Source organism: Staphylococcus pragensis (assembly GCF_004785665.1).
Classification (GTDB): Bacteria; Bacillota; Bacilli; order Staphylococcales; family Staphylococcaceae; genus Staphylococcus; species Staphylococcus pragensis.
The window spans coordinates 461,372-576,714 of the sequence record NZ_SRPJ01000001.1 but is presented as its reverse complement, the minus strand read 5'-3'; the positions used below and the strand labels follow the sequence as shown (position 1 = coordinate 576,714).

111 protein-coding genes, 1 tRNA gene and 1 pseudogene (2 of these 113 running past the window's edge) are annotated in these 115,343 nt (G+C 33.5%); 14 read left to right on the top strand and 99 right to left on the bottom strand.

The window, feature by feature from the left end; all coding sequences use genetic code 11:
• The 11 genes from smc to E2558_RS02870 all read right to left on the bottom strand — a co-directional run.
• On the bottom strand, nucleotides 1-2,898 hold the 5' portion of the coding sequence (smc, locus tag E2558_RS02920) for a chromosome segregation protein SMC (protein WP_126566585.1). 672 nt of this gene lie to the left of the window's left edge; the window shows 2,898 of its 3,570 coding nt (coding positions 1-2,898); the start codon lies at nucleotides 2,896-2,898; its stop codon lies beyond the left edge, outside the window.
• Between the two features lie 66 nt (nucleotides 2,899-2,964).
• Nucleotides 2,965-3,675 carry a ribonuclease III gene (rnc, locus tag E2558_RS02915; RefSeq protein ID WP_371869271.1) on the bottom strand — a complete coding sequence of 237 codons (711 nt, stop codon included), beginning with the start codon at nucleotides 3,673-3,675 and terminating at the stop codon, nucleotides 2,965-2,967.
• A gap of 110 nt (nucleotides 3,676-3,785) precedes the next feature.
• Nucleotides 3,786-4,019 (bottom strand): acyl carrier protein, encoded by a 234-nt coding sequence (locus tag E2558_RS02910; RefSeq protein ID WP_001830184.1) that lies wholly within the window; start codon nucleotides 4,017-4,019, stop codon nucleotides 3,786-3,788.
• Nucleotides 4,020-4,170: 151 nt separating this feature from the next.
• Entirely contained in the window at nucleotides 4,171-4,908 is a 738-nt protein-coding gene (fabG, locus tag E2558_RS02905; protein WP_103297870.1) for a 3-oxoacyl-[acyl-carrier-protein] reductase, read from the bottom strand.
• A complete protein-coding gene (fabD, locus tag E2558_RS02900) occupies nucleotides 4,901-5,827 on the bottom strand; it encodes an ACP S-malonyltransferase (protein WP_126566580.1) in 927 nt (308 codons plus the stop codon). The genes fabG and fabD overlap by 8 nt, the downstream gene beginning before the upstream one ends.
• Entirely contained in the window at nucleotides 5,820-6,806 is a 987-nt protein-coding gene (gene plsX / locus E2558_RS02895; protein ID WP_126566577.1) for a phosphate acyltransferase PlsX, read from the bottom strand. The genes fabD and plsX overlap by 8 nt, the downstream gene beginning before the upstream one ends.
• Nucleotides 6,799-7,368 carry a transcription factor FapR gene (gene fapR, locus E2558_RS02890; protein WP_126566575.1) on the bottom strand — a complete coding sequence of 190 codons (570 nt, stop codon included), beginning with the start codon at nucleotides 7,366-7,368 and terminating at the stop codon, nucleotides 6,799-6,801. The genes plsX and fapR overlap by 8 nt, the downstream gene beginning before the upstream one ends.
• A gap of 316 nt (nucleotides 7,369-7,684) precedes the next feature.
• Nucleotides 7,685-9,736: an ATP-dependent DNA helicase RecG gene (recG, locus tag E2558_RS02885; protein ID WP_126566573.1), complete on the bottom strand. Its 2,052-nt coding sequence runs from the start codon at nucleotides 9,734-9,736 to the stop codon at nucleotides 7,685-7,687.
• Nucleotides 9,737-9,936: 200 nt separating this feature from the next.
• A complete protein-coding gene (locus E2558_RS02880) occupies nucleotides 9,937-10,713 on the bottom strand; it encodes a thermonuclease family protein (protein WP_229716361.1) in 777 nt (258 codons plus the stop codon).
• A 338-nt stretch (nucleotides 10,714-11,051) separates the two neighbouring features.
• Nucleotides 11,052-12,710: a fatty acid kinase catalytic subunit FakA gene (gene fakA, locus E2558_RS02875; protein WP_126566568.1), complete on the bottom strand. Its 1,659-nt coding sequence runs from the start codon at nucleotides 12,708-12,710 to the stop codon at nucleotides 11,052-11,054.
• Between the two features lie 14 nt (nucleotides 12,711-12,724).
• Nucleotides 12,725-13,099, bottom strand: a complete 375-nt coding sequence (locus tag E2558_RS02870; protein WP_103297876.1) for an Asp23/Gls24 family envelope stress response protein — start codon at nucleotides 13,097-13,099, stop codon at nucleotides 12,725-12,727.
• Between the two features lie 342 nt (nucleotides 13,100-13,441).
• Between E2558_RS02870 and rpmB the strand changes: the two genes are divergently transcribed.
• Nucleotides 13,442-13,630 carry a 50S ribosomal protein L28 gene (gene rpmB, locus E2558_RS02865; protein ID WP_103297877.1) on the top strand — a complete coding sequence of 63 codons (189 nt, stop codon included), beginning with the start codon at nucleotides 13,442-13,444 and terminating at the stop codon, nucleotides 13,628-13,630.
• Nucleotides 13,631-13,712: 82 nt separating this feature from the next.
• Here rpmB and E2558_RS02860 read toward each other — a convergent pair whose 3' ends face one another.
• From E2558_RS02860 to E2558_RS02820, 9 genes are all read right to left on the bottom strand, one after another.
• Nucleotides 13,713-14,351, bottom strand: a complete 639-nt coding sequence (locus tag E2558_RS02860) for a thiamine diphosphokinase (protein ID WP_126566566.1) — start codon at nucleotides 14,349-14,351, stop codon at nucleotides 13,713-13,715.
• A 5-nt stretch (nucleotides 14,352-14,356) separates the two neighbouring features.
• Nucleotides 14,357-15,001: a ribulose-phosphate 3-epimerase gene (rpe, locus tag E2558_RS02855; RefSeq protein WP_126566564.1), complete on the bottom strand. Its 645-nt coding sequence runs from the start codon at nucleotides 14,999-15,001 to the stop codon at nucleotides 14,357-14,359.
• Nucleotides 15,001-15,876, bottom strand: coding sequence for a ribosome small subunit-dependent GTPase A (rsgA, locus tag E2558_RS02850; RefSeq protein WP_126566561.1), 876 nt, complete (start codon nucleotides 15,874-15,876; stop codon nucleotides 15,001-15,003). The genes rpe and rsgA overlap by 1 nt, the downstream gene beginning before the upstream one ends.
• Nucleotides 15,877-16,086: 210 nt before the next feature.
• On the bottom strand, nucleotides 16,087-18,162 hold the full coding sequence (pknB, locus tag E2558_RS02845; RefSeq protein ID WP_126566558.1) for a Stk1 family PASTA domain-containing Ser/Thr kinase: 2,076 nt from the start codon (nucleotides 18,160-18,162) through the stop codon (nucleotides 16,087-16,089).
• Complete coding sequence (locus tag E2558_RS02840) at nucleotides 18,159-18,902, bottom strand: Stp1/IreP family PP2C-type Ser/Thr phosphatase (protein WP_126566556.1); 744 nt, start codon at nucleotides 18,900-18,902, stop codon at nucleotides 18,159-18,161. Before E2558_RS02840 ends, pknB begins: the two co-directional genes overlap by 4 nt.
• 5 nt (nucleotides 18,903-18,907) lie before the next feature.
• Nucleotides 18,908-20,002 carry a dual-specificity RNA methyltransferase RlmN gene (gene rlmN, locus E2558_RS02835; protein WP_126566554.1) on the bottom strand — a complete coding sequence of 365 codons (1,095 nt, stop codon included), beginning with the start codon at nucleotides 20,000-20,002 and terminating at the stop codon, nucleotides 18,908-18,910.
• A 1-nt stretch (nucleotide 20,003) separates the two neighbouring features.
• Nucleotides 20,004-21,311, bottom strand: coding sequence for a 16S rRNA (cytosine(967)-C(5))-methyltransferase RsmB (gene rsmB / locus E2558_RS02830; RefSeq protein ID WP_126566551.1), 1,308 nt, complete (start codon nucleotides 21,309-21,311; stop codon nucleotides 20,004-20,006).
• A complete protein-coding gene (gene fmt, locus E2558_RS02825) occupies nucleotides 21,308-22,240 on the bottom strand; it encodes a methionyl-tRNA formyltransferase (RefSeq protein WP_126566548.1) in 933 nt (310 codons plus the stop codon). The genes rsmB and fmt overlap by 4 nt, the downstream gene beginning before the upstream one ends.
• On the bottom strand, nucleotides 22,233-22,721 hold the full coding sequence (locus E2558_RS02820; protein WP_126566546.1) for a peptide deformylase: 489 nt from the start codon (nucleotides 22,719-22,721) through the stop codon (nucleotides 22,233-22,235). Before E2558_RS02820 ends, fmt begins: the two co-directional genes overlap by 8 nt.
• Before the next feature lie 178 nt (nucleotides 22,722-22,899).
• Between E2558_RS02820 and E2558_RS02815 the strand changes: the two genes are divergently transcribed.
• Nucleotides 22,900-23,103, top strand: coding sequence for a TM2 domain-containing protein (locus E2558_RS02815; protein ID WP_126566543.1), 204 nt, complete (start codon nucleotides 22,900-22,902; stop codon nucleotides 23,101-23,103).
• A gap of 57 nt (nucleotides 23,104-23,160) precedes the next feature.
• Here E2558_RS02815 and E2558_RS02810 read toward each other — a convergent pair whose 3' ends face one another.
• The 5 genes and pseudogenes from E2558_RS02810 to gmk form a co-directional block, all read right to left on the bottom strand.
• Entirely contained in the window at nucleotides 23,161-23,577 is a 417-nt protein-coding gene (locus E2558_RS02810) for a hypothetical protein (RefSeq protein WP_126566541.1), read from the bottom strand.
• A gap of 189 nt (nucleotides 23,578-23,766) precedes the next feature.
• Nucleotides 23,767-26,174, bottom strand: a pseudogene (gene priA / locus E2558_RS02805) (primosomal protein N').
• On the bottom strand, nucleotides 26,174-27,373 hold the full coding sequence (gene coaBC, locus E2558_RS02800) for a bifunctional phosphopantothenoylcysteine decarboxylase/phosphopantothenate--cysteine ligase CoaBC (protein ID WP_126566536.1): 1,200 nt from the start codon (nucleotides 27,371-27,373) through the stop codon (nucleotides 26,174-26,176). Before coaBC ends, priA begins: the two are co-directional and overlap by 1 nt.
• A gap of 264 nt (nucleotides 27,374-27,637) precedes the next feature.
• Nucleotides 27,638-27,850 carry a DNA-directed RNA polymerase subunit omega gene (gene rpoZ, locus E2558_RS02795; protein ID WP_103297890.1) on the bottom strand — a complete coding sequence of 71 codons (213 nt, stop codon included), beginning with the start codon at nucleotides 27,848-27,850 and terminating at the stop codon, nucleotides 27,638-27,640.
• Nucleotides 27,850-28,473 carry a guanylate kinase gene (gmk, locus tag E2558_RS02790; RefSeq protein ID WP_126566534.1) on the bottom strand — a complete coding sequence of 208 codons (624 nt, stop codon included), beginning with the start codon at nucleotides 28,471-28,473 and terminating at the stop codon, nucleotides 27,850-27,852. Before gmk ends, rpoZ begins: the two co-directional genes overlap by 1 nt.
• Nucleotides 28,474-28,631: 158 nt before the next feature.
• On the opposite strand from gmk, the gene E2558_RS02785 reads away from it, so the two are divergent.
• Nucleotides 28,632-30,329, top strand: coding sequence for an Rqc2 family fibronectin-binding protein (locus E2558_RS02785; RefSeq protein ID WP_126566531.1), 1,698 nt, complete (start codon nucleotides 28,632-28,634; stop codon nucleotides 30,327-30,329).
• 233 nt (nucleotides 30,330-30,562) lie between these two features.
• Here the strand turns inward: E2558_RS02785 and E2558_RS02780 are convergent, their stop codons facing one another.
• The 31 genes from E2558_RS02780 to bshC all read right to left on the bottom strand — a co-directional run bounded on the left by E2558_RS02780 (nucleotide 30,563) and on the right by bshC (nucleotide 66,428).
• Nucleotides 30,563-30,967: a VOC family protein gene (locus tag E2558_RS02780; RefSeq protein WP_126566528.1), complete on the bottom strand. Its 405-nt coding sequence runs from the start codon at nucleotides 30,965-30,967 to the stop codon at nucleotides 30,563-30,565.
• Nucleotides 30,968-31,349: 382 nt separating this feature from the next.
• On the bottom strand, nucleotides 31,350-31,577 hold the full coding sequence (locus E2558_RS02775) for a hypothetical protein (protein ID WP_126566526.1): 228 nt from the start codon (nucleotides 31,575-31,577) through the stop codon (nucleotides 31,350-31,352).
• Nucleotides 31,578-31,606: 29 nt separating this feature from the next.
• On the bottom strand, nucleotides 31,607-32,215 hold the full coding sequence (pyrE, locus tag E2558_RS02770) for an orotate phosphoribosyltransferase (RefSeq protein WP_126566523.1): 609 nt from the start codon (nucleotides 32,213-32,215) through the stop codon (nucleotides 31,607-31,609).
• Between the two features lies 1 nt (nucleotide 32,216).
• On the bottom strand, nucleotides 32,217-32,909 hold the full coding sequence (pyrF, locus tag E2558_RS02765; protein WP_126566520.1) for an orotidine-5'-phosphate decarboxylase: 693 nt from the start codon (nucleotides 32,907-32,909) through the stop codon (nucleotides 32,217-32,219).
• 91 nt (nucleotides 32,910-33,000) lie between these two features.
• A complete protein-coding gene (gene carB, locus E2558_RS02760) occupies nucleotides 33,001-36,174 on the bottom strand; it encodes a carbamoyl-phosphate synthase large subunit (RefSeq protein WP_126566517.1) in 3,174 nt (1,057 codons plus the stop codon).
• Nucleotides 36,167-37,267, bottom strand: a complete 1,101-nt coding sequence (locus E2558_RS02755; RefSeq protein WP_126566514.1) for a carbamoyl phosphate synthase small subunit — start codon at nucleotides 37,265-37,267, stop codon at nucleotides 36,167-36,169. The genes carB and E2558_RS02755 overlap by 8 nt, the downstream gene beginning before the upstream one ends.
• A gap of 1 nt (nucleotide 37,268) precedes the next feature.
• Nucleotides 37,269-38,543, bottom strand: coding sequence for a dihydroorotase (locus E2558_RS02750; RefSeq protein WP_126566513.1), 1,275 nt, complete (start codon nucleotides 38,541-38,543; stop codon nucleotides 37,269-37,271).
• A 3-nt stretch (nucleotides 38,544-38,546) separates the two neighbouring features.
• On the bottom strand, nucleotides 38,547-39,440 hold the full coding sequence (locus E2558_RS02745) for an aspartate carbamoyltransferase catalytic subunit (protein ID WP_126566512.1): 894 nt from the start codon (nucleotides 39,438-39,440) through the stop codon (nucleotides 38,547-38,549).
• 31 nt (nucleotides 39,441-39,471) lie between these two features.
• Nucleotides 39,472-40,782, bottom strand: a complete 1,311-nt coding sequence (locus E2558_RS02740) for a uracil-xanthine permease family protein (protein WP_126566511.1) — start codon at nucleotides 40,780-40,782, stop codon at nucleotides 39,472-39,474.
• Between the two features lie 245 nt (nucleotides 40,783-41,027).
• Nucleotides 41,028-41,555: a bifunctional pyr operon transcriptional regulator/uracil phosphoribosyltransferase PyrR gene (gene pyrR, locus E2558_RS02735; RefSeq protein WP_126566510.1), complete on the bottom strand. Its 528-nt coding sequence runs from the start codon at nucleotides 41,553-41,555 to the stop codon at nucleotides 41,028-41,030.
• Nucleotides 41,556-42,392: 837 nt separating this feature from the next.
• The gene (locus E2558_RS02730) at nucleotides 42,393-43,310 is read right to left on the bottom strand and encodes an RluA family pseudouridine synthase (RefSeq protein WP_126566508.1); all 918 of its coding nucleotides are present in this window, start codon (nucleotides 43,308-43,310) and stop codon (nucleotides 42,393-42,395) included.
• An 11-nt stretch (nucleotides 43,311-43,321) separates the two neighbouring features.
• On the bottom strand, nucleotides 43,322-43,798 hold the full coding sequence (gene lspA / locus E2558_RS02725; protein ID WP_126566505.1) for a signal peptidase II: 477 nt from the start codon (nucleotides 43,796-43,798) through the stop codon (nucleotides 43,322-43,324).
• A gap of 115 nt (nucleotides 43,799-43,913) precedes the next feature.
• Nucleotides 43,914-44,387 (bottom strand): CHAP domain-containing protein, encoded by a 474-nt coding sequence (locus tag E2558_RS02720; RefSeq protein WP_126566503.1) that lies wholly within the window; start codon nucleotides 44,385-44,387, stop codon nucleotides 43,914-43,916.
• Nucleotides 44,388-44,825: 438 nt separating this feature from the next.
• Nucleotides 44,826-46,349 carry an NAD(P)H-binding protein gene (locus E2558_RS02715; RefSeq protein ID WP_126566500.1) on the bottom strand — a complete coding sequence of 508 codons (1,524 nt, stop codon included), beginning with the start codon at nucleotides 46,347-46,349 and terminating at the stop codon, nucleotides 44,826-44,828.
• Nucleotides 46,350-46,600: 251 nt separating this feature from the next.
• Complete coding sequence (gene ileS, locus E2558_RS02710; protein ID WP_126566498.1) at nucleotides 46,601-49,351, bottom strand: isoleucine--tRNA ligase; 2,751 nt, start codon at nucleotides 49,349-49,351, stop codon at nucleotides 46,601-46,603.
• A gap of 227 nt (nucleotides 49,352-49,578) precedes the next feature.
• Nucleotides 49,579-50,241 carry a DivIVA domain-containing protein gene (locus E2558_RS02705; protein WP_126566495.1) on the bottom strand — a complete coding sequence of 221 codons (663 nt, stop codon included), beginning with the start codon at nucleotides 50,239-50,241 and terminating at the stop codon, nucleotides 49,579-49,581.
• Nucleotides 50,242-50,297: 56 nt separating this feature from the next.
• A complete protein-coding gene (locus E2558_RS02700; protein ID WP_420853066.1) occupies nucleotides 50,298-51,071 on the bottom strand; it encodes a YlmH family RNA-binding protein in 774 nt (257 codons plus the stop codon).
• A gap of 117 nt (nucleotides 51,072-51,188) precedes the next feature.
• Nucleotides 51,189-51,485: a YggT family protein gene (locus E2558_RS02695; protein WP_126566491.1), complete on the bottom strand. Its 297-nt coding sequence runs from the start codon at nucleotides 51,483-51,485 to the stop codon at nucleotides 51,189-51,191.
• Between the two features lie 12 nt (nucleotides 51,486-51,497).
• The gene (locus E2558_RS02690; protein WP_126566488.1) at nucleotides 51,498-52,082 is read right to left on the bottom strand and encodes a cell division protein SepF; all 585 of its coding nucleotides are present in this window, start codon (nucleotides 52,080-52,082) and stop codon (nucleotides 51,498-51,500) included.
• Between the two features lie 11 nt (nucleotides 52,083-52,093).
• Nucleotides 52,094-52,762 carry a YggS family pyridoxal phosphate-dependent enzyme gene (locus tag E2558_RS02685; protein ID WP_126566486.1) on the bottom strand — a complete coding sequence of 223 codons (669 nt, stop codon included), beginning with the start codon at nucleotides 52,760-52,762 and terminating at the stop codon, nucleotides 52,094-52,096.
• A 179-nt stretch (nucleotides 52,763-52,941) separates the two neighbouring features.
• On the bottom strand, nucleotides 52,942-53,736 hold the full coding sequence (gene pgeF, locus E2558_RS02680; protein ID WP_126566483.1) for a peptidoglycan editing factor PgeF: 795 nt from the start codon (nucleotides 53,734-53,736) through the stop codon (nucleotides 52,942-52,944).
• A 256-nt stretch (nucleotides 53,737-53,992) separates the two neighbouring features.
• Nucleotides 53,993-55,174: a cell division protein FtsZ gene (gene ftsZ / locus E2558_RS02675; RefSeq protein ID WP_126566481.1), complete on the bottom strand. Its 1,182-nt coding sequence runs from the start codon at nucleotides 55,172-55,174 to the stop codon at nucleotides 53,993-53,995.
• A 29-nt stretch (nucleotides 55,175-55,203) separates the two neighbouring features.
• On the bottom strand, nucleotides 55,204-56,637 hold the full coding sequence (ftsA, locus tag E2558_RS02670) for a cell division protein FtsA (RefSeq protein WP_126566478.1): 1,434 nt from the start codon (nucleotides 56,635-56,637) through the stop codon (nucleotides 55,204-55,206).
• Between the two features lie 103 nt (nucleotides 56,638-56,740).
• On the bottom strand, nucleotides 56,741-57,997 hold the full coding sequence (locus E2558_RS02665) for a cell division protein FtsQ/DivIB (protein ID WP_126566477.1): 1,257 nt from the start codon (nucleotides 57,995-57,997) through the stop codon (nucleotides 56,741-56,743).
• A 15-nt stretch (nucleotides 57,998-58,012) separates the two neighbouring features.
• Nucleotides 58,013-59,362 carry a UDP-N-acetylmuramoyl-L-alanine--D-glutamate ligase gene (murD, locus tag E2558_RS02660; RefSeq protein ID WP_126566474.1) on the bottom strand — a complete coding sequence of 450 codons (1,350 nt, stop codon included), beginning with the start codon at nucleotides 59,360-59,362 and terminating at the stop codon, nucleotides 58,013-58,015.
• 1 nt (nucleotide 59,363) lies between these two features.
• Nucleotides 59,364-60,329 carry a phospho-N-acetylmuramoyl-pentapeptide-transferase gene (gene mraY, locus E2558_RS02655; RefSeq protein ID WP_126566471.1) on the bottom strand — a complete coding sequence of 322 codons (966 nt, stop codon included), beginning with the start codon at nucleotides 60,327-60,329 and terminating at the stop codon, nucleotides 59,364-59,366.
• Between the two features lie 274 nt (nucleotides 60,330-60,603).
• Complete coding sequence (locus E2558_RS02650; protein ID WP_126566469.1) at nucleotides 60,604-62,895, bottom strand: penicillin-binding protein; 2,292 nt, start codon at nucleotides 62,893-62,895, stop codon at nucleotides 60,604-60,606.
• Nucleotides 62,876-63,277, bottom strand: coding sequence for a cell division protein FtsL (gene ftsL, locus E2558_RS02645; RefSeq protein WP_126566466.1), 402 nt, complete (start codon nucleotides 63,275-63,277; stop codon nucleotides 62,876-62,878). Before ftsL ends, E2558_RS02650 begins: the two co-directional genes overlap by 20 nt.
• A gap of 13 nt (nucleotides 63,278-63,290) precedes the next feature.
• Entirely contained in the window at nucleotides 63,291-64,226 is a 936-nt protein-coding gene (rsmH, locus tag E2558_RS02640) for a 16S rRNA (cytosine(1402)-N(4))-methyltransferase RsmH (protein WP_126566463.1), read from the bottom strand.
• Between the two features lie 14 nt (nucleotides 64,227-64,240).
• Nucleotides 64,241-64,672, bottom strand: coding sequence for a division/cell wall cluster transcriptional repressor MraZ (gene mraZ, locus E2558_RS02635; protein WP_126566461.1), 432 nt, complete (start codon nucleotides 64,670-64,672; stop codon nucleotides 64,241-64,243).
• Between the two features lie 142 nt (nucleotides 64,673-64,814).
• Nucleotides 64,815-66,428, bottom strand: a complete 1,614-nt coding sequence (bshC, locus tag E2558_RS02630; protein WP_126566458.1) for a bacillithiol biosynthesis cysteine-adding enzyme BshC — start codon at nucleotides 66,426-66,428, stop codon at nucleotides 64,815-64,817.
• 193 nt (nucleotides 66,429-66,621) lie between these two features.
• Between bshC and E2558_RS02625 the strand changes: the two genes are divergently transcribed.
• Nucleotides 66,622-67,071 (top strand): N-acetyltransferase, encoded by a 450-nt coding sequence (locus tag E2558_RS02625; protein ID WP_126566455.1) that lies wholly within the window; start codon nucleotides 66,622-66,624, stop codon nucleotides 67,069-67,071.
• A gap of 106 nt (nucleotides 67,072-67,177) precedes the next feature.
• Here the strand turns inward: E2558_RS02625 and E2558_RS02620 are convergent, their stop codons facing one another.
• The 21 genes from E2558_RS02620 to zapA form a co-directional block, all read right to left on the bottom strand.
• The gene (locus E2558_RS02620) at nucleotides 67,178-67,873 is read right to left on the bottom strand and encodes a YjjG family noncanonical pyrimidine nucleotidase (protein WP_126566453.1); all 696 of its coding nucleotides are present in this window, start codon (nucleotides 67,871-67,873) and stop codon (nucleotides 67,178-67,180) included.
• Between the two features lie 138 nt (nucleotides 67,874-68,011).
• A complete protein-coding gene (locus E2558_RS02615; protein ID WP_103330025.1) occupies nucleotides 68,012-68,146 on the bottom strand; it encodes a beta-class phenol-soluble modulin in 135 nt (44 codons plus the stop codon).
• Nucleotides 68,147-68,211: 65 nt separating this feature from the next.
• The gene (locus tag E2558_RS02610; RefSeq protein ID WP_135789019.1) at nucleotides 68,212-68,346 is read right to left on the bottom strand and encodes a beta-class phenol-soluble modulin; all 135 of its coding nucleotides are present in this window, start codon (nucleotides 68,344-68,346) and stop codon (nucleotides 68,212-68,214) included.
• A gap of 67 nt (nucleotides 68,347-68,413) precedes the next feature.
• Nucleotides 68,414-68,548, bottom strand: coding sequence for a beta-class phenol-soluble modulin (locus E2558_RS02605; RefSeq protein WP_135789018.1), 135 nt, complete (start codon nucleotides 68,546-68,548; stop codon nucleotides 68,414-68,416).
• 63 nt (nucleotides 68,549-68,611) lie between these two features.
• Nucleotides 68,612-68,746, bottom strand: a complete 135-nt coding sequence (locus E2558_RS02600; protein WP_126565415.1) for a beta-class phenol-soluble modulin — start codon at nucleotides 68,744-68,746, stop codon at nucleotides 68,612-68,614.
• Between the two features lie 63 nt (nucleotides 68,747-68,809).
• A complete protein-coding gene (locus E2558_RS02595) occupies nucleotides 68,810-68,944 on the bottom strand; it encodes a beta-class phenol-soluble modulin (RefSeq protein WP_126565414.1) in 135 nt (44 codons plus the stop codon).
• A 70-nt stretch (nucleotides 68,945-69,014) separates the two neighbouring features.
• Nucleotides 69,015-69,149, bottom strand: a complete 135-nt coding sequence (locus E2558_RS02590; RefSeq protein WP_126565413.1) for a beta-class phenol-soluble modulin — start codon at nucleotides 69,147-69,149, stop codon at nucleotides 69,015-69,017.
• A gap of 40 nt (nucleotides 69,150-69,189) precedes the next feature.
• The gene (locus E2558_RS02585) at nucleotides 69,190-69,324 is read right to left on the bottom strand and encodes a beta-class phenol-soluble modulin (protein WP_103297428.1); all 135 of its coding nucleotides are present in this window, start codon (nucleotides 69,322-69,324) and stop codon (nucleotides 69,190-69,192) included.
• A 412-nt stretch (nucleotides 69,325-69,736) separates the two neighbouring features.
• A tRNA-Arg gene (locus E2558_RS02580) sits at nucleotides 69,737-69,810 on the bottom strand.
• Between the two features lie 224 nt (nucleotides 69,811-70,034).
• A complete protein-coding gene (locus E2558_RS02575) occupies nucleotides 70,035-70,544 on the bottom strand; it encodes a YfcE family phosphodiesterase (protein WP_126565412.1) in 510 nt (169 codons plus the stop codon).
• A gap of 2 nt (nucleotides 70,545-70,546) precedes the next feature.
• Nucleotides 70,547-71,125 carry an XTP/dITP diphosphatase gene (locus E2558_RS02570; RefSeq protein WP_126565411.1) on the bottom strand — a complete coding sequence of 193 codons (579 nt, stop codon included), beginning with the start codon at nucleotides 71,123-71,125 and terminating at the stop codon, nucleotides 70,547-70,549.
• 20 nt (nucleotides 71,126-71,145) lie between these two features.
• Entirely contained in the window at nucleotides 71,146-71,943 is a 798-nt protein-coding gene (gene racE / locus E2558_RS02565; protein WP_126565410.1) for a glutamate racemase, read from the bottom strand.
• A 238-nt stretch (nucleotides 71,944-72,181) separates the two neighbouring features.
• On the bottom strand, nucleotides 72,182-73,033 hold the full coding sequence (sdhB, locus tag E2558_RS02560; protein WP_126565409.1) for a succinate dehydrogenase iron-sulfur subunit: 852 nt from the start codon (nucleotides 73,031-73,033) through the stop codon (nucleotides 72,182-72,184).
• A complete protein-coding gene (gene sdhA, locus E2558_RS02555; protein WP_126565408.1) occupies nucleotides 73,033-74,799 on the bottom strand; it encodes a succinate dehydrogenase flavoprotein subunit in 1,767 nt (588 codons plus the stop codon). Before sdhA ends, sdhB begins: the two co-directional genes overlap by 1 nt.
• A gap of 118 nt (nucleotides 74,800-74,917) precedes the next feature.
• A complete protein-coding gene (locus E2558_RS02550) occupies nucleotides 74,918-75,532 on the bottom strand; it encodes a succinate dehydrogenase cytochrome b558 subunit (RefSeq protein WP_126565407.1) in 615 nt (204 codons plus the stop codon).
• Between the two features lie 420 nt (nucleotides 75,533-75,952).
• Nucleotides 75,953-77,737 carry an excinuclease ABC subunit UvrC gene (uvrC, locus tag E2558_RS02545; RefSeq protein WP_126565406.1) on the bottom strand — a complete coding sequence of 595 codons (1,785 nt, stop codon included), beginning with the start codon at nucleotides 77,735-77,737 and terminating at the stop codon, nucleotides 75,953-75,955.
• A gap of 97 nt (nucleotides 77,738-77,834) precedes the next feature.
• Nucleotides 77,835-78,149 carry a thioredoxin gene (gene trxA, locus E2558_RS02540; protein WP_011276093.1) on the bottom strand — a complete coding sequence of 105 codons (315 nt, stop codon included), beginning with the start codon at nucleotides 78,147-78,149 and terminating at the stop codon, nucleotides 77,835-77,837.
• Nucleotides 78,150-78,346: 197 nt separating this feature from the next.
• Nucleotides 78,347-80,698, bottom strand: a complete 2,352-nt coding sequence (locus E2558_RS02535; protein WP_126565405.1) for an endonuclease MutS2 — start codon at nucleotides 80,696-80,698, stop codon at nucleotides 78,347-78,349.
• Nucleotides 80,699-80,707: 9 nt separating this feature from the next.
• Entirely contained in the window at nucleotides 80,708-82,420 is a 1,713-nt protein-coding gene (gene polX / locus E2558_RS02530) for a DNA polymerase/3'-5' exonuclease PolX (protein ID WP_126565404.1), read from the bottom strand.
• A 77-nt stretch (nucleotides 82,421-82,497) separates the two neighbouring features.
• Entirely contained in the window at nucleotides 82,498-83,019 is a 522-nt protein-coding gene (locus tag E2558_RS02525) for a CvpA family protein (RefSeq protein WP_126565403.1), read from the bottom strand.
• Nucleotides 83,020-83,286 (bottom strand): cell division protein ZapA, encoded by a 267-nt coding sequence (gene zapA, locus E2558_RS02520; RefSeq protein ID WP_126565402.1) that lies wholly within the window; start codon nucleotides 83,284-83,286, stop codon nucleotides 83,020-83,022.
• Between the two features lie 235 nt (nucleotides 83,287-83,521).
• On the opposite strand from zapA, the gene rnhC reads away from it, so the two are divergent.
• Complete coding sequence (gene rnhC, locus E2558_RS02515; protein ID WP_126565401.1) at nucleotides 83,522-84,457, top strand: ribonuclease HIII; 936 nt, start codon at nucleotides 83,522-83,524, stop codon at nucleotides 84,455-84,457.
• Nucleotides 84,458-84,914: 457 nt separating this feature from the next.
• On the opposite strand, the gene pheT is transcribed toward rnhC, so the two are convergent.
• The 5 genes from pheT to E2558_RS02485 all read right to left on the bottom strand — a co-directional run bounded on the left by pheT (nucleotide 84,915) and on the right by E2558_RS02485 (nucleotide 90,446).
• Nucleotides 84,915-87,317, bottom strand: coding sequence for a phenylalanine--tRNA ligase subunit beta (pheT, locus tag E2558_RS02510; protein WP_126565400.1), 2,403 nt, complete (start codon nucleotides 87,315-87,317; stop codon nucleotides 84,915-84,917).
• Complete coding sequence (pheS, locus tag E2558_RS02505) at nucleotides 87,317-88,375, bottom strand: phenylalanine--tRNA ligase subunit alpha (protein ID WP_126565399.1); 1,059 nt, start codon at nucleotides 88,373-88,375, stop codon at nucleotides 87,317-87,319. The genes pheT and pheS overlap by 1 nt, the downstream gene beginning before the upstream one ends.
• Nucleotides 88,376-88,756: 381 nt before the next feature.
• The gene (locus E2558_RS02500; protein ID WP_126565398.1) at nucleotides 88,757-89,497 is read right to left on the bottom strand and encodes a TrmH family RNA methyltransferase; all 741 of its coding nucleotides are present in this window, start codon (nucleotides 89,495-89,497) and stop codon (nucleotides 88,757-88,759) included.
• Nucleotides 89,498-89,632: 135 nt separating this feature from the next.
• On the bottom strand, nucleotides 89,633-89,806 hold the full coding sequence (gene rpmF / locus E2558_RS02495; RefSeq protein ID WP_002435373.1) for a 50S ribosomal protein L32: 174 nt from the start codon (nucleotides 89,804-89,806) through the stop codon (nucleotides 89,633-89,635).
• A gap of 85 nt (nucleotides 89,807-89,891) precedes the next feature.
• Entirely contained in the window at nucleotides 89,892-90,446 is a 555-nt protein-coding gene (locus E2558_RS02485; protein ID WP_126565397.1) for a YceD family protein, read from the bottom strand.
• A 126-nt stretch (nucleotides 90,447-90,572) separates the two neighbouring features.
• Between E2558_RS02485 and E2558_RS02480 the strand changes: the two genes are divergently transcribed.
• On the top strand, nucleotides 90,573-91,709 hold the full coding sequence (locus E2558_RS02480; protein WP_126565396.1) for a nucleotidyltransferase: 1,137 nt from the start codon (nucleotides 90,573-90,575) through the stop codon (nucleotides 91,707-91,709).
• Nucleotides 91,710-91,783: 74 nt separating this feature from the next.
• Here E2558_RS02480 and coaD read toward each other — a convergent pair whose 3' ends face one another.
• Together coaD and rsmD are read right to left on the bottom strand one after the other, a co-directional pair.
• Nucleotides 91,784-92,269, bottom strand: coding sequence for a pantetheine-phosphate adenylyltransferase (coaD, locus tag E2558_RS02475; protein ID WP_103329203.1), 486 nt, complete (start codon nucleotides 92,267-92,269; stop codon nucleotides 91,784-91,786).
• Nucleotides 92,262-92,813 carry a 16S rRNA (guanine(966)-N(2))-methyltransferase RsmD gene (rsmD, locus tag E2558_RS02470; RefSeq protein WP_126565395.1) on the bottom strand — a complete coding sequence of 184 codons (552 nt, stop codon included), beginning with the start codon at nucleotides 92,811-92,813 and terminating at the stop codon, nucleotides 92,262-92,264. Before rsmD ends, coaD begins: the two co-directional genes overlap by 8 nt.
• Before the next feature lie 70 nt (nucleotides 92,814-92,883).
• Here rsmD and E2558_RS02465 point away from each other — a divergent pair, with 70 nt between their 5' ends.
• Nucleotides 92,884-93,273 (top strand): DUF7147 family protein, encoded by a 390-nt coding sequence (locus tag E2558_RS02465; RefSeq protein WP_126565394.1) that lies wholly within the window; start codon nucleotides 92,884-92,886, stop codon nucleotides 93,271-93,273.
• Between the two features lie 74 nt (nucleotides 93,274-93,347).
• Here the strand turns inward: E2558_RS02465 and E2558_RS02460 are convergent, their stop codons facing one another.
• Complete coding sequence (locus E2558_RS02460; protein WP_126565393.1) at nucleotides 93,348-93,599, bottom strand: DUF2129 domain-containing protein; 252 nt, start codon at nucleotides 93,597-93,599, stop codon at nucleotides 93,348-93,350.
• Between the two features lie 178 nt (nucleotides 93,600-93,777).
• Here E2558_RS02460 and E2558_RS02455 point away from each other — a divergent pair, with 178 nt between their 5' ends.
• Nucleotides 93,778-94,710, top strand: a complete 933-nt coding sequence (locus E2558_RS02455; RefSeq protein WP_126565392.1) for a glycerophosphodiester phosphodiesterase family protein — start codon at nucleotides 93,778-93,780, stop codon at nucleotides 94,708-94,710.
• A 67-nt stretch (nucleotides 94,711-94,777) separates the two neighbouring features.
• Here E2558_RS02455 and E2558_RS02450 read toward each other — a convergent pair whose 3' ends face one another.
• From E2558_RS02450 to cyoE, 4 genes are all read right to left on the bottom strand, one after another.
• Nucleotides 94,778-95,212: a YlbF/YmcA family competence regulator gene (locus E2558_RS02450; RefSeq protein ID WP_126565391.1), complete on the bottom strand. Its 435-nt coding sequence runs from the start codon at nucleotides 95,210-95,212 to the stop codon at nucleotides 94,778-94,780.
• A 46-nt stretch (nucleotides 95,213-95,258) separates the two neighbouring features.
• Entirely contained in the window at nucleotides 95,259-96,326 is a 1,068-nt protein-coding gene (locus E2558_RS02445) for a CAP-associated domain-containing protein (RefSeq protein WP_126565390.1), read from the bottom strand.
• 290 nt (nucleotides 96,327-96,616) lie between these two features.
• Nucleotides 96,617-97,078 (bottom strand): DUF420 domain-containing protein, encoded by a 462-nt coding sequence (locus E2558_RS02440; RefSeq protein WP_126565389.1) that lies wholly within the window; start codon nucleotides 97,076-97,078, stop codon nucleotides 96,617-96,619.
• A 29-nt stretch (nucleotides 97,079-97,107) separates the two neighbouring features.
• Nucleotides 97,108-98,019: a heme o synthase gene (gene cyoE, locus E2558_RS02435; RefSeq protein ID WP_126565388.1), complete on the bottom strand. Its 912-nt coding sequence runs from the start codon at nucleotides 98,017-98,019 to the stop codon at nucleotides 97,108-97,110.
• Nucleotides 98,020-98,262: 243 nt separating this feature from the next.
• Between cyoE and E2558_RS02430 the strand changes: the two genes are divergently transcribed.
• Complete coding sequence (locus E2558_RS02430; RefSeq protein ID WP_126565387.1) at nucleotides 98,263-99,180, top strand: COX15/CtaA family protein; 918 nt, start codon at nucleotides 98,263-98,265, stop codon at nucleotides 99,178-99,180.
• A 313-nt stretch (nucleotides 99,181-99,493) separates the two neighbouring features.
• On the opposite strand, the gene E2558_RS02425 is transcribed toward E2558_RS02430, so the two are convergent.
• The 3 genes from E2558_RS02425 to E2558_RS02415 form a co-directional block, all read right to left on the bottom strand.
• Complete coding sequence (locus E2558_RS02425) at nucleotides 99,494-102,946, bottom strand: pyruvate carboxylase (protein WP_126565386.1); 3,453 nt, start codon at nucleotides 102,944-102,946, stop codon at nucleotides 99,494-99,496.
• 303 nt (nucleotides 102,947-103,249) lie between these two features.
• The gene (ftsW, locus tag E2558_RS02420) at nucleotides 103,250-104,482 is read right to left on the bottom strand and encodes a cell division peptidoglycan polymerase FtsW (RefSeq protein ID WP_126565385.1); all 1,233 of its coding nucleotides are present in this window, start codon (nucleotides 104,480-104,482) and stop codon (nucleotides 103,250-103,252) included.
• Between the two features lie 284 nt (nucleotides 104,483-104,766).
• Nucleotides 104,767-105,042, bottom strand: a complete 276-nt coding sequence (locus tag E2558_RS02415) for an Fpa/YlaN family protein (RefSeq protein WP_126565384.1) — start codon at nucleotides 105,040-105,042, stop codon at nucleotides 104,767-104,769.
• Nucleotides 105,043-105,184: 142 nt separating this feature from the next.
• Here E2558_RS02415 and E2558_RS02410 point away from each other — a divergent pair, with 142 nt between their 5' ends.
• On the top strand, nucleotides 105,185-105,670 hold the full coding sequence (locus tag E2558_RS02410) for a hypothetical protein (RefSeq protein ID WP_126565383.1): 486 nt from the start codon (nucleotides 105,185-105,187) through the stop codon (nucleotides 105,668-105,670).
• A 1-nt stretch (nucleotide 105,671) separates the two neighbouring features.
• A complete protein-coding gene (locus E2558_RS02405) occupies nucleotides 105,672-105,863 on the top strand; it encodes a DUF2197 domain-containing protein (protein ID WP_126565382.1) in 192 nt (63 codons plus the stop codon).
• A gap of 83 nt (nucleotides 105,864-105,946) precedes the next feature.
• On the opposite strand, the gene typA is transcribed toward E2558_RS02405, so the two are convergent.
• Nucleotides 105,947-107,791, bottom strand: coding sequence for a translational GTPase TypA (gene typA / locus E2558_RS02400; RefSeq protein ID WP_103365541.1), 1,845 nt, complete (start codon nucleotides 107,789-107,791; stop codon nucleotides 105,947-105,949).
• Nucleotides 107,792-107,889: 98 nt separating this feature from the next.
• Between typA and E2558_RS02395 the strand changes: the two genes are divergently transcribed.
• Nucleotides 107,890-108,081: a DUF5325 family protein gene (locus E2558_RS02395; RefSeq protein ID WP_126565381.1), complete on the top strand. Its 192-nt coding sequence runs from the start codon at nucleotides 107,890-107,892 to the stop codon at nucleotides 108,079-108,081.
• Nucleotides 108,082-108,144: 63 nt separating this feature from the next.
• On the opposite strand, the gene E2558_RS02390 is transcribed toward E2558_RS02395, so the two are convergent.
• Nucleotides 108,145-108,960, bottom strand: coding sequence for an inositol monophosphatase family protein (locus tag E2558_RS02390; RefSeq protein WP_126565380.1), 816 nt, complete (start codon nucleotides 108,958-108,960; stop codon nucleotides 108,145-108,147).
• Between the two features lie 230 nt (nucleotides 108,961-109,190).
• Here E2558_RS02390 and E2558_RS02385 point away from each other — a divergent pair, with 230 nt between their 5' ends.
• A complete protein-coding gene (locus E2558_RS02385; RefSeq protein WP_126565379.1) occupies nucleotides 109,191-109,799 on the top strand; it encodes a YktB family protein in 609 nt (202 codons plus the stop codon).
• A 138-nt stretch (nucleotides 109,800-109,937) separates the two neighbouring features.
• Nucleotides 109,938-111,284 (top strand): Nramp family divalent metal transporter, encoded by a 1,347-nt coding sequence (locus tag E2558_RS02380; RefSeq protein ID WP_126565378.1) that lies wholly within the window; start codon nucleotides 109,938-109,940, stop codon nucleotides 111,282-111,284.
• An 83-nt stretch (nucleotides 111,285-111,367) separates the two neighbouring features.
• Here the strand turns inward: E2558_RS02380 and E2558_RS02375 are convergent, their stop codons facing one another.
• From E2558_RS02375 to E2558_RS02355, 5 genes are all read right to left on the bottom strand, one after another.
• Complete coding sequence (locus E2558_RS02375; RefSeq protein ID WP_126565377.1) at nucleotides 111,368-111,853, bottom strand: DUF4064 domain-containing protein; 486 nt, start codon at nucleotides 111,851-111,853, stop codon at nucleotides 111,368-111,370.
• 124 nt (nucleotides 111,854-111,977) lie between these two features.
• Nucleotides 111,978-113,159 carry a lipoteichoic acid stability factor AuxB gene (gene auxB, locus E2558_RS02370; RefSeq protein ID WP_126565376.1) on the bottom strand — a complete coding sequence of 394 codons (1,182 nt, stop codon included), beginning with the start codon at nucleotides 113,157-113,159 and terminating at the stop codon, nucleotides 111,978-111,980.
• A gap of 72 nt (nucleotides 113,160-113,231) precedes the next feature.
• Nucleotides 113,232-114,305: an ABC transporter substrate-binding protein gene (locus E2558_RS02365; protein ID WP_126565375.1), complete on the bottom strand. Its 1,074-nt coding sequence runs from the start codon at nucleotides 114,303-114,305 to the stop codon at nucleotides 113,232-113,234.
• Entirely contained in the window at nucleotides 114,302-115,114 is an 813-nt protein-coding gene (locus tag E2558_RS02360; RefSeq protein WP_126565374.1) for an ABC transporter permease, read from the bottom strand. The genes E2558_RS02365 and E2558_RS02360 overlap by 4 nt, the downstream gene beginning before the upstream one ends.
• A 5-nt stretch (nucleotides 115,115-115,119) precedes the next feature.
• Nucleotides 115,120-115,343 carry the 3' end of an ABC transporter permease gene (locus tag E2558_RS02355; RefSeq protein ID WP_126565373.1) on the bottom strand. It continues 580 nt past the right edge of the window, so 224 of the gene's 804 nt are visible here — the last part of the coding sequence; the start codon falls outside the window, past its right edge — the gene reads right to left on this strand; it ends in the stop codon at nucleotides 115,120-115,122.

Below are 115,343 nucleotides of genomic sequence, written 5' to 3'. Positions count from 1 at the left end.
AATAGGCGTCTCATCTTGATATTCTTCTCTGGCACGTTCAACTGTTAATTGATATGTCTCATTCAAATGATTGATGGCGTGATTGATTAAGACATCTAATTTAGATTGCTGTGCTTTAATATCTTGGTAAAAACTTTCAATGGATAACAAGTCTTGATGGCATTCTTGTAATTGATAATCATGAATCTCTATATCTTCATCAACTGACACTCGTTGTTGTTTCAATTCTTCTAATTGTTGCGTCACTGATTCACGCAATGCTTGTTTTTCTTGAATATTGTTCTGTAATTTATCGAAGGCTTGTTGTCCCATCATTTCATCTGAATTAAATAATTCAATCTTTTCATTAACGTTTGTTATTTGTTGTTGAATGTTGTTAATTTGTTTTTCTGCACGATCTAATGAGGACTTTTGAGCATTAATGCGTTCTTTAATAACGGCTAAGTCAGAACGTTTTTGATTTAAATGCTGTTGCATTTTTGAAGTTGATGCTTTGTCTTCTTTAGATAGCTGTGTATAACGCTCAATATCTTTTTCAAGTTGAGCAAGATGCGTTTGAATTTCAACTAATCGATTTTGTTTTTCTGTTAGTGTTGTACGACTTGTCTCACTTTGATAGCCATCATTCTTTTCGAATTCAAATTCTTCATGCTCATTTTTAATATGTGCTTCTTGTGTTTTTAAACGATCTAAAGCTAACGCTTCATTATGTGACTGTTCTTTTAAGTGATTATATTGTTGATTTAACTCAATATACGCGTCACTTAAACTTTCAACTTTTTGTTTATGTGTTTGTAATTGATGTTCAAAGTCTTGTGTTTGTTGTTCATAGCTTTTTAACTGAGCACGCATAGTAGTAAGTTCATCTTTTTGAGATAAAATACTTTTCGTTTTACGAGCGCCACCACCTGTCATTGAACCACCAGGGTTAACAATGTCGCCCTCTAATGTAACAATACGTGTTTTATATTGTATGGCTTTTGCAAGTTCATTAGCATTTTTCAAATTATCGACAACAATTGTAGTACCTAAAAGATTATCAACGATAGCTTGATATTGTTTACTCGCTGACACCGCTTCTGAAGCTACATTAATAAAGCCATTGGAGCTTTGCGCTGTTCTTTTTATATCTGCTGAAAGCATGCGAGGTTTAATTACATTTAATGGTAAGAATGTTGCTCTTCCTAAGCCTTTTTGTTTTAAGAATTGAATGGCTTGGCGACCTTCTTTTTCTGTTTCAACAATGACATGTTGTAAAGAAGCACCTAACGCTGTTTCAATCGCTTGTGTTAGTTCTGAAGGTACTTGAACGACTTCTGCTACTGCACCGTGAATACCTTGTAGTGTATTACCTTTTGCTTTTAACACATGTTTAACGCCATTAAAGAAATAAGAATATTCTTCCTCTTGTGTTTCTAAACTTTCGATTCGAGCTCTCATTTTATCGGTATAACGATATGCTTGATACAGTTTATCTTCATACTCAGTCTGTAATTGTTTTGCTTCTGAAAGTGCTTTTTCTTGTTGCTCAATCTGTCTTTCCACAGCTTTAAATTCATTCGAGATAGTTTGATGACGTTTTTCAGTATTCGAAATTTCTTTTTGTATTTCCTTCAACTGATTAAAAGCTTCAACTAATCGTGTATCTAAACGTGATTTTTTAGCTTCATTTTCTTTAAGCGTATGTTCTAAAAAGCGAATATCATTGTTAACATCTGATTGCTTCGACATTAATTCATAATAATCATTTTTTATAGCTTCAAGTTTTTCTTCATGCTGTTCATCAGAAACATAAAGCTGAGATTCTATGTCATGAATTTCTGCATTTAACCCTTTTTGTTTGTCTTTTAGAGAGACAAGCTGTTGTGTTAGTTCTTCTTTTTCTTTTTCAGCATTACTTAAATCTTCATTAAGATTTTCAATTTCTTCTTCGAAACGTGCATTTGTTTCAGATTGATTGCGTTTTCTTTCTTCTAACACATTAAGTTGACCAGTGAACTTTTCATACTCTTCTGTTGCTTTGATTAAATCATAGTTAAGTCGTTCTACATCCGTATCAATTTGTTGGCGCTTCGCCTTTTGCTTTTGTAAATATTGTGTAATTTGAGCTTGTTTCGCTTCTTTGTCAGCTTGTTGGCTTTTCAAGTCATTCAATCTATGATCTAATTGTCGATTATCCTCTGAATAGTGATCGATATCATGCACAGTAACAATAACATCGCTCTGTTTCATTTCTTTTGATAATTGTAAGTATTCTTTAGCTATCGATGCCTCAGCTTTAAGTGGCTCTACACGACCTTCTAAATCATATAATATATCTTCCACTCGAGTTAAATTATCTTCTGTTTGACCAAGTTTCTGCAATGACTCCGCTTTACGCTTCTTATATTTGAGTACGCCCGCAGATTCTTCTAATATTTGGCGTCTATCGATAGGTTTTGCATTCAAAATCTCATCTACTCGGCCTTGAGATATAATACTAAATGCTTCTTTTCCTAAGCCAGAATCTAAAAATAGTTCCGTAATATCTCGTAAGCGTGCACGATCATTATTTAAATAGTATTCACTTTCACCACTACGGTATAATCGGCGCGTCACTACGATATTATCGGCATCAAATTGTAATTGTCGGGTAGAGTTATCTAAATTAAGTTGTACTTCTGCATAATTTTGAGCATTTCGATGTTCTGCTCCTGAAAAAATAATATCTTCCATTTTAGAACCACGAAGGGATTTAGCTGATTGCTCACCTAGTACCCATTTAATGGCATCTGTGATATTACTTTTCCCGCTACCATTTGGACCTACAATTGCCGTAACACCTTTATCGAATTGCACATTTGTGTGATCGGCAAATGACTTGAAACCAATGGCATCAATTGATTTTAAATAAACCATTTTATTCTCCTTAATACATTCATACTCATTCTTGTTGATAAGGGGTAATTATTAATATCATTCTAATTAGGCGTCTAATTGTTTTAATTTAGTATAGGCACGTTCAGCAGCTTTTTGTTCGGATTCTTTTTTCGTTTTTCCTTGTCCCGTGGCAACTGCCTCATTTTCTAATATAACTTCAGAGGTGAATAGGCGATGATGTGCGGGCCCTTCTTCTTTGATAAGGCGATACGTCACATCTCCTCTATTTTGACTATGCACAAATTCTTGGAATTGTGTCTTAAAATCTACTACACCTATGAGTTCATTATCTTCAACGTGTGGGAATATCACTTTTTCAGCAAATTGCCAAACGACCTCTAAGCCTTGGTCAAGATATAAGGCACCTATAAATGCTTCAAATGCATCTGAAACGAGTGATGGACGTGTTCTTCCGCCCGTTTTTTCTTCACCTTTACCTAATAAAATTAATTGGTTTAAACCGATTTTGTTTGCAAATATTACAAGTGAGGGCTCACATACGATTGTTGCACGCATTTTAGTTAAATTCCCTTCTGGTAAGTCAGGGTGTTTATCAAAAAGATAACGTGAAACCGTCAATTCTAATACCGCATCTCCTAAAAATTCTAAACGTTCATTGTGTTCTAAACGATCCATATTAAAATCATTTATAAAACTCGAGTGTGAAAATGCTTGTTGATATAATTCGATATTTGAATATTCAAATCCAAGCGATTTCATTTTCTTTGAAAATTGTTGTTGAAACTCATTTACCATTGCTATTTTCTTTGGATTTGTCACGCTAGAACCTCCATTATATCTTTTCTATGTTTGATTCTTATGAAAAAAATCTGAGCCATCCTGTAGACGACTCAGATGTAAGTTTTTTATTTTTCAAGACTATTGATATACTTAACAGCATCACCAACAGTGTTGATTTTTTCAGCTTCTTCATCAGGAATTTCAGTACCAAATTCATCTTCTAATTCCATTACTAATTCAGCGATATCAAGTGAGTCAGCGCCTAAATCATCTTTGAATGATGCATCTTCAGTTACTTTGTCAGCATCAACACCTAAACGGTCAACGATGATGTCTTTTACTTTATCGAAGTTTTCCACGTCGATTCACCTCCTTTAAAAGTGTCTATCCATAGACTATTTTATTTTCCCATTTTAATGGTTAAAATACAAGCATTTATTAGCATTGTAAAGATACTATTTACACCATGTAAAGTACATTTTTTTATACTAAAAATGCTTATTTTTAATTTTACATGTACATGCCACCATTAACGTGGATTGTTTGGCCTGTGATGTATTTAGCTCTTTCAGACGCTAAAAATGCTACCGTATAAGCGATGTCTTTATCTTCACCAAAACGTGATAACGGAATTTGTTCTAACATTTGTGATTTTAAGTCATCATTTAAAGCATTTGTCATATCTGAAACAATGAAACCAGGTGCAACAGCATTCACTGTAATACCGCGTGATGCAAGTTCACGTGCACTTGATTTAGTTAAGCCTTCAATACCCGCTTTAGTTGCTACATAGTTTGCTTGGCCAGGGTTACCCATAGCACCTACAATACTTGATAAGTTAATGATTGCCCCACCACGTTGACGTAACATTTGTGGTGTAGCCTTTTGAATACAATTGAATGTACCTTTTAAGTTTGTATTAATGACGTCATCCCATTCTTGCTCTTTCATACGCATTAATAAGTTATCGCGTGTTATACCAGCGTTATTTACAAGCACATCTAGTGAACCAAATTGACTCACAACTTCTTTAATCATTGCTTTAACTTCATCGCCTTCAGCAACGTTTGCTTGAATCGCAAAGCTTTCTACACCTTTTTCTTTAATTTCAGCTACTACTGCTTCTGCTTTTTCTTTATTGCCTGCATAGTTTACAGCTACGTTAAAGCCATCTTCAGCTAATTGTAACGCAATACTACGTCCTATACCTCTTGAAGCACCAGTTACTAATGCATTCTTGTTAGTCATGTTGATTCCATCCTTTCACATCTTCTAGAGTTTGAATAGATGTTAATTTAACATCACGATTGATTTTTTTAATTAAACCAGATAATACTTTGCCAGGTCCAATTTCAATAAAGTGATCAACACCTTGGTCGATTAACCATTCAGTTGATTTAATAAATTGCACTGGTGAATATAGTTGTTTAACCATATTTTGTTTGATTGTTTCAGCATCTGTTTCGCCTTTCGCATTCACATTTTGTACAATAGGGAATTTAGCATCATGCCAATCAAATTGATTAATATAAGCTTCGAAGTCTTTTTCAATGACTTGCATCATTGAAGAATGGAAAGGGCCAGACACAGCTAAAGGTAATACACGTTTAGCACCAAGTGACTTACCTTCTTCCGCTAATTTATCAATTAACGTTTTATGACCAGACACAACAATTTGTCCAGGACAGTTAATATTAGCTGGCTCAATTAATTCATCTTCCGTAGATAAGTCTTTACAGATTTTATCTACTTCTTCATAACTTAAACCTAGCACGGCTGCCATACTGCCCACACCATTTGGAAAAGCTTGCGCCATTAATTGACCACGTTTACGTACAATCTTAACGGCATCTTCAAAATTTAATACACCAGCAGCTACTAAGCTTGAATATTCACCTAAACTGTGTCCCATTGTATAGTCTGCATTAATATCTTTAAGTGCGTTTAATAATGCAGCACTATGCGTTAACAATGCAGGTTGCGTATTCTCAGTTTCACCTAATTTCCCTTCACTATCAGTAAACATTGTTTCTAGTAAGTCAAAATCTACTGCTTCCTGTGCTGAATTTAATATCTCTGTTGCCTTAGCATCTTCATTGTATAAATCATTTGCCATTCCGACTTTTTGAGCACCTTGGCCAGGAAAAACAATTGCAATTTTACTCATCTTGATTACCTACCGTTTCTCTCATAATTTCAACAATTTTTTCATCTCCAGCAATTTTAGCTTGGCGAATTGCTGAGTAAAATGCACGCGCATTTGAACCACCGTGAGCTTTAACTACAGTACCGTCTAAACCTAGTAATACTGATCCACCATACTCTGCATAGTCCATTTTCTTAGCAAACGTATCTAAATCTTTTTTCAATACGGCTGCAGCTAATTTATTTTTTAAGCTACCTAATAATGTTTCTTTCAACATTTTACCGATAGATTTCGCAGTACCTTCAATATTTTTTAATACCATGTTACCAGTGTATCCATCCGTTACTACAACGTCTGTGTTACCTTCCATTAATGTTTTCGCTTCAATATTACCAGCGAAGTTGAAACTACCATCTTCACTTAATAATTGATACGCTTTTTTCGTTAGTGAGTTACCTTTAGCTGGCTCAGTACCAATATTTAATAATGATACTTTTGGATTATTGAGGCCACGAACTTTTTTAGCATAGATATTGCCAAGTTGTGCATATTGTAATAAATGTTCTGGTTTCGCGTCCGCATTTGCACCCACATCTAAGAAAGTAAAGCCTTTACCATCAATCGTTGGTAATGTAACTACTAGAGCTGGACGTGCTACACCTTTAATGCGACCTACGATGAATAATCCAGCAGACATTAATGCACCAGTGTTCCCTGCTGAAACACAACCGTCTGCTTCGCCATTTTTAACCGCTTCAGCCATACGCACCATTGAACTATCTTTCTTACGTTTAATTGCTCTAACCGGTTCGTCTTCCATTTCAATCTTCTCAGAACAATGTCTGAATTCAATACGTTCATGATTGAGCGTATATTGTTTTTCATCACCAAAAAGAATAATTTCCAAATCTTTAAAATCATTAACCGCTTTTTCAACAGCTTCTAACACGATACCAGGGGCATCATCGCCACCCATCATATCTATAGCAATTTTAACCATTTGCTTCATCCTCGCTTATATAAAACATTTTAAACGTGCCTTGAAACACTAAAGTATCTTTGACATAAGAGTTAACTTTTATAAAATAATGATGCGTTGTTTTATCAGTTACATGTGCTTCTGCTCTTACAGTATCATGTAACTTCACTTTTTCAATAAATTTAATCGAGCTTTCTTGTGTTAACACTGTCGATTTATGTATCAATGCTACGCATAACGAATTCGCTTGCGCAAATAAGATATGACCACGAGCAATTTGAGTCTTCGCAAATACCGATTCTTCTGTTACTTCAATAATCGATTGTGCTGATTGATTAGGCGCAACTTGAATCAAGTCACCTATCACTTCATTAGCCTCTAAAGCTTGAATCTGCTCATAATTTTGCTCAGCTACTAACTTAATACGTTTGCGTAACTCAGGAATATTAAGATACGTGCGATCTAACCGTATTGTTTGAATACTCACACCAAACATCTCACACAGCGCACTATCCGTTATAAAGGGGTTCAAATCAATCGCCTTTTGAATGGCTTGGCGACGTTCGTCTTTCTTCATTTTCAAATAAAGTTCCCCCTTTACACGCGAATTTAGTACCAAGTCTTAAACATTCCTCACATATCATAACACTTTCTATTTAAGAAGCTCAACAAATATCATCATACCTTGCTCCCTTTTTCGGAAAAGAGAAAGATAGATTACTCATCAGCATTTCCAAAGGTATTATGACTGGAAGAAAGCTCCCATCAATAGAGGGAATGTCATACGTATCGGTGGACGCTTTTAGGAAAAAGAAACACTTTTTATATATAAGTGGCATTAACTTCTATATAAGAAGTGTTACTTTAGATGAAGCGTAAGAGTATTTACCTACAGTCATTTAATCAAAGCTCATGTGTAGCAAATTCTCATCAATAAATGTACGTAAATGTTCATAAGCATCAGTAAAAAAGACACCAGATTGGATTAACTCAGCAGCCTCATCACGTGCTACTTCAAGCATACGATAATCTTCAACTATGTTAGCCACCATAAAGTCTGGCAACCCACTTTGTTTCACGCCAAAGAAATCACCAGGACCGCGCATTTCTAAATCGCGTTCACTCAACTCAAACCCATCTGTTGTTTGCGTCATAATCGTCATACGCTCAATTCCAGTTTCTGTTTTAGGTGAGGCGATTAATACACAGTAACTTTGATGTTCACTTCGACCTACACGTCCTCTTAATTGGTGTAACGTTGACAAGCCGAAACGATCCGCATCATAAATCATCATAAATGTGGCATTAGGCACGTTAACCCCAACTTCTACAACCGTTGTAGAAACAAGAATGTCTAGTTCATGTTCACTAAATCGTGTCATAACCTCATCTTTTTCATCTACCGGCATTTTACCGTGAAGTAGTCCTACACGACCATTGCCATAATGCGCTTGTAGTGACTCATACAGTGCTACAACGTTTTGCACATCTTCAAGGTGCTCAGAGCTTTCAATTAAAGGACAGATAACATACGCTTGTCTTCCTTTTTGCAATTCAGAAGTCATTTGCGCTAGTACCTGTTCATATTGTTCATGCTTCGCCCAATTAGTAATAATCGGTTTGCGCCCCTTAGGTAATTGCTTAATTGAAGAAACGTCCATTTCACCGAATACTGAAATTGCTAAAGTTCTTGGAATTGGCGTTGCTGTCATGAATAAGACGTTAGTCATCGCCCCTTTTTCTCTTAACATTTGACGTTGGTTCACACCGAAACGATGTTGTTCATCTGTGATCACTAATCCTACATTATCGAAGATAACGTCATCTTGAATCAGTGCATGTGTTCCAATTAAACAATCTATAGTACCATTTTCTAGTTGTTCTAATAAGGCACGACGTTTTTTTCCTTTGACAGAACCCGTTAATAAAGCAACATTCATATAATCTCCAAATAATTCCGTTAAACTATTGGCATGTTGTTCCGCTAAAATTTCTGTAGGTACCATAAGTGCAGATTGGTAACCAGCTGTTTTTAGGGCATACATACAAATTGCTGCGACGACGGTTTTACCTGAACCTACATCCCCTTGTAATAGACGATGCATACGTATCGGTGCTTTTAAATCTCTAAAGATTTCATTAACACTCGTTTTCTGAGCATCAGTCAATTCAAATGGTAAGGTGTCAATAAATGCTTTCACTTTTTTGATATCGTAATTAACTTCAATCGCTTCATCAGACGTTTTCTCTATTCGATTAAGCCATTGCATTCTTAGCTCAAACATAAATAATTCTGTAAACGCATATGTTCTACGTGCTCGTAATAACTCAGTTCTATCTTTCGGTTGATGCATCGTTTTAATCGTATAGTCTAACGTTTCTAATTTATATTTATTTCGCAATTCATCCGTTAACCATTCATGAATAGTGACATCATTTAATGTTTGGTGAATGATATCGCGCATTTGTTTTTGCTTGATACCTTCTTTAATGCGATACACTGGCTCTAGCTTCACTTCTTCAGTGTCTTGCGCTTGTGCATCAAAGAACATACGATTACCATTTATCTCTTGCTTTGCTCGATTCCATTTCCCTTTAACTGTCACTGTGCCATGTAATTCAATTTTCTTTTTTAAGTATGGTTGATTAAAGAAGACACATTTCACTGCAATATTATCTACCATGAGATGGACCGTTAACTTAGATTTATTTCTCCCGAAAAAGGCTACGGTTGGTACTGAGTAAACTTGACCTACTACCGTTACAGTAGATTGATCTTCTGCCATATTTAAATCAACTATCGTATTATCATCGTATCTTGTCGGTAAATATAATACTAAATCTTCAACAGTGTGAATATTTAATTCATGTAATAACGCCATTCTTTTAGGTCCAAGTCCTTTAATATTTTGAAGCGGATATGGACTCTCTATTAAATTGACTTTAGACATCGTTTTCTCACCTAATATTTATAATCTCGTTATTATTTTAACATGGTTTAACTATATTAATGATAGTTAACGCTTTTTTGAAAATGAGATATAAAAAGGGAAAATGAATATTCACGATTTTTGTTTACATAATAAAATTATAGTAATAAAAATTAAACCTATCTTTTGAAGACAGGTTTTACCGCTTATTATTTAATTATCTACTTTACTTCACATGCCCATCCATCTTTATCTCTATCTAATGCTGAACGATAAGCTGGATGATTTTTACTTACACCATTGGGATATGTTTGTCTCATTGCTGTACAATTTTTAAAATATTGTGGTGCTGTAGTTTTTGTAGTTTTGTTTGTTTTGTTTGTTTTGTTTGTTTTGTTTGTCGTGTTTACTGTTGCAATAGGTTTTGTAGCTTTAGGGACTGTACTAGTCTCAGTTGTCGATTTAGTTGTTTGTGTGCTCCAAATGTTCAATTTTTCAGCTTGAGCTCTAGATTGACTCGCATACAATGTTTGAACATAAGTATTGTTCGGCGGGTAAACATAAGCAACTCTAGCTAAACCTTGTCTTACAATAGCATTATTTACCATTTGACCATCTGCGTATACATAAGCTAAATATCGACCATATTTATCTGTACGTTGCCCTTTATCAAACTGAACTTGGATATTTCGCGCATTCGCCATCATGCTAGTAGTAAATCTGCTTGCTTCTGGACCATACTTCTGAACTGGCTTGCGTGGATCTTTAGTTTCAGGTGAATCAATAAGTAATAATCTGAATGTTGCTTGTTTACCTTTATATAGTAATTGTACAGTATCGCCATCTACACCTCGAACAAACTTAGCCGGCTCTTTTTTTAATGATGTTTGCGCATTAGCAATATGAGAATGATATGTATAACTAGTACCTAATGAAAGTGCTATGACGCTAATTAAAGTGATAATAAATGTTTTAATAACCAAACTTGAATTTTTCATTTCTATCCTCCTAAGTTTCATTAAATATATTTTATACTAATTTTGGAAATTAGAAATATAATTTTTTGTAAATTTTTCTAATATTAAAATTTTACATATTATTGAAACTTAAAAAGCGTAGGTCTGCTTAATTTAAAAAAACATAAGAAAGAAGGAAAGAGAAATCTGAATTTTAATAAAAAGATTTCATTATTCTCAACTTCCTTTATTTATGGAAAAAGATTTTACTAAAATTGGAATAATCTATATTATCGTATTTTCAATCCAGTTATTTACAGCTTAAATATAAAATGAGCCTGTCACATTTTACAATGTACAGGCTCTTATAACTTTAATTTCTATTCAACTGAGAATAAATATTGATAAATAGGTTGACCGCCATTATGTTCTTCAACTTCAACATCTGGATATTCAGCTTCTACCCATTCAACTAATTGGCTTGTCATGTCATCACTAGCTTCTTCACCAGCGATAACAGTTAAAATTTCGCTATCTTCATTTAATAATTCAGATAGTAGGCCTTTAATAGTTGCAAATTCATCTGCATTACTAGTAACAATTTTACTTTCTGCTAATCCCATGAATTCATCTTTTTTAATCTCTACACCATCAATTTTAGTATCCCTTACTGCAAATGTGATTGAACCAGATTTCACTGTTTCAAGAGCAGTAGTCATGTGAGATTGATTCTCTTCCAATGTAGATGATGGATCGTATTGGAAAAGTGCAGCAATACCTTGAGGGATAGATGTTGTTGGAATGACAACAGTATCTGCCTTAACTAATTCGGCTGCTTGATCACTCGACATTCTAATATTCTTATTGTTAGGAAGAATAATTGCACGTTGACATTGAGATTGTTCGATGACTTTTACAATATCTTCAGTAGACGGATTCATTGTTTGTCCACCACTAATAATATGTGTTGCACCCATAGAAGTAAATAATTCTGAAATACCTTCACCCATAGAAATTGCAATAATAGCTGTTTCTACTGTTTTTGGTGCTTCATCCTTACTTGTGTGTTGATTTTGTTGTTCTTTGCGGATAACTTCACGATGTTGTTCACGCATATTTTCAACTTTTAACTTTATTAATTCACCATATTGTTGACCGTAGTTAAACACTTCACCTGGTGTTTCAGTATGAACGTGTACTTTGACAATTTCCTCATCATTGATAACGAGTAAAGAATCTCCGAAATGGCTCATGTCATTTCTAAATTCTTGTTCATCAAATTCTTTTTTATCTTTTCCAAAGCGAACCATCATTTCAGTACAATAGCCGTATTTAATATCTTCAGTGTTGATAACACCATGGAAATCGTGTTCTTCATGAACTAAATCATCAGTGTCTAATTTAGGTTTCTTAGCTTCAACTGTTTCACCTTTAAGACCTTTTAAGAAACCTTCATAAACGCATAATAAGCCTTTACCACCACTATCAACGACACCTACTTCTTTTAATACAGCTAATAAATTTGGTGTATTGTTTAGTGATTTTTCAGCTTCTGCAATGGTATATTCCATTACTTCAACACAATCGTCTGTTTCTTCAGCTTTGTTCATAGCCGCATTAGCAGCGTCTTTAGCTACTGTAAGAATCGTTCCTTCAACAGGCTTCATTACCGCTTTATAAGCAGTATCTACACCAGCTTGGAAGCTACTCGCTAATTGTTGTGCATTGATTTGTTGCTCTTGTTCAATATTTTTACAAAAGCCTCTAAATAATTGAGATAAAATAACGCCTGAGTTACCGCGAGCGCCCATCAATAATCCTTTAGAAAATGTTTTACCTAGTTCACCAATACTATTTGATAAATTATTCTCTACTTCTTCACGTCCTGAAGTGATTGTTAAGTTCATATTTGTCCCTGTATCACCATCTGGAACAGGATATACATTCAGGGAATCCACTAAATCTGCATTATTAGATAAATTTTGTGCCCCTTGTATAATCATATCGGCAAATAATTTACCGTTAATTGTGCTAATCATCGTGCTTTGTCCTCCTATACCTTCTTGCCCTTGTGATTAAGTCGTACGCCTTGTACAAAAATATTAATTGAATTTACTTTAACATTTAACGAATGCTCTAGTGTGTATTTTACAGATGATTGAACGTTATTAGCTACTTCAGAAATTTTTACACCATAGCTTACGATAATATACATATCGATATCAATCACGCCATTATTCTCTTTAACAATAATACCTTTAGCATAATTTTCATGACCTAAGATTTCAGCAATACCATCTCTTACTTGTTGTCTAGATGCCATACCTACTATTCCATAACTTTCAACTGCTTTACTACCTACCACTGATGCGATTACTTCATTTGAAATATCTATTTTGCCATAGTCATTTGAGATTTCAATAGTCATCTTCTTATTCCTCCTGAATTGTGGTTAAAATGACGTTAACTTTAAAGAAACTACACAAAGATTATAGAAGACTTCATGGGTCATTGATAATATGTATACCCTATCTATAATCAATATTTTATTAAAATAGTGATAAACACTATTGCTTCATACTCAAATATATTTGTTATTCAAGATATGTTACATAACTCCTCAGCTAACAATTATACCATAATTTGAAGATTTCAAAACATTTTAAGTTAAATTACATCTTATTTTATTGCTTTCAAATTTCATATGTGGTATCTTATTAAAGTATATAAGTAGTCAAGTGTATTTATATTTATTAAAGGAGGTACTTTGATGGGTAAACAATGTTTCGTAACAGGTCGTAAAGCATCGACTGGTAACAATCGTTCACACGCTTTAAATGCGAATAAACGTAGATTTAATGCTAACCTTCAAAAAGTTAGAATTTTAGTTGATGGAAAACCTAAAAAAGTTTGGGTTTCTGCGCGTGCTTTAAAATCTGGTAAAGTTACTAGAGTTTAATAAATATAATGCACAAAAAATGCCTTCATATGTGGTGAAGGCATTTTTTTATGTCTAAATTTTATTGTGATGAACGTTCGTGCTATAAATCTTTACTTCTCATTTGTAGTACTTGGCCATTTTCAACGTTAATATGCGCAATTGACTCCTCTACTTCATTAGAAATAGTTAATGTAGATCCAATTTCTAAATGCTGCTGTTGAAGGTTATATTTAAATCCTTTTAGTGTTAAAGTCACTTCTCCATTTACAGGAATAAAGGATACATATTTGTAATTTGCAGACTTTTCTATTGTATGTATACCACTATTTAATAGTTGAATTTCATTTTGCTGATCAACTACGATTAATTTAATTTGTTTTTCAGAATAAAAAGGTTTCAGCAAAATTTGAAGCATCCCCATAAAGTGATCTAAACGTCCGCCAGTGGCGCCATAAATATAAATTTCATTATAGCCTCGTTGAACTGCTTCTTCGACACCCAGTGCTAAATCAGTGTCGTCCTTTTCAGCCTTAACTGGATGAATATCAAGCGCTTCTTTCAAATGATTTCTTTCCTCTTCTGTTACCGAATCGAAATCACCCACTGTAAATTTAGGAATAATTTCATGATTAGTAAGTATTAAAGTCCCTCTATCTATACCGCCCCAATGCATGTCTTGCGCGTTATTAAATATATCTTGAGGTAAATATCTGTCTCCACACATTAAATTGATTCTCATATCAATCAACCTTTCAAGCGTTGTGTAACCTTTTTATAATCATCTTGTTTAAAGAAATAAGATCCAGTTACAAACATAGTGGCACCATTGTCTGCACATAATTGAATCGTTTCATCATTAATTCCACCATCAACTTCAATATCAAAATGCAATTCTGACGCTTCTCTTATATCACGTAATAGTCTTACTTTAGTTGCACAAGCTTCTATAAATGATTGTCCACCGAATCCTGGGTTTACTGTCATAATTAATACGTAATCCACCATTTCTAGAATAGGCATTAATGCTTCTACTGGTGTGCCAGGATTAATCACCACGCCAGCTTTTTTACCAGCATTTTTAATCATTTGTAATGCACGATGAATATGAGGAGTTGCTTCTACATGAATTGAAATCATATCTGCGCCATGTTCAGCAAACGTTTCAATATATTGTTCAGGATTCTCAATCATCAGATGAACGTCAATTGGAAGCTGAGTAGCACTACGTACAGCGTCTAAAATAGGCAACCCAATAGAAATATTAGGCACAAATTGTCCATCCATGACATCAAAGTGCAAACCGTCTACTTGAGCTTCTTCTAATAAAGTAATTTCATTTTTTAAATTTAAAAAGTCTGCTGATAATAGCGAAGGATATATTCTTCTCATTAATATCTTACCTTTCTATTAGAAATTTCATTAAATAATTGAAGATAATGGTCATAGCGAAATTGCGGTAAATGACCTTCATCTAATTGTTGTTTTACATGACATTGAGGTTCTTTAATATGGTTACAATTTCTAAATTTACATTGCTCTCCATAGTGATCAATGTCAATAAAATAATGTTTTAAATCATCTTTTTCAATATGATCAAAATCTAAAGCACTAAACCCGGGAGTATCAGCTATAAAGCCATTCTCTCTTTCAAACAATTCTACGTGTCGCGTTGTATGTTTACCACGATTCAACGATTTCGATATGTCATTCGTTTCAAGATTTAGTTCTGGATTAAATGTATTGATAAATGTTGATTTACCTACACCAGATTGACCACTTAAAACGACTAATCCATTAGGCCATGAAGCAACGACATGACTTTTATCAGAGTCTTTACCAACAAATTGAGTATTATATCCGATAGATTGATAGTTTGTTAATAATGATTCAATATGTTCAATTTGTTCTTCTGATGCTAAATCTTTCTTAGTAACTAATATACTCGGTGCTAAGTCATAAGAATGCGCAATCACTAAAAATCGATCTAATAATTGTGTTGAAAACTCAGGTTCAAACGCACTCATTACGATAATTAAACCATCAATATTACTTACTGGTGGACGTTTTAAAGCGTTACGTCGATCATGTACATGATGAATATACCCTTCATCTATGTTTTGAATATCAAAATCTACAATATCACCCACTATAGGAGAAAACTTTTTCTTTCTAAATAACCCACGTGGTTTAGTATTATATAATTTCCCTTCTACATCTACTTGATAAACGCCACTTACTAATTTAATGATACGTCCAGTCTCCAAAATGACACCTCTTGTCTTATATTTATAATTACATATTATAGCAAAATGTGAATGAATATTCTAAGTTAGCATTAAAAAAGGTTGTTATTATAGATGTTTACATAATTTTTTTATAGTAAATTTTAATTTTTAAAAAAGTCTCAAAAATGATTTTGACATATTTTCAAAATCACTTTGAGACTTTTGCTATTATTTCTCAATAAAGTGGTGTTAGTAATAAACATCTTTATCTGCCACAACTTTACCGTCTACTCTAATGGTATAGCCAGCTGATGTACCTTTTTCAATAGCTAATGGAATTGTTATGGTCTTGTCATCAGTAATTGTGTAAGTTTGAATAGCACTTGTACCACTATTATTTTTATCTCTTACATATACTTGAACTTTTTGACTAGTATCGTCTTCCCCAGTGTACGGTATCGTGTACGTTTCATTATAATTTTTTATATTCGCTGTGTTTTTCGAATCATCACTTTTTTCTTGTGAATCATTCTTTTTATTATCCTCTGTATCCTTACTATCACCTTTATCTTTACTATCTTTATTGCCTTTGTTATCTTTCTTATCTTCTTTACCTTTAGAAACAGTGAAATGGATAATACTACCCTCGTCTACTTGTGTACTCTTAGGTGTCTGAGAAATGATTTTATCTTTTTTAATATCATCACTAAATTCTTCAGATATTTCTACTTTTAATTTATCTTTTTCTAATTCTTTTTTGGCAGTTTGATAATTTTCGTTTTCATAATTTTTAACATAGACTTTTTTCACGCCTAAAGACTCAGTTAATATAATACGATGATCATTTACTTTTACTTCGCTATCTGGAGTAATATTTTGTCGAAGAATACTACCTTTCGGCATTTGGTTACTATATTCCTGCTCAATAGAAATATTATTTAGTTTTAATTCTTTTAGTTTATTGACTGCTTCATCTTTTTTCATACCGATGACATTCGGCATTTTTGCACGCTCAGGACCTTTTGAAAGAATGATATCTACCTTATCATGTTGATTAATTCTTTCCCCAGCTTTGGGTGTAGATTTCACGATTTTATTTTCAGGATAAGTATCGCTATATTCGCGTGAAATTTTACCAATTTCTAAATGTGACTTACGAAGTAATTTTTCCGCTTCCTTTTCGGTTTTACCTGTTAAATCTGGCATTTCAGAATATTTATCTCCAAACATACCAATAGCTATAAAACCGAATAAGCTTACTAAAAGAAAAAGTAAAATTAAAGCAATAGCAAATTTCTTCTTTTTAGAACGTCTCTTACGAGGAGGTTCATATATATGATTCTCACTCGTTTGAAATTGATGCTCATTTACGATTGGAATTTGCATGGTTTGTGCAATATTTTTCTTAGCATCTTCTTCTTTTAATTTATCTTTAATTTCATTTTTATTAATAGGGACTGTTTTTTTCTCATCATTTTCAAGCATATGTCTTTTTTCATTAATACGGCTCGAGACTAATACACTACTTAAATCTTCTCGCATTTCTTTAATACTATGATAACGATGCTCAGGATTTTTAGCAGTAGCCTTTAATACCACATTGCTTAATGATTGAGGCACATCTTCCCTTTGGTCAGTCACATTGGGAACAGATTCTTGTATATGCTTTATAGCAATACTTACAGCAGTTTCTCCACTAAATGGTGGGTGGCCAATCAACATTTCATAAAGTACTATACCAATTGAATAAATATCTGTAGTTTCATTAGTCGTTTCACCTTTAGCTTGCTCAGGTGACAAATATTGTACTGTACCTAGTACGTGATTAGTTTGTGTCATAGAAGTTTCACTAAGTGCTTTCGCAATACCGAAATCAAATATTTTTAATGTTTTATTTTTATCAATTAAAATATTTTGAGGTTTAATATCCCTATGTACAATGCGCTTTTCATGTGCTTGTTGAACACCTTTTAAAATTTGTTCAACAAAATTGATTGCCGTATCAATACTTAGTGGTCCATGACTATGTATATATTCTGAAAGCGTAGGGCCATCAATATATTCCATAATGAGATAAAAACATTCCTCTTCTTCATCTACATCATAGACTTCAACGATATTATTATGACTAAGTTGAGTGGCATTATTTACTTCTCTTTCAAAACGATGCATCGTTTCATCTTTTTCATTCTGTGGAATAGAAATTGCTTTAATAGCTACTTTTCGATTCAAAATCGTATCTTCGGCTAGGTAAACAATACTCATTCCACCGCCACCGAGTTTATCTAAAACTTTATAGCGATCACTAATTAACTTTCCTATCATACACTATCACCTTCAATAGAAGCTAATAGTACACTGATATTATCTTTAGAACGATGATATAACGCTAATTGAATTAACTGATTACCATGTTCTTCAAGTGATAATGGTTCACTTAAGGCTTCTAAAATACGCGCATCTCTTACGTAATCTGTAAGTCCATCTGATGCTAGTAAAAGGTAATCATAGTAACTATAACGTTTAGTAAATATATCAGGATTTACACGTTTATCTGTACCCATCACCTTTGTAATAATATTACGTTGAGGATGAGACCATGCTTCTTCTTCAGTAATTTGTCCTGTCATTACTAAATGATTAACAAATGAATGATCGTGTGTAATTTGTTCAATCTCTCTTGTGCTTACTACATACGCTCTAGAATCTCCAATATTAGCAATTACTAATTGTTTATCAAAGACAAGTGCACAGACGCAAGTTGTGCCCATGCCTTTATAGTCTTCATGACTTTGAGCATACTCAAATAGATCACGATTTATATCTTTTAAAGTCAAACGCAACCAATCTTCTGCTTGTTCGAACTCAATAAAGTTTTCATTTTCAAAGCGTTTTTGAAGTTCATAAACAACAAATTGGCTTGCAATTTCTCCTGCTTTATGACCACCCATTCCATCGCATAATACTAATAATTGTTGGTGGGTTTGGTTATAAAAAATACCTCCTGCATCTTCATTCTTATCTCTATGTTGTCCAGTATCTGTGAAAAATTGTGCGTTTAGCATTTTGATTACCTCGTTTCTACTTGTCGTTCCTTAGCTCTTAATTGTCCACATGCTGCATCAATATCGGCACCTTGTTCACGTCTAATCGTAGCATTAATGCCGAGTCTTTTTAATTCTTTTTCAAATTTAAAAATGTCATCTTTCGGTGTCTTAACATAATTACGTTCTGGAACATGGTTAACAGGTATTAAATTAACATGGCAATTTAAATCTTTGATTAGATGCGCTAAATCACGTGCATGTTCTAATTGATCATTAACGCCTCCAAATAAACCATATTCAAATGTAACACGACGATTTGTTTTTTCTTGATAATATTTAATCGCCTCCATTAACTTATCTACATGATAAGCACGGTTAATAGGCATTAATCTTGAACGTATCTCATCTTTCGCAGCATGTAAACTTACTGCAAAGTTAATTTGAATATCTTCTTCCGCAAAATCATAAATACGTGGAATAATACCTGATGTTGAAACCGTGATATGACGAGCCCCGATATTTAAACTATTATCATCATTAACAATACGTAAAAAGTCCATCATTTCATCATAGTTTTCAAATGGTTCACCAATTCCCATGATTACAATTTGAGACACACGTTCATTTGTAGCATCTAATGCTTTTTGTACAGTTAATACCTGAGAAACGATTTCTCCCGCTTCTAAATTACGTTTTAATCCTCCTAATGTAGAGGCACAGAAAGTACAACCAATACGACAACCTACTTGTGTCGTTACACATACTGAATTACCGTAATCATGACGCATTAATACCGTTTCAATCGTATAACCATCTTGTAATTCAAATAAAAATTTAATCGTACCATCTTTACTTTCTTGTTTTACTACGGTAGTTAACGTTGTCATAGCAAAATTATCTTTTAATACTTGACGTAACTCTTTAGATAAGTTCGTCATTTCATCAATGCTATTTACACGTTTTTGATATAACCATTCAAAAATTTGTTTCGCTCTAAATTTTTGTTGTCCGTGTTCTACTAACCACTCTTGCATTTCATCAAATCTCAAAGAATAAATCGATTGTTTATCGAAATCAGGCAAGAATTTATTTTTCTTCTTTTTTTCAGCAGTTATCATCTTAACTTTCCTTTCTTTTTATTTTAGTTATGAAAAATCCATCTGAATCGAAGTCTTGGGGTAAAATTTGTAACGTTTTAACTTGTTCTCCAGTGATTGGATGTGTGATTGGCTCAAATTCAAAATCTTTATTGCGTTTTAAGAACGTGTAAATCACGTTCTCGTTTTCAAGTTGTTCTATTGTACACGTCGAGTAAATAAGTGTACCTCCAGGCTTTAAGTTACCTTTTACATTGTCTAATATCTCAAGTTGCAATTCAACTAGGTCATTAATACTTTGTTGAGATTGTACATATTTAATTTCAGGCTTATGTCTTAATACACCTAATCCACTACAAGGCGCGTCCACTAAAATTTTGTCATACATGCCTTTATAAGGTGTTGTAGCATCATGATCAAATGTTGTTATATTCTTAAGTTGCAATTTTCTAATATTTTCTTTAATTAAGCCAATTTTATGCTTATGCACATCTGTCGCATCAACATGGCCATGTGGCGATAATAATTCTGCCATATGACATGCTTTACCACCTGGTGCACTACATGTGTCTAAGATTTCATCATTAGGTTTCACGTCCATGAAGTAACCCACAAACATTGAACTTTTATCTTGAATTGAAATAAGTCCTTCTTTAAATGCTAAAGAATCTACTACAGGTTTGCCTTTCAAATGTAAACAATATGGTATGATATTATCTATTTCAACTTGATAACCTTCATCTTGTAAACGCGTTGCCATCTCTTCAGGATTAATTCGGCTTGTATTAACTCTTACAGTATTCGCTGTTTGTTGCAGAAAAGCATTGGCGATTTTATGGGTTTGTTCAATACCATGATGCGTTATCCAATGCTCAATAATCCATTTTGGCACACTATACTGAATAGACATACGTTGTTTTTCATTTTTTATAGTATCAATGCTAGTTAAATCACTTCTGAAAATGGTTCTTAAAATACCATTTACTATATTGCCACTGTGCGGTCCACCACGGCGCTTTGCGATATCTACAGCTTCATTGATAATAGCATGATTAGGCACTTTATCTAGATAAATATATTGATACAGACTCATCCAAAGTAATTGTCTAACCCAGCCTTTTACTTTTGTTTTAATAAACGGTTTTAAATAAAAATCTAACGTTAATTTACGTTTTATCGTACCATAGACTAATTCTGTGAAAAGTGGTTTATCAATAGAAGATATCTCCTCATTTGAAAGTACTTCATTAATCTTTAAATTACTATAAGCATTATCATTTAAAATATCTTGGATAGCTTGAAACGCTAATTCTCTCACTGTTTGTGTCATACTAATGTCTTCCCAACTAGTGATTCTTGCACGCCACTTAAGTAATTACTTACTAACATACGTTTTTTCCCTGCTAATTGTATATCTGTTAATGCTATAGCATCATCTGAACCTGTACCAACTATAATTGCTTTTTTAGTTGTTTCAATAATTTGACCTGGTTCGCCTTTTTTACCTTCAATAATATGAGCAGCAAATAGTTTTAAATTTGTATCATCCATCTTAGTATAAGCTACTGGCCATGGCGATAATCCTCTAATATGGTTATGAATATCTTGCGCTGACTTTGTCCAATCGATTCGTTCATCTTCTCTGCTAATATTTGAAGCAAAGCTAGCCTTTGCGTCATCTTGAGGGATGCTGTCATTCGTTCCTTCAATAATTGAAGGTAATGTTTCTTTTAATAAATCGGCGCCCAAGAAACTTAGTTTATCATGCATTGTTCCTACATTATCATCTTCCTCAATATCAATGGCTTTTTGAGAAATAATATTACCAGCATCTAACTTCTTCACCATATACATAATAGTAATACCAGTTTGTTTCTCTCCATCAATAATCGCTTGATGAATTGGTGCACCACCGCGATATTTAGGTAATAGAGAAGCGTGAACGTTGATAGCGCCTTTTTTAGGGGCGTTTAATAAGCTTTCAGGTAATAACTGACCAAATGCAGCAGTTACAATTAAATCTGGCTCAAGGTTTAATAATGTAGTTAATTCTTCTGAATCTTTAAGTTTTTCAGGTTGATAAACAGGTATATCATGCGCTTGAGCTACTTTTTTAACTGGGGGTGGTGTTAATACGCGTTTACGTCCAACCGGTCTATCTGGTTGAGTAACGACTGCAATCACCTCATGCTCTACTATTAACATTTCTAATACTTTTGTTGAAAAATCAGGTGTTCCCATAAAAATTATTTTACTCATTTTCAAAATACGCCTCCACTTCTTCTTCAGTTAATACTTTTTTAGCACGATCGGTAAATAATATGCCATTTAATTGATCAACGATGTGTAAAATCATGCGCGCCACATCATCATAAGCAGTTAATTCTATTTTATTTCCCTCTAAATCATTACTTTCTACTGTAATCATTTTACTACGTTCTACTTCCGCATATACGCCAGGTAAATTCACAGATCCTTCTAAGTCGGTTATTTTCTCAGCTGATTCAGATTTAATGACAGGATTTACTAGCTGTAATAAACCTTCTAATTCCATATCAATCATCGCCACTTGTTTGCTAATCCCTATTTGAGGCGCACTCAATGCAGATGCTTCTTCAGCATATAGTGTATCTTCAATATCTAATAATAAATCTTTTAATACATCATCAAATTGTGTTACAGGTTGTGCTTTTTTAGTTAATACAGGATGCGTAGATTGGACTAATTTTTGTATCGCCATAATGTATGCTCCTCCTGAAAAAAATTCATCATATAATTATAACTTAATTCAAATTGAATTGCGACCTTAGACTGAAATTAATACTGAATAGCTTGTTATCAATTGCATTTAAATTTGATACGATTAAAATAGAAAGTAAGAAGAAATTAATTATAAAAAGATTGGAGGTGTCATTAAAATGGAAGTAAACAAAATTATATATATCGTTTTAGCAGTATTTTTAGGTAGTTTTGGTGTGCACAAGTTTTATGCAGGTAAAACGATATCAGGCATTTTACATTTAGCTTTCTTCTGGACAGGCATTCCACATATCATCGCTATTATTAGTGCAATCTTAACATTATTCAGACCTGCCGATGAAAATGGTAACGTAGTAATGTAGCATATTTATTAAAAAAGTTACGCCACAGAATTTAAATTCTGTGGCGTAACTTTTATTTTATCTTAAAATAAATAAAATAATTGGTAATACAAGCGCTATGATACTTATTATCGTTGGAATAATAAAGCGTATCTCATCTATATATTTTTTATGGGTTTCTTCTTTAATTTGAAACATCATATTTTGAATGGTCAAAGTTAAAGCTTTATGATTACTATCTATCTTGTGACTTAATTTTTCTTCTACGTTATTTATACGTTGGGTTAGCTTTTGTTCCACGTCGTCAATACGTAAGTTCAACTTTTGTTCTACATTATCGATTTTTTGATCAAGTCTTAGCTCAACATTATCTATTTTCTCACTAAGTGTTGCTTCTGTTCTGTTGATTTTATCTCCAAGATGATTAAATCTTGAATCAACGTGTTCTTTAAATTCCTCAAATTCTTTGGTACCGACATATTTTTCTTCAATCATAGCGGTCATCCTCCATTATTAAAATGCCATGTGCTTACAGTGATGTGTATGTTCTAGATGCTTGAATGACATAGAATAATTAATGGGTAAATTAAACATTGCGTTTTAGCGACAATATTACGCTCTAATTAAGTTTACATTTTACACCTTGACATCATTTTTATTACTCATAAAAACTCGATAATTTCATCACATCATTATTTGAGGATTAATATCAATTTTCAAGGATAGCTTATCTTTCATATACGCTTCATGATAATAATCATCTAAATATTGTAACGCTTTAAGCAATTCTGGCTCACGCTTATATTTAACAAGGATTTGAAAACGATGTTCGTTATTAATTCGCGCAATAGCTGCAGGAGAGGGCCCTAGCACTAGTGCTTTATCGGTTAAATGTTGTAACAATACTTGATGAACATGTTTTGAAGCTTCCATCACTTTTTTCATATTTTTGTGTGCAATAGTAAAATTGATTAAAAAGTAATATGGAGGATATTTTCCAATTTTTCGAAACTCCATTTCTTTTTGGTAAAACGTTAAATAATCATTTTGTTTTACATCTTCAATAGCGTAATGGGTTGGATTATATGTTTGTATAATTACTTTCCCGGGCTTTTCATGACGTCCAGCTCGACCTGACACTTGGGTTAATAATTGATACGTTCGTTCACTTGCTCTAAAGTCGGGTAAGTTTAACATTGTATCGGCATTGAGTACGCCTACCAATGTAATGTTAGGAAAGTCTAAGCCTTTCGCAATCATTTGTGTACCTAGTAAGATATCACCTTTGCCCTTTTCAAAATCAGTAAGTAATTTCTCATGTGCACCTTTACGCGATGTCGTATCTACATCCATACGAATGATACGCGCTTCTTCAAATTCTTGTTGCAATATTTCTTCTACGCGTTGTGTCCCTGTACCTACTTGGCGAATATGGGGACTCTCACAGTTAGGACAAATATTAGGCGGTATTTCTTGGTAACCACAATAATGGCATTTTAACTGATCCGTTGTTTTGTGGTAAGTAAGCGAAATATCGCAATGAGGGCATTGAGGAACATAACCACAATCACGACATAACATGAATGATGCATATCCACGGCGATTTAAAAATAATACAATTTGTTCATTTTTATTTAAACGATCTTGAATTGCTTCACGCAATTCATTTGAGAACATGGAACGGTTGCCTGAACTTAATTCTTCACGCATATCAATAATATCAATCGAAGGTAGTGCTTGTTGATTCACCCTAGTAGGCAATGTTAGAAGTTGATATACTCCCTTTTCAGCTCGAGCATAAGATTCAAGACTTGGTGTTGCACTTCCTAGCACTAATGGACAATGATGATAACGACTGCGCCATTCAGCAATGTCACGCGCATGATATCGTGGATAATCTTCTTGTTTATAAGTTGATTCATGCTCTTCATCAATAATGATAATACCTAAGTTCTTAAAAGGCGCAAAAATACTTGAACGCGCTCCAACACTCACTTGCGCTCTACCGTCTCTAATTTTTTGCCACTCATCATAACGTTCCCCATTTGATAAACCTGAATGAAGCACGGCCACGTCATCACCAAAACGACGTTTGAAACGTAAAACCATTTGTGGCGTTAAGGCAATTTCAGGAACTAACATCATAGCTTGTTGCCCTTTATTAAGTACCTCTTCAATAGTTTGTAAGTAGACTTCTGTCTTCCCTGAACCAGTAACCCCATGTAGTAAAAAGGTACGCTGTTGTTCTTCATCAATCGTTGTTTTGATTTGTTGAAAAGCCTCTTCTTGTTCTTGGGTTAATGTACGTTTGTCTTCTCTTTCAAAAATACGATCTGCAAATGGATCACGTTCTACTTCAGCATCATATTTTTCGATAAATCCTTTTTTTACAAGACTATCAATACTAGATTTTGAAAATCCCATTTCTTCTAAATCTTTAAGAAAAACCGTCTTATGTTGTTCATCTAATAAGAAGGCATACACATCATATTGCTTCATGGATTTTTCAAGCAATGCCAATATTTCATCAGGATGATAGTCATCAAGAATGCGAACCGCTCTTTGCATTTTTTTTTTAGTATTTTGAGATAACAATGTTACTTCTTGAACGCTACCTGCTTTGAGTAAATCATTTAATACCGGTAAATGATTATTTTTTGCGCCTCTTTATATTTATAATGACCTTTTGAATCAAAATACTTTAAAAGTTCTTCCTCTATGTCATTATGTTTTACGACTTCAAATACTTTTGTATATTTTGCCTTAATGGCACTAGGTAACATCGCTTCAAGGACTGAAATACTCTTAGATACATGAGAATAACTTAACCATTCACTTAATTGAATTAATTCAGGCGTTAATTCAGGGCGTATATCTTGCACTTCTTTAATTTCTTTTAACTTTTGAATATCAATATCATCACTTGGTTGTGACTGAATATCCATAACATAGCCTTGAATTGTACGAGGCCCAAATGGAACGATTACTCTGACGCCTACTTGTATAAATTCTTCTAACTTATCAGGTACGAGATAGTCAAACTTAAAATCTACACTCTTGGAAGGTACATCTACAATGACCTTTGCAATCATTATTGCCACCTAGTTTCTAATTCATCTAAAATTTGTTGAGCGAGTTGCACTTTTTTTCCTTTCTTTATATTGTGTGCCTCACCATTTTTAAAATGCATTGTTAATTCATTATCATCAGATTTAAAACCAATTGATTGATCACCTACATTATTTGAAATAATGACATCTGCATTTTTACGTTTTAATTTATCTTGTGCATATTGTTCAATATTTTGTGTTTCCGCAGCAAAACCTACTAAATATTGATGGGTTTTATGTTCACCTAAATATTTTAATATATCTTTAGTACGCTTAAATGTGACTGATAAATCCCCTTCTTGTTTCTTCATTTTATGGTCTAGCACTTGAGTAGGGGTGTAATCTGACACTGCAGCTGCTTTCACTACAATATCTTGTTCATCATAGCGTTGTGTCACCGCTTGGAACATTTCTTCTGCGCTCTCAATATGAATCACTTCTACCCCAGCTGGATCCTCTAATTGAGTAGGACCAGTGACTAATGTCACATGTGCACCACGATCTCTTAATGCTTGGGCGATTGCAAATCCCATCTTTCCAGATGAACGATTTGAAACAAAACGAACGGGGTCAATCACTTCTACTGTAGGTCCTGCTGTAACTAAGGCATGCTTGCCAGTGAAGCTACTATGTTGAATTTGTTGCTGTTGTTTAAAATAGTCGTTAAGGACACTTACAATTTGTAGTGGTTCTTCCATTCTTCCTTTTGCCACATAACCGCACGCTAAGAAACCATCACCAGGTTCAATGAAGTGATAACCGTCTGATTTAAGTACATCAATATTGCGCTGTGTACGAGGATTCTCATACATATGCACATTCATCGCTGGCGCTATAAATTTAGGTGTTTCAGTAGCTAACAACGTAGAAGTCACCATATCATCAGCAATGCCTACACTCAATTTAGCAATCATATTGGCAGTAGCTGGTGCTACTATAATCGCGTCAGCCCAATCTCCTAGTGCCACATGCTGAATTTCTTGAGGATTCTCTTCTTTAAAAGTACTCGTGTATACTGGATTTCTACCAATAGCTTGAAATGCTAAAGGTGTTACGAATTCTTGAGCATGATCTGTAAGCATAACTCTTACATCGTAACCTGCTTGCGTTAACTTACTCGTTAAATCAATTGCTTTATAAGCTGCAATACCACCTGTTACGGCGAGTAGAATGTGTTTCATAATCGGCTTTCTCCCTTACTTTTTTCGATTATTTAATAGATTTTTACATTAAGCCTGTAGGCAAACCATTTCGGTTTTTATACGTTGTTTTACTTTCTGACAAGCTCATTTTAAATCAATTATACACAAATCAATCGTATAATTAAAAACACACACCTTAATAAAATGAGTAGCTCATTTAATGTAAGGTGTGTGAATCTTATCTATGGTAGTCACATAAATTAATACAATCTTGTGAATTTAAAAATGCTTTAAACGTTAAACTTAAGCGTAAAAATCATCTGGATATTCAGGTTCAATTTTACCGTTAGCGATTTCTTCTAATGCTTGACCAACTGGTTTAGCTGAATGATAACCATTTAATAAAGCAGTTTCAGGTTTCTCATCTAATTCACGTGCACGCTTAGCTGCAGTCGTAGCAATTAAGTATTTTGAATTAATTTTTGATTGTAATTGATTTAAAGGTGGGTTTAACATTATTTTTTGGCCTCCAATAACATTTTTCTATATATAGCTTCTACGCGTTCTCTTTTTAAATGCTCCGCTTCAACGATTGATTGAATACGTTGTTTGGCTAAATCTACTTCATCATTAACAACAACATAATCGTAAAGATTCATCATTTCCACTTCTTTACGTGCTTCATTAACTCTGCTTTGAATTTTTTCATCAGATTCAGTGCCTCGCCCAACTAAACGTTCTCTCAAATGGTCTAGGCTTGGCGGTGCAAGGAAGATAAATAATGCATCAGGAAATTTCTTTCTTACTTGTTTAGCACCTTCTACTTCAATTTCTAAAAATACGTCATGACCAGCTTCCATCGTATCTTTAACATATTGAACAGGTGTTCCATAATAATTTCCTACATATTCGGCATATTCAATAAATTGATCTTCCTGAATTAACGCTTCGAATTCTTCTTTCGTTTTAAAAAAGTAATCTACACCATCAACTTCTCCTTCGCGCATATCACGTGTAGTCATTGAGATAGAGTACTTATATGATGTAGTTGGATCGTCAAATATTTCTTTACGAACAGTTCCTTTACCTACTCCTGAAGGACCTGAAAGAACAATTAGTAATCCTTTTTCATTATCCATGCCTTACGACCTCTCTAAGCTATTCTTCTATTATTTAAATATAATATCACATTGAGGATTGAATTGTATAGAGTATGAACGACAAACTTAACTCATGACGCTATGATTTTACCATGTTACAATATAATGAATGAAAATATTGAAGGTGGAAATTAATTATGGCATACGATGGCTTATTTACTAATAAAATAGTAGACTCATTACAATTTCTAGTTTCTGGTAGAATTCACAAAATTAATCAACCAGAAAATGACACAATAATTATGATTGTACGACAAAATCGTAAAAACCATCATTTATTGTTATCAATACATCCAAGCTTTTCAAGAATGCATTTAACTAATAAAAAATACGATAATCCGTTTGATCCACCTATGTTTGCACGTGTCTTCCGTAAACATTTAGAAGGTGGCATTGTGAAAGCAGTGCGTCAAATTGGAAATGACCGCCGTGTAGAGATTGATATTGAAAGTAAAGATGAAATTGGAGATACAATTTATCGTACCGTCATTCTTGAAATAATGGGTAAACACAGTAACCTCATTTTAGTAGATGACAATTATAAAATTATCGAAGGATTTAAACATTTAACACCTAATACTAACCAATATCGTACAGTAATGCCTGGTTTCCAATATGAAACGCCTCCTACGCAAAATAAAATCAATCCGTTTGAAATGGATGGCCAAGAAGCGTTAAAACATATTGATTTTAATAGTGGTAAAATTGCAAAACAACTATTAACTACATTTGAGGGCTTTAGTCCTTTAATTACAAATGAAATTGTAGATCGTTATCAATTTATGACTTCTGAAACATTGCCTAAAGCATACGATGAAGTCATGGAACAAATACACCAGGAACCTGTACCCATTTTCCATAAAAATCATGAAACAGGTAAAGAAGATTTCTACTTTATGAAACTTAAACAATTCCAAGATGATGCCGTTATATATGATTCATTACATGAATTGTTAGACCGTTTCTATGATGCGCGTGGCGAACGAGAACGAGTGAAACAACGTGCGAATGATTTAGTGCGCTTTGTTCAACAGCAACTTCAAAAGCAACAACATAAGTTAAACAAATTGATTGAGGAATATGAAGGTGCGAAAGATAAAGATACGCAACAATTGTATGGGGAACTCATTACGGCTAATATCTACCGTATTAAACAAGGTGATGAGTCTGTCACAGCACTTAATTACTATACTAATGAGGAAGTGACGATTCCTTTAAACCCAACGAAGTCTCCTTCAGTAAACGCACAGTATTATTATAAGCAGTATAATCGCATGAAAACGCGTGAACGAGAACTCGATCATCAAATTAAATTAACACGTGAAAACATTGATTATTTCGCTAATATTGAACAACAACTTGAACATATTACAGTGGATGAGATAGATGATATTAGAGATGAATTAGCTGAACAAGGCTTTATGAAACAGCGTAAAAATGTTAAAAAGAAGAAAAATGAAAAGATCCAACTACAAACGTATCTATCAACCGATGGAGATACGATATTAGTTGGTAAAAACAATAAACAAAATGATTATTTAACTAATCGTAAAGCTCAAAAATCTCATATTTGGTTCCATACGAAGGATATACCAGGCTCTCACGTGGTGATTTTAAATGACGCGCCTAGTGAGCAAACAATTAAAGAAGCAGCAATGTTAGCGGGTTACTTCTCTAAAGCCGGTAATTCTGGACAAATACCAGTAGACTATACAGAAATTCGAAATGTTCACAAACCTTCAGGTGCGAAACCTGGTTTTGTCACATATGATAATCAAAAAACGCTCTATGCTACACCTGATTACGATAAAATCCAAAGTATGAAACAAAAATAAAAATTGTTTATCCACGTTATAAATTGCTTATAGCGTGGATAATTTTATTTTGATTGTAAAGCAGTTCTATAAGACGAAATATCTATTCACTTATTCTGTAAATTATTTATCAACAATCTTTAAAACAAAAAGGCACTTTCGCGTCATTTATTTATTGCTAAACAAAATTTGCGCAGTGCCTTATATCTTTCTATAGAATTATGTTATTAAGTACATTATATCAATCGTACACTTTATTTTTCTGGTAGAGCTAATTGGAAGCTCACACCAAACTTGTCTTGTACCCAAGCGAATTCTCTAAATGGTGGCATTGCTGTTTTTGGCATTAAAATAGCGCCTTCCTTTTTTAATCCGCTAAATAAACGTTCCATTTCCATCGCATTATCTACAGTGATATATAGTGAAATGGATGGATTCATAGGTAATTCTTCACCATTATTAGCGTCAATTGCCATAAATACTTGTCCATTCAACGTAAAGATAGAATGTTGTACTGTCCCTGGCACGCCTGGTCCTTCTTCTCCATATTTCACCATAGTTAAAATTTCACTATTTTCGAATAGGCTTGTATATAAATTAATTGCTTCTTCAGCTTGATTATTAAACATTAAAAATGTTGTTATTTTAGGTATTTCCATTATAATCCCCCTGCGTTTTCTTTATATTCATATTATTATTCTAAACTATTCATGAATAATTTAACAAAATTTCAATCTTACATAATACTTCCTAAAACTTATTTTTTTGACTTATTTTGTATTATCGTTACAATTAAAGAAAGTTAAATTGGAGGCTTTTTATAATGATGCATTTTGTTATTCCCCTATTATCTATGTGTATTGTGTTATTAATAGGATGGGTCTTAATTAAAATTTTTATTCGTTAATAATATTTTCTGATTACATTTAAACGCCATAAAAGGAATTCACTTAGTGGCGTTTTTTTATAACTAAAAAAATGGTACATACACGACTATATCTGTATTTAAACAGCTGTCGTGATATGTACCATTTTGTCTTTTTAAATTTCGCCTTTTTGGCGTAAAGATTCTTTTGCTTTTTTGAAAAAATCAATAGTATGTTCGAAAGCCTCCATACTTGTTTTGTTACTCTCATTGTGAATGCTTTCGATACTTTCATCAACCGTTAATCTCTGGTCTGGGGTTTTAAAATTAGTTTCACTATATAAAAAATCATTCACATGTCGCATCTTATTATAAAAATGATTTTTCTCTTTATCAGTAGTCAATATTCACTACCCCCTTTAGACATAGCTTATTATAAGTTGTCTCTCCAATCAACTAACGTTTGAATATCTTCTTCAGAAATTTTACCTTCTTCACGAGCTACTTCGATTAATTCATTATAGTTACTTAATGTATAGAAAGGTACGCCAATGTCCTTAAACATTTTATCTGCTTTAGCTAAACCATAAGTGAAAATAGCTACTACACCTACTACTTCTGCACCTGCTTCTTGTAAAGCTTCTACCGCAGTAATTGATGATCCACCAGTGGAAATTAAATCTTCAACCACTACTACTTTTTTACCTTTACTTTGAGCGCCCTCGATTTGATTTTGTTTACCATGACTTTTACTTTTAGAACGTACATAGTTCATCGGTAAACTTAATTTCTCAGAGATATAAGCAGCATGAGGAATACCAGCTGTCGCAGTACCTGAAACAACGTCAACGTGATCAAACTTATCAGTGATTAACTGGCTTAAGCCATCACGAATTGCTTCACGTACTTCAGGATAACCTAATGTTACACGGTTATCACAATAGATAGGTGATTTAATACCTGAACTCCATGTATATAAATCGTTTGGTGATAATGTAACTGCTTCAATATCTAATAAAGATTTCGCAATGTTTTTTGCCATTTTAACCTAACCAACTTTCTTTAATATTGTTATAACTTTCTACTGGATTTTGACTTTGTGTAATTGGACGTCCAACTACAATGTGCGTTGCCCCTAATTGTTTAGCATCTTCTGGTGTAGTAATCCTTTTTTGATCATTTACCGCTGCCCCTTGTGGTCTGATCCCTGGTGTTACTTTTAAAAAGTCTGAACCTAACTCATTTGTTAATAATTCCGCTTCAAGTGGTGAACATACGACACCGTCAAGTCCAGCTTTCTGTGTTAATGTCGCATAATTCAATACGGCTTCTTCAATTGATGTTTGAATATTTTGTTCGTTATGCAACATCTCTTCAGTAGTAGAAGTTAACTGAGTTACCGCTATAATCTTTGTGTCTTTACTATATTTACGTAAACCACGTATAGCTGCCTCCATCATTTGTGTACCGCCAGCAGCATGCACATTAACTAAATCTACATCAAGTTTACCTAAGCCTTCCATTGCTTTCTCCACGGTGTTGGGAATATCGTGCAACTTAAGGTCTAGAAAGATATCATGTCCACGTGATTTAATCGTTTTAATTAAGTCTGGACCTTCTTGATAAAATAATTCCATGCCAATTTTCACAAATAATGGTTCATCAAATTGATCAAGAAACGTGTTTACTTTATCCGCAGATTCAAAATCTAAAGCGATAATTGGTAAATCCTTCATTTATAAAGCTCCTTTTGAAAATGAACGACGAAAACAGTTTAAGGTTTGTAAAGTCCAAACCTTATTCTGCTTTGTCGTTCTTACTGATTATTTACATATTTCTCATTGTGAATGTCATGCTTTCAATCACATTTGTCAATGCGCTTGCAGTGTCTAATGACGTTAAGCAAGGTACACCATTTTCTACAGTAGTACGACGGATTTGGAAACCATCTCTTTCTACTTCTTTACCTTTTGTCATTGTATTAATTACAATTTGTACCTCTCCATTTTGAATGCGTGTTAGTAAATCATCTTCTCCACCGATTTTACCTACGACTTCAACTGGAATGTGTTGTTCTTTTAATTTTTTAGCTGTACCTTCTGTAGCTAAGATTTTATAGCCTACTTCATTTAAACGATGTGCTATTTTAACAATTTCTTCTTTATCTTTATCGCTTACTGTCATTAATACAGTACCGTGATCTTTGACTTCTACACCACTACCAGTTAAGCCTTTATATAAAGCTTTTTCTAATGTCATGTCTTTACCCATAACTTCACCGGTAGATTTCATTTCAGGTCCAAGCGTCACATCTACATTTTTTAATTTATTGAAGCTGAATACTGGTGCTTTAACATATACGCCTTCTGAATAAGGTTGCACCCCTTGTTTGTAACCTAAATCTTTCAACTTAGTTCCCATAATCCCTTGCATTGCTAATTGTGCCATTTGAATATCAGTGATTTTACTTAAGAATGGGACTGTACGACTAGCACGTGGGTTCACTTCTAATACATAGACACCATCATGTGCGATTACGAATTGAATATTAATTAAACCTACAATGTTTAAACCTTTAGCCAATTTGATTGTGTAGTCTTCTAGAGTATCAATATCTTCTTGACTTAATGTTTGTGGTGGATAAACTGCGATTGAGTCACCGCTGTGCACACCTGCACGTTCGATATGTTCCATGATACCAGGGATAATCACTGTTTCACCGTCTGAAATCGCGTCTACTTCGATTTCTTTACCTGTTAAATATCTATCCACTAGTACAGGATGCTCTGGACTCGCTTTAACCGCTTGTTCCATATAGTTTTCTAATTCTGCATCGCTATTTACGATTTCCATTGCACGTCCACCTAAAACGTATGATGGGCGTACTACCACTGGATAGCCAATTTCACGGGCATTTTCAAGCGCTTCCTTAGGAGAAGTCGCTGTCTTACCTTTAGGTTGTGGCACATCGATCTTACGTAATAACGCTTCGAATTCTTTTCTATCTTCTGCACGATTTAAATCTTCTAATGTTGTACCTAAGATTTGAACACCATGTTTTGCTAATTTATCAGCCAAGTTGATTGCTGTTTGACCACCAAATTGTACAACCACACCTTTAGGCTGTTCTAAATTAATAATGTTCATTACATCTTCTTCAGTTAATGGTTCGAAGTATAATTTATCTGAAATTGAAAAGTCTGTTGAAACTGTTTCAGGGTTATTATTCACGATAATTGCTTCATATCCAGCATTTTGAATAGCCCATACGGCATGTACAGTAGCATAGTCAAATTCTACCCCTTGTCCAATACGGATTGGACCTGAACCAAGTACTAAGATTTTTTCTTTATCAGTAACAATTGATTCGTTTTCAGTTTCGTACGTACCATAATAATAAGGTGTAGCAGATTCAAATTCTGCGGCACATGTATCTACCATTTTATATACTGGCTTAATATTATTATCTTGGCGTAATTGATATACTTCTTCTTCTGTCATGCCAAAGCGGTGTGCGATTACTTTATCACTGAAACCATAGTCTTTAGCATATTTAAGGTATTCTAAATCACCAGGATGCGCTTTTAATTCGTGTTCAATATTAATGATATTTTGGAATTTATTTAAGAAGAAATAGTCGATTTGAGTCATGTTATGAATTTCTTCTAATGTTGTACCACGACGAATGGCTTCACCAATGAAGAATAAACGTTCATCATCTTGATGACCAATACGTTCTTTAATGTAGTCTAAGTCAAAACTTTCACCATTTGGTAAGCCTAAATGATGTACACCGTATTCTAATGAACGAATTGCTTTTAGTAATGATTCCTCATAAGTACGTCCAATCGCCATAACTTCACCGGTAGCTTTCATTTGTGTACCCAATTCTCGTTCACCTTTTTCAAATTTATCAAATGGGAAACGAGGAATCTTAGAAATAACATAGTCTAATGCTGGTTCAAAGGCAGCATAAGATGTGCCAGTTACTGGGTTTAACATTTCATCTAACGTTAATCCTACTGCGATTTTAGCCGCTAGTTTAGCGATTGGGTAACCAGTTGCTTTAGACGCAAGTGCTGATGAACGTGATACACGTGGGTTAACTTCGATAATATAATAATTTAAAGAGTGTGGATCTAAAGCTAATTGAACGTTACATCCACCTTCAATACCTAATGCTCTGATTACTTTAAGTGATACATCACGTAACATTTGATATTCAACATCAGATAGCGTTTGGCTTGGTGCTACAACAATCGAGTCACCAGTATGGATACCGACTGGGTCGATATTTTCCATATTACATACAACAATCGCGTTGTCATTTTTATCACGCATTACTTCGTATTCGATTTCTTTATAACCTGCGATTGATTTTTCAATTAAACATTGTGTAGCAGGACTGTAGTGTAAACCATTACTAACTACTTCTTTTAATTCTGCATCGTTATGGCAAATACCGCCACCAGTACCACCCATTGTAAAGGCTGGACGTACAATTAATGGATAGCCTACTTCATCTTTAAATGCAAAAGCTTGTTCTACTGTATTTACAATATCACTCTCAGGTACAGGCACGTTTAAATCATTCATTAATGATCTAAACAATTCTCTGTCTTCTGCTTGTTGAATTGATTTAAGTTCAGTACCTAATAGTTTTACATTATTTGCTTCTAATACACCGCTATCATGTAATTGAATCGCCATGTTTAATCCCGTTTGACCACCTAATGTTGGTAGTAATGCATCGGGTTGTTCTTTTCGGATAATACGAGCAATAAAGTCATGTGTTAACGGTTCGATATAAACTTTATCTGCAATTTCTTTATCTGTCATAATTGTGGCAGGATTTGAGTTAACTAAAATTACACGATAACCCTCTTCTTTAAGTGCTAAGCACGCTTGTGTACCAGCGTAATCAAATTCTGCAGCTTGTCCAATAATAATCGGACCTGATCCAATCACTAGAATCGTTTGAATATCGTCACGTTTAGGCATTTGCTTTTTTCTCCTTTTCTTTAAATTCTTTCATCATTGTCATAAATTCATCGAATAAGTAATTCGAATCACTTGGGCCTGGTCTAGCCTCAGGATGATATTGTACTGAGAATGCAGGTAATGTTTTATGTCTTAACCCTTCTACTGTGCCATCATTTAATGCAATATGCGTAACTTCTAACTCTGTATTTGCTAATGAATCTTTATCAATCGCATACCCATGGTTTTGGCTAGTAATATCTACTTTACCAGTACGCAAGTCTTTAACCGGATGGTTCGCACCACGGTGACCAAATTTCATCTTGAATGATGTCGCACCTTGAGATAATGCGAATAATTGATGGCCTAGACAAATACCAAAGAATGGAATTTTACCTAAAATACCATTAATCATATCTAATGCTACATCTACTTCATCTGGATCCCCAGGGCCGTTGGATAACATTACACCATCTGGAGCCATTGCTAAAATTTCTTCTGCTGACGTATCATATGGTACAACAGTTACGTTACACCCTCTTGAATTTAATTCACGCACAATGTTTTGTTTCTTACCAAAGTCTAATAACACAACGCTTAAGTCTGAACCAGTTGAAACGTATGGCGTTTTTGTTGAAACTGTCGTCACTTCATCGCGAGGTAACTCCGCTGTTTTTAAGCTTTCAGCTAATTGTTCAATTTCTTCTTTATTATCAGTGAATCCAGCTTTTAATACACCATGTTGTCTGATTTTACGTGTAATACTACGTGTATCTACGCCTGAAATTCCTGGAATCTTGTATTGTTCAAGTACTTCATGTAATGTTTTTTGCTTTCTAAAATTACTTGGGTGAGTACTTGCTTCTTTCACTACTACACCATTTAATGTAGGTGTTAATGATTCAAAATCATCCCTATTAATCCCATAATTTCCAATTAATGGGTAAGTAAAGGTCACGATTTGACCTGTATAAGATGGGTCAGAAATTGTTTCTTGATAACCAGTCATTGCTGTGTTGAATACAATCTCACCAATAGATAATTCATCTGATCCTAATTTATAACCTTCATAAAATGTCCCATCTTCTAATACAAGATAACGTCGTTCAAGCATTTTACTTATCCTCCTTAAATTTAACTTCGCCTTCAACCATTGTTAATACTGGATTACCGTATACTTTATATCCAATGAATGGTGTGTTATCTGCTTTAGATAAGAAGTCTTCGCCTCTGATTTCGCGTTCTTCATCTAAGTTAATAATTGTTAAGTCAGCAAAGCTTCCTTCTTCTAATCTACCATATGGTAAATTGAATGTTTCGGCAGGTTTAATAGTTAAATAATCAACTAATTGTTGAAGTGTCCAGTCTCCATTTTTCACAAAGTGTGTGTATAATAATGGGAATGCAGTTTCACTACCCACAATACCGAATGGTGCTTTCGTCATTGGTTGTGCTTTTTCTTCTTTGGCATGAGGCGCATGGTCTGTTGCGATACAATCGATTGTACCATCTAATAACCCTTCTAATAACGCTTCTCTGTCTTCTTTACTTCTTAAAGGCGGATTCATTTTGAAAATGGCATCATCACCTGGTACATCATCTTCTGTTAGTAATAAGTGATGAGGTGTTACTTCTGCTGTAACATGGATGCCTGCTGCTTTAGCATCACGAATTGCTCTAACACTTTCTTTAGTAGAAACGTGACATACATGGTAGTGACAGTCTGCAGCTTCTGCTAATAACACATCTCTAGCAATTTGTACCGCTTCACAAATATTAGGGATACCAGGAATACCTAATTCTTCACTACGTTTACCTTGATGCATCGCACCACCGTAGATTAAACTGTTATCTTCACAGTGGGCCACTACAGCTTTGTTTACTTTAGCAGCTTGTTGCATCGCTTCATACATCATAGCAGCTTCTTGCACACCTACACCATCATCAGTGAAAGCGAAAGCACCTTCTTTAGCTAAAGCTTCAAAATCTACATGTTCTTTACCTGCTTCACGAATTGTTATAGAAGCGTATGGTAAAACACGTACTTGAGCATTTTCTTTAATAAGTTCATTTAAACGGCCCATGTTTTCAACTGAATCCGGTACAGGACGCGTATTAGGCATTGGACATACTGTAGTGAAACCACCACGAGCTGCCGCTTTCGTACCAGTTTCAATTGTTTCTTTATGTTCACCGCCTGGCTCACGTAAGTGTACATGTACGTCTACAAATCCAGGTGCCACGAATTGGCCTTGTGCATCAATTACTTCAACATCATCGCTTACTTCAATTGAGTTGTTAATTTCTTTGATATGTTGTCCATCAATTAATATTGAAACCTGTTTTAGTTCACCGTTATCTAAAATTTGAGCGTTTTTAATTAATTTCATTCTTTACTCCCCTTTTCCTGATAAAAGTTTATTAATGACTGCCATTCTTAAATACATACCGTTAGTCATTTGTTTGAAAATGCGTGCTTTCGGTGCTTCAACTAATTCTGAATCAATTTCTACACCTCTATTAACTGGTGCTGGATGCATTACAATCGCATTATCTTTTAATTTGTCATAACGTTCTGTCGTTAAACCATATTTCTCATGGTATTCATTTGCTTCAAAATTCGCTTCACCTGTTATACCGTGTCTTTCATGTTGCACACGTAATAACATCACTATATCTACTTGATCAATCACATCATCAATTTGAACATATGGTGCATCTAGTGAGTCATCCACCCACTCATCTGGACTTGAGAACATCACTTCAGCACCTAGTGCTGTTAAGCTAGTATAATTACTTCTAGCTACACGAGAGTTTTTAATGTCACCACAAATTAACACTTTTAAACCTTCAAATGAACCATATTCTTCATAAATTGTCATGATATCCAATAAACTTTGTGTAGGATGTTGACCACTTCCGTCTCCTGCATTTGCAATCGGAATATTAAGGTTCTCTAATTCTTCGTAATATGCATTTTGTGAATGTCTAATGACTAATAAATCCACACCGATGCTTTCTAACGTTTTACATGTATCGTACAATGATTCACCTTTTTGAACAGAAGAAGTGCTTGTTTCAAAGTTAACTTCTTTTAATCCAAGTTTTTGTTCTGCAACTTGGAAGCTACATTTTGTACGGGTTGAATTTTCGAAGAATAAGTTTGATACAAATTGACCTTCATATTGTGGTAATGCTTGTTCACCTGATTTATAAGCGATAGCTGTTTGAATTAAATCGTAAATGTCCTCATTTGATAAGTGTTCCATAGATAATAAGTTCTTCATAAAGCGCCTCCTGATAAATAATCTATTTAAATTAATGTTTTGGTTCTTCTTTTTCTTTTGGCAAAATTAAATTTAAGATAATACCTGAAAGTGCTGCTAACGCCATACCTTCAATTTGAAGATTAATGCCGAGTCCTTTTAAGTTGATAAGTAAATTACCAATACCAACTACTAAGACAACTGACGCGATAACTAAGTTACGGTTGTTTGAGAAATCAATGTTACTTTCAACTAACATTCTTAAACCACTTGCTGCGATAATACCGAAGAGTAAGATAGAAACGCCACCCATGACTGGTGTAGGTATTGATGAAACAAGGGCTGAGAATTTACCGATAAATGAAAGAACAATCGCAATGACTGCTGCGCCTCCAATCACATAAATACTGTAAATTCTTGTGATGGCTAACACGCCGATATTCTCACCGTATGTTGTACTTGGCGGCCCACCAATGATGCTCGCGAACATTGTTGATACCCCGTCACCAATAATCGAACGGTGTAGTCCTGGGTCTTCAAAGAAATTACGTCCAACGATTTTATTAATAACCATTTGGTGACCGATGTGTTCACTTACCGTCACAAATACGATAGGTAACATTACCAAGATTAAACCTATATGAATAGATGGAATATAATCTTTAAATGGTAAGTAGATGTGTGGGAAATCAATCCAACTTGCTTTTGCAATAGGTGCGAAATTAACAATTCCCATAAAGATAGCTACAATGTAACCTACTATTATACCGATAAGCACTGGAATAAGTGATAAGAACCCTTTAAAGAAACCTTGTACGATAATCGTTACTAATAATGTGATTAAGGCAACAACTAAATAACTTAAGTTATAGCCTTTCATTTCACCTGAGTTTTCAAACATTGCCATGTTCACTGCTGTTGGCGCTAAACTCAAGCCGATAACCATGATGACTGGACCAACTACTACTGGTGGCAATAAATGCATTAACCAACCTGTACCACTGATTTTGATTAAAATACCAATAATGATGTACATCACACCACTAGCGAATAAAGCAACTAACATATCGCCTAAGCTATGTGTGCTTAACCCTGTGATAATTGGCGTTATAAATGCAAAGCTTGAGCCGAGATAGGCTGGAATTTTAGCTTTTGTTATTAGAATGTAAAGTAATGTTCCTATTCCTGAAGCTAGCAATGCTGCCGAGATTGGCAAACCTGTTAGAAATGGTACTAATACCGTCGAGCCAAACATAGCAAATAAATGTTGTAAGCTAAGTAATGCCCATTGCGAAGGTTTCGGTTTATCTTTCACATCTAACACCGGTTTAACGGTGCGTTCAAACATTTGATCATTTTCCATCTTTTTTCTTCCCTTCTATAAAAAAGTCTCTTTACATTTGTGAATGTAAAGAGACTAAAAAATTGGTACTCATTTAAATAGATAATACGAAATTGATCATTAATATTATCTGTTAAGTACGTGATAAAGCATTTAATTACTGTGAGTGTAGGGACAATTTAATTACTTATTTAATATTATCGATTTACATGCTCACCATTAAATACTTCACCTTTTTCAGTCTCTCGTACTGATTTAAAAGGTCTTTATTCAATTACTACTGCGTTACGTGAATCCTTTTCATCTAAATAAACTGAAACGGCTTCATTTTTAGCAGTTGGAATATTCTTTCCTACAAAATCTGCTCTAATTGGCAATTCACGATGCCCTCGATCAACGAGTGCTGCTAAGCCAATCTTATTTGGTCGAGAATGTAATAATATTGCATCTAATGAAGCTCTGACTGTACGTCCAGTATAAAGAACATCGTCGATAATGATGACAACTTTATCTGTGATGTCAGCCTCAATGTCTATAGCTTCTTTAGTAATTTGTTTGTTTGTGATTTCAATATCATCTCTGAAATGCGTAATGTCAATCGTACCGGTTGGAACATTTTTTTGCTCAATTTGATTAATTTTATTTTGAATGCGTCGTGCTAGGAATTCGCCTCTCGTTTTAATTCCGAGTAATACAAGGTTTTCAGTACCTTTATTGTATTCAAGAATTTCATGCGCAATGCGTGTAACTGTTCTTTTAATTGCAGCATCATCCATAATGATACGTTCTGACATTATCTCACCTCTTAAAATATAAAAACCCTCATGTCTTTAATCAAAGACACGAGGGTTTATTTATATACAAATATGTAATATTTATACTATTACATATTAAAAGTTTCAGTTCATAAAACATATCGACCTAACATCGATGCTATGTTTTAATTTAGTATATAATTATTCTCTCTGTCTTTGAAGCCTCTCTGGACTTTCACTTAAAGACATAACGTTTTCTTATTTGAACTGTTATTAGCTTAATGCTTTTTTGAAAATAAGTCAATGCAAAAATAAAAAAAGATACACTCTTAAACTGAAAAAATTCAAAAACATAGTTCTTAGATAGATAGTCACTCACTCTGTTGTGATGCTTGCCTAGGGGCTGAGTTGTAAAGAAATTCTTAGATGAACATTCACTTATTTTTGTTGCGACGCTTTCTTGCGGGAAAGGCTCAAGCCTGTAATCATGTAAAATAGTTCTTTGATTTTAATCATTAGAACTATTTACTTAAGTGTCTAAACACTTAAGTTCCTTCCCCAGCTTGCATTGCTTGTAGATTTTCTTATTGAAAATCTCTTTGCTGGGGCCCCGCGCGCAACAACACTCGTAGTTCATCTCTAGAATTTCTTACCTAAGTGCTTTAGCACTTAGGTTCATTAATAATCAACATAGGCGTCACACAACGTCATTCGTTATTCACCTTAGAACTACTTACGTTCATTGACATTCATATATATACACAAAGATCTCAAAATGAAGTTAAAATCATATTAATTAAAAAGAGACAATTTCTATATTATTACAATAGAAATTGTCTCATGAACTTCTTCAAGAACTTTATGTTCCTAGTTATATTACGCTTCTCTTAAGCGAATTTCTTCTAATAAATCTTTAAATTCTTGTGGTAAGTCAGCTTGGCGTTCAATGTATTCATGTGTCACAGGATGTTCGAAACCAATGACACCTGCATGTAATGCTTGACCACCGATATCAAGTGTTTTTCTAGGACCATATTTAGGGTCGCCAACTAATGGGAAACCTATATATTTCATGTGCACACGAATTTGGTGTGTACGCCCTGTTTCTAATTGACATTCAATTAATGTGTAGTCATTGAAATGCTCTAATACATTAAAATGTGTTACAGCATCTTTACCATTATCAACTACATCCATAGATTGGCGATCTTTTTCGTTACGACCAATAGGTGCATCAATCGTGCCATAATCATGTGGAATATTACCATGAACTAACGCTGTATATTTACGTTTAACTGTTTTATCCATCAGTTGTTCTACTAGACCACGATGCGCAATATCATTTTTAGCAACCATCAATAATCCTGACGTATCTTTATCGATACGGTGCACAATACCTGGACGAATTTCTCCATTAATACCTGATAAATCTTTAATTTGATACATTAACCCATTAACTAAAGTTCCTGTATAATGACCTGGAGATGGATGAACTACCATACCTTTAGGTTTATATACAATAGCTACATCTTCATCTTCATAATAGATATCTAAGTTTAAATTCTCAGGTTGAATATCCGCTTCAACGACTTCTTTTTCAGTTACAACTATATCATCATTCATTTTAACTTTATAATTTGATTTAATGACTTTACCATTAACTGTTATAAGTTCTTCTTTAATCCAATCTTGAATTTGGCTTCGAGACCATTCTCCATTGAAATCAGAAAGTAATTTATCAATTCGTTGTCCAACGAGTTCATTATTATCTATCTTATACTCATGTGTTTCCAACTTATAACCTCCTATCTGTTTGATGTGGCATCTTTGATTAAAGCAATGATGACTAATACTACGCCTATAGTTAAGCTTGAATCTGCGACGTTAAATATTGGAAAAGCATATCCAAAAATATTTGTATCAATAAAGTCTACTACCTCACCATTAAGTAAACGATCAATGAAATTACCTAATGCACCTGCAAATAATAGACTAATCGCTACTTGCATAAATAAATTGTGCTTAGCTTCTTTGATATAAAATAATACAAGCACCACTAAAATGATTAGTGTAATAATGTAAAAGAATCCCATTTTACCACTTAAGATTCCCCATGCTGCACCATTGTTTCTATGAGACGTTATATTTAAGAAATTAGGAATGACTTCATAAGAATCTCCAATATTCATCGTCATCGCGATTATGCGTTTCGTTAATTGGTCAATGACTAAAATAGCAATCGCTACTATAAGTGAAACACCAATATAATATTTCTTTTTCATTCACGTGCCTCCATTCACACCTCAATGCTTTGACAACACTCTACATTATAGCCTAATAAACTTTATAAAAAAAGCTACAGTTACAATCTCAAACGATTTAAATTATTATCATCTATTACGTTTTAGCATTATTTTTAGGATGAATATAATTATAATCTTTTACTTCATAAGTACCGATGTGTCTCGTCGTTACTTCATAAGGCTTTCTATAATTCATATCAGACACTGTAAGTGAACCATTGTCATTTACTTTTTCTACATAGGCAACATGACCGTGCTCACCTTCAGAGGTTTGCAATATTGAACCTGCTTTAGGAGATTCATCCACTTTGTAACCCTCATTCTCAGCTTTAGATGCCCAATACTTAGCATCACCCCATTTGTTGTTAATCATATTCCCGTCTTGACGAATACGATCGAAAGCATAATACGTACACTGTCCTTTAACGTAAGTGTTAAATTTCATTGGGTTACTTTGCCAAAAGTGAATGGTCGGTTCTGTCATATCTTGATTATCTACACCGTCATAAAGCGCGCCCCCAGTTAAAAGCGCACTTCCAACTACAATTATTAATAAAAATTTTTTCATTCTATCACGCTACTTCTATAAAATTAAATTAGAATAAGAATTTATTGGGCTCTTTCATCTTCAAATAAGTAATTTGAGGATATTAAATATTGATTAGTATTTAACAATAAGTAGAATTATTCTCGTCATATTTTAAAATAGATAATTATGAGTGAATTGCATAATGGTAGCATTGGGCAGAAGCTAATAAAAGAGAGAAATTGTCTAAGGAAGCTATTTGTTCTAAACCAAAGTATTCTATGAAATCATCTTCTACTTACGTACTTCATAATCACTTACATGAGATTATTCGTTTAAATTTACTACAAAATATCAACTATTTTACCAATTATATATGTAGTTTGCAATTTATTAGTTTATTATTTTCAAATTTTATACAAAAAGGCCAATTCACTGAATCAATTTAATCAGTGAATTGACCTATCAGTGATACTTATATTATTTTCTAAAGCTATTATAAATTTTAGCGCCTACAAATGCACCCACAATAGCGCCTATCGTCATGACTAAATTGCTTACAAATTTTTCTGATTGAGACGACTGTTGTTTTTCTTCCTTTTCTTCAGCTAAATGATTCATATGTTTCATGAAAACATCCATTACAGCTTTATGAGCATTCGCTTGTGTGAATTTGTAAATCGCCCATGGTAACGTTGGTTCATATTCTTGAAGAGCAATTAAACCTTCATTAGTATCTAAAATACGTCTAAATTCAAATCTAGCATTTCCACCATCTCGAGCTAAGGCAAGATCGCCACCTACGATTCTATAAACAATCATTTCATTTGTAGAATCGTGTTCATCTCTTTCCATTTTCAAAATGAATTTATTAATTAGCGGTAAACGAATATTGAATTCATATTCATTAATATTACCGTTAACTAAGTGCAATGTAATGTCATTAATAAATTTTGCGTATTCTTGAGCTACATCACGCATTGAATAACTTTCAGGTATTTTAAATCGTGTAATTGCGCGAACATCTTTGATATCTTCTTTTTTATCTTTATTGTTTGAATTGTTAGATTTAGATTGCTTACTTTTTTTCACTTGTCCTTGCATTTCTTCTTCTCTTAAAGCTTTTTTCACACTATCTTCGTAATCAATCTTTCCAATCGAAAGTTCAGGATGCACACGATGAGGTTGTGGAATCATATCGTGCACTAAACTATTCATTAAAGGATATACCATTTCTTTTGGTACTTGTGATATTAACTGTACCCAATAACGACTTGCCCAAATAGGAATGATAGGTAAATCTAATATAGGTAAAGGTTTATCTAATACGTTAGCTGTACGCTTAATTAATTCTTTATAGTTCATCACTTCTGGACCAGTTATATCAAATGCTTCATTTTCATCTGGTGAACGGTCTACTAACGCTGCTAATTTTTCAATGACATCTTCGATAGCTACTGGGGCAATCATATGGTAGGCCCAGTTAGGAAGAATCATTGCTGGTAAACGATCTACTAATCTTTTTAAAATAGGATATGAACTACCTTTGGCACCAATAATTAAACCTGCACGTAATGTACTTACTGGAATACCATATGAACTAAGAATTTTTTCACATTCTAAGCGGCTACGTAAATGAGGTGATAGATTATTTTCATCAGGAATGATACCGCTCATGAAAACAATATGTTTTACACCCTGTGCTTTAGCAGCACGTGCAAAGTTATCTGCAAGCAATGCGTCCATATCTTCGAAATTGGCTTGTGTTAATTTGGCACTTGGCATCATAGAATGTACTATGTATACTGCTGTATCGATGCCTTCCATAACTTCTGTAATTTCATCTAAATCGAATAAATCTGCTGATTTCCAAGTAATATTCTTTTCATCTTCTTTACTATCAGCATGACGCGAAATTGCTATTATTTCATGATCTTCTTTTAATAATTCTTTTAAGTGACCCTCGATATAACCCGAAGCCCCTGTTAATAACACTTTACCCATAATGCCACTCCTTTTATCTTTTATATTCAATTAATTACTCTTTTTTGAAAGCGTTTAAATTTGATTATAAAATGTAATATCCCTTTAAAACTACTATCAAACATTAAACATTAATTTAATTAAATGAAATAAAATTTATTTTTTTCTAAAGTAAGTTGTAGTACTAAATAATTATATAAAAAAGTCATATTTGTGATATGTTCAATCACAAATATGACTTTTCAATTAGTATTTAAAGTTTATAGTAAACATTAAACCAATGTTTTAACAACTTCTTGGCATCGTGGACATAAGTTTTCAAGTTCACCTACTGAACCTAATTCTTCACTATAGTTCCAACATCTTTCACATTTTTCACCGCTGGCATGTTCAATACGTACATCGCCGTGTTGGTATGATTCTGCATTTTCAATTGAATCAGCAACTTCAACTTGAGAAACAATAAATAATTGTTGTAAATCAGCAAATTGTTGTAAGAATTCAGCTGCTTTAAAGTTCTCATTATTACCGATGAAGACTTTAGCTTCTAATGATTTACCGATGACTTTATTATTACGAGCCGCTTCTAACGCACGGTTCACGTCATCACGTAAAGCCATAAATTGGTTCCATTTATCTAATAGTGCTTGGTCAACTTCGACTACTTCAGGCATATTAGCTAAATGTACGCTTTCTTCTTTAACGTGTGGCGTATGAGACCATACTTCTTCAGCAGTGTGTACTAAGATTGGCGCTAATAATTTAGTCATATCAACTAAAATTTGATATAACACAGTTTGCATGCTACGACGTTTATGCGCATTTTTCTCTTCAATGTAAAGAATATCTTTACCATAATCTAAATAGAAATTACTTAATTCAACGTTAATAAAGTTTTGAACTTCTTGATAAATATTTAAGTAATCGAAGTTATCATAATGATTAATAGTGCTAGCTGTAAATTCGCGTAAACGATTTAATAAATAACGATCTACTTCTAATAATTCCGCTTCAGGTACAGCATCTGTATCAGGATTGAAATCATTAATGTTTCCTAACATAAATCTTAATGTGTTTCTGATTTTACGATATACATCAGATGTTTGTTTTAAAATTTCATCTGAGATACGCACGTCAGCTAAATAGTCAGTACTACTTACCCAAAGACGTGCAATGTCAGCACCTTTTTGTTTTACTACTTGGTCTGGCACAATAACGTTACCAAGGGATTTACTCATTTTCTTACCTTCTCCGTCCATTACGAAACCGTGAGATAATAAGAATTTATATGGTGCTTGACCTCTTGTTGCAACTGCAGTTGTGATTGATGAGTTAAACCAACCACGATATTGGTCACTACCTTCAAAGTATAAATCAGCTGGGAAACTTAATTCTGGACGATTTTCTAATACACCTCTATGAGAAGAACCAGAATCAAACCATACGTCCATAATGTCTGTTTCTTTAGTAAATTCACCATTTGGACTTCCTGGGTGAGTAAATCCTTCTGGTAATAAATCTTTTGCTTCTCTTTCAAACCACACGTTTGAACCATGTTCCGCGAAAAGGTCTGCTACATGATTAACTGTTTCTTTAGTCATGATGATGTCGCCATTTTCAGCATAGAATACTGGTAATGGTACACCCCATACACGTTGACGAGAGATAACCCATTCGCCACGGTCACGAATCATGTTATAAATACGTGTTTTACCCCAGTCTACTTTAAACTCAGTATCTTCAATCGCATCTAGAATGTCTTGTCTTACTTTACTAATTGATGCGAACCATTGCGGTGTAGCACGGAAAATAACAGGTTTTTTAGTACGCCAGTCATGTGGGTAACTATGGGTAATAAAATCTAATTTTAATAAAGCTTCTTTTTCAGTTAATAAGTCCGTAACTGCTTTATTCGCTTTATCATAGAACATTCCTTCAAATTGTCCACCTTCTTCAGTGAAGACACCTTTATCATCTAAAGGACTAATTACCGGTAAGTCATATTTTTGACCTACAACATAGTCATCTTCCCCATGTCCAGGAGCAGTATGAACACAACCAGTACCTGCATCAGTTGTAACGTGGTCACCGTTAATGACTAATGATACACGATCTAAGAACGGATGTTGTGCTTCAACATATTCTAATTCTTTACCTGTGAATTCTTTTTCTAGTTGAATAGCATCTTTATCCCATCCTAATGCTTCTGAAACAGATTCAGCTAAAGCTTGAGCGATAATATATTTTTTACCATTCACATTGTATTGGCCGTATTTAAGTTCTGGATGAACTGTAATAGCGACGTTTGATGGAATTGTCCATGGAGTAGTTGTCCAAATGATAAATTGAGCATCTTCATCAACAACGCCTTTTGAATCTTTGACATCAAATGCCACATAGATTGATGCTGAACGTTTATCATGGTATTCAATTTCAGCTTCTGCTAATGATGATTCACTTGATGGTGACCAGTATACTGGCTTTTTACCCTTATAAATAAGGCCTTTATCAGCCATTTCACCGAACAAACGAATTTGAGCTGCTTCGTATTCAGGTTTTAACGTGATATAAGGATTATTAAAATCTCCACGCACACCTAAACGTTTAAAGTCTTGTTTTTGTAACTCAACTTGTTCTAACGCAAATTCTTTACATTTTTCTCTAAATTCAGCGATAGACATTTTTTTGCGGTCTACACCTTTTTTAGTTAATGCTTGTTCAATTGGTAAACCATGAGTATCCCAACCTGGAACATATGGTGCATAAAACCCTTGCATTGTTTTGTAACGAACAATGATATCTTTGATGATTTTATTTAACGCATGTCCCATATGAAGATTACCATTCGCATATGGAGGGCCATCATGAAGAATATATGTTTGATTTCCTTTATTTTTATCTAACGCTTTTTGATAATGATCCTCAGCTTCCCATTTCTCTTGAATTTGAGGTTCTTTAGTAGGAAGTCCCCCACGCATTGGAAAATCTGTCTTAGGCATTAATAAAGTATCTTTGTAGTTCATATTTGTTTCACTCCTTAAATATAAATAAGAACTCTAAGTTCAATTAACAGGGACGGAGATTCCGCGGTACCACCCTTATTAACTCAACTTAGAGTTCTCTCAAATTACATATTTTAATATCACAAGTCAGTGATATAAGAAATACGCTTTTACTAGGCTCTCACCATATCCTAGCTCGCTGTGAAAAGATAACTATTTCTCACGTGTCTGACTTAATTCACTTAATATTATTTAGTAGATGTTGACTCACTATTACTTATACTTGTCGTAGAAGTAGCAGATTCGCTAGTATGTGTTGAAGTAGCTGATGTATCAACATTTGTATTATCGGTTTGTTGATTTTGTGCATTAAGTTGTTCTTCAGGTGTAATATCTTGTTTATTTAAATGCTGAAAATTTTCTTGAGTTACTTGTTCAGCATCTATATCGTAATTTAATAAATAATCCCAATCATCATTTTTTAATAAATCCAATTGAGCTTCAACAAGCATACGGAAACGAGAACGGAAAACTTTAGATTGACGTTTCATGTCCTCAGTTTGGAACGATAAATGACGTGCTTTTTCAATCGCATGATTTACAATTACATCTGCTTGAGCTTGCGCTTTGGCAATTGTAGCTTCAGCTTCTTTGTTCGCTGCCACTTTAACTTGCTCACCTGCTTGTTGTGCTTGAACTAAAGCATCACTTACAGATTGATGAACTTGTTGATAAGATTTAATATTAGTATCTCTCTCTTCAACTACTTTTTCAAGTTGTTTTTTTTCTTCTTTTAAACGTTCAATTTCATTGCTTAATTGAGTTAAATAATCACTTACTTCAGCAGGTTCTAAACCATTTTTTACTTTTGTAAATTCTTTATTTTTAATTTCATTTGGTGTAAAAGGCATCTTATATCCTCCTCAAATCGGACTTTTTATAAACATGTATTCCAAATCTTATACCGTTATTTAAATAATGTTTGGTAAGTAATATGAATTTTATCTTTTTTCGTGCGACCACCCACATCGGTAATTTGAGCTCGCCCAAAACCTTGAATGGATAATAAATCATTGATTTGTACTTGAAAATCTGGAGAATCGATAATAGTGTGATTCACTTTCACGCGTTTTTTCTCAATAAGTTGTTTCGCTATAGCTCTTGATTTATGAATCATTTCTTTTAAAACAACATCTAATCTTAATGCGCTAACTGTACTACCATGATTCTTCCAATTCTCTACTGATTGTATCATATCTTTAAATGGAATAGAATTAAGTTTAACTGACGCACCTTTAATCTTTGTTAATTCTGTCATAATATATGATTCTAATTGTTTTGTCAAAACGAATTGAATTGTTTCTCCTACTACAATATCGCCAACTTGTTCTCTTTCAATACCTAAAGACATCAATGTTCCCAATACATGTTGATGTTGAAGTGTGACAAATTTTTCAGGATAATCAATTTGAATTAACGTTATTTCATAATCTTCTTCGGTAGGTTCATAATAACTTGGCGCAATAACAGCTCTTTTTCTCTCTGAATGAGGGCCACCATAAAATTGCACATGCATATCTTCGAAACTTCCTACGACTACCTGCAGAATATATTGTCCTCTAGGATCTAAAAAGTTTGTTAATACTGGCGCATATTGTTGATTCACCTGATCACATTTATCGATTAATTGATCAATTAAAGGATGCTCTTCATTTCTAAAGTGTTGATATATGTCGATGATAGTTACCTCCCTTTTTTTATTTTCGGAAAATGAATTTACTATTATATTAACTATGAGCTTAAGTCTAAACATGATAGGAGGCTAAGACAAATGAATGCCCTAGCCTCTTCAAAAAATTTATTTCATTATTAAATAATTTAAAATCATAGTAAAAATACTTTGTAAGCCCCATTGGAATAATATTAATACAAATAATGCTACAAGTGATGAAATATCAATCATACCAATTGGGGGGATAATTCTTCTAAACGGCTCTAAAAATGGCTCATAAATTTTAGATAAAATGTCGCCAAATTTAGATTCTCTTATACTTGGCACCCATGAGGTGAAAAAATAAATAATCATACCAAAATAGTATATTTTAACTAGCACAAGTATAAAGTTAAATATATTAGCTAATAGGCTGACGTCCATAGGCTATTCTCCTTACTCGTAATGATGTGCTTCCATTTGTTCGATATGATCAGTAATACTTCCAGCAACCTCTACATTATCTGGTGTGCAAAGGAAAATATCTGTACCAACACGTTGGATATCTCCACCAATTGCATATACAGTACCACTCAAGAAGTCAATAATACGCTTAGCTGAAACTTTATCAATGCGTTGTAAATTAACTAAAGTAGCACGACGATTTTTTAATTCATCTGCAATATCTTGTGTATCTGAGAAAACACGAGGTTCGAATAAACACATTTTTGAACTTTCATATGTAGAATAGCCTTGTGCAGATTGGTTCATTGTTACTACGTTTTTAGAGTTCGATTTAGTAGGCGTATTGTTCATACGATTCTTCCTTTCCTCTGTGTTATAATTTCGTGATGTTTTCTTTTGAGGTACTGTCTTTAGATTATTTTGTTGTGTTTGTGGTCGCTCTGATGTTTGTTTTTGTTGAGCATTATTTTGCGTTTCTTCCCTTTGAACGACACGTTGTTGACGTTCTTCAGGACTTTCTACTTCTTCTTCATCTTCCATTAGAAAGAAATTATTAAATAAATCTTTAATAGCCACGGGGCTCACTCCTATTCTCCGACAAGTTTAGTCCCTATTCTGATAAATGAAGCACCTTCTTCTACGGCAATTTGGTAATCATTACTCATTCCCATAGATAAGAACTCACAAGGTGCATAATCTAATTTAAGGTTTTTAATTTCGTTACGTTTTAATCTTAATTGTTTAAATAATTGACGAATATAGTCATTATCTTCAGTGTAAGGCGCCATAGTCATTAAACCAACAACTTTGATATTACTATACTGTTGAAGTTGTTGAATAAAATCATTAACTTCATCTAAAGCAATACCATGCTTACTTTCTTCACCTGAAACATTGACTTGTACAAAGCATGAAATAACATGTTCTGCTCTTTTATTAATTTCTTTAGCAAGACTTAAACGATCTAGCGCATGAAGATAATCTACTTCGTTAATAACTTCTTTGACTTTTCTCGATTGTAAAGAGCCAATAAAATGCATAGTGACATCATCAGGTAACGCTGCTTTCTTCTCAAGAAAGCCTTCTAAGCGATTCTCTCCAAAGTGACGTAAACCTGCTTCATATGCTTCTTTAGCTCGGTCTATTGTAACATATTTTGTAACCGCAATCACGTCAGGTACAATAGATGTCTCACTTTTGTCAATATGTTCATTAATTTCATTTTTAATTGTTTCTAAATTTTGTTTTACTTCCATTTAAATATCAACCTCGAATTATAGACTAAAAATTGCAAAATATAGATAAATTCTTCATTACATCTACGTCATATAGTTAAATGTTTTTAGCAGAGTTATGAATAAGCAATTCCCTAGCAGTCTATAAGCCTTTACTTATTTGCAGTTAAGTTCCCATATGACGTTAGATAAATAATAAATTAGTATTTTTGACCAATAAATCCCATCATTCTTCCCGTTTGCCCCTTTTCAATTCGATAAGAAAAGAACATTGATAAATCTTCTGAAGTGGCATAATCAGTAATATAAATATTATCTTTAGGCACACCTTTATCTTCTAGTAAAAGAGCATTGGCACGTTTTAAATCAATGCCATGACGGTCTTTGTCACGTGTTTCAATATATTGAGTGCTATCAATTGGTAAAGTTTCAAATTTAGATTTAATATCATCATTAATTTCATAACTCATTGAAGTTGAAGGACCAATAACAACTTTTAAATCTTTGTAATTAAAATCAACATGATTTAACATTTTAACTACTATTTGACTATATGTTCCTCTCCATCCAGCATGCGCTAATCCTATAAAGTGATGTTTCTCGCTATAAAAATATATAGGTACACAGTCTGCATAGCACATCGTTAATAACACGTTAGAATCATAAGAATATAGACCGTCGATACCGTGGAGTTGATCGCTAAGTTGTTCAATATTTGTACCTTGATGTTGTTGAGTAACATATGCAATCTTATCTTCATGGGTCTGAATAGGGAAAATCCATTCATTTCTTGGATATCCGATAGCTTTAGCTAAAATCTCTTGATGTTGTGTGACGTTATCTTGATTATCATCTATGTATCGTGCCATATTAAATGAATGCTCTGGATATAAACTATAACCCCCATCGCGCGTCGTAAAGCCCAGTGTTACATTTTTTAAATCTTCAGCTTCGTAGTTCAAATAATGAGGATATTTAATAAATTGCTCAGACACATGAATAACCACCTTATAAAAGTTATCTTTATATATACGTTTGACTGTATTAACTTTACTCTAAATATGAATATAAATTTATTATATAACAATCTTCACTTTATTTTAAAGTATATGAAAAAGAGTAGAACAGAATTCTTTAAAGAATTTCCAGTTCTACTCCAACTAATATAGCTACATAGATAAATCAATAATAATAATTTATTAATGACTTCTATGCTTCATATTATAATATTCTAACCTGATAATTTATGAATTAACGTCTAGTTCTTCTAGAACGTCTTTCTTCTCTATTTCTGATAAAGCTAGGAATATCGTCATCTTTAGTTGAATGACTTCTTTCGTTTACACTTTCAGATGCACGTGAACTTGAAGAACTATGAGAGAATGAGTCTTCTTTAGGTGCACTTTGTGTTGATGGGCCTGTAGCACTTACACTTGAACCAAAGCCTGTGTTTGAAGCTTTACGGCCTTGTGATGTTGGTTTATCTTCGAAACCAGTAGCAATAACTGTTACCACGATTTCGTCTTGTAATTCAGGGTTGATTACAGTACCGAAGATCATGTTTACATCTTCATCAGCAGCATCTTGTACGATATCTGCAGCTTCTTGAGCTTCGAAAAGTGATAATGATTCTCCACCAGTAATATTCATTAACACACCTTGCGCACCAACGATTGATGTTTCAAGTAATGGAGATGAAATAGCTTTTTTAGCAGCTTCGACGGCTCTGTTTTCACCTGAAGATACACCGATACCCATTAATGCTGAACCTTGATTAGACATAATTGTTTTAACGTCAGCAAAGTCTAAGTTTACTTCACCAGATACAGCAATTAAATCAGAGATACCTTGTACACCTTGACGTAATACGTTATCTGCTTCTTTAAACGCTTCCATCATTGGTGTAGATTTATCAACGATATCTAATAAACGGTCATTAGGGATTACGATTAATGTATCAACAGCAGCTTTCATCGCTTCTACACCTGCAGCAGCTTGCGTAGAACGTTTACGACCTTCGAAACCAAATGGACGAGTTACAACACCAACAGTTAAAGCGCCCATTTCTTTAGCGATCTTAGCAACAACTGGAGCAGCACCTGTACCAGTACCGCCACCCATACCAGCAGTTACGAATACCATGTCCGCACCTTGGATAGCATCTTCGATTTGTTCACGAGATTCTTCAGCAGCTTTTTTACCAATTTCTGGGTTAGCTCCTGCACCAAGTCCACGTGTTAATTTTTCACCAATTTGGATTTTAGATTCAGCTTTAGATAAGTTTAAAGCTTGTCCATCTGTATTAATTGCAATAAATTCAACATTATTCATACCGTGGTCTATCATGCGGTTAACAGCGTTGTTACCGCCACCACCTACACCGATGACTTTTAAAGTCGCCATATGATTAAATCCTTGTTCAAATTCTAACATTTATATTTCCTCCTAGTCTTAATGGCCAATCATTCAAATAGAGATTTCATAAGTTTTTTAAATTTGCTTTCTTCTTTTTCAGGTCTTTCATGTTCATCATAGTGGTGTTCTACATCTTGATGTTCATCATGGCTATCATACTTATCATGTTGTTCTGTTCTTTCCACTCTTTCTTGTGGTTCGTGGTAGTCTTCTTCATAAGTATCTTCATTTTTGTTTGATTTACGTTTAAACCAGTCAAAACCGCCAGATTTAGAAGTATTATCTCTGTCATTATTTTCGATAACTTCTTCTTCAAATTCATCATTGTCTTGATAATTCATTGTAACATAATCTAATAATTCATCAAAAGTGATACTACTAGATATTGTAGAAATAGCTGAAGTAAATTCAGGTTTTCTAATACCCATTTGAGATGGTGTATGGATTCTTATTTTCTCATTTACCATTGTATTTAATAACTCTTTAACACCGAGTAAATTTGAAGAACCACCAGTAACAATGAAACCACCGTTCACTTTTGTTAAACCTAAATCAACTAACACATCGAATACTTCATCAAAGATATCTTGCATTGTTCTTTCAATAATAGCGCTTAAATCTTTTTGAGTATATTCTACTAATTCATCGCTATCTACTTGATCAACAGTAAATACATCTTGGTCAGACGCTGAATTAGTAAATGCGTGTCCATATTGATGTTTAACCTTTTCAGCTGTTTCATATGTAGTGTTTAACTCTTCAGCAATGTCGTCTGTAATGTCACGACCAGCGAGTTCGATAGAATCAGCATCAACTAATTCGCCTCGCTCGTAGAAAGCGATTTGAGTTAAATCTTCACCAATATCAATTACACATGCGCCTAATTCTTTCTCAGTAGCTGTAAGAATTGAACCATAGTTGTAAGCATCAGAATAAACATCTAACACGTCAACGCCACATGATTCAACGCATTTAATCATATTTATTAATATAGATTTGTGAATTGCAATAACGCCTGCTTCTACTCTTAAAGAATGTCTAGCAATTAATTCTTTAGGATCAGAAACTTCGTTATCACCATCTACAATAAATCGAATTGGGAAAACATCAATTACATCTGTATCTGGAACTTCATTTTTTTGTCTGATACCTTCTAACACATCTTCAATGTGCGTTCCATTTATTTCAGTATCTTCATAAAAATCAATTTCATTTGCTTCATCGTACACTTCAGTACCAATGATAGGTAACTTTAAGAAAACTTCTTTTATATCTACACCTGAGGCGATAGAAGCTTTTTTAATTGTATCTTTAATTGCTTGTTTAGCAATATCAAAATCATCAATCAATCCGTTCTTAATACCACTAGTGTAGGTTTGTCCTGTACCTATCACATTTATACCATTGTGAAATTTTTCGCCTACTATTGTTTTAACACTTGATGAACCAATATCTATGCTTACATAGTAATGTTCCTCCATAGATAGGCACCTCCTGACAAATTACTATTAAAATACACTATATTTAGTTTACAATACGTCGATTGGCTTGTGAACTATAAACGTATATTAATATCGAAATTTTTTAATTACTTGAGTCTGATTGTTCGTTAATTTTATTCAATGCGTTTTGTAATTCATTTTTAGCATCGATTTCTTCTTGCGTTTTTTGTTGTAAATCTTGATTAGATTTAGAATTATTGGAACTACTTTCGTTATATGGAATAAATGACGCGCCTACAGATAAATCGATATAACCTTGAGTTTGAAGGTTACCTGAGTCATCTTTATTAAGCGATTGTGACATTTGTGGATAATATTTTAATTTATCCGCTACAGTTTTATAGTCAGCAACTACTTGCATGCCATCTTTCATATATAACAATATTCTACTTTGCTTATTAGCTTCAGGTGCATAGCTAATTTCTGCAATCATATCTCTTACTTCTGAAGACATATTTGAAAGCGCTTTAACCATGTTACTTTTATCTGAACCTTTAAAGCCATCTAAGATAGGTCCACTTCCAGCAATGTCACCTTTATAGTCTTTCAATTCTTTATTGCCTTCAATAATTGGAGTATATTTATTTTTATCTTTTACTATACCAACTACATTGTTTTCAGTTACATGAACATTTAACGTATTAGGCAAATGTTTTTTTATCTCTACATTCTTCACTAAGGGATTTTGTTCTAAATTATTAATCCCTTTTCGTTTACTATAAGTATACATACGAGAACCTGGTTTAACATCTAGGGCGTTTTCAACTTGTTGATTACTCAAATTTTTATTGCCACTAATATTAATATGAGAGATTCTACTTAATGGCGTAAACATATATATTAAAAATAAAAGAATTAATAATATTAATGACGTTAGAATAATATATTGAATTCTCTTTTGTCGTTTATATCGATCGATTCTTTGTTGCTCACGTTTTTCTTGTAACGTCATATGCGCATATTTATCTTCTTTTTGCTTTTGATGAGTCGTGTTGCTATTTCTTTTCTCACGCTTTTTATGTGTATTAGAAAATAACTCAGTCGCTTTTGTTTTAAAAGCTTGAAATTGACTTTCTTTTTTAGAGCCAGTATGACGATTACTTTCTTTTTGTTTATGATTTTCTTGGGCTTCTTTCTTTAGTTCTTCTTTGTGATAGTCCTCATTATTACTATCTTGCGATACGCTAGGTCTATCTTTCTTTTCAGAATTAGATGATTGATTGAATTGACTGTCTTCTGTATCTTCAATCTCTTTATCTTTTAATTCACGATTTTTTCGATCAATTGAATCCTTGATAGACCTCACTTTAGTATTTCTATTATTTTTACGTTCATCCACGAATTTTCACACCCTTTAGTAAGACGGTAAGTGTGCACGGAAGCTTTCAATAAATCGTTCTCCACGTTCTTCAAAAGTGTTATATTGATCCCAACTTGCACAAGCTGGAGATAATAAAACGACATCATTAGGTTCAATGACATCTTGCACTTTTTTCACTGCATCTTCGACGTCAGTAGCTTTTATAACAAGTTTACCTTGACTATTTCCTAATTTAGCAAATTTTTCTTGTGTTTCACCAAAGACAACCATTACTCTAACGTTTTTCATGTAAGGAATAAGCTCATCAAATTCATTACCACGATCTAAACCACCACATAACCAAATGATAGGTTGTTTAAATGAATTTAAAGCAAATTGTGTCGCTAAAGTATTTGTTGCTTTTGAGTCATTGTAGTATTTATTTGTTCGGTTTGTCCCAATATATTGTAATCTGTGGTCAATACCTGAGAAAGTAGTTAAACTATCAACAATTGCTTTAATTGGTACGCCAGCTAAGATAGCAGCTAATACCGCAGCTAAAATATTTTCTAAGTTGTGTTGTCCTGGTAAAACTAAGTCATCAATATTAATAATTCTAATACCTTTGTAGATAATAAAGTTATTTTTAATATAAATGCCTTCAACTTCTTGTTGTGTTGAGAAGTATAACGTTTTAGCTTTTAAACTTTCAGATTCAATAAGATGACGTTGATGATAATTACAAATTAAATAATCATCTTCAGTTTGATTTTTATAAATTCTTTTTTTAGCATTTTGATAGTTCTCAAGTGATTCATGATAATCTAAATGCGCTGAATATATGTTAGTAATAATTGCAATATGAGGTCGGTATGTTTCAATGCCCAATAATTGGAATGATGATAATTCAGTAATTAAATATTCTTCTGGGGTTGTTTCTTGAGCTACTTTTGAAGCTACATAACCTATATTTCCAGATAAACGGCCTGTAAGTCTACTTTTACTAAACATATCTCCAATTAAAGAAGTCGTAGTTGTCTTACCATTTGTACCAGTAACAGCAATAATTGGCGCTTCTGAAATTAAATAACTTAACTCCACTTCAGTTAAAATTTTTAATCCGCGTTCTTCTGCTGCTTTAATGATTGAAACTGTATATGGAATACCTGGATTTTTTACAATGATGGGATGGTTATCTAATAATGAAACTGGATGACCGCCGTCAACAATTTTCACTCCTAAAGTTTCTAAATCTTTAGCATGAGGATCTTGAGATAAATCCTTACCATCATTTACTGTGACTTTGGCGCCTAGTTTGACTAACAACTTTGCTGCTTCATAGCCACTTTTTGCTAATCCTACTACAAGAACTTCTTTATTTTCTAATCCTGTATAATTTAGCATCTTAATGCACTCCTATCCATAATCCGATTAATCCTGAAATTAAACCTACTGTCCAAAATACTGTAACAACTTTCCATTCGCCCCAACCACTTAATTCAAAGTGATGATGAATAGGACTCATTTTGAAGATACGTTTCTTCGTTAACTTGTATGAAGCAACTTGTAGCATCACTGATAATGTTTCGACTACAAATACTAATCCAATTAGAAGTAGTGATAATTCTTGATTTAACATAATTGAAACAGTTGCAAATATACCACCTAACGCTAAGCTTCCTGTGTCCCCCATAAATACTTTAGCTGGGTTTAAATTATAAGGTAAGAAACCTAATAATGCGAAAATCATAATGAGACAAAATGCACCAATTGCAGGTGAATCTAAAACAAAGCTCATAATTGCATACATTGTAAAACCAATGATTGATAAACCAGTTGCTAAGCCATCTAAACCATCAGTTAAGTTAACTGCATTTGAAAATCCAACTTGCCAAAAGACAATGAATATAATATATGCAAATGATAAAGGAATACTTATATTTGTAAATGGAATATTAAGGTTTGTTGAGAATTCAATTAAATGAAAGACATCACTAAGAATGAAGAAAATAATAGCAATAGCAATTTGAGCTAAGAATTTTTGTTTACTCGTTAAGCCTTGATTATTTTTCTTAACTACAATGATGTAATCATCAATAAAACCAATTAAGCCAAATCCTATTGTTACAAATAATAACAAGATAATTGGGTTAGAATTGTCAACAAAAAATATAGCTATGATAGAAGTTATGATAATACTAATGAGGAATGTTAGCCCACCCATTGTAGGTGTACCTGTTTTTTTCATATGACTTTGTGGCCCTTCCTCACGTATACTTTGACCAAATTTCATTCGTTTGAGCGTTGGGATCAATACCGGTACCAATATGAAGGTGATAAGTAGTGCGATAATCGCAAGTATAAAAAGCATGATATTCTCCTTTATGTATATTAAATTTTTACGAAATTAAGTATAAATTTCTAGTTTTAGTATTTAATCATCTTAAGTTTATCAATTTTCGAAAAAACTTCACATAGTTTATGTATGAAAATAAGTTTAGGAAAAAAGAAGTACTGTTGAAATTGAATTAAAGTTTTTAACTTAATACCTTAGTTTCTATTTCGAATTTAAACTGAGGTAATTTTATTTATTTCAACTTCTTCTATTATTTTCCTAACTTATAATATTCATACTTCATTCTATTTTAGTTTGAATCACTTTCAGATGACGATTGATTGTCATTGTCCGAAGACGAACTACTGTCATTTTTATTATTAGAATCGTTGTTATTAGAACTGTTACTATCCGAATTTGAAGTATCGTCACTTGACGTACTAGAGGAATCATCTGGATCCTCAGGAGATAATTCTACTTCAATCTTACTATTATTTTTCAACGTAGTACCATTTGAAACAGATTGTTTTGTGACAAAACCATTGCCATTCGTCGTAACATTGATGCCTGTCAATTCTTGGAAAGTAAGGACATCATCTTTTGTCCAGTCTTTCATATTCGGCATCGTAATATCTCCATCAGTCAATAACATTACTTTACTATTAGGTAATAGCTTCGTATTGGCATTCACAGATTGAGATTTAATATTATCACCGTTGCCAATAACTACAGGTTGTAAGTTTTGAGATTTAATACTATCTTCTGCTTTTTGAACACTTTGTCCTGAAACATTTGGCACCTTACTATATTGAGCAGATTTAGTTTTATCTTTATTAGAACCAACATTTAGATATTTTAAAGTATTTTCCATAATTGGTTTAAATGCTTTACTTACACCTAATTGATAAGCCTCTTCATCGTTTTTCTGCGCTAAGCTCATACCTGCATAAACGATAACACGTGGATTTTTCTTAGGTGCATCGCCGATAAAGCTTACAAAGTAAGGGTTAGCACCTTTGACGTAACCTCCGCCATTTTGGTCGGCAACTTGTGCAGTACCCGTCTTACCTTCAATATCATAGCCATCCACACGATAGTTAATAGCATGACTCTTCTTACTGTTAACTACTTTATCTAACTCAGTTTCAACTTTACTTGCTGTATCTGCAGAAATTGGTTTACCTGCAATTTTCTTTTCACCTTTATAGAATGTCTTTTTAGAAATTGGATTGTCGATACTTTGAACAAACCAAGGTTTCAACATATTACCTTTATTAAAGAATGAAGATTGGGCTTGTAACATTTGAACAGGTGTTACAGTTGTTGATTGACCGAAAGCAGATGTTTTTTGTTGCAATTCGTTTGACCATCCGATATTTCCTGTCGCTTCGCCATCAAACATACCCTCTGTTGATTGACCGAAACCAAATTTTTCATACCAAGATTTCATCTTATCGGCGCCAACTAAATCTTGTAAATGCATCATTAACGTATTAGAAGAGTATGTGAAACCTAATGACATAGGAATTTCGCCCCAACCTGTTTTATTCCAGTCAGAAATGCGAGAACCCATAATATCACGATGACCAGATTCGTATTTTTCATTAGGTTTAAATTTACCTTCTTGAATTGCTGCCGCTAAACCAAATGATTTAAATGTTGACCCTGGTTCATAAGTATTTTGATATAAATCATTTGCCCATTTCTTACCAAAATCTTTACCCGTTTCTGGGTTAAACGTAGGTCGCTGACTATAAGCTAAGATTTCACCTGTTTTAGCATCCATTACTACAGCAAATAAATCTTTAGGTGCATATTGCTTAACCATGTCATCTAAAGCTTCTTCTACAAACACCTGAATATTAGAATCAAGTGTTAAATGCACATCATCGCCACGTTTAGGTGCTTTCTCATGTTTAGAATTAGGAGCTATATATCCCCATATATCTTGAATATAAGATAACGAGCCTTTCTGACCGTTTAAATAGCTATTAAAGATTTTTTCTACACCTAAAGCACCATTTAATGCGCCAGTATCTGGATTTTTTTGCGCCATTCCAATTAAATGAGAAGCGAAATTACCATTTGGATAAAATCTTTCTGTCTCAGGATATAATAAAATACCTGGTAAATTCATTTTCTCTAATTTTTGTTTATCTTGATATGTTAAATTCGTTCCTTTTTGTCCAAATTCAACTTGGAATGCCTTTTTTTGATTTAAACGTTTTTCAATTTCCGAAGGCTTCATATCGATAACTTTAGATAATTGCTCTGCTGTTTTCTTTTTATCCTTCACGTAGCGAGGTTTATCTCCATTTTCGCCTGCGCTCTTATCTACGACTGCCACTACTTTAAATCTCTCAACATCTTCAGCTAGTATCTTGCCATTTCTATCATAAATCTTACCTCTTTCAGGTTGTTCCTGATTTTTAACAAGATAAGTTTCATTGGCACGCATAATCAAATTTTGTCCATCGGAATGTCCAGTTAACATGATATAAGAGTATCTTAAAACCAATATAAAAAAGAGCAGTCCGAATATACCAACAAGGAGGACTGCTCCTAATTTATTTTTTCTAATTTTAATTTTTCGCTTCGCCATTAGTACGCACTACCTTTACATTATCGTTCTTTAGGCTCATACCTTGTTGTTTAGCTTCATTGTAAATGCGTTCATAAGAAGAGTTTTTCTTAATTTCAGATTTTATTGCACTATTTTCACTAGATTGTTGTTCAATTCTTTGATCTAAATCTGCTATTTTACCATTTGTATCATACGCATCCATTTTTAAAGATAGCAGATAGATTGCAATAACAGCAATAGCAGTAACTAGTGTTATGTATAAAAACTTCTCAAACCTTGTAAGTTGAACAACCACCTTTTTGGTAACCGTGCGGGTCTGAGGTTCAGATTGTGGTTGTTGTTTCGGTATGCTTGTGTGCTGGACTTCTTCATATGGTTCATATATTTTTTCTACAGCCATCTTCAATTACTCCTCATTTTAATATTTCTGCGACACGTAATTTTGCACTACGCGCTCTATTATTCTCATCTAAATCTGCTTCTGTAGCAGTGATGGGCTTGCGATTTACTCTTTTTAATTTAGGTGTATACTCTTCAGGAATAATTGGTAACCCTCGAGGTACGTCAGGTCCTTTCTCATATTCTTGGAACATCTGCTTACACAATCTATCTTCCAACGAATGGAAAGTAATTACTGAAATTCTACCTCCTACATTGACTAATTCAATTGCTTGTTCAATCGAATCTTCAAATGCAGATAATTCATCATTCACTGCAATACGAATCGCTTGAAATACACGTTTTGCAGGATGACCACCTTTTCTACGAGCTTTGGCTGGAATACCTTCTTTAATAATATCTACAAGCTCTAATGTTGTTTCAATCGGTTGTTGTTCACGATGTGCTTCAATACGTCTCGCTATTTGTTTTGAAAATTTCTCTTCACCATAACGATAAAAAATCTTAACAAGCGCTTCATAAGACCATTCATTCACGACCACATAAGCATTTAACGCTTGTGTTTGATCCATACGCATATCGAGTTTAGCATCGTGATGATAACTAAATCCTCTTTCAGGGACATCTAATTGTGGACTTGAAACGCCCAAATCATAATAGATGCCATCTACTTTTTCAATGTTTAAGTTTTTTAAAATGTCAGTCAATTCTCTAAAATTACTATGTACAAACGTGACTTTGTGTAGATGATCTTTCAATACTTCTTTAGCATTCTCTAAAGCATTTGTATCTTGATCAATTGCAATTAACCTACCGTCATCGTTTAATTGATTTAATAAATAGAGTGCATGACCGGCACCACCAAGCGTACAGTCTACATATATGCCATCTTCTTTGATGTCTAAATAATCAATTGTCTCTTTTAGCATAACGCTTACATGATGAAACACGGCAAATTCCTCCATTAAAAATCAAAATCTATTAAATCTTCAGCAATATCTTCGAAACTTTCTTCAGATTCATCATAGAAATCATTCCATGTTTCTCGATCCCAAATCTCAATTCGATTGGAAACGCCTATTACTGTACATTCTTTAGTTAAATTAGCGTACTTCCTCAAATTCTGCGGAATATTAATACGCCCTTGTTTATCTAGCTCCACTTCGATTGCACCAGAGAAGAACATACGCATAAACTTACGTGCGTCTTTTTTTGTCATAGGTAAGGTTTTCATTTTCTCTTCAATCTGTTGCCATTCTTCAAGTGTGTAACCAAACAAACATTTATCAAGGCCTCGTGTGATAATAAATCGTTCACTTAAGTCGTATCTAAACTTTGCAGGAATAATCATACGACCCTTCGTATCTAGTTGATGCTCGTACTCTCCCATGAACATTATTATCACCTCACCTTATTTATAATTTACCACATCTCACCACTATCCTCCACTAATTATGTAAAATATCTTAAAATTCCTTTTTTCGACAAAAAAAATGCCTATTTTATCACAGGGATAAAATAGGCATTTCTCTATAAAATCAAGGTTTTACAATGATTTGATTAAATGTATATTCAAGTGGTGGATAAGTGGAGGGACTGAACACATCTATCCCAAATTCATTCATAATTTGTAGTGGATTCCATATTCTTTCTTGTAATCCGCCCATTGGATGTAATACGTATTCAAGTTCTCTAAAATGTCTCATGCTAATATCATTTTCACGTTCAATGTTGAGTAAATAACGTTGAAGCAGATAATCATATTGAGCATTGTGAATTTCACTATTTTTTTCAACTAAATTAATATTATTCTGATTATCTTTTACTTCATCTAATAAATGTTGATATATTCTAGCATGATCTTCTTTAAGTTTTTCAACTTGTTGAATAAATGACTCGGACGCTTTTTCACGAACAAATTTTGTTCTATCCTCTTCTATGCCATTTTCAATCACTTGTTGCACATCTAACTGATATTGATTCAATAATTTATCAGTTCTTTGTGTCATATATGTCATTTTTAAACGAGGCATTACAATTGGCATCTCTATTTTTAATAACTTAAACACCTCATTGAGCTCAGCCCAGTATTTAATTTCACTTGGTCCCCCAATAAATGCTACCGTATTAAAGAGCCATTCCTCCATAACCGGTCTCGTCACTACATTATTTGAAAAACGGTGTGGTTCTGTGTCGACTAATTTCAATATTTCTTCTTTAGAATACTCTATTTCAGATTTACTTAATTTGAAATGATCTCCATCTTTAGATAATAACTGTCTCATATTATCTTCATGAAGGAAGAGATGCACATTCGTGTCCGTCTGTATCATTTGGTTCAAGCCAGATTGCGTCGTTTGCGCTTGTGTATTTCTAAATGCATGATCAATCTTTTCATGTTGTTCAATCATTTCTTTTAAAATAGGCTTCTCAAGTTCTCTTAATTCTTTATATTGTGCATCAATAAACAATACGCCATATTCTTTAAAAACTTCATGAAGTAAAGCTTTGAACATATCTGTCCAAGACTCATATTGTTCAATAATGTTTAAACAAAGTGAATAAAGCAACTTTGTATGCTCAGTTTCTTTTAATTCTTTGAAAAAGCTTTTTAACGCATCAACTAGTGCTTCTTTATCAGGCGAATAACGTGAAACATTAGATTCTGGTGGCGTCATTGTATGATATTTCACTTTGCGCAATTGAGCCTCTTTTGCATTGAAAACATATGTATGATTCACTTCATCGAAATCATGATCTTCTCCAGCAATCCAAAATACTGGCACCACTGTTTTATCATACGTTTGACTTAATTGATGACTTAAAGTTACTATCGAAAGAATTTTATGGAAGGTATACAACGGACCACCAAATAGTCCCGCCTGTTGACCGCCAATCACAACTTTAGCGCCGTCAGATAATGCTTTAAGATGTCGTTGTTGCGCCTCTGAAAGTTTAAGATCTTCCATATATGAAGCAATGATTTGACTTAATTGCTGTTCCCTGCCATTACTAGGCTGTTTCATACGCTCATCAAAACTTGCCTTCTCATTAGGGTTATATTGATAAAATTTTAATAATTGTTCATCGCTATTTTTCAATCTTGTAATAAACGAATCTTTTTCTTTAAAATATGTTACTTGACAGTCCATATCCATACTCCTTCAACATAGCTATTACTCATATAGTATAAAGATTATATCCTTATCTGACAATTTAACGGCTTAAATATTTAAAGTTTCTTTTATAATTTGTCTTACTATTTTAATAATTAATCCATAAATAAATGAAATTTACACAATATATACGTTATAATAGATAAAAAGAACAAAGGGGAGATTGAACATGAGCGAAGTTAAACATCTAGAAATTAATTATAAAACAGATGAACTATTCGAAGCATTTAGAGAGTTTGGCAACAAAGACTTATATATGGTTGAAGAGTTAAAAGGTCAAATGATCGATGCAAGTTCAGAATCACCATTTTATGGCATTTTTAATGGTGAAAATTTAGTCGCTCGCATGGCTTTATTAAAAAAAGGCGACGTAGAAGAAAGCTATTTCCCAGAATATGATGATTATTTATTATTATGGAAATTAGAAGTATTAGAGAATTATAAAAATCGTGGTTATGCGAAAGAATTAATTGATTTCGCTAAATCATTCAATACGCCAATAAAAGCTATTGCTCGTCAAGACTCTAAACAATTTTTTATTAATCACGAATTCGAAGATGTAAATGCTAAAAATCCAGAAGGCCATGATGTGCTAGTTTGGTCACCTGACAATAAATAGCAAATTAAACTCATTTAAATTATTTTTTATCTTGAAATGCTATCATTTAGTTAAATTAGAGCGGATTAGAAGTTAAAACCATTCAATTTCTAATCCGCCCTTTTACTTACTCTTCTTTTTCCACAATTTCTACTAATTCACTTAAATTCTTGATTTCGTAATCTGGTTTAATATCAGAATCATTATTTTTATCTCTATAATTAAACCAACAAGTTGCTATACCAGCATTTTTTCCACCTAACACATCAGATGTTAAGGAATCTCCTACGATTAATGAATAATCTTTTTTATCTTTTCCAATACGTTCATATACATAATCAAAAAATTCAGGCATCGGTTTTTGGTAACCTTTTTCTTCCGAAATAAATACACCCGCAAATACATCTTTAAAATCTAATTGCGCAATTCGACGTTTCTGAGTATCAGTTACACCATTAGTCACTATATATAAATCGCATATTTGAGCTAAACGATCAATCGTTTCTAAAGCCAAGTCGAAATATTTCACTGGTGCTTTAGCTAACTCATCTCTAAATCTAATATCTGCTTCTTTTCCATCCACTTCTATGCCATAGTGACCAAAGTATTCGATAAAACGATGTGAAAGCACTTCTTCTTTAGTTAATTCATTTTTTTGAAAAGCTTCCCAATGCGCTTGATTAACTTTTTTAAAAAATTGAAAGTCTTTTTCTGTAGGATAATGATTGTAAAATTTCGCCATATTGTGAAACGCCTTATCTTCTGCATCATAAAAATCAACAAGCGTATCATCAAAGTCTAACAATATCGTATTATATTTCATATTTAACATCCTTAATCAATTTTGTATAAATAGAATTTTCTTTATAAGATATATTTTAACAAATTTTTGTAACAAACAAATAATACACACAAAAAAAGACCAGAGCGCTTGCCCTGGTCAATCATTAATATTCATCTATTAGAAACCGAAAATTTTACCTAGTGCACCTACACCGTTTTCTACGATGCCTACGATGCTTGTACCTAATTTAGCCCAGTCGTGTCCTTGACCTGCTTGTACTGCGTTTGCGATTGCTTCTGCTAATTTTTGCATTATAATCTCTCCATTCCATTATTTTTTGTTTTGAAAATTAAACTTTTATGAATGTTTAGTGCTTATTAGAAACCGAAGATTTTTCCTAGTGCGCCTACACCGTTTTCTACGATACCTACGATGCTTGTACCTAATTTAGCCCAGTCGTGTCCTTGACCTGCTTGTACTGTGTTTGCGATTGCTTCTGCTAATTTTTGCATTATAATCTCTCCATTCCATTATTTTATATATTTTGAAAACTAAGTTTTTATGAATGTTTAGTGCTTATTAGAAACCGAAGATTTTTCCTAAGAAACCTACACCGTTTTCTACGATACCTACGATGCTTGTACCTAATTTAGCCCAATCGTGTGCTTGACCTGCTTGTACTGCGCTTGAAATTGCTTCTACTAATTTTGACATGTGAATCGCTCCATTCTTTTTTTATTTATTAACTAATTTGATTTATGAACATTCAGTTTTTTATTAGAAACCGAAGATTTTTCCTAAGAAACCTACACCGTTTTCTACGATACCTACGATGCTTGTACCTAATTTAGCCCAATCGTGTGCTTGACCTGCTTGTACTGCGTTTGAAATTGCTTCTACTAATTTTGACATGTGAATCGCTCCATTCGTTATTATTATTTTTTAACTAAGTGATTGATGAACATTCAGTTTTTATTAGAATCCGAATAATTTACCTAATACGCTTACGCCATTTTCTACGATACCTACGATGCTTGTACCTAATTTACTCCAGTCATGTCCTTGACCTGCTTGTACTGTGTTTGCGATTGCTTCTGCTAATTTTTGCATTATAATCTCTCCATTTCTTTAATTTATATTTTTTGAAAATATTTAGTGATATATGAATAGTAAGGTTAAATTAGAAACCTAAGTATTTACCTAAAATGCTTACGCCGTTTTCTACGATACCTACGATGTTTGTACCTAATTTTGTCCAATCATGATTGATTCCTGCGTCTACTGTACCTCTAATTGCGTCGAATAATTTTTCCATGTTAATGATCTCCTTTGTGTTCTATATAGTAATTTATTTATTAAAAACCTAAGTATTTGCTTAGTAAACCTACACCGTTTTCTACGATACCTACAATGCTTGTACCTAACTTGCTCCAGTCACTGTTAATGCCTGCTGTTACTGTATCTTTAATTGAGTTGAATAAACCTTCCATTTTATACACTCCTTAGAAAGTTGTTGGTAAATTTATAAAACGATTACTAGGTTGTTGCTTTGTTTTTGTTTAGCTATCGTTTTGATACTTATACTATAAAGGGTATGTACAACTTATGGCATATTTTTTCTTAACTTGAAACTTTCACATCAAAACTGTTTCTTTTGTGTTTCAAATTAGACAGTTAGGGATGCAAATATGTATGCTTAATACATACAAGTTAGAAAGCGCTTACAAATAACTATTATCTTTTTTGTCTTGAAATTATTATTTGTCGACTTAATAGGAAAGTTTGAGAATTAAAAACAAGAGAGAATATGCATATAGAAGGAATTTAAAATTAAAATTATGAGGTTCAACTATTTAAATAAACAAAAAACTCCACAACCATATAGGTTGCGGAGTTTTATAGCGTCCTGGGAGGGATTCGAACCCCCGACCGATGGCTTAGAAGGCCATTGCTCTATCCAGCTGAGCTACCAGGACATGATTTTTTAACACAAGAATTATTATAGCTAAAGAAAAGTCATTTAGCAATAGCTTTGATATAAAAAAAGTTTATATTTTTCACTAATTAAGTATAATTATTACTATCACTTTTACATTGTATTTAAAAATATTTATAGGGCAATGGTTAAGTAATGTATTTATAAAATGACACTTAGGCATGCTTTAATGTAAAACACTAAAGCATGCCTAAGTGTTACGAACTAAATTTGAAATTCAGTTGTGTCGATAACTTGGTTATCTCTATTTCTAAAACGTAGTGTAGCATGATGATTATTATCGTCTATTAACAATTCTGCAAATGTTTCTTCAATATTACTACGTGATTGTGAGATGCTGCCTGGATTGATAACGTGAACGTCACCCAATTTCTCATATTTCGCTACATGAGTATGCCCATAAAATGCTAATTTGCATCCTAAGATCTGAGCTTTTTCAGCTAATAGCATACGTGTTTGATTTACTGAATAAAGATGGCCATGAGTATAAAAAGCTTTAACATCATTCACTTCAACAATTTCTTCGTTAGGAAACTCTGGATAGAAATCACAATTCCCTTTGACACGTCGAAACAAACTTAATTCTGTATCATTATATTCAAATTCAGAGTCACCAAGATGGATAAAGGCATCTGCATCCTTATGTTGCTCATACAATTGGTATAAAATACCCGCTTCTGTATGATTATCACTTACAATTAACCATTTAGACATCATTAATCACGCTCCAAATAAGCATTTAATTTCTTAATAGCGTTGCCTCGATGACTAATCTCGCTTTTTTCTTCAGTTGTGAGTTGAGCCATTGTCTTGCCCTTTTCCGGAACAAAAAATATTGGATCATAACCGAATCCATTCTCTCCTTGTCTCTCAGTTGTGATTTCTCCGCTTACAGTGCCTTTGAATGTTTGAGTAGGTTCTCCAGGAGCGCTCATACTAATGACACAAACAAATTGTGCTTCTCTGTCTTCTTTACCTTCTAAATTGTGTAACAATTTATCAATATTTGCTTCATCATTTTTATCCAAGCCCGCATATCGTGCAGAATAAACACCTGGCTCTCCATTTAGTGTGAATACTTCTAAACCACTGTCATCTGCAATCACACGTTTATTCAAAGCTTTAGCTGCTGCCTCTGATTTTAAACGCGCGTTCTCTTCAAAAGTAGTACCTGTTTCTTCTACATCGAAATCTTTGACGACTTCAGAAATACCTATCACATTATCATTAGGAAAGATTGCTTTAAAATCATTAATTTTACCTTGGTTATTTGACGCAATTACTATATCTGCCAAAGTTATGTCACTCCATTCTTTTAAATAACTTGAATACGTTCAACTTCAACGTCTAGTTTTAACCATTGTGCAATAATATTTTTGATATGTACAGTGTCACCTGTAGCAAAGAAACGGTGTGGTGGATTTGGCGAATAGCTCGCATGTTCATTACTAAATGTAAGCAATGCACTAACTTCACGTGCTGTTTCAAGACCCGAAGAGATCACCTTTTTTTCTCCACCAAAGTAATCATTAATTGGTTTATACAATAAAGGGTAGTGAGTACAGCCAAGAATGACCGTGTCAGCATCTGTATTACGCCATTGCTTTAGGGTTTGATGAATGACGATACTTGTGATTGTAGGATCATCGTAGCGCATTTGCTCTACTAAAGGAACAAATCCAGGACATGCTACTCCATAAACATTTACATTTGGATTGATACGCTTAATATGATGGCGATAAGCTTCAGACTTAATTGTTCCTTCAGTACCTAAGATTAAAACGTTCTGATTTTTCGTGGTCATGATTGCAGTACGCGCACCAGGTTCAATTACTCCAATCACAGGGATAGGTAATATTTGTTGTAAATGCTCAAGTGCTACCGCAGTTGCTGTATTACAAGCAATTACTAACATTTTTATATTAAATTCCATCAATTTATTTGCAAGCTGTGTTGTAAATTCTTTAACTTCCTCACCAGGGCGTGGGCCATATGGACATCTTGCTATATCCCCTAAATAATAAATCGTTTCATTAGGAAGTTGTCGCATGATTTCCTTCGCAACGGTCAACCCTCCTACGCCAGAATCTATTACACCAATTGGTTTATTCATTTACATTCATCCTTATAATACATAATACTCTCATTTTACCACAGTCATCTATTGAGTTTGACTAATCCGCTTTATCCATTTTGAAAATAAAAAAGTAGATAGCGATTTATTACAAAATCACTATCTACTTCTAATTGTGAGTGCTAAATGTCAGGTTGAGACATTTAATAAATTATATTATAAGAAAAATTATTATTTCTGTTCAAATTCTAAACCTTTTTGTCCAGATTTATCTTAATTAATCTACTTTGTGGTCTGAACCAAAGAATGATTTAAACATATGGAATGTTGTTTCTCTGTTTAATGCTGCGATTGAAGTTGTCAAAGGAATACCTTTTGGACAAGCATTCACACAGTTTTGAGAGTTACCACATTCTTGTAAACCACCTGTACCCATTAATGCATCTAAACGTTCATCTTTAGTCATTGCACCTGTTGGGTGTAAGTCGAATAAACGTACTTGAGAAATCGCTTGTGCACCTACGAATTTGTTGTTACGTGTTACGTTAGGACATACTTCTAAACATACACCACAAGTCATACATTTAGATAATTCATAAGCTGTTTGACGCTTTTTCTCTGGCATACGTGGACCAGGACCTAAGTCATACGTACCATCGATAGGAATCCACGCTTTCATACGTTTTAAGTTGTCAAACATTCTTGTACGATCTACTTGTAAGTCACGAATAACTGGGAATGTGCTCATTGGTTCTAAGCGAATCGGTTGTTCTAATTGATCAACGATTGCTGAACATGATTGTCTCGCACGACCATTAATAACCATTGAACAAGCACCACATACTTCTTCTAAACAGTTCATATCCCAAGTTACAGGCGTCGTCTTTTCACCTTTACTATTTACAGGATTACGTCTAATTTCCATTAAACATGCGATAACGTTTAAATTCTCTTTATAAGGAATTTCAAACTCTTCTTCATATGGTTTAGAGTCTTGATTATCTTGACGTTTAATAATTAATTTAACAGTTTTTTGATTTGTTTCTTTTTGTTGACCTTCTTCACGATTGCGCGCTTCTTCATTACGACGTTCTTCTGGAGTTTCTTTTACTGATTGAGTGTCAGCCATTATTTTTTACCTCCTTTAGACTTACTAGTGTAATCACGTTTACGTGGTGGAATTAAACTTACATCAACTGGTTCATAAGTAAATTTAGGTGCTTCTGTTTTACCTTGATACTCAGCTAAAGTTGTTTTTAACCATTCATCATCATTACGTTCAGGGAATTCTGGTTTATAATGAGCTCCACGTGATTCATTACGATTGTAAGCCCCAATAGTAATTACTCGTGCTAAAACTAACATATTCCATAATTGACGTGTGAAGAATACTGCTTGGTTACTCCAAGTTTGCGTATCTTCCATGTCAATGTCTTGATAACGTTTCATCAGTTCAACAATTTTCTTATCTGTTTCAAGTAATTTATCGTTTTCACGTACTACTGTTACGTTTGTTGTCATAATTTCACCAAGTTCACGATGAAGTTTATAAGCATTTTCAGTACCACGCATGTTTAATAAGTTATCAAAGCGTTCTTGTTCTTCATCTACACGTTTTTGATAAATACTTTCATCTAAGTCTGTGTATGAAGTTTCTACATTTTCAACATATTTAATTGCATTAGGACCAGCAACTGTACCGCCATAAATGGCTGATAATAATGAGTTAGCACCTAAACGGTTACCACCGTGTTGAGAGAAATCACATTCCCCTGCTGCAAATAAACCTTTGATATTAGTCATTTGATCATAATCTACATATAATCCACCCATTGAGTAGTGAACCGCTGGGAAGATCTTCATAGGTACTTTACGTGGATCATCACCTGTAAATTTCTCATAAATTTCAATGATACCACCAAGTTTTACATCTAACTCGTGTGGATCTTTATGAGATAAGTCAAGGTACACCATGTTTTCGCCATTAATACCTAATTTTTGGTTAATACAAACGTCAAAGATTTCACGTGTCGCAATGTCACGTGGTACTAAGTTACCGTAATCAGGATATTTCTCTTCTAAGAAGTACCATGGCTTACCATCTTTGTATGTCCAAATACGTCCACCTTCACCACGTGCTGATTCACTCATTAATCGAAGTTTATCATCACCTGGGATAGCTGTTGGATGAATTTGAATGAATTCACCATTTGCATATTTAGCACCTTGTTGGTAAACGATTGAGGCAGCAGATCCTGTATTAATCATTGAGTTTGTTGTCTTACCGAAGATAATACCAGGGCCACCTGTTGCCATAATAACAGCGTCTGAACCAAATGATTTAATTTCAGATGTTGTCATGTTTTGGGCAACAATACCTCTAGCTGCGTTCTCGTCGTCTTTAACAATACCTAAGAACTCCCAGCCTTCATATTTAGTAACTAAACCATCCACTTCAAATGAACGTACTTGTTCATCAAGTGCATAAAGTAATTGCTGTCCAGTAGTCGCACCTGCGAATGCTGTACGGTGATATAACGTTCCACCGAAACGACGGAAGTCTAAAAGACCTTCTTTAGTTCTACTAAACATTACGCCCATACGGTCTAATAAGTGAATAATAGATGGTGCAGCTTCAGCCATTGCTTTAACAGGTGGTTGGTTAGCTAAGAAGTCCCCACCATAAACTGTATCATCAAAGTGAATCCAAGGTGAGTCACCTTCACCTTTAGTATTTACCGCACCATTAATACCACCTTGGGCACATACAGAGTGCGAACGTTTAACAGGTACAATTGAGAATAAATCAACATGCGCACCTTGTTCTGCAGCTTTAATTGTTGACATCAGACCAGCAAGGCCTCCACCGACAACAATAATTTTTTTCTCTGCCATAGAATTGTCACTCCCCTAAAATATATCTACAACTTAACGTCACGTATAACCTTGATGTATAAGTAACTGTTATTTATTACTCATTATCTAAAGGTTTAATTTCGTTTTTATTCATGTTCTATACGAATGCTAAAAGTGCTGTTACACCGATGTATGAAAGAATTAAGAATACAATTAAAGAAACCCAAGTGAAAACACGTTGAGATTTTTTAGATTGTAAAAAGCCCCATGTTACTAAGAATGACCATAATCCATTTGAGAAATGGAAAATAACACAAATAATACAAATGATGTAAATAATTAATACAAATGGATTTTCCAATACGCGGTGCATTAAATCATAATTAATTTCCTTACCGAAGAAATACTTTTGTAAAGTTGTTTGCCATAAATGCATAAATACAAAGACGAATGTCACAATACCTGATACTCTTTGTAAAGCAAACATCCAGTTTCTAAATAAAGAATAATGACCGATATTTTCTTTTGCAGTAAATGCAATATGAATACCATAAAGACCATGGTATAAAATTGGTAAGTAAATAAATAAAAATTCAATCGCTAATAGGAATGGTAAAGATTCCATAAAGTTAGCAGCTTTATTAAAAGCTTCAGCACCTTGTGTTGCTTGATGGTTCACCATTAAGTGAACAATTAAGAATGCACCGATTGGAATGATACCTAGCAACGAGTGAATTCGTCTTAGGTAAAATTCGTTTTTAGACTTTGCCAAAAGGAGTCCCCCCTGTAAACCAATTATTTAAATTGCCCATCCTTAAGAAAGCCCATCTCTCTCGTTAAGAATTATTAACAAAAGTATTTACTACTTTATTTAGTACTTGCAAAAATAAGAAATTCTCAAAATTAAAATTTGAATAAATCTGAAAATTATATATCTAAAAATGAGTCTTCATTTTTATCATTTATGTAAACAAGTAGGACTTAAAAAAGTAAATACATTTCATTCATTGTAGATTTATGAGATATGCAAGTAAAATCTTACTATTTTCAAAAACCCTATGATGATAACAATTCTCAATTAGAAAACGCTTCCATACTTTCTTAAAAAAATAAGCTTTTTGTTAACTTTATTGTAACATTTTTTATATGTTTTTGGGGTATGAGAATAATTCTCATACCCCTTTTTTTGAAATCAGTCGTTTTTTAGCGCTTGTTGTAAATTTTTAGCTACTTTTTCAGGCAGTCCTGCAGCTTGTAGATCACTCACACTTGCTTCCTTCATTTTTTTAATAGAGCCAAATGTACGTAAGAGTTTAGTTTTTCGTTTACTTCCAATACCGTCTACTGTATCAAGTACGGATTGTAGACCCGTTTTTTGGCGTGTTTGACGATGGAATGTAATCGCAAATCGATGGACTTCATCCTGAATACGATGGAGTAAGTAAAATGCTTGGCTATTTTTCTTCATTGGTACAACTTCAGCATTCGCACCGTAAAGTAATTCAGATGTTTGGTGTTTATCATTTTTTCTTAAACCAGCGACTGGAATGTCTAAGCCTAATTCATTCTCTAAAACATCAATAACGCCAGACATATGTCCCTTACCACCATCAACGATAATAAGATCTGGTAAAGGAAGGCCTTCATTCAATACACGTGTATAACGACGGCGCACAACTTCGCGCATTGATTTATAATCATCGGGCCCTTGTACGGTCTTAATTTTATATTTACGATAGCCTTTTTTATCCGGTTTACCATCCACAAATGTAACCATTGCTGAAACAGGATCTACCCCTTGAATATTTGAGTTATCGAAAGCTTCAATACGAATCGGTGTTTGAATACACATACGTTCGCCTAACTCTTCAATTGCTTTAACCGTGCGTGATTCATCTTTAGCAATTAATTTGAATTTATTATCAAGGGCTACTTCTGCATTATGGCTTGCTAAATCAACCATTTCTTTTTTAGTACCTCTTGCCGGTTGGACAATTTTAGTATCGACAACGGAACGGATAATGTCTTTATCAAGATTTTTAGGAACATGAACTTCTTTAGGTAAAATGTGTTGATTCAAGCTATAGAATTGACCTATAAATGTATAAAATTCTTCTTCCTCAGTTTGTTGTATTGGAATCATCGTAGCATCACGTTGAATCATATTACCTTGACGGATAAAGAATACTTGAATACACATCCAACCTTTAGACACGCTATAGCCGAAGACATCACGAATGGTATTATCAGAAGACATAATTTTTTGTTTTTTAGTTAAATTATGAATATGTTGAATTAAATCTCTATATTCTTTCGCACGTTCGAAATCTAATTTCTCACTCGCTTCCATCATACGAGTTTCTAAATTTTTTAAAATTGTTTTATCTTCGCCATTTAGAAAATCACTAATTTCACGTGTCATTTGAGCATATTTTTGTTGATCTACATCATACACACATGGTCCCATGCATTGCCCAATATGATAATACAAACATAATTTATCTGGCATGTTGTCACATTTTCTAAATGGATAAATACGGTCTAATAACTTTTTCGTTTCTTGAGCAGAATACGCATTTGGATAAGGTCCAAAGTATTTACCTGAACCTTTCTTAACAGTTCTTGTCACTATTAATCTTGGATGCTTTTCTTTAGTAATTTTTATAAATGGATAGCTTTTATCATCTTTCAATAAAATATTGTAACGCGGTTGATATTGTTTAATTAAATTTAATTCTAATAAAAGCGATTCAGTTTCACTTGATGTTACTATAAATTCAAAATTTCTGATTTCAGCAACTAAGCGCGTTGTTTTAGCATCATGTGCGCCAGTAAAATATGAGCGTAATCGATTTCTTAGGCGTTTCGCTTTACCTACATAAATCACTTGGTCGTTACGATCTTTCATTAGATAACAACCTGGTTCAAATGGAACTACACTCAACTTATCTCTAATCTTATCTTGGTAGTCTGCCATTAATGTCCTCCTTCCCGCCATTTTAAAGCGCATATAAAAAAGACGGAGCGATTACATTTAATGTAATGCCCCAGTCTTGATTACTTTATTGTCATTCTTATAGATGTTTGTCTAAAACTTCAGCTAAGTTTTCTTTAGGTTGGAAACCAACTACTTTATCGACTGGTTCGCCATCTTTAAATACGATTAAAGTTGGGATACTCATTACTTCAAATTTAGCAGCAGTTGAAGGATTTTCATCTACATCTAATTTTAAGATGTCAGCTTTACCGTCATAATCACCTGCTAATTCTTCTAATACAGGTGCAATCATTTTACAAGGTCCACACCAAGTAGCCCAGAAATCTACTAGTTTAACGCCTGATTGAATGTTTTCATCAAAGTTTGAATCCGTTACTTTTACGATTGCCATAATTGCCAATCCTCCTTAAATTTTGAATGATGAGCAAATTATAACAGACTTTAATCGCATCTGCATTGCTCTTGCTCAATTAATCCATTTCTTATTTTTAAAAATCTATTCATAAATCACTGATTTATTATTTCACTCGCTTTATTGTACGTCAAATAAATAAAAAATCAACATCCTTGCTTACAAAAATTTATTAATTATTTAAGTTCAGCCACCGTCACACCAAAGCCACCTTCACTTGGCATACCACCTCGGAATGATTTAACGCTTTTATGTTTCTTCAAGTGGTTTTGTACAGCTTTTTGTAAAGCGCCTGTACCTTTACCATGAATAATATAGACTTGTTCATAGTTACTTAATACCGCTTGGTCGATGTATTGGTCTAACTCGCCTACCGCTTCTTCATATCGATAACCTCTTAAATCTAGCTCTGTTTGAATCGTTTGACGATTTTGACGTGTAACCATTTTAACTGGCTTTTCTTTTTTCTTCTTCGTTTTTTCTAAATCTTCAATAGGTAATTTCATTTTAATGATGCCCATTTGTACAACGGCTTCATCATCACCCACAAGTTCTAATACTTCACCTTTTTGACCATAAGATAAAACTTTCACTTCATCTCCAGCGTGAATTTCATCATATTTTTGTTTTTGAACATTTTGTTTAATAGATTTCGCTTCATATTGATCGTCTAATTGTTTCTTTTTATCTATTAATTCATGTTCTTTAACATCAGCGCCTTTTTTATCTCGCAATTCGCGTAATTCTTTTAAGATTTCATCTGCTTCTTTGGTTGCTGATTTCACACGTTGATTGGCTTTTTCTTTAGCCTCATCCATTAATTTTTGTTCATAATTTTTGTATTGTTGATACTGCTGTTCAAGATCATCATGCGTTGTTTTAGCTTCTCTTAATAATCGGTCTAATTCAATACGTTGTTCGTCTACACGTTTTGAATTCTTTTCAAGTGATTCAATCATTGAATTAATTTCTTGTTCATCTGTACCAATCATTGTTTTAGCTTTTTTAATGATACTCAGTTTGAGGCCTAATTTTCTAGAAATATCGAATGCATTTGAACGTCCTGGAACGCCCATCAATAATTTATACGTAGGGCTCAATGTATTCACGTCAAATTCAACGCTAGCATTCATTACACCTTCGCGATTATAGCTGTAAGCTTTAAGCTCTGGATAATGCGTTGTTGCCATGACTAAAGAGCCAATTTCACGCACGTGATCTAGAATACTCATAGCAAGTGCTGCCCCTTCACTAGGGTCCGTACCTGCACCTAATTCATCGAATAAGACTAAGCTATTTTTATCTGTCTCTTTCAAAATTTCAACAATATTTTTCATGTGAGAAGAGAAGGTAGATAATGATTGCTCGATAGATTGCTCATCCCCAATATCACAATAGACGTTCTCGAAGACACTTAATTGACTACCGTCTAATGTAGGAATCAATAAACCAGATTGGGCCATCACAATAATAAGACCTAACGTTTTAAGTGTAACTGTTTTACCACCTGTGTTAGGACCTGTGATAATCACTGTTTCAATATCATCAATAAATTCAATTGTGTTCGCTACCACAGTCTCCCTATCTAATAAAGGATGGTATGCATTGGGTAAATAAACCGTTCTTTCTTTATAAAATGTTGGCTTAGTCCCTTTAATTGAACGCGCATAACGTGCTTTTGCCGTTAAGAAATCAATGTGTCCCATCACAGATTCTGCTACTAGACAGCCATCCGCCTCGGCAGCAACTAATCCTGTCAATTCTGTTAAGATGCGTTCACGTTCTACCGCTTCATCATTGCGTAAACGACTAATTTGATTATTCATCTCTACTATTGAAGAGGGCTCAATGTATAGTGTTTGTCCAGAAGCAGATTGGTCATGCACAATCCCTTTAAAGTCTTGGCGATATTCTGCTTTAACTGGGATAACATTTCGATCATTACGTACAGTAATAATCGCATCGGATAATTTCTTCTGATTTGCCTGACTCTTTACAATACGATCAAGATTTTGTCTAATGCGTTGGTTAGTGCTTGAAATCTTGCTTCGAATACCTTGTAACTCATAACTTGCATTATCGTATAAATCGTACGTATCACATTTCTCATTAATTTCTTGGAAAAGGTCTGAAAGTACTGGAAGTTGGCTCATCTTATCATTCAAGATAGGATATTTAACGACTTCTTCATCTTCTTCCAGTAATTGATTATAAAATGTCTTAAATTGATTCTGAACTTGAATTAATCGTTTAATCAAATTTAATTCAGTAACATTCAGTACCCCACCAATCGTAGCACGATGAATCAGTGGTGATACTTTGGCTAAGCCACTTAAACTAGGCATACGATGTTTGTTATAAATTTGTGAGATTTCATCCGTTTCATTCATTTGAAACTCTACTGTTTCAAAATCTGTGGCTGGAGACATCTTAGACACTTTTTCACGTCCTAAATCACTGACTGTTTCAGAAGCCACAAATGATTTAATTTTATCAAATTCTAAGACGTCTAATGTTTTTTGTCTCATACAATCCCTCTATTTCTTCAATTTTATATTATTCTCTACTAAATCTTTGAATGCTTCCCTAGACATCGTATTAATGACTCTATCCTTATGAACGAAACCTTTTTGTGCAGTTGCGACGCCATATTTCATGAAGTCTAAGTGATCCGTATGATGTGCGTCCGTATTAATGGTTAATCTAACGTTTGGATATTTTCTTACTGTATCTGCATTTAAATCTAAACGAGCTGGGTTAGCATTAATTTCCATAATCGTATTGGTTTCTTCTGCCAGTTTCATCAATTGCTCAATGTTTGGCTCATAACCTTTACGTCTTCCTATAATTCGGCCTGTAGGATGTGCAATATGTCTTACATAAGGGTTTCGACATGCATTTTCTAGGCGCTTCATAATTTCTTCTTCAGACTGATTAAAACTTTGATGAATTGCCGCAATCACATAATCTAATTGCGCTAAAACGTCATCATCATAATCTAATGAACCATCAGGTAAAATATCCATTTCGGTACCCGAATAGACATCGATTTCTTTATATTCTTCATTCAATTTCTTAATTTCTTCATTTTGACGCAATAATCTTTCAACTTGTAAACCATTCGCTACTCTTAAACTTTTTGAATGGTCGGTAATCACCATAAATTGGTAACCCTTTTTAATATTCGCTTCTATCATTTCTCGAATTGAAAAAGCACCGTCACTAAATGTCGTATGCATATGGATATCACCATTAATATCGTCTAACGTAATAATATTGCTTAAATCTTTATCGAATTCACTACCATCTTCGCGCATTGCTGGATTGATCCATTCACTACCAAAATGTTGGTAAATTTCCGCTTCACTTTGAAATTGTAAAAGCGTACCATCTTGTTGTTCAATACCATATTCACTGACTTTTTCGTTTTGCGCTTTAGCAAGCTGTCTAATACGAATATTATGGTCTTTAGAACCAGTGAAGTGTTGTAACGTATGATAGTATGCCGCTGGTTCGATCAATCGAAAGTCTACACCCACTGTTTCATCATCATAAGTTAACTCAAGAGAAACTTTTGTCTGACCTACAGCCACTTCTTTCACTTTATTGGGTATGGCCAATAATTGTTGTTGCACTTTATCAGGATGGTCTGTGCTAATAATATAGTCTAAATCTTTGCTCATTTCTTTGTAACGACGGAAGCTTCCAGCTACAGAATATTTATCAACGTCTTCTAGCGTCTCTAAATATTCACTAATCGTTTGATTTAATTTGCGCATTAAGCCAATTGGATAACGATCTTTTTTAGCACCTAATGCTTTCACTGCTTCTAAAATATTTTGCTCTGTCTTTTTAGCAAAACCACTTAATTCGCTCACTTTACCATTTTCACATGCTGCTTGTAGGCTCTCTTTATTAGTAATGTTAAGCTCTTTATATAATTTCGCGATTTTTTTACTACCTAAACCTTGGATCTTCATTAGTGGAATTAATCCTTCAGGCACAATTTGTTGAAGTTCATGTAAGGTAGATGATTCTCCTGTAGTACAATATTCATTGATAACTTCCCCTACACCTTTACCAATACCTTTTAATTCTGTCACATCTTCAATTTCATCTAAAGCACGCTCATCGATTTCTAAACTTTGTGCTGCTTTTCTATATGCAGAAACTTTAAATGTGTTTTCTCCATTTAACTCCATATATGTGGCTATTTTTTCTAATAATTGAATTACATCTTTTTTAGTCACTACACTCACTCCATAAAAAGAAGACCAGGACATCTAACATAGTCTTATTGTCCTGACCTCATATCAGTTTTGTTTAATTATAAATTTAAAATATAGGATGATAACCATGGCGTATGAAATAAAATGCCACTTCCTATTATTGAATGCGATAAACTCTGTTGTAACCAGTCAACTGGATATAATGCTACTATGTATAGTACCAGTTGAAGTAAAATGATAACCAATACTAGACTAATTACACAGCCCAATATTCTACTAATTAATGCAATATTTTGATACGTCACTATATTATCAAAAGTTACAATAATAAGATATAAAAGCAACTTGCTAATAAACGTAATTAAAATAAAAGCGAAAATGGTATCAAAACGTTGTTGTAATTCGTTAAAGTGAAATGCATATGACGTATCGTAAGCGATTGTTTTGGGAAAAGGCACAAACACAATAAGTTGTTTAGCAATAAAACGATAAAAATGATGCGCAATCATTAATGAGACTATCGATGCTAATAAATGCAAACTACTGAGCCAAATGCCCCTTCTAAATCCCATCACAATATAATAAAAAATAATCAGTACAACAATAACATCAATTAGCATCTAATCTTCTCGATGTTTTAATTGTTGAATTTCTTGACGGAGCTTACGATTTTCCTCTTCTAATTGAACTTTTTCATGCATAATATTTACTGCCGTTAATATAGATTTTCTTGTTGTATCAAGTCCAGATGATTTTCGTCCCATTTCTTTTAACTTTTCATCAACTAAATGAGCCACGTAACGGATATGTTCCGGACTGTCTTCACCGATGATCGTATAATTCTGATCATTAATTGAAACATTAATGCGATTTTTAAACTCTCCCATAAACTCAACTCCTGACGTATTTAAATTATTCTAAATCTTATCATGGATCGTTATATAGAAATTGCAAACTCTCTTAAATTAGTAAATAATCACAATATATTATACATGAGCACACCCCTATTTGTAAGTGGCTAGCTTCTATACTTTTAATGTTATCTCTTACTATAGCTAATATATATGTTATCATTATGAAAGTTTTAACAGTATTTTTTGAAAAGTGAGGTCAAGCATCGTAATGGCTAACGTCGTTCATAAATTAACAGAACAAGAGATTCAACAATTGATGCAACAAGTATCATTTGAAACCTCTCAATTACCTAATGGTATGAAAGCACGCACAAAGTATAATCAAACAACGATTAATATATATAACTCTGGAAAAGTCATGTTTCAAGGTAAACAGGCAGAAACGGTAGCGCAACAATTATTACCTAGCCATAACGCTGACTCAAATATAAATGCGTCTAGAGCTAAGCAAACTTCAGTGCCTACTATTTCATATAATGAATATAACTGCATTGGCAGTGATGAAGCGGGTAGTGGCGATTACTTTGGACCACTTACTGTATGTGCCGCTTACGTTTCAAAAGAGCATATACAAATTTTAAAAACGTTAGGCGTAGATGATTCGAAAAAATTAACAGATCCTAAAATTGTAGAATTAGCAGAACAACTTATTACCTTTCTACCCCATTCCTTATTAACACTTGATAATGTGAAATATAACGAAAGACAAGCTCTAGGTTGGTCTCAAGTTAAAATGAAAGCTGTATTACATAATGAAGCGATTAAAAATGTGACTCAAAAAATTTCTACAGATGAATTAGAGTATATTGTGATTGACCAATTTGCAGAACGTGGCGTATATCAGCGTTATGCCTTAAGTGAACTGCCATTTCCAGAAAAAACTCAATTCGAGACAAAAGGTGAATCAAAGTCCTTGGCTATCGCTGCAGCAAGTATTATTTCAAGATATGCATTTGTGAAACATATGGACCATATCGCTAAAACAATGCGCTGTGACATTCCAAAAGGTGCTAGCAATAAAGTCGATTTAGCAGCCGCTCGTATCATTGAAAAACACGGCGTTGCTAAATTGGATAGTATTTCTAAAAAACATTTCAAAAACCGAGAAAAAGCACAAAACTTAGTCAATAAAAAATATAATTAAGTTACAAAGCTACTTCATTCAATTACGAAGTGGCTTTTTCTGTGTTATTAAAAGTAGTTCTAAAATGGATTATGAAACGAAGTTGAGTGACGCCTGGGGGATGCGTTATTGATGAACTTAAGTGTTCACACACTTACGTAAGTAGTTCTAAGATAGATGACGTAGTGTAGTTGTGGCGACTCCTATGTTGATTGTTAGTGAACATAAGTGCTATGCACTTATGTAAGAAATTCTAAGGATAAACTACGAATGATGTTGTGTGACGCCTGAGGGAGCAGGATGAGTGTCGAGACCAAGGCTCGACCCAGCCCCCTAGGCACGCATCACAACAGAATGAGTGACTATCCATCTAAGAATTTCTTTATCATATTATCCCCTGATAAAGTATTAGAATAAAAAACTGTCGGCAAAATTGAAAACTTTGTCGACAGTCTTTATATTATAATCTTCAAATTGATTATCTAATTGTAGCACCTTGTGCTTGTAATGCTTCTAAAATCTTATCATGAACTTTTGATACACGTTCATCAGTTAATGTATCTTCTGTATCTAAATAATTTAATCGAATAGCAACTGATTTTTTACCTTCTTCTAAATGTTCACCTTCGTAAACGTCAAATACTAATGTACTTTGTAGAATATCTTCACCATTGTCATGAATAATTTGTTTCAATTCTGATGAAGGCACATCACTATTTACTTCAAGTGCAATATCACGTGTTACACCAGGGAATCTAGGAATAGGTTCATAATTAATGTAACCTACCGCTACTTGCATAATTGCATCATAATTTAATTCAAATACATACGTACGTTTTAAATCATTATCAGCTGCAACTTGAGGATGTAACTCACCAATAAAGCCGATTTCTTTACCTTCTAATGAAATAATCGCTGTACGTCCAGGATGTAAACCGTTAATTTCTCCAGCTTTATAACTAAATTCTAAATTAAGTTTTTCAGCTACGCGATCTACTACACCTTTTGCAATAAAGAAGTCAATCTCTTCTTTTTTACCTTGCCAAGTATTCACTACATATTCGCCAGTTAAAATACCACTTAAGTATTCTACTTCATCAGGGAGTTCACCTTCACCATTTCCAAAGAATACACGACCTATTTCATATAATCTAACATCTTTATTTTTGCGAGCAATATTGTAAGCAGCCGCTTCAATTAAATGAGGTAATAAGCTTTGACGTAGTGTAGAATGTGCTTCACTCATTGGCATTAATAAACTAATCGTTGGACGTTCTTCTAACGCGAAATCTTTCGCGTGGTCTTTAGATACTAATGAATACGTAATGGCTTGATTTAATCCAGCGCCTTCAAGCGTTTCTTTTACTGTACGCGTTTTATGTTGACGATCAGTTAATTCCCCACTAGTCACTTCGCCAAAGACTGGTAATGATGAAGGGATTTCGTCGTAACCATAAATACGTGCTACTTCTTCAATTAAATCTTCTTTAATCGTAATATCTTTACGACGTGATGGCACGTTAACTGTTAAAGAGTCACCATTTTGTTTCGTTTCGAATCCTAATTGTTCAAAGATAGCTTTAATTTCGTCACTTGATAAATCAAAGCCAATTGTTTTGTTGACTTTTTCAGCTGTAATATCGATTGGTGTCACAAATGAACCTAAGTCTCCTGAAGCTACTCTATCTTGTAACACTTCGCCAGATGCATATGTTTGTAATAAATAACATGCTCTGTCTACTGCTTCATCGACGAATTCTGTTGCGATACCCTTTTCAAAACGGCTAGAAGACTCACTACGTAAATTTAATCGACGTGATGTGTGACGAATTGCTACTGGATCGAATATCGCACCTTCTACTACTACATTTGTAGTTTGTTCAGTTACTTCTGAAAAGTCTCCGCCCATTACGCCAGCTAATGCGATTGGTTCTTGACCATTTGAAATCACGATATCAGTATCTACTAACGTGCGTTCAGTATTATCTAATGTCGTCATTGTTTCTTTATCTTTAGCTTGACGTACGACAATTTCTTTAGAGCCAATATGGTCTTGGTCGAACATGTGTAATGGTTGGCCATATTCTAATAATACGTAGTTTGAAATATCAACAACATTATTAATTGGGCGAATACCTGCTTTGATTAAACGTGCTTGCATCCAAATTGGAGATGGCGCAATTGTAACGTTTTTAACCACTCGTGCGCTGTAGTATGGAACCTTTTCAGGATTATCAATAGTCACTGATAATTCATTTGATGCAGATTCTGACGTCTCGTTACTTTGAGTTGTGGGTTTCGTCATTTCAGTTTGATATAAAGCTGCTACTTCATAAGCAGTACCTACCATACTTAATGCGTCTGCACGGTTTGGTGTTAAATCAAATTCCATCACTTGATCGTTTAAATAAAGCGCTGTTAGAGCATCTGTTCCTGGCTCAACTTCAGTTGGAAAGACAAAAATACCGTTCTCATAAGCTTTAGGTACGACATTACTTGAAATACCAATTTCTTGTAATGAACAAATCATCCCTTCTGAACGTTCACCACGTAATTTAGCGCGTTTAATCTTGATACCACCCGGTAAACGACCACCAACTTTCGCGACAATAACGTGTTGACCAGCATCTACATTAGGTGCACCACAAACGATTTGAACTGCTTCTTCTTCACCAATGTCTACTTGGCAAATATTTAATTTATCAGCATCAGGATGTTTCTCTTTAGATTGAACATAACCTACTACTAAATTCTTGATATCTTTCGTGTAATCAATAATGTCATCTACTTCAATACCTGTGCGTGTAATACGTTCTGCTAAGTCTTCAACTGAAACACTAGCGTCTACGTAATCTTTTAACCATTCATTAGAAATCAACATTATGCTTCACCTCTATCTTCCACAGCTTTAAATTGATCAAGGAAACGAACATCATTTGTATAGAAATGACGAATATCTTCAATTCCATATTTCAACATTGCAATACGATCAGGTCCCATACCAAATGCGAACCCTGAATATTCATTTGAATCGAATCCAGCCATTTCAAGTACGTTTGGATGTACCATTCCAGCACCTAAGATTTCAATCCAACCTGTGTGTTTACATACGTTACATCCTTTACCTTTACATTTGAAACAAGATACGTCTACTTCTACTGATGGTTCGGTGAATGGGAAGTAACTTGGACGTAGGCGAATTTCACGATCCGCACCGAATAATTTTTTCGCTACTAATTCTAACGTACCTTTTAAGTCACTCATTTTAATATTTTTATCAACGACTAAGCCTTCAATTTGTGTAAATTGGTGACTATGTGTCGCATCATCTGAATCACGACGATACACTTTACCAGGACAAATAATTTTAACTGGACCTTGGCCATTACGTTTCTCCATCGTACGAGCTTGTACTGGAGATGTATGTGTACGCATCAAGATTTCATCAGTGATATAGAAACTATCTTGCATATCACGCGCCGGATGAGATTTAGGTAAGTTCAATGCTTCAAAGTTATAGTAGTCTTGCTCTACTTCGTAACCATCCACAATTTCGTAACCTAAACCTAAGAATAAATCTTCAATTTCTTCAACAGTTCTTGTTAAAGGATGCTTTGAACCAATGCTGATTTGACGACTTGGTAATGTTACATCGATTGTTTCTTCAGCTAATTGTTGATTTAATTTTTCAGTTTTTAATAATTCTTGTTTTTCGTCTAATTCTTTTTGAATTGTTTGACGTAATTCATTCACTTTTTGTCCGTAAGCTGGTTTTTCTTCATTAGGTAAGTCTTTCATGTTTTTCATTAAGCCACTTACTGAACCTTTTTTACCTAAATATTTAACTTTAACATCTTGTAATTTTCTTTCATTTTGAGCTTCATTAATATCAACAAGGGCTTGTTGCTTTAATTCTGCCATTGAATCGTTTTGAGTCATATTACAGACACCTCACGCTTTCTATTATTTAAATTTAATACAAAAAAAGACTTTCCTCCCTATATACTGGGACGAAAGTCTTTCCGTGGTACCACCCAAATTTATGTGTTATAAAGTATAACTATGCTCTATACTTTATGTGACATACACTTGTTTTACGTTAGTAACGAAGACGCACTCCGACTTAAATCTCTTTAAGTAACCAAAAAGATGAAAGTAATTAACGAGAATTGGAGTAAGTTGCAGTCACGCTTACTCTCCCTGAACAATTCTCTTTGTTAATTAAAGTCTTTTTATCGGTTCATCATTCAATTTTATATGTTAAATTAGTTATCTTAAAAATTGTTTACATCTAAGTATAGCCGATTTTAAATCCTATGGTCAACCTTTCAAATGGTAAAGTAAAATACTACCTGCAATAGCCACATTCAAACTTTCTGCCTTACCATAAATTGGGATAATTAGATTTTGCGATGTTTGATCTAATAATTCTTTATTAACCCCTTCACCCTCGTTACCTAAAAGCAAGGCAAAGCTTTCTTGAGAGGACACTTCTTTAAATGGGACTGCATTTTCAAGGGCTGTACCATAAACTGGGCCATCAAATTGATTAATAAATGTTCTTAAATCTTCACTAATAACTGGAATGTGGAAGACGCTGCCTTGACTAGAACGTAATACTTTATCTTGGTATGGATCCGCTGTACCTTTCTCCATAACGATCAAATCAATACCTGCAGCGTCAGCCGTACGAATTAGCGTGCCTAAGTTGCCTGGATCTTGAATACGGTCGATAAGCAACACTTGTTTAGCTTGAGCGATATCATATTCTGACTTCTCAATAATTGCAAAGAAGCCTTGAGGCGTAATTGTACCAGATAAAGATTCAGCCACTTTCATATTAATTTCATATGTTTCTTCTGCATAATCTAAAAGTGCACTATTCGTTCTATCTGGCTCAATGACAAATAATTGTTTAATCGTGATACCACTTTGATAAGCTTCTTCAATTAAATGGATACCTTCGATTAATGCTTGGCCTGTTTTATCGCGCTCACGTTTCTTTTTTAACTTATTTGCATTTTTAATTTTACTATTTTGCGCAGACGTAATTTGTTCCATATTTTAATCTCCATTTTCAAGAGTAATTTATTAAGTATTATCTATATTGTAAGTCATCATTTCTCTTATTTAAATAAAAATGAGCCTGTCACATTTAAAAATGTCACAGACTCATTCAATCATATTATTAGTCGATTATTTAGAAACGACTTCTTCACCGTTGTAAGAACCACAGTTTTTACATACGCGGTGAGATAATTTGTATTCGCCACAACTTGGGCATTCAGTCATACCAGGTACTGAAATTTTGAAGTGCGTACGACGTTTGTTTTTTCTAGTTTTAGACGTTCTTCTTTTTGGTACTGCCATGATATATCCTCCTTAATATTAAAACACGTAATCTTAAGTGTTTAGGTCATTAAATTATTATACAATAATTTGAAACAACCCGCTATTACTCTTTATCATATAATTGTTGTAATTTTTGAAGCCTAGGATCAACTTGTCTAGTCTGGGATTCGTCATTGTCTTTTTCTTTTTCAAGTTCGATCATTTGATCTTCGTCAATAACTTCCCAACCGTTACCTTCTGTAAGCATTTGATCACTATTCTCAGAAAATGCACGCATTGGTTTCTCAATGATAACCAATTCTTCAACAATGTTTCGGATATTAATCATACCGTCAGTAGCAAGATGATAATGTTCATCTTCTTCTACCTCTTCATCGGTATAATTATCATAACCTTCTAAATCAAATATCTCAGATGTACGCACATCTAACGGAACTTCAACTGGTACTAACGTACGTGCACAAGGCATAGTGTATGTTCCTGTTACATGCAAATCTGCGATAACTTCATTTGATTTAACGGATAATTCACCTTCAACATTGATTTCTGATAAATCAATCAAACCTAAGGGTTCTATTAAATGTTCAAAATTAGCCGTTTGATTAAACTCAAATGGCTTACCTTGATATTTTCTTAATTGCGTTATTGACCATTTCATATGGCTTCACCTCTAACAAACACAAAATTTATTTTAACTTTACTAGTATAAGTTGTCAAGATTTTTTCTTAACAACCTATCATCTGTTACAATACTAATAATGAATACTGAAAGGATGAAATGCAAATGAAAAGCGTTGGACTCATTACTGAATATAATCCATTTCATAATGGACATTTTTATCATGCCCAACAAGCTAAGCTACAGTCCAACGCTGATGTGAGCATTGCTATTATGAGTGGCAATTTTGTCATGCGAGGCGAACCTGCATTTTATAATAAATTTGTCCGCACTCAAATGGCTCTTTCAGGTGTAGATCTTGTTGTAGAGTTACCTACTATTGCCACCCTTTCTTCGAGTGATTATTTCGCTCAATTAGGTATTAAAGTTGCTGATTATTTAAATATAGACGCTATTGCTTTTGGTAGTGAAATTGCTGATATTACCCGTCTTGAAAATGTGGCAACAAATATTTCTGAATTAGAACAGTCGCCACATTTTCAAAAATTAATAAAAGAAGGCCATAGTTACGCTAAAATTATTCATGAGTTAATTGAAGATCAAGATATATTACAGACGCCGAATAATATATTGGGTGTGGCATATTTAAAAGCTATCTCTCAATTTGCCCCTACTATTCAAGGAATAGCGATTCAGCGCGTATCTTCAGCCCATCATGATAAAGCTATTAAGCATGAAATATTTGCGAGTGGCTCATCAATTCGACAATCCATATTAAATGAAAACAATAACTGGAAAACTGTCGTACCTTCAGAAATAAAAAATTTGTATGGTAAACCTCACTTATTAAAAGAAGATACATTTCAAATGATTAAATATAATTTATTGAGTCGTTCTGCCGAAGAATTATCAACGATTTATACTATGTCAGAAGGGTTAGAACACCGCTTAAAAGCACACATACAAGAAGCAAGCAACTTTGAAACGTTTATGTCTTTAATTAAAACGAAACGGTTTACTTATACGCATTTACAACGTGTACTCATGCAAATATTACTTAATGTAACTAAAGACGATTATAATAGCGGCATTAATAGTGTACGAATATTAGGAATGAACCAAACTGGCCAACAATATTTAAAATATTTAAAATCTCAATTTCCAGAAAGACAATTCGTTACTAATGTAAACAAAAAAACTGCTCATTTATTTAAAAATGAAATTAAGGCAACACAAATATATAATTTACTGTCTGGACAAACTGCCCACGATTTTAACACACCTGTGATTAGACAAAAATAAGAGCGAGACCTCGAAATTACTTTACTTAATGAAATTTCGGCGTTTCGCTCTTTTATAAATTAAACTTTAAGATTTTACTTATTAAATTTTTCTTTCAAGGCTTTTTCCACATTTGGCGGTACAAAATCTGAAATATCAGCTTTATATTGTGCTACTTCTTTCACAACACTCGAGCTAATAAATGAATAATTTGTACTCGTCATCATGTACATTGTTTCTACCTTATTATTTAATTTTTTATTCATTGAAGTTAAACGCAACTCATACTCAAAGTCGCTAACAGCTCTTAAACCACGAATAATTGTCTGAGCTCCAATTTGATCACAGAAATCTACTAATAATCCATTGAAGTTATGTACTTCTACATTAGATAAATGTTTTACAGATTCACGAATTAACGCCATGCGTTCTTCAACGCTAAATGTACCAGCTTTACTGCTATTTTTTAACACACAGACATGTAATTCATCAAATCGTTCTGCACTTCTTTCAATGATATCTAAGTGACCATTTGTAATTGGATCGAAACTACCCGGGATGACCGCTTTTGTTTTAGCCATTTTGCTCTCCTTTTTCTAGTAACAAAGTATCTGTTAACCCATAGTGATATTGCTTAATCACTTGGAAACCTTTGGTGTCGATATCTTCTTGGTTGCTAAACTCACAAACGATGATACCACTTTCTTTTAATAAATTAAACTCTGCAATTTGTTCTAACGCTTTATCAATTAATCCTTTATTGTAAGGAGGATCTAAGAAGATATAATCAAATTGGATCTCACGTTTGTTTAACGCTTTTAATGCACGGTCTGCATTATTCTTATATACTTCTGATTGCTCCGTTAAATTAAGTTGTTTCAAATTGGCTTGAATCACTTTAACTGCTTTAAAGTTTTGATCTACAAAGATCACTTTATCCATGCCACGAGACAAGCCTTCGATACCTAAAGCACCGCTTCCAGCAAACAAATCCAGTCCTAGGCCATGAACATCGTGTAAACTGTTAAAGATTCCCTCTTTGACCTTATCCATTGTCGGACGTGTGTTTCGTCCTTCTAAACTTTCCAACGGTTTACTTTTATGCTTACCTGCAATAACTCTCATTCTGACTTACACTTCCATTTCCTTAAGTTATTTAATATAATTTGTTTTGAAAAAGGAGAATGATCACGCTATGAAACAATCATTTATCGTCTTAGGCGAAGGTCTAACCGATTTATTCGAATTTTTAACATTAATTGAATATAATCATACTCGAATCGACAAAATTGTCTATTTCCACTCACCTCAAACATCTAAGCAATTATCTTCTGTCGCTATCATTATGCAACCAACTACTGGTCAGCATTTCCAAGCTATGTACATCATGCTCAATGCTTTGAAGTATCCTTACCCAGACCATAATAAAAAATTTCAACTTATTAATGCACATGCAAACAAATATAATGTACCTGTGTTAGGTATTGACGTACAACCGCCAGAAGCTTTCCACTCCCACGATTTATACTTTAAATACTTAATTAGCGTGCTTAGATTACAAAATTGGATACCACCGATGCAATAACTATGCAGAAGCTAAAAAGACTAAATGCAATGATATCTCAATTACAACGGGACATTCACTTTCCGTTTTACGCTTTATAACATTTCATGTTTCTCTTTTTCATATGTTTTTTTCAAATATTTATAAGGTGACCCATCAATGTTGAGCACATATTTTAATTTCATTAATTTATGAACAACTCTATCTGCATCTTGTTCATTGACATATAATACAACATACTTGCGTTGCTTATTTGTATAAACAATATGACCATATTTCCGAATTTGACGTTCGTGTTTAATATGCTTTAGATAAACAATTAAACTCACTCTCGAAACTAATTCCATATCATACTCACTCCATTTTTTATGCATATTAACTATACCACGACTAAATATTTTATAAAATATTTAAAAACAGTTCATTCCAAGGTATTGAACAACATGGCTTAAAAACATCACTTTACTTTTGAATAAGAATATTTTTTGGTACGCTAAGTGCAATAACCTATAGGAGGAACGACTTATGATAAGTAAGAAGAGATGGGCTTTAAATTTAAGTTTAGCAAGTGCTGGTTTATTAGGCAGTCTATTTTTTATTAATAAAAGTAAAGAAGTGACAACGAATAAGCAAATTCCAAAGTTCTTTGATGGACAAGCACCGTATATCTTTGCACATAGAGGCGGTATGGCTGTGCGTCCAGAACAAACACAATTAGCTTTTGATAATGCAGTCGCTCATGGTTTAGACGGCTTTGAAACAGATGTCCGACTTACTAAAGATGAAGAATTAATAGTCTTCCATGACGCTACAGTAGACCGTACTACAAACGGCTCTGGCAAAGTCAGTGAGCATACTTTAGCAGAATTAAAACGTTTAGATGCCGGTTATCACTTTACAGATATTAATGGTGCGCATCCATATCGTGGACATGAACATGCAAAAATTTTAACATTCGATGAATTATTAAATATGTATCCTGAAAAGTATATTAATGTAGATTTAAAAGACGCGCCTAATAGTTACGAAGGCTCTGTTGCGCCAAATAAAATGTATGAAATTATTGTTAAAAATAATGCCCAACATCGTGTACTTGTAACAAGCTTCCATAAAGCGCAAAATGATCGTTTTAGAGCAATCAGTAAGAATGACGTTGCAATTGGAGCGAGCCAACAAGAAGTAGCTGAAGGTTTTGTAAAATTTAATACAGGTTTAGGTCACACTTACCAACCTGTCGCTGATACTTTCCAAATGCCATTAAAATTCAAAGGTATCCCTTTAACTTCACAACGTTTTATTCAATGGCTTAATTTACTGAATATCGTTCCAGGTTATTACGGTGTAAATAGTACGGATTTAATGAGCGATTTATATGCTAAAGGCGCACACACACTCGTTACAGATCGCCCGGACCTAGGTAAACAATTTAAATCTACTTTAATGAATACAACTAAATAATTTAGAATCAAAAAAAGTGAGACATAGTAGATGTCATAATACATCTGCCATGTCTCACTTTTATATATTATAAGCTACAATTGCATGTGCCTCCTGTAGCACATCCGTTGTGATCCGTTTTAAAGAAAGGATTACCAGCTTCAATTTTCACATTTTCAGAAACAGAAAAAGCAATTTTACTTACTACTTCATCAATTAAATTTTGTAAGGCAACTTCTTTAGATTTGTAATCCATGACCACAGGTAACATTTCGTAAGCACGTTTACGGCGACGCGTATCCATCATGACATTTTGATAATCTGGATGATACTTTCCAAATCGCATCACTTCATCATATTTCATTTTAGATTTTAAAAACGCTTGATACATTAAATGTGCCTCATCCTCATGATTTAATCTCTCTTGAGCTTCTCTATAATCATAATATAGTTCAGATTGTACAATCATATCTGATAACACATCTATATCATCTAAAATCGACATTGTTTCTTCAGTGTACATTAGTAAATGAGCCTCCTTTCTATAGATTATCTATAAAAACGCCATACTATTTCTCAACAAAGATAAGTGAATAATAATTTTTCATTACTTCTCCACCCATTTCATTATACTTCTTATTTAATATCCTTGAACGATGCATATCTGAATTCATCCAACTGTGAATAAGCGTTGGCACGTCATCAAAGTCGTAACCTACGTTTTGACTCGTTGATTTAAAATCAATACCCTCGTTATCAAGTTGACTTTTCAATGCTTCTTCTGTGAATTCGACATCTTCTTTACTTGTCGCTTCATATAAATTCATAGCGGCAATATGCGCGATATCTGCATTAACGGCTAAAGGTTTAATATCTTTTAATTTACGCATTTCATTTGTAATTTCATATAATGTCATGAGTTGATTTGGATTTTGTTCATACGGTAATTTACCTGCATCTTCCTCGTTTAATTCACCACCAACATCATTAGTTTCAGTGTCATCTTGTTCACTAGCTAATTGATACGGTTTTAAGAAAGCTAAGGCTTCTTTATCCAAATAACGTACGCCCATAATACGATTTGATTGTTGATCTACATAGATTTGTGCGTAAATCTTACCATACTTAATTAAAGCTTGCGTTTTAATATCTTCATCCGACAATTCAAATTTATACTCTTTACCATTGACTTTAAATGAGGGATCAGGATTGATACTTGTATTTTCGAAAATGTGAGAGGCACTTTCGTTGATTTTTAAAGAATCAATTTTAGCTTTTTGACCAGTAGCATAAACCGATTTGATTTTATCGTTTTTCGTTGAAACTATGTAATATTGTTGATCTCTTTTAAAGATATAGTTTGTATAATTATCTTTATAAGGATAAACACGATTAGCTTGACCAAATTTATTTGTAAGGTAATGAATATCTTGGCCAATCCAAGTTCCTACTCCTTCTTTAGGTGCTGGATTTTCAGTTTCCGTTTGTGAATGAGGCGTTTTTTCTGTACGAGTCGTGTTTGTAGATTTATTAGGATTTTCTAATACATCAAATTTTAACCGTGGTGAGTAAAATAAATATATTAAAAAAACTACTAAAAATATCACGCCTAAAACTTTAATAATTAATTTTGCCATCTTTCACCCACCTATTTTGAATTATATCTATTGTACAAAATATCTAATTTAACAATCAAGATATCTATATCACACAGAAAACTTAAAATACTCAAAGTAGTTTATACCTATTTTACAAACACATTAAACGCGATTAGATTATTAATTTTTAAAAATTTTCATCATTTTAACTATTTAACAATATAATTTTAAAACAGTGCCATTATTATATAAAAAACCCTTCAAAGCTTTCATTTTTCAACGTCTACTTTGAAGGGTACATCTTAAATTTTATCTATGCGCTTATTTACTTATAAACCAAGTGTTGCTTTAATTAATGAAGTTGTTTCCCCACCTGGATAAAAGACATAAAGTAATAAGTATACAACCACACCAGTGATGGCTGTAAAGAACCAAATAACTGACGCTACAGGTCCTGCTTTTCTGTGCCAATTAAATTTATCCTTAAATGCAGTGATAATTTGTATTAATCCTAATACTCCTCCAATTGTAGCAAGGTTAATGTGGAATATTAAGAAAATTTTATAATACGTTCTTACAGAATCAGGACCACCAAAATCGGTATTCCCTAAGAATATTGTTCGCGTTGCGTAAATAATAAAGAATGTTAATGCAAAGCCTGCTGCCCATAACATTGTTTTTTTGTGCTTATCAATATGACGATGCCAGATTTGCCACCAGCCGATTGCCACGAGAATAGCACTAATAACAATACAACTTGTACTAATCGTTGGTAGAATTGGTAAATTCATAAGTTTCATCCTTAGTTACTTTAATAATTTTAAATCATTTTAATTAACGAAACGACCACAACTAAAACAAAAAAGACTACTAAATAATTTAGTGAATAAATAAACATTTTTGTTGCCCATTTAGTTTGATCAGTATTTTTCTTGAATGTTGTTAGGCCTACATAAATCCAACCAAGATTTAATAACGTCGCTAACACGACAAAAGTAGTGCCTAAACTTGATAATAAGAATGGTAATGGAAGTAATAAAACTAACCAAATAAACATGCTTACTCTCGTACGTTTGAAACCTTTAACTGATGGTAACATTGGAATATTAGCTAATGAGTACTCATCACTACGTTTAATTGCTAATGCATAGAAATGAATTGGTTGCCAACAAAAAACAACCAAGAATAATGCAATTGCAGCTAAACTAATATTTCCATCAATAGCAACCCAGCCAATTAATGGAGGTACTGCCCCAGGGAAACTTCCCACTACTGTATTCCAAGTTGTATGTCTTTTAGACCATATAGAATAATAAGACACATAACCTACAATGCCGATAAGGCCTAATACACCTGATGGTACATTTAATAAGAATAAGCAAGCCTCTCCTACTAACATCATACCGAAACTTAATAATAATAAGTGTTTATCTGAAATTCTATCATTTACTGTCGGTCTATTTTGCTTGCTTGGCATAATACTATCGATATCTTGGTCATAGTAATTATTTAATGCACAAGCGCCACCCATAATTAATGTCGAACCAATCAACATTAAAAGAATTTGAGGTATTGACGATAGGAAGGAATGATTTGTCATCACAACCGCCAACCAAGCACCAGCAAATGCAGGAATTAAATTACCTTGAACTAAACCCATTTTAATAATTTGCTGTAATTCTTTAAAACTCACACGGTCAGAGTGTTGTGATAAAGTTTGTTCTTTACTCATGGTCCCCCTCCTTAATTTTTCCATATAGTACTATGATATAGTAATTATTAATAAATGACTAGTTTATATGAAATTAAATTGTGACACTTTAACGACATTATATGTGAGTAATTTTTTGTTACTATGTAATGTTGTATAATTGATTTGATATTATGAATCTAAAAATATAGACATTAAATCAGGCTATGTTATCGTATAATGATTAGCATTGAAATTCCTGAATTAATGATGGGGTGTTTAACATTGTTTAATAAACGAAACCTTAAATGGTTATCAGTATTAGCCACAATTATTATGGCAATGGTACAACTTGGTGGTGCACTGGTAACTAAGACGGGTTCTGAAGATGGTTGTGGTTCCTCATGGCCACTATGTCATGGTGCCTTACTACCTCAGAACTTGCCAATCGCTACTATTATTGAATTAAGCCATCGTGCTGTATCCGGCATTTCATTAATTATAGTTCTATGGCTTGCCATAACGGCTTGGAAAAGAATCGGGTATATCAAAGAAGTTAAACCATTAGCAGTGATAAGTGTTGCCTTTTTATTAGTTCAAGCATTAATTGGTGCAGCTGCAGTAATCTGGCAACAAAACTCTTATGTTTTAGCGCTTCACTTCGGCATCTCACTTATAAGTTTCTCTTCTGTATTCGTCTTAATGCTCATTATTTTCGAAGTAGATAAGAAATATGAAGCCGATGAGTTATTCATTAAAAAGCCATTAAGAACACTTTCATGGATAATGACAGTGATTGTTTATCTCACTATTTATACAGGCGCATTAGTTAGACATGCGAAAGCAAGTTTAGCATATGGTGCATGGCCATTACCTTTTGATGATATTATCCCGCATACTGAACAAGACTGGGTACAATTCGCTCATCGTGGTATGGCATTTATCACTTTCTTTTGGATTATGATTACTTTCATTCATGCCGTAAAGAATTACTCAGAGAATCGTACAATTAGATACGGTTATACAGCTGCATTTATTTTAATCATTATCCAAGTTGTAACTGGTGCACTCTCCGTTATAACGCATGTTAACTTAATTATCGCATTAATCCATGCATTATGTATTACTATTCTATTTGGTTTAATCGCTTACTTTATTTTACTTATGCTTCGATCAATTAGAAGCGATCGTCGAATAAAATAATAATAAAAGAAGCCTTGGACATTATATTAAATGTCCAAGGCTTTTTTACATTTAGGCTACTGCTAACTGAATTGAAGTGTACTGCACCCCATAACGTTAGACTAAGAAATCTAACGTTATGGGGTGCACATCAAAGCTACGTTTGTACTAAGCTTTTTTCAATTCTAGTTAGTCTTGCCGGGGAGCGAGTCTCCCAAACATAGAGATTATTCATAAGGAAAGTCTAAAGTTCGGGGCTCCAGGACAGAGAATTTCATTAAGAAATTCCACCAACAAAGCAAGCTGGGGTTGGATGACGGAATTACTTAAATTTCTATCCCTCTGTTTTTTCAATTTCTATTAATAAGTCACCTGTAGCAATTGCGTCACCATTAACTACTGTAACTTTCTTGATAACACCATTGAATGGTGCTTGAATTGTAGTTTCCATCTTCATTGCTTCTGTAATAAGCAGTGGTTGATTCATTTTCACTTCATCGCCAACAGCCACTTTTACTTCCGTTACAGAACCAGGCATTTGAGCCCCGATATGATTTGGATTTGCTTTATCTGCTTTAGGTTTCACATTCGCATTGGTTTTAATATTTTCATCTTTAATATTAATGCGACGTGCTTGACCATTCATCACATAATACAATGTACGGTTACCTTTTTCATCAGGTTCACTAATCGTTTCTAATTTAATAATTAATCGTTTACCTGTATCAATTTCAATTTCTACTGTTTCACCGTTACGCATACCAAAGAAGAATGTTGGAGTATCCAAGAGTGACAAATTACCGTATTGTTGTTTCGTTTGAATGTATTGATCAAATACCTTTGGATACAATACGTAACTAATGATATCTTGTTCAGTAACTTCACCATATTCTTTTTCATTAAGCTCTTGTCTAATCGCTTCAAAGTCTACTGGTTCTAAGTATTCCCCAGGACGTTCAGTTAATGGCTGTTGCCCTTTTAAAATAACATCTTGTAATTTTTTATTAAATCCATTAACCGGTTGACCAATATCACCTTTAAAGTATGAAACAACAGATTCAGGGAAATCTAATTTATAACCTTGCTCGATAACTGCTTGTTCATCCAAATCATTTTGTACCATATAAAGTGCCATGTCGCCCACTACTTTAGATGATGGCGTTACTTTGACTATATCTCCAAATAAGAAGTTAACGCGACGGTACATGTCTTTAACTTCATTGAAGCGATTTCCTAATCCTAAACTTTTAGCTTGTTGACCTAAGTTAGAATACTGACCACCTGGCATTTCGTGTTGATAAATTTCTGTATTAGGCGATTTAATATCACTTTCAAAGTCGCTATAGTATGGACGAACATTCCCCCAGTAATGGCTAAGCTCTTCAAGTCCTTTAATATCCGTACGCATATTTCGACTAAAGCCATTTAATGCATAATATAAAGAGTTTGCACTTGGCTGACTTGTTAAACCACTCATTGAAGCAATCGCTGTATCGATAATGTCTACGCCCGCATCGATAGCTTCTTTATAAATTAATAAACCATTACCGCTTGTATCATGCGTATGCAAATGAATTGGTAAGTCAACTGCAGCTTTTAATTCTCCAATTAGTTCATAAGCTGCTTTAGGTTTTAATAAGCCGGCCATATCTTTTATTGCCAAAATGTGGAACCCTTCGCGCTCAAGTTCTCTAGCTAAATTAACATAGTATTCTAATGTAAATACGTTTGAACGCTCTGGATTTAAAATATCACCAGTATAACAAATCGCACCCTCTGAAATTTTACCAGCTTTTTGTACCGCTTCATTTGCAACTTTCATCTGGTCAACCCAGTTTAATGAGTCGAAAATTCTAAAGACATCTACGCCTGCTTTTGCACTTTCAGCTACAAACTTTTCGATGACATTATCAGCATAGTTTTTATAACCTACTGCATTTGAGGCACGTAATAACATTTGGAACAACACATTTGGAATAGCAGCTCTTAATCTTTCTAAACGTTCCCATGGGTTTTCTTTTAAGAAGTTATAGGCAACATCAAATGTTGCACCGCCCCACATTTCTAATGAAAAGCTATCTTTAAAAACTTCAGCTGTTTTAGAAGCAATATTCATCATATCTTTCGTACGAACTCGCGTAGCCAATAAAGATTGATGAGCATCACGGAAAGTCGTATCTGTGATTAAAACATCCTCTTGTGCGCGTACCCAATCTGCTACTGCTTTAGGCCCTTTATCATCAAGTAATTGCTTTGTTCCATTCAATTGGGCAATTTTATTATGAGAAATACGAGGAATAGACGCAGCTTCATAATCTGGTTTCTCACGTTTTTCTACATTTGGGAAACCATTAATCGTAACATTTCCAATATACTCTAATGTTTTTGTACCACGGTCTAATGTTGGTGCAATTTTAAATAGTTCCGGTGTTTCCTCAATGAATTTAGTTGTATAATCGCCACTACGGAATTTTTCATTTCGCATTACATTAACCAAGAATGGAATATTCGTTTTAACTCCACGAATACGCATTTCTCTTAAAGAACGTTCCATTTTTTCTTCTGCTTGTTTAAAAGTCACAGCATGCGTAGATAATTTCACTAATAATGAATCATAATAAGGTGAAATTTCAGCACCTTGGAAACCGTCACCTGCATCTAAACGTACACCGAAGCCACCACTTGAGCGATAAGCAATAATTGTGCCAGAATCAGGCATGAAATCATTAGTTGGATCTTCAGTTGTAATTCGACATTGAATGGCATAGCCTAATGTTTGTATCTCTTCTTGTTTAGGCATTGCAATGCGTTCATCAAATAAATTTGCACCATCGGCAACTAATATTTGAGTCTTCACAATATCAATACCAGTAATCATTTCAGTGATAGTGTGTTCTACTTGGACACGAGGATTTACTTCGATAAAGAAGAACTCATCTCCAGAAACAAGGAATTCTACAGTACCTGCATTGACATATTTAATATTGTTCATTAATTTTAAGGCTGCTTCACATATACGTTCTCTTAATGCATTAGAAAGGCCTACTGATGGTGCTACCTCTACAACTTTCTGGTGACGACGTTGCACTGAACAATCTCGTTCATATAAATGTACAATGTTACCATATTCATCACCGATAATTTGAACTTCAATATGTTTAGGATTATCAATGTATCTTTCAATATAAACTTCACTATTACCGAATGATTTAGCTGCTTCAGATTTAGCACGGTTAAAGGCATCTTCTAACTCACTTTCCTCTCGAACGATACGCATTCCTTTACCGCCGCCACCACTAGTTGCTTTAATCATAAGTGGGAAACCAGCTTCATGAGCAAAGCTTTTCGCAGCTTCGAAGTTTTCGATTGGACCATCTGTACCTGGAATAACTGGTAAATCTGCTTTAATAGCAGTCGTTCTCGCCTTAACTTTATCTCCAAACATATCTAAATGTTCAAGATGAGGTCCAATGAATATTATGCCTTCCTCTTTACAACGATGCGCAAAGTGCTCATTCTCACTAAGGAAACCATAACCCGGATGAATCGCATCTACACCAGCATGTTTAGCTACTTCAATAATACGTTCAATATTTAAGTAACTTTCTGCCGGTCCTAAATCTTTCCCCACTAAGTAAGATTCATCGGCTTTATATCTATGTAATGAATTCTTATCTTCATTAGAATAAATGGCTACTGTTTGAATATCTAATTCTGTTGCTGCTCTGAAAATTCTAATTGCAATTTCACCACGATTGGCTACTAATAACTTTTTTATATGTTTCAAAGAATGAACACCCCTTTATAGTTTGAAAATTCTAACTAATTAGATAATAAGATTTTATACTAAAATAATTTAGAAAGCTATTTATTTTTTCAAATTAAGATTTCACTAAACTAGTGCGTTTTACTTATCATAATTACAAATGAATAACTAAATATTATTGTAATTAATAACTTTATGTTATCATTTTCTAAATATAACTTCTACTTAGATAAGGCTACTTTCATAAATATTCACATAAATGTAAAAAACCTTTACAAGATTGAATAAGGTCATCAATCTTATAAAGGTTAAAGTTCATTTAATTTAATTATATTGTCTCGGAATATCGACCTTTTGTTTTTTAGTTTTCATAGCCCGATTTTCATCAATTTTAATTTGTTTAGCTACAAGTAGTAGTAGACCCATTGCTATACTTAAACTTAACATCGATGATCCACCAAAACTAATAAATGGTAGAGGCACACCTGTTAAAGGAATAGTAGCTGAAATACCACCTAAGTTTACGAAGGTTTGACTTCCTATGTAACTTGCTACACCTACACAAATAAGTTTATAGAAATAAGAAGGTGTCTTTGCTGCTAAAACAAACGCACGGTAAACGATAAAGAATAATAAACCAATTACTAATAAACCACCTAGTAAACCAAGTTCTTCACAAATTACTACAAATATAAAGTCCGTATGCGCTTCTGGTAGATACCCAAGTTTCATAATACTATTTCCTAAGCCACGGCCAAAGAGGCCGCCATTACCGATAGCCATTAGTGAGTTTGACAGATGATAACCCGTACCTGATTCTGAATCAAACGGATTTAATAATACACTAAAACGTGCTTTTAAATAATGAGGCATTAAACCAGTTACAAGTGCTAATCCCGCCACCACTATAAAACTAACAACCACTAATAAAAACGGTTTTAAAAACTTTTGAACGCCTATACCAACGAAGATAAACATAGCAAATACAATGATTAAGATAAGCATAGTTTGTCCAATATCGCGTTGGAATAATACCATACCAACACATACGATGATTAAAATAATAGGTTGTTTTATCAGACCAACCTTTTCTCTAACTTGAGGCAATTTTCTACTAATAACATAAGAGATATATAGTATTAAAGCGATTTTTAATAATTCAGAAGCTTGTAGGTTCATAAAGCCTAAGTTAATCCAACTTTTTGATCCGTTAATATTTTTACCAATGATTAAAGTAAGGAATAAGAGCGCAAATATGATAGACATAATCCACATTTGTACTTTAATTTGTTGGAATACTTTAATATTAAGCATAAACGCTATAAAGAAAACGACTATAAAACTCATAATTACATAAATAAGTTGTCTATTGTAAAAATATGTTCCAGACACTTCAATACCGCCTGTTAATGTTCCTTTTGTAGCAGCCACCATACTTGCGCTGTACACCATCACAAGACCAATTAAACATAAAACCACATATGTAATTAATAATGGATAATCGATAAACTTAGCCATTCTACCTATGTATCGAAAAAAATTTTTTAAGTTATTCATAAAAATGATCATCCAATTCTAAAATTTTAAAATATCTATGTTCATTGAAATTAATTTCATAACAAAAACTGTCTCAACTATTATATACTTTACACTTACTGTTTCACAAACATTAACTAAAACAAAGTATATAACTATCTAAAATGCAAAATGACTGAAAATATTATTATCATAATATTTCAGCCACAATCATACGCTATATCATATGTAAACACATACGTAAGCTTGCAATTATATCAATTTAAATAGCATCATCATACTAATATATTTAATCAAGAGTCAACTTACACGTTTGTGAATGCTTCATGTAACTTAGATAATTCTTTTTCTAAACGAAGCATTAAGTTTTTACCGTCTTCTTTATCAACTAAGCCAAGTTTAACAGCAAAGTCCACTTCTTTTTGTAGACCAAACATTTGTGTGTCGAGAACTTCTTCATATAACGGGCAAGATGGCAATGTTAAATTATCCATTTGAACTTTAATTAAATGTAAGATTCTATCTGCATCTTGATTTAATTGTTCGTAAGCCACGTTCTTCATATTCGATTGCTTCGGCATCACATACTCCCCCTATCATTAAATATCTTCATGTAAAAAGTTTATCTCACTCGATATTAAAAAGCAAGTTAATTCAGTGAATAGGAAATTTTAAATGTGATAAAATAATGTTTATAGAACGAAATTAGGGAGTGGGCAAAATATGATTCAAATCAAAGGCGCAGTCAAGTTCCCTATCACTTTAGATAGCACAACTTGGATTTTTGATGATAGAAAAGTAAAGATAGAAGACATAGAAAACGGCGTATTCGATGGAAATAAGCCTGTTAAATTTGAAGATAATCGCGAATGGAATAGAGCGATTTTAGAAGGACAAACAAATCCACCAACATTAAATTCAGAAATTAAATATCGTAAACGCTCAGTGTTAGAAGATTCATTTGCAATTAATATGACACCGTTTTTCAAAAATGCAGAACCATCTGAAAATGCAACAAAGATTAAATTATATAATGATAAAGATTCAATTGAAGTCCCAATGGAATTATTACCTTATCTCTTCTTCCAATTTGCTAAAGATGGCAAAAGATTATATGACGACAACTCAGTAGATAGCTTTGTATACAATCCTGATGATCAATGTTATTCATATGAGTTTAAGTATGTTACTCATATTGAGGTGATTTAATTTGCGTGAAGTTCAATGTATCATTTGTGATACGAAGGTATTAATTGATGAGAATACCGTTGAAGCCAAACGCTTGCGCAATAATCCGATTCGAACATTTATGTGCGATGATTGTAAGAGTCGCTTAGACAGACCTAAACAACGACTTAACAACGCTGAGTATTTGGTACTGTCGCAAGAAGATGAATATTAAATAGATTAATATATTAAAGAACGAGGGTATGAAATCTTAGCAATTTAAAGATTTCATACCCTCGTTGTATTTAATCAAGATGATTATTCGTCTTGCATCATTTGTTTAACACGTTTTGCTTCTTTTTCACGTGCTGATTTGTTTAAGATTTTCTTTCTTAAACGGATGCTTTGTGGTGTTACTTCCACTAATTCATCGTCGTTAATATATTCTAATGCTTCTTCAAGCGTTAAGATTCTTGGACGGTTCATTGTTTGTGTTTGGTCTTTTGTAGCTGAACGTACGTTAGTTTGATGTTTTGCTTTAGTGATGTTAACTGTTAAGTCATTCTCACGATTATGTTCACCAACAATCATACCTTCATAAACTTCAGTACCTGGTTCCATGAAGTTTACGCCACGGTCTTCTAAGTTAATAATCGCGTAAGCTGTTGCTTGACCTTGGTCCATTGAGATTAATGCACCGTTACGACGTCCACCAATTTGCGCTTTAACGCGTGGTCTAAATTCTTCAAATGTATGGTTGATAATACCATAACCACGTGTCATAGACATAAATTCAGTAGTGTAACCAATCATACCACGAGCTGGTACTAAGAAGATTAAGCGTGTTAAACCATTGTCAGTTGTGATCATGTCTAACATTTCACCTTTACGTGCACCTAATGATTCGATAACTGCGCCAGCATTTTCAGAAGGCACTTCACATTGTACACGTTCAAATGGTTCACTTAAGACACCATCAATTTCACGTAAAATAACTTGTGGTTTAGATACTTGAAGTTCGAAACCTTCACGTCTCATATTCTCGATAAGAATTGATAAGTGTAATTCACCACGACCTGCTACAATCCATGTATCTGGAGAATCAGTTGGTGTTACTTTTAATGATACGTCTGTTTCAAGTTGTTGATCTAAACGTTCTTGAATTTGACGTGCCGTTACGTAGTCACCTTCACGACCAGCAAATGGAGAGTTATTTACTTTGAATGTCATTTCAAGTGTTGGTTCATCAATACGTAACACTGGTAATGCTTCTTGATGTGTAGGTGGTGTAACCGTTTCACCTACGTTAATATCTTCCATTCCTGATACAGCGATTAAGTCCCCTGCTTGTGCTTCTTCAATTTCTTCACGTTTTAAACCGAAGAAACCAAAGATTTTAGTAACACGGAAGTTTTTAACTGTGCCATCTAATTTAATTAATGATACGTTATCTCCTACACGCATTTTACCTCTGAACACACGACCAATACCAATACGGCCTACATAGTCATTATAATCTAATAATGCTACTTGGAATTGTAATGGTTCCTCATGGTTATCAATCGGTGCTGGTACGTATTCAAGAATTGTTTCGTATAATGATTGCATGTTTTCATCTTGTTTCTCAGCATCAAGACTTGCAGTACCATTGACAGCTGAAGCGTAAACAACTGGGAAGTCTAGTTGTTCATCGTTTGCTTCTAATTCGATGAATAAGTCTAATACTTCATCTACTACCGCTTCGGGTCTAGCAGCTGGTTTATCAATTTTATTTACAACTACTACAGGTTTTAAGTTTTGTTCAAGTGCTTTTTTAAGTACAAAACGTGTTTGAGGCATTGTACCTTCGTAAGCATCTACTACAAGTACTACACCATCTACCATTTTCATAATACGCTCTACTTCGCCACCAAAGTCAGCGTGTCCTGGTGTATCTAAGATGTTAATTCTTGTTCCTTTATAATTAACTGCAGTATTTTTCGCAAGAATTGTAATACCACGTTCTCTTTCTAAATCGTTAGAGTCCATTGCTCTTTCATCGACATGTTCATTCTCTCTGAAAATACCAGATTGTTTTAATAATTCATCAACTAATGTTGTTTTACCATGGTCGACGTGAGCAATAATTGCAATATTACGTACATCTTCTCTTCTATTAGTCATTTTATTATATCCTTTCTTGAGTAAACTCCCACTTTTAATTACAACTGTTTTATTATATCATATAATTAAGAAAAGATAAGTAAAAGGTGGGGTATGGGATGGAAAAACCAAAGTCTAAAGGTATATTTTGGGTACTATCTATTCTAGCAGTATTGTTCTTAGTGCTATTTAGTTTTAGCGCAGGTGCAGCTAGCGTTCCAATGATGATTTTAACATTTATACTTTTCATTGCAACATTTGGTGCAGGTTTCGCGCTTAAGAAAAAATATCGTGAAAATAATTGGTTATAATATATACAGTCTCAACTATTCACTCATAACATTACAAGTTTTAGATGAATAGTTGAGACTTTTTTATTTTCTAAAGCGTTGATGTAATTCAGTCAATACGTCTTTATGTGGGTTAAGAAAATCTTCAAGAATTTCGTTATGCACTGCTTGATTTCCAATTACAATTGAATTCGGGCTGGCAATAGATAATGTTTCACCTAATAAGTTACTACCGACGCCCCCTACTTCATTTAATATGATTAATCCACCTGCAAAATCCCATGGCTGTAATCTAGGGGTGATATAAGCAGCTAATTGTCCTTTCGCCACACTTACAATTTCTAATGCTGCACTACCATAGGCTCTACAACTTCTACATTCATTGACAATTTCTGAGAAGATAGGCCCCATCTTAGGTTTTGTAACCCAATTAGGATTAATACCTATTAAACTTTGTTTTAATTGTGTATCTTCTATTGAAGGTAGTGAATGTTTATTTTCATAGGCACCTTCACCTACCTTCGCATGATATAGCACATCTTTCATTACATCATAAACGAACCCAGCATAAGGTTCTCCATTGCGGTAAATACCAACGGAAATCGCAAAGTTCTCTTGTTGATGCACAAAGTTTAATGTGCCATCAATAGGATCCACGACCCATACAACACCATCAATATTCTCTAAATCATGTCCATGCCCCTCTTCGCCAATGACATGATGTTCTGGATAATTGTTAGATATTGCTTCATAGATATAATTTTCTGTTGCTTTATCTACATTTGTCACTAAATCATTAGGATTGGATTTAGTTTCAATATTTAATTCTTCTTTCATCATCGTTCTTACTTTATTTCCAGCTTCTAATACTAAACCTTTAGCAAAATCGTATAATGACATTTCATCATCTCCTGTTGCTTTCTATTATACAGAATTTCATGCAAATGAACTAAGTAATGCCTCTTTATATCGTATTATTGAATCATTACCTATTATTTAGCTTTACAACATTGTATACCTTATTTTAATCACTTTAAACGCTTTCGCTTCTTAAGACGGCGCATAATGTAATCAGTTCAATCTATGCTACAATAACTTTAAGTTAATTTTTCTGAAAAGGAGTACTAAATATGACGCAATATACCTTTAGCCCTAAAGATTTTGAAGTATTTGACGTAGATGGTTTAGATGCACGCATGGAAGCATTGGATAAACACGTAAGACCTCAACTTCATCAATTAGGCGATTATTTCGCTGAATACTTTACCTCACAAACTGGAGAAACATTTTATGCACACGTAGCAAAACATGCACGTAGAAGTGTGAATCCACCTAAAGATACTTGGGTTGCCTTTGCACCTAATAAACGTGGTTATAAGATGTTACCTCATTTCCAAATTGGTTTATTCAGAAATCAATTATTCTTAATGTACGGTGTGATGCATGAAGGTAAAGATAAAGCTGAACGTATTAAAGTGTTTGATAAACATTTTGATGAATTAAGAAATTTACCAGAAGATTATCGCGTAAATTTAGATCATATGAAAGAGGATAAACCGCTTATTAAAGATTTAAGTGACGACGAGTTGCACCAAGCAATCGACCGTGTTAAAAATGTGAAAAAAGGCGAATTCTTTGTGGCACGTGTGCTTGAGCCTACAGATAAACGTCTTAAAACTGATAAGGACTTTTTATCATTTATTAAAGAAACCTTTGATGAATTCTTGAAATTCTATTAAACTGTATCATTAAATTAGTAACTTTAAACGATAGATATACGTCTATTGTTTAAAGTTTTTTATTATCATTATTTTTTAGGTTGACCTAACTTTTTAATTAGGTTAATATAATCAAAAAGAAATCAGGAAGTGTTATTAATGTCCACCAATAAAAATCAAACACAACTTAGTCTAGATGAAATTAACAATACTGTTGATTTTAGTGGTGATAAAAGTGTCAGTCAGAAATTTTTAGCCTTTTTAGGCCCTGGGTTATTAGTCGCCGTTGGTTATATGGATCCAGGAAATTGGATTACGTCTATGCAAGGTGGTGCACAGTTTGGTTATACCTTACTCTTCGTGATCCTTATTTCAAGTTTATCAGCTATGCTATTACAAAGTATGACCGTTCGTTTAGGCATTGCTACGGGGAAAGATTTAGCGCAAATGACCCGCCATTATTTAAACAGACCTATTGCTATTACATTCTGGATTATAGCTGAACTTGCTATCATCGCTACTGATATAGCTGAAGTCATTGGTAGTGCCATTGCCTTAGATTTATTATTTAATATTCCATTAATTGTGGGTGCATTGATTACGGTACTAGACGTCTTCTTATTACTATTCATTATGAAATTTGGTTTCCGTAAAATTGAAGCAATCGTAGGTACCTTAATATTTACTGTACTCGTTATTTTCATATTTGAAGTTTTTGTCTCTTCACCACAAGTAACTGATATTCTTAATGGCTTTATTCCCCATCAAGAAATTGTGACGAATCATAGTATTCTATATATTGCATTGGGTATTATAGGTGCGACGATTATGCCTCATAATCTATACTTGCATTCATCAATTGTTCAATCGCGTAAATATAACCGTGAAAGTAATGAAGATAAAGCACAAGCGATTAAATATGCAACCATCGATTCAAATATTCAATTAAGCATTGCTTTTATTGTCAATTGTTTATTATTAGTGTTAGGTGCTGCTCTTTTTTATGGGGTTAATGCAGACAAACTAGGTGGTTTTTATGATTTATATCACGCACTTCAAACGCAACCTATTTTAGGACCAGTATTAGGAAGTGTAATGAGTACATTGTTTGCTGTCGCTTTACTGGCTTCTGGTCAAAATTCAACCATTACTGGTACACTATCAGGGCAAATTGTGATGGAAGGCTTTTTAAAACTTTCTATTCCTAATTGGGTACGTCGTTTAATTACGCGAGGTTTAGCTGTTATACCCGTTATCGTTTGTTTAATTATTTTCCGCGGTAATGAAGGAAAAATGGAACAATTACTTGTTTTCTCACAAGTATTCTTGAGTATTGCATTGCCATTTTCATTAATCCCGCTTCAACTAGCAACGAGCAATAAGCAATTAATGGGGCCATTCTATAATAAAACGTGGATAAATATTTGTTCTTGGAGTTTAATCGTAATTTTAAGCGTATTGAATATTTATTTAATCTTTGAAACATTTAAAGCGTTTTTTGCTTAATTTCAAATAAACATGATTAAAGCTACCTTTTAAAGTTGGAAAAATTAACTAAACTTTAAAAGGTAGCTTTATTTTAAAAATAATTAATAAATATAGGGATCATCTTTTTTACGAGATTGATATTCCTCGTCTGGGCGCCATTCACTCCTATGCGCGTTATTTCTGTTTCCCCTTCTATTTTGATTGTTATTTCTTTTTACAAACAACATAATAGCTACGATAAACCATAATACACTTGCTATTAAACTCATATTAACAATGCCTATTAATGCCGCAGCTATAAGTAAACATCCCGCTAATATGGGTCTATTTTTAATAATCAGTGTACCTACAATTCCTAAAATAGTTGAAAATAATAAGGTAGCTATCGAAAAAGTCATAGCAAAATTAACCATTTCAGGTGTTACCTTAACATTCTGATTGCTAAACTGATGCATCATTTGGTTATATTGTTCAGTAGTATTACTGCCATTTTTAACAATAAAAAAGGATATCAAAGACATTAGAAAATAAATAGCACTTAAACCACTCGCTATCCAAGCAAGAATTACTTCTACTTTACGGTTCACTTCATTTCCTCCTAATAATTTAATTTACTTAAATCTTACTAAAAATTTTTGTCTCTTACGACTAAAGATAAATATTTAAATAAAAAAGATTGAGACACCAATGAAGTATCTCAATCCTTTAAAATTATTCATCTTCTTTATGTTGATTATTCATCGATGTATTGTCTTCAGAATATTGTTCGTCTTTGTTTAAAATTTGTTTACGTTCTTCATAATTCATACGGCGTTGATTAACAGCGCTAGGTTGATTTTTACGTTTTTCTTTCATACGTTGATTATAAGCTTTACGTTTTTCTTTTTTCTTAGCTTTAATTTCAGCTTTTTCTTTTTTACGTTGCGCTTTTTCTTCTTTTTTATCTACCTTAGGTACCGCTTCAACTGATTCTGGTGCTTCATCATGAAGATGTGAGTCAGCCTCTGGATTATACTGAGGTTGTTTTCTCGATTTTTGTTTGTATTTTGCTTGTCTAGAGAGTACGCCGGATGTATTTTCTTCTTCTGATGAATTATACTCTTCAGTGACTGCACGCTTAGGATATTGACTATATTTATCTTCCTCAGCATCATTCACTATATCTTGTTCATCTCTATATGAATGAGGTCTTTCCTCTTCATAATAATCATCTCTCTCATCATAACCTCTATCGTCATAATATGCTTGTTTACGACGCGTGCGACGTTCAGATTTTTTAGTTTTACGAGGAGGCGCCACATATTCTTCTTCATATTGTGGTGCTTCATAGTCATAACGTTCATCTTCGTAATAACGTCTATCGTCCTCATAATCATCTCTTGGACTATAACGCGGTTGATACTGTGGACCATGCCCATAAGCTGGAACAGTTTCGATTTTACTTTTCCTAACAAACATCATAATCGCAATGATAAAGAAGAAAATCGGGATAATTAACGTTATGAATAATAATACTAAAGGCAATGTAATAATTGATGCAATTAAAAATAGAAAACCTGAAAGTATTCTAATATTCATAGAAATCAATGCTAAAAATGAAATTAATAGACAAACTATGAAATATACAATAATTGCCCAAACGCCATTTTGAAGCCAAATCACAAATTGTGTAGTATTTAAACTATTATTAGATAAAATTTGTTGAATCAGCTCATTATTATTCATTGAGTTTTCAAGATTTTGAATGGATGTATCATTACTAAAAGATACGAGTGCAATAAACATTGTAATAACCGTCAATATCAATAAGAAAATCCAACTAAACCAACCTAAAAGTTTTTCAGTTAGACGACTCACAGGCCGTTTTATTTGCGTGTATCGTTCTCCTGACATTTATTACAACTCCTTAATTAACTTGTCAAATTATTATATCTAATTAATTATAAAATAACTACTATTTATAGTCTATTTTAACGACATTTTAAAGTTTAAGAAACTCTCGTTATATTCACCTAACGTTTTTTGACCTAAATCTTTATAAACTTCTAAACGTTGTTGTTCTTTTTGGGTAGGATAGAAACGATGATCGTCTCTTACTTCTTTAGGTAATAATTGTCGAGCCGCTTTGTTAGGAGTTGCATAACCTACCCACTCTGTATTTTGTTTATTATTTTTGGCATCCAATAAGAAATTCATAAATTTATATGCACCTTCTTTATTTTGTGCAGTCTTCGGAATAACCATGTTATCAAACCATAAGTTTGAACCTTCTTTAGGAATGACGTAGTTATATTTATCTCCGTCTTCAACAAGTGGTGCTGCTACACCGCTCCATACGACTGCAATATTTCCTTCATTTTGTTGGAGCATCATTGTAACTTCATCACCTACAACACCTCTTACTTGTGGTGTGAGGTTTTTTAAGTCTTTTTCAGCCTCTTTAATATGTGCAGGATTTTTATCATTCAAACTATAGCCTAGCTTATTTAAAGCTAAGCCCATAATTTCACGCGCACCATCCACTAACAATACATCATTCTTATATTTTGGTTGATATAGATCGTTCCAACTGTCAAACTTTTCATTCGGATAAGCTTTTTTATTATATAAAATACCTACCGTACCAAAGAAATACGGTAATGAATATTGGTTATGTGGATCATATGCCATGTTCATATAATCAGAATCAAGATTTTTTATATTTGGTATCTTTTTGTGATCTAAAGGCAATAATAAATTTTCACGTTTTAATTTTTGTACCGTATATTCGCTTGGAAAAGCAACGTCATAGTGCGTACCGCCATTTCTAATTTTAGCTTCCATTGCTTCATTAGAATCAAATGTTTCGTACACCACTTGGATACCTGTTTCTTTTTCAAACTTTTTAATTAAATCAGGATCGATATACTCTCCCCAGTTATAAACATAAATCTTTTCACCAGTGTTTGTATTATCTTGTGACTTAAACCAATGGCTGATACCTAAACATATTAAACCAATCACTAACGCACCCAATATTAATTGTAAAAATTGTTTCACTGCTGTACACCTCGCTTAAAGGCTTGTCTTCGTTTTACAGCACGTTGAATTGCGTAATAGCCTATTACTCCAAGGACAATAGCGCCAAATAAAATAGTAGATATTGCATTAATTTCCATACTAATACCTTTACGCGCCATCGCGTATACTTCTACTGATAACACGCTGAACCCGTTACCAGTTACGAAGAAGCTGACTGTAAAATCATCTAATGAATACGTTAAAGCCATAAAGAAACCACCAATGATGGCTGGCATTAAATTAGGAATAAGTATTCTTCCTAAGACTTGAGATTCTGTTGCTCCTAAATCACGCGCTGCATTTAATATGTTATTGTTCATTTCATATAATTGAGGTAAAACAACAATAACTACAATAGGTATACAAAATGCAATATGTGAAGCAAGAACAGTACCAAATCCTAAACCAAGTCCAGTCAAATGACCCAAAGCGGTGAACATTATTAAGAATGAAGCACCAATGACTACATCAGAAGATACCATTAATACATTATTTAACGTTAATAATGTCACTTTGAACTTTTTATTCCTTAAATAAAATAATGCAATCGCACCAAATGTACCTATAATTGTAGAAATAGCGGCAGCTAATAATGCTACAGCAATCGTATTAAAAATAATAGACATTAGACGGTCATCTTGGAATAGCGTTTGATAATGTTCCAAAGTGAAATGTTCAAAATGAATCATATTTCCAGCTGAATTAAATGAATAAAACATTAGAGAGAATATCGGAACGTATAAGACGATTAATAGGAGTCCAATATAAATTTTTCCATACCACTTCACTTAATTCACCCTCTTCCATCTGTTGATTTAGATTTAGTAATAATTAATATAAACGCCATAAAAACGATAAGTACAATTGCAATTGTTGAACCCATGCCATAGTTTTGGATAACTAAGAATTGTTCTTCTATTGAGGTACCAATATTAATAACTTTATTTCCAGCTATCAATCTTGTAATCATGAAGAGTGATAATGCTGGAATAAATGTAACTTGAATACCTGTCATTA

What these genes read in the sequence shown, in the direction of transcription:
- lspA (WP_126566505.1), bottom strand. Translation starts at nt 43,798, where the DNA reads ATGAAAAAGAAATATTATATTGGTGTTTCACTTATAGTAGCGATTGCT.
- rsmB (WP_126566551.1), bottom strand. Translation starts at nt 21,311, where the DNA reads ATGACACAAACAGTGAGAGAATTAGCGTTTCAAGCTATCCAAGATATT.
- E2558_RS02685 (WP_126566486.1), bottom strand. Translation starts at nt 52,762, where the DNA reads ATGGAAGTAAAACAAAATTTAGAAACAATTAAAAATGAAATTAATGAA.
- E2558_RS02575 (WP_126565412.1), bottom strand. Translation starts at nt 70,544, where the DNA reads ATGTCTAAATGGTTAATTGTAAGTGATAATCATACAGAAGCGGGTATT.
- E2558_RS02525 (WP_126565403.1), bottom strand. Translation starts at nt 83,019, where the DNA reads ATGCTAATTGATGTTATTGTTGTACTGATTATTTTTTATTATATTGTG.
- E2558_RS02480 (WP_126565396.1), top strand. Translation starts at nt 90,573, where the DNA reads ATGAAAAGCGTTGGACTCATTACTGAATATAATCCATTTCATAATGGA.
- E2558_RS02440 (WP_126565389.1), bottom strand. Translation starts at nt 97,078, where the DNA reads ATGAATTTACCAATTCTACCAACGATTAGTACAAGTTGTATTGTTATT.
- rpoZ (WP_103297890.1), bottom strand. Translation starts at nt 27,850, where the DNA reads ATGTTAAACCCACCTTTAAATCAATTACAATCAAAAATTAATTCAAAA.
- E2558_RS02650 (WP_126566469.1), bottom strand. Translation starts at nt 62,895, where the DNA reads ATGGCGAAGCGAAAAATTAAAATTAGAAAAAATAAATTAGGAGCAGTC.
- fabG (WP_103297870.1), bottom strand. Translation starts at nt 4,908, where the DNA reads ATGACTAACAAGAATGCATTAGTAACTGGTGCTTCAAGAGGTATAGGA.
- cyoE (WP_126565388.1), bottom strand. Translation starts at nt 98,019, where the DNA reads ATGAGTAAAGAACAAACTTTATCACAACACTCTGACCGTGTGAGTTTT.
- rnc (WP_371869271.1), bottom strand. Translation starts at nt 3,675, where the DNA reads ATGGTAAATGAGTTTCAACAACAATTTTCAAAGAAAATGAAATCGCTT.
- E2558_RS02460 (WP_126565393.1), bottom strand. Translation starts at nt 93,599, where the DNA reads ATGGAATTAGTTTCGAGAGTGAGTTTAATTGTTTATCTAAAGCATATT.
- racE (WP_126565410.1), bottom strand. Translation starts at nt 71,943, where the DNA reads ATGAATAAACCAATTGGTGTAATAGATTCTGGCGTAGGAGGGTTGACC.
- E2558_RS02585 (WP_103297428.1), bottom strand. Translation starts at nt 69,324, where the DNA reads ATGGAAGGTTTATTCAACTCAATTAAAGATACAGTAACAGCAGGCATT.
- E2558_RS02450 (WP_126565391.1), bottom strand. Translation starts at nt 95,212, where the DNA reads ATGTACACTGAAGAAACAATGTCGATTTTAGATGATATAGATGTGTTA.
- fabD (WP_126566580.1), bottom strand. Translation starts at nt 5,827, where the DNA reads ATGAGTAAAATTGCAATTGTTTTTCCTGGCCAAGGTGCTCAAAAAGTC.
- ftsL (WP_126566466.1), bottom strand. Translation starts at nt 63,277, where the DNA reads ATGGCTGTAGAAAAAATATATGAACCATATGAAGAAGTCCAGCACACA.
- murD (WP_126566474.1), bottom strand. Translation starts at nt 59,362, where the DNA reads ATGCTAAATTATACAGGATTAGAAAATAAAGAAGTTCTTGTAGTAGGA.
- E2558_RS02410 (WP_126565383.1), top strand. Translation starts at nt 105,185, where the DNA reads ATGATTCAAATCAAAGGCGCAGTCAAGTTCCCTATCACTTTAGATAGC.
- E2558_RS02535 (WP_126565405.1), bottom strand. Translation starts at nt 80,698, where the DNA reads ATGAGACAAAAAACATTAGACGTCTTAGAATTTGATAAAATTAAATCA.
- pknB (WP_126566558.1), bottom strand. Translation starts at nt 18,162, where the DNA reads ATGATAGGAAAGTTAATTAGTGATCGCTATAAAGTTTTAGATAAACTC.
- E2558_RS02860 (WP_126566566.1), bottom strand. Translation starts at nt 14,351, where the DNA reads ATGAGAATCAATTTAATGTGTGGAGACAGATATTTACCTCAAGATATA.
- E2558_RS02615 (WP_103330025.1), bottom strand. Translation starts at nt 68,146, where the DNA reads ATGCAAAAATTAGCAGAAGCAATCGCAAACGCAGTACAAGCAGGTCAA.
- ftsZ (WP_126566481.1), bottom strand. Translation starts at nt 55,174, where the DNA reads ATGTTAGAATTTGAACAAGGATTTAATCATATGGCGACTTTAAAAGTC.
- E2558_RS02780 (WP_126566528.1), bottom strand. Translation starts at nt 30,967, where the DNA reads ATGGAAATACCTAAAATAACAACATTTTTAATGTTTAATAATCAAGCT.
- E2558_RS02870 (WP_103297876.1), bottom strand. Translation starts at nt 13,099, where the DNA reads ATGACTATTGAAATCTCAAATGACTATGGCAAAATAGATATTTCAAAT.
- E2558_RS02785 (WP_126566531.1), top strand. Translation starts at nt 28,632, where the DNA reads ATGGCATACGATGGCTTATTTACTAATAAAATAGTAGACTCATTACAA.
- E2558_RS02720 (WP_126566503.1), bottom strand. Translation starts at nt 44,387, where the DNA reads ATGAAAAAATTTTTATTAATAATTGTAGTTGGAAGTGCGCTTTTAACT.
- plsX (WP_126566577.1), bottom strand. Translation starts at nt 6,806, where the DNA reads ATGGTTAAAATTGCTATAGATATGATGGGTGGCGATGATGCCCCTGGT.
- E2558_RS02815 (WP_126566543.1), top strand. Translation starts at nt 22,900, where the DNA reads ATGGAAGTAAACAAAATTATATATATCGTTTTAGCAGTATTTTTAGGT.
- E2558_RS02600 (WP_126565415.1), bottom strand. Translation starts at nt 68,746, where the DNA reads ATGTCAAAATTAGTAGAAGCAATTTCAAACGCAGTACAAGCAGGTCAA.
- E2558_RS02595 (WP_126565414.1), bottom strand. Translation starts at nt 68,944, where the DNA reads ATGCAAAAATTAGCAGAAGCAATCGCAAACACAGTACAAGCAGGTCAA.
- pyrF (WP_126566520.1), bottom strand. Translation starts at nt 32,909, where the DNA reads ATGAAGGATTTACCAATTATCGCTTTAGATTTTGAATCTGCGGATAAA.
- E2558_RS02590 (WP_126565413.1), bottom strand. Translation starts at nt 69,149, where the DNA reads ATGGAAAAATTATTCGACGCAATTAGAGGTACAGTAGACGCAGGAATC.
- E2558_RS02740 (WP_126566511.1), bottom strand. Translation starts at nt 40,782, where the DNA reads ATGGAAAATGATCAAATGTTTGAACGCACCGTTAAACCGGTGTTAGAT.
- E2558_RS02840 (WP_126566556.1), bottom strand. Translation starts at nt 18,902, where the DNA reads ATGCTAAACGCACAATTTTTCACAGATACTGGACAACATAGAGATAAG.
- typA (WP_103365541.1), bottom strand. Translation starts at nt 107,791, where the DNA reads ATGACTAATAGAAGAGAAGATGTACGTAATATTGCAATTATTGCTCAC.
- ileS (WP_126566498.1), bottom strand. Translation starts at nt 49,351, where the DNA reads ATGAACTACAAAGATACTTTATTAATGCCTAAGACAGATTTTCCAATG.
- E2558_RS02610 (WP_135789019.1), bottom strand. Translation starts at nt 68,346, where the DNA reads ATGCAAAAATTAGCAGAAGCAATCGCAAACACAGTACAAGCAGGTCAA.
- E2558_RS02445 (WP_126565390.1), bottom strand. Translation starts at nt 96,326, where the DNA reads ATGGCAAAATTAATTATTAAAGTTTTAGGCGTGATATTTTTAGTAGTT.
- ftsA (WP_126566478.1), bottom strand. Translation starts at nt 56,637, where the DNA reads ATGGAGGAACATTACTATGTAAGCATAGATATTGGTTCATCAAGTGTT.
- E2558_RS02390 (WP_126565380.1), bottom strand. Translation starts at nt 108,960, where the DNA reads ATGTCATTATACGATTTTGCTAAAGGTTTAGTATTAGAAGCTGGAAAT.
- E2558_RS02755 (WP_126566514.1), bottom strand. Translation starts at nt 37,267, where the DNA reads ATGCTTGAACGACGTTATCTTGTATTAGAAGATGGGACATTTTATGAA.
- E2558_RS02455 (WP_126565392.1), top strand. Translation starts at nt 93,778, where the DNA reads ATGATAAGTAAGAAGAGATGGGCTTTAAATTTAAGTTTAGCAAGTGCT.
- E2558_RS02385 (WP_126565379.1), top strand. Translation starts at nt 109,191, where the DNA reads ATGACGCAATATACCTTTAGCCCTAAAGATTTTGAAGTATTTGACGTA.
- E2558_RS02485 (WP_126565397.1), bottom strand. Translation starts at nt 90,446, where the DNA reads ATGAAATGGTCAATAACGCAATTAAGAAAATATCAAGGTAAGCCATTT.
- E2558_RS02820 (WP_126566546.1), bottom strand. Translation starts at nt 22,721, where the DNA reads ATGGCGATACAAAAATTAGTCCAATCTACGCATCCTGTATTAACTAAA.
- rsmD (WP_126565395.1), bottom strand. Translation starts at nt 92,813, where the DNA reads ATGAGAGTTATTGCAGGTAAGCATAAAAGTAAACCGTTGGAAAGTTTA.
- E2558_RS02625 (WP_126566455.1), top strand. Translation starts at nt 66,622, where the DNA reads ATGAGCGAAGTTAAACATCTAGAAATTAATTATAAAACAGATGAACTA.
- E2558_RS02750 (WP_126566513.1), bottom strand. Translation starts at nt 38,543, where the DNA reads ATGAAATTAATTAAAAACGCTCAAATTTTAGATAACGGTGAACTAAAA.
- zapA (WP_126565402.1), bottom strand. Translation starts at nt 83,286, where the DNA reads ATGGGAGAGTTTAAAAATCGCATTAATGTTTCAATTAATGATCAGAAT.
- E2558_RS02415 (WP_126565384.1), bottom strand. Translation starts at nt 105,042, where the DNA reads ATGCCGAAGCAATCGAATATGAAGAACGTGGCTTACGAACAATTAAAT.
- coaBC (WP_126566536.1), bottom strand. Translation starts at nt 27,373, where the DNA reads ATGAAACACATTCTACTCGCCGTAACAGGTGGTATTGCAGCTTATAAA.
- E2558_RS02880 (WP_229716361.1), bottom strand. Translation starts at nt 10,713, where the DNA reads ATGAAAAATTCAAGTTTGGTTATTAAAACATTTATTATCACTTTAATT.
- mraY (WP_126566471.1), bottom strand. Translation starts at nt 60,329, where the DNA reads ATGCTTTTTATACTTGCGATTATCGCACTACTTATCACCTTCATATTG.
- rnhC (WP_126565401.1), top strand. Translation starts at nt 83,522, where the DNA reads ATGGCTAACGTCGTTCATAAATTAACAGAACAAGAGATTCAACAATTG.
- coaD (WP_103329203.1), bottom strand. Translation starts at nt 92,269, where the DNA reads ATGGCTAAAACAAAAGCGGTCATCCCGGGTAGTTTCGATCCAATTACA.
- uvrC (WP_126565406.1), bottom strand. Translation starts at nt 77,737, where the DNA reads ATGGCAGACTACCAAGATAAGATTAGAGATAAGTTGAGTGTAGTTCCA.
- pheT (WP_126565400.1), bottom strand. Translation starts at nt 87,317, where the DNA reads ATGTTGATTTCTAATGAATGGTTAAAAGATTACGTAGACGCTAGTGTT.
- trxA (WP_011276093.1), bottom strand. Translation starts at nt 78,149, where the DNA reads ATGGCAATCGTAAAAGTAACGGATTCAAACTTTGATGAAAACATTCAA.
- fmt (WP_126566548.1), bottom strand. Translation starts at nt 22,240, where the DNA reads ATGAGTAAAATAATTTTTATGGGAACACCTGATTTTTCAACAAAAGTA.
- pyrR (WP_126566510.1), bottom strand. Translation starts at nt 41,555, where the DNA reads ATGTCAGAACGTATCATTATGGATGATGCTGCAATTAAAAGAACAGTT.
- sdhB (WP_126565409.1), bottom strand. Translation starts at nt 73,033, where the DNA reads ATGGCTGACACTCAATCAGTAAAAGAAACTCCAGAAGAACGTCGTAAT.
- mraZ (WP_126566461.1), bottom strand. Translation starts at nt 64,672, where the DNA reads ATGTTCATGGGAGAGTACGAGCATCAACTAGATACGAAGGGTCGTATG.
- E2558_RS02380 (WP_126565378.1), top strand. Translation starts at nt 109,938, where the DNA reads ATGTCCACCAATAAAAATCAAACACAACTTAGTCTAGATGAAATTAAC.
- carB (WP_126566517.1), bottom strand. Translation starts at nt 36,174, where the DNA reads ATGCCTAAACGTGACGATATTCAAACGATTCTAGTGATTGGATCAGGT.
- auxB (WP_126565376.1), bottom strand. Translation starts at nt 113,159, where the DNA reads ATGTCAGGAGAACGATACACGCAAATAAAACGGCCTGTGAGTCGTCTA.
- ftsW (WP_126565385.1), bottom strand. Translation starts at nt 104,482, where the DNA reads ATGAATAACTTAAAAAATTTTTTTCGATACATAGGTAGAATGGCTAAG.
- E2558_RS02500 (WP_126565398.1), bottom strand. Translation starts at nt 89,497, where the DNA reads ATGGAACAAATTACGTCTGCGCAAAATAGTAAAATTAAAAATGCAAAT.
- E2558_RS02695 (WP_126566491.1), bottom strand. Translation starts at nt 51,485, where the DNA reads ATGGACGTCAGCCTATTAGCTAATATATTTAACTTTATACTTGTGCTA.
- pheS (WP_126565399.1), bottom strand. Translation starts at nt 88,375, where the DNA reads ATGACTCAAAACGATTCAATGGCAGAATTAAAGCAACAAGCCCTTGTT.
- E2558_RS02620 (WP_126566453.1), bottom strand. Translation starts at nt 67,873, where the DNA reads ATGAAATATAATACGATATTGTTAGACTTTGATGATACGCTTGTTGAT.
- rlmN (WP_126566554.1), bottom strand. Translation starts at nt 20,002, where the DNA reads ATGATAACTGCTGAAAAAAAGAAGAAAAATAAATTCTTGCCTGATTTC.
- sdhA (WP_126565408.1), bottom strand. Translation starts at nt 74,799, where the DNA reads ATGGCAGAGAAAAAAATTATTGTTGTCGGTGGAGGCCTTGCTGGTCTG.
- E2558_RS02745 (WP_126566512.1), bottom strand. Translation starts at nt 39,440, where the DNA reads ATGAAGAACTTATTATCTATGGAACACTTATCAAATGAGGACATTTAC.
- rpe (WP_126566564.1), bottom strand. Translation starts at nt 15,001, where the DNA reads ATGAGAAGAATATATCCTTCGCTATTATCAGCAGACTTTTTAAATTTA.
- gmk (WP_126566534.1), bottom strand. Translation starts at nt 28,473, where the DNA reads ATGGATAATGAAAAAGGATTACTAATTGTTCTTTCAGGTCCTTCAGGA.
- E2558_RS02715 (WP_126566500.1), bottom strand. Translation starts at nt 46,349, where the DNA reads ATGGGTAAAGTGTTATTAACAGGGGCTTCGGGTTATATCGAGGGTCAC.
- E2558_RS02605 (WP_135789018.1), bottom strand. Translation starts at nt 68,548, where the DNA reads ATGTCAAAATTAGTAGAAGCAATTTCAAGCGCAGTACAAGCAGGTCAA.
- rpmB (WP_103297877.1), top strand. Translation starts at nt 13,442, where the DNA reads ATGGGTAAACAATGTTTCGTAACAGGTCGTAAAGCATCGACTGGTAAC.
- recG (WP_126566573.1), bottom strand. Translation starts at nt 9,736, where the DNA reads ATGTCTAAAGTCAATTTAATAGAGAGTCCATATCCGCTTCAAAATATT.
- bshC (WP_126566458.1), bottom strand. Translation starts at nt 66,428, where the DNA reads ATGGACTGTCAAGTAACATATTTTAAAGAAAAAGATTCGTTTATTACA.
- E2558_RS02465 (WP_126565394.1), top strand. Translation starts at nt 92,884, where the DNA reads ATGAAACAATCATTTATCGTCTTAGGCGAAGGTCTAACCGATTTATTC.
- rpmF (WP_002435373.1), bottom strand. Translation starts at nt 89,806, where the DNA reads ATGGCAGTACCAAAAAGAAGAACGTCTAAAACTAGAAAAAACAAACGT.
- E2558_RS02810 (WP_126566541.1), bottom strand. Translation starts at nt 23,577, where the DNA reads ATGATTGAAGAAAAATATGTCGGTACCAAAGAATTTGAGGAATTTAAA.
- fakA (WP_126566568.1), bottom strand. Translation starts at nt 12,710, where the DNA reads ATGATTAGCACAATTAACGGTAAATTATTTGCCGATATGATTATACAA.
- E2558_RS02705 (WP_126566495.1), bottom strand. Translation starts at nt 50,241, where the DNA reads ATGCCTTTTACACCAAATGAAATTAAAAATAAAGAATTTACAAAAGTA.
- pyrE (WP_126566523.1), bottom strand. Translation starts at nt 32,215, where the DNA reads ATGGCAAAAAACATTGCGAAATCTTTATTAGATATTGAAGCAGTTACA.
- E2558_RS02395 (WP_126565381.1), top strand. Translation starts at nt 107,890, where the DNA reads ATGGAAAAACCAAAGTCTAAAGGTATATTTTGGGTACTATCTATTCTA.